The sequence below is a fragment of the Rhodospirillales bacterium genome, assembly GCA_023898785.1.
Taxonomy (GTDB): Bacteria; Pseudomonadota; Alphaproteobacteria; order Micavibrionales; family Micavibrionaceae; genus TMED27.
Genome location: CP060239.1, coordinates 1035291 through 1150633, shown reverse-complemented (window position 1 = coordinate 1150633; position 115343 = coordinate 1035291). Strand labels below are relative to the sequence as shown.

The window sequence follows — 115343 nt, the reverse complement described above, 5'->3', positions numbered from 1 at the left end:
GACATGGCTGAGCTGATCCGCCTCGGCGCATACCGGCGTGGCTCGGATTCTACGGTGGACGAGGCGCTGGTGCTCTATCCTCAGATCGAAGAATTCCTCACCCAGCATAAAGACGAGCGTACCACCATTGACGAAAGCTTCGCCCGCCTCGCCCGCATCTTAGGGGTAGGATATGGCTAAGAAGAGCAAACGTAAGGTTAAACTATGGCGGCTGATGGCGCTGATCGTGCTGGTCAATCTCGCTTTTTTTGTGTTTTATGATGTGCAAACCAATACCGTATGGGGGCTAGATAAAATATTACAGGCGATGGGGTATAATCACCATGGCTAAACTCAACGGATTAATCCGCGTTCATAAACACGCTCTTGATCAAAAGCAAAAATTCGTGGCCGAGCTGTACCGGCAGGCCGAAGAGCTGGAGAATCAGAAAACCACGCTGCTCAATCAACTCGATGAAGAGCGAGAAAAAATCCAGGAATTCGGTGTCGAAATGTTGTCTTATTTTGGTCCCTATTCTGAAGCGGTCAAGGAGCGCGTCATCGAGATAAACGAGGCCGCTACGGTCCTGGAATCGCGCATCGAAATCGCCCGCGAAGATATGCGCGCGGCCTTTGCCGAACTCAAGAAAATCCAACTTACGCAGCAAGCCCGTGAAAACGAGGAAGAAAAAGAACGCAACAAAAAAGAGTCCGGCGAACTCGATGAAATCGCCATTGAAGGGTATCGGCGGCAGCAAAGGGATGAATAGCGTCATTGCGAGGAGGCCGATAGGCCGACGCGGCAATCCAGAACTGGATTGCTTCGCTCTCGTTGGTCGCGCACAATGACACGGTACAAATTAGGCGCTCACGCCCAACACATTGTCCTGATTTGTCGAAACCGTAACCCAGCTTTCCGGTTGTGTCTGGAACAACAATTCACCTGTAACCCCGCTATCGCGCAAAGCGCGTGCATACACCCGCCGCATCTCGGCGCGTGTCGCTTCGCTAAAATTGTCTTCCGTGCGCACCACCAGATCCAAACGCTTACCCATATCCGACACTGGACGAAACAACCCGTCGAGCTGAACTTTGCCCATGGCATCCAAAGACAGGTCAAAAACAAACCGTGTGCCTTTCAGAGGCGAGAGCCCATCCTCTTGTTCGTCATGCTCATGCTTATAATAAAGCCCGATTTTATGCATATCGCCCTCGTAATACAAAGGGATATTCAGCGCCCGCCAATCTTGCCCCATCGGCTCACGCGCCACGCGGGCCATTACCGCACCATCGCTGAGCAGGCGGCTTAAACTGTGCCCGCCTTTCTCGCTTTTAAGAATGCTGGTCGCTTTCTCGCCAAGCCACGATCCCAAATCACCGCCGCGTAAGGCTGCCACAAAAAACATAATCGCCGGGCCAAGCTGTGCCGGAGCGCCGGGTGAAGGGGTCACATTCACCATTGCCTGAGCAGTTTGTGGCACCGCGCGGGCCAAAAGCTGCAAGGCCTCATCCAGCGCTGGCCAGGGCTGCGGCGTAAGAAAAGCAGACAACGGAATTTCTTGGGGCAGGGCTGGCGGCGTGACAAGCATTTGCGCACTTGATGGTGAAACATGCGGTGTGACCTGAATCTGCGTACCGATCGTGACGCTCTCGGACGGGAATTGCAGCGTGAAAAGCTGTTCATTTCCCAATTGCTGAAAAAACACACTGATCACCGGCAATGTATCAGGCGTCACCGCTGTCACAACGCCCACAAGATTTCCGGCATTTTGATTGTGCATGATCAGCATCTCAGGCTTTGTTACTTGCAATGTGCCCGGCGCAGGCGTTTCAACTCCAAGGCTACCTGAAAGGATCTGCACATCCGGCGGTAAGATTTTCGCAATCACGACATCCAAAGCCTGGGGCTTCACGAGCACTGGCGCAAGCGGCTGTAGTGGCTGCACACGTGTTGGCGCAGTGATAGTCGAAACGGGAAGAGGCGAAGATACAAAATCCGCTATTGGCAGAGGCAAAGCAATCCTAGGCGCCGGGGAAAAGGGAATGCTCAAAACACGCGTCTGTACAGGAGCGGGAGTCAGGGCAGGGGCGCTATCTGTCTCGGGAACAACAAGCGCGATATTTTGAGAAAACACTTGCGCTTGCGGTATAGGAAAACTTTGTGGCGCTGTTATGGCAGCAGGTAAAGGCGTGTTTTGTGTTGGCTGCGTTAATGGTAATGGCCTCGCTGATACTTCTGGTACTGGCTGCGTAAGTGGTGCAAGCGTTTCAAAAACCTCTGGCGCAGGTAGGGTTGCTGGACGCTGAATATTCAGGACCGCCTGCGAGATCTCTGTTTCTGCCTGACGGGCAAGTATATGCGTTTGAAAAACGGCTGGCTGAATTACTACTTGTACTGCCTGCTGAATCAGATCGGGCAAAGCCGGAAGGCTTTGCAATGCCCGCGCAGGAAGCGGTTGTAAGCGCACGACCGATCCTTCCGGTGGTAGGCTTTGCACCACCTTTTCACCCGCATTTTGCCCGTGACGGACATCGGCGGGTAAAGGCGGGCGGGGCGGCGCAGGCGCTTGGCTTTCTCCGCGCACATGTACAGCCACCGGCGTGGCGCTGGCACGCGCCGGTGGAGGGGAGGCGGCAGGCGGCGCAGGCGCTTCGCTTTCCCCGCGCACTGGTGCGTGCGGTAATGTTCTCACAGTTACATTTTCAGGCGGACGATCGGGAGTCTTGGGCGGCTGAATTTCAAGCTCAACGCGGGCTCCGCGTTCCGGCCTTGGTTGTCCTTCGCGAAGCTGTACATCCACATCTCCGCGCGGTGTGCGCACGCGCACCGAGCCGTCATCATTATGCCGCACCACTTCACCACGCAGGCGCAAAGCCGCCTTGCGCGTCTGCAATTCGGCGCGCACCTCGTTCGGCACGCCAATCAGCCGGGCATTTGGCTCGGACGCCGAAGCCGCCCGCGAAGATTGCCCCGGTGGCACTACGCCAACTGGAAATCGCGTTTCGTTCATAATGGAAAACAGAATACTGAAATGCTGAAATATTGGAAGCTGAATGATTGGAGTACAAACTTTTCCAACATTCCAACCTTCAATCACCCATCTGCCGCCGCCTTGCGGGCCTCGCTCATCGATTTCCACACATGCCGCGCAATGGCTTCAACATCTCCAGCAGCCTGCGCATTGGGTGAGCGGATCAGGATCGGCGTCTGGTGACGGATGGTTTCCTTGACTTTCGGGTCATGGCGTACCAGTCCGGCCAAGGGCGGCTGCAGGCGCAGGAAGTTCGAACAGGCCTTGAGCAGAGTCTTATAAGTCTTCTCGCCTTCCATCTCGCTGGGAGCCTGGTTGACCACGATGGAAATATTCTTCGACATCCCCGCCGCATTGCCCAGCTTGATAAACGCATAAGCATCGGTTAGCGAGGTCGGCTCATCCGTCGTAATCAAAATCGTGCGCATCGCCGTGGCCGAAAGCATCCGCACGGTGCGATCGACGCCCGCGCCAAGGTCCGCAATCACAATGTCGTAATTATCGGCCACTTCCAGCAACTGATCGCGCAAATGGGCCAGCCGTTGCGAGGGCAGGGAAGACAGCGAGGCCTGCCCCGACCGTCCGGCGATAATATCAAACCCGCCTTCATCATAATGCTGAATGACTTTATCAAGGCTGAGACGTCCGCGAATCACATCATTCAGATCGCGTTTGGGCATCAACCCCAATTGCACGTCCACATTCGCCAGACCCAAATCGCCGTCAAACAGCAAAACCTTTTTGCCCATCTGTGTAAGCGCCTGTGCCAGCGTCACGGAAAACCATGTTTTTCCAACGCCGCCCTTACCGCTGGCTACAGCCAGCAGATTCTTCCCGCGGCGAAAGCTCGGGGCCTTGGTTCTGGCTTCGACGTGTGTTTGCGTATCACTCATTGATGTGTTCCTGCTTTGCGGGGCGTGGGGCTGTGTCGTGACCGGTTCGCACTTTCATTTCGATACGCGCCGGGCATGAACAGTCTAGACAAATTTTTCGGATTAAGCGAGACGAAACCATCGGCAACTTTCGGAGTATTCGAGGCATCGGCAAAGCTAAGTCCGCCATGATGCGCTGCAGACAGCAAGCCGCCGAGCCTGCGCGCCATATCCACGCGGGAAGGCACCAGCGTATGCGCACCGATCGTGGAAAATACGCGGCCAATCTCGCCGCACTCTTCCGCATCCATCCCGCCGGGCAAAACGAGATAAGGCTCAATCGGAGCCGCGCCGATCAACCGCGCCAGCTTCCGAATATCATCGGTGTTGAACGGATTCATTCCGGCGGTATCGATAATGATTTGGTCATACCCTTTAAACCCTGCCACTGCTTTGGCTAAAGCCTCAGGGCTTTCCGCTGCCTTCAAATCCGTGCGCAGCAGCTTTGTGAAAGCGGCCAACTGTTCAAGCCCGCCAGCCCGCACCGTATCGGTTGAAATCACGCCGACCTTCAGCCCGTTCATCACGCCGCGCGCCGCAGCCTTTGCCGCAGCCAAAGTCTTCCCCGAACCCGGCGGACCGACAAACATCAACGCTTTGCTGGTTACACCTTGAGGCAGGGGAGTAAACTGAAACAAATGCTCCATCGCCGCGACCAGCGCCACACCGGGTTGTTCAAACCCGACCACGGTGGCGCAGGAGAGAATCTGGTCCATTACATCTTCGGGCACCGCATGGCGGAGCATCGCATCGGTAATTTCTTCGGCCACCGCCGATTCTTCATCCTCCTCATCATATTGCAACCACGTATCGGCGGAAGGAGGAGCGCTCCGCCCATGTGTTTCAAAATTCGGCCCGCCAAGATCGCCAGTGCCAAAGCCTGTATCATCAAACGCCCGTTCGTCATAATCGCCGGGGTCAATCGCCGCGGTCACGCGCACCGCGCCCCCGCGTGAAGGCCCGCCGCGCTCCTCGCGCGTCGCCAAAATGATTGCATCTTCGCCCAAAGCCTCACGGACCATATGCATCGCCTCTGTCATGGTTTTGGCATAAAAGGATTTCAGCCGCATGTGTGTATATCTTACTCAAGCAAATTATAAACGCAACTTAGTGTAGCACACCACCATCTTCCATAAAAAGCGGGATATGCCTGTGGATGAGTAGGGGATAAATAAAGGCTTTTTGAGAACATTGTTGACATAATAACAAAATTTAACTATATTCTTACTATATTCAAAATATGCGTTTAAAAGGATAAAGGGCTCCGTGCTAGATACGCCAACAAAATTCACAGTTGATGCGAGCGATATAATTGAACAACTCCCGCATTTACGTCCGCGTTTGCTTGACTTGTTCGGCAAAGTTTCGCGTGTCTACAGCAGATCAGATGTAAGAAGTCATTTAGCTGTAATGCCTAATATGTATTACATACTTTCAAGTGGTCATTTTGCCGGAGATGGAAAAAAATACACTGAAGTTGGAAAGCTTAACCGAAAATTTGATTTTTCATCCTCTAGCTCTGCCCTGAGAGCGAGAACAAAACAAGATATTGGCGAGCGTTATACTGAATTGGAATTGGGTAGTGCGTTATACTACGAGAGATTAGTCAGTATATCAGCGAACTTAAAAGTTGTTAAAGGCAAGGGTGGCCTTGAAACCACTTTGGAAGGATTTAATCTGTCCGAAATCGGTTTGCGGGAGCCGCAAACAGCGCAACAAGCGCAGGCAGTTCTGGATGCGATGAGTTCAGCTCTAGAAAGCCTGAAAAGTGGAAAGCATGTTGAAGACAGAATTTTTAGTTTAGCTAGGTTAAGAAAGTTTCTAATCTCAGAAGGTATTGAGCCGGTTGAAGGTTTCCCGGTAAAACGTTTAGAGGATTTCGACGCAGAGCTTCTAGAAAAGGTCAGCCAGGGCGTTGCCCGAAGAGTGGCGCCCTCCCAAACTCCTCCGCCTTCTTCGCTTGAAGTCATTTAATTAAAAAACATCCCCATACATTTGTTCGCCTTAAACCTGCCCCAGCGTCTTAATTCGCGTTTCCTATCGTCATTGCGAGGAGGCCGCTAGGCCAACGCGGCAATCCATCTTATGCGGATAGTTTCAGAGATGGATTGCTTCGTCGCTTACGCTCCTCGCAATGACGACTTTCTAAAAAAACTCTGCGCCCTCTGCGTCTCTGCGGTTAAAAAATTAAACCTGCCCCAGCGTCTTAATTCGCGCTTTCGGGTGAATTTCGTTCTGGCTCATCACCACCGTCTGCGGGCGGAAACGCTCAATCACGGACCGCACATAAGGGCGGATCGCGGGCGAGGTCAACAGCACCGGCGTTTCGCCCTGCATGGCCAACTCGTCATAACGCTCGCGGATCACGGTGATAAAATCCTGCAACTTCGACGGCGGCATGGCAAGTTGCTTTTCTTCGCCATCGCCCATCAGCGCATCGCCGAACGCATGCTCCCATTCCGGTGTCAGGGTGACCAGCGCCACCACGCCCGAAGCATTCGTGTTGGAATCACACAGCTGGCGAGCCAGGCGGGAGCGCACATGCTCGGTGATATGCGCGATATTTTTGGTAAAGGCGCTGGCCTCTGCGATTCCCTCCAAAATCGCCGGCAAATCGCGCACCGAAACCCGCTCGCCCAGCAAATTCTGTAACACGCGCTGCAGTCCGCCGACATTAATTTGCGAGGGAATAACATCCGCTACCAGCTTCTGATACTCTTTGGGCAATTCATCGAGCAATTTCTGCGTCTCGGCGTAATTCAGCAGATCCGGCATATTGTCTTTAATAATCTCGGTAATATGCGTGGTGATCACCGTCGGCGCATCGACTACCGTATAGCCTTTAAAATGCGCCTCTTCTTTATATTGCTCATCAATCCACATCGCGGGCAAACCAAAGGTTGGCTCCACAGTCGCCTCACCGGGCAGGGTAATTTTCGCCCCCGTCGGGTCCATGCACATATTCATATTGGGCCGCACCTCGCCGCGCCCGGCTTCGATCTCTTTGACCCGCACAACATACGTATTGGCCGGAAGCTGCAAGTTATCCTGAATGCGAACCGCCGGAAGCACATAACCCATATCCTCGGCAAGCTGTCGGCGTAGCCCTTTGATCTGATCGGTCAGCTTGTTGCCCCCATCCCCTTGCACCAGCGGCAAGAGGCCATAGCCCATTTCCAGGCGGATCGTATCCATCGCCAGCGCTTTGGAAATCGGCTCTTCCGCCGGAACGGGGGAACCGGGCGCGCCGGGACGCATCGCAGCAGCAGTGGCGGCTTTTTCTGCTTCCTCTGCTACTGCCAGCCGTTGAAAGGAGAAATACGACATCACGCCAGTGACAGCGGCCAAAGTCACAAACGGCGCCGCCGGAATTGCCGGAACCAGCCCCAAAATCAACATCAGCACCGCACTCATCGCCAAAGCCCGCGGATATGCGCCAAATTGCTCGAATAAAACCTTTTCTGCGGACCCCGCAACCCCGGCCTTGGAAACCAGCAGACCAGCGCCGACAGACACAACCAGCGCCGGAATCTGGCTGACCAGCCCGTCACCAATGGTCAATATTGTATAGGTCGAAGCGGCTTCACCCAGCGACAGCCCTTCTGAAACAGTGCCGATGACAATCCCGCCGACAATGTTGATAAAGGTAATCAGCAAACCCGCAATCGCGTCTCCGCGCACGAACTTGGCCGCACCGTCCATCGCCCCGAAAAAGGTGCTTTCCTGCTCCAGCTTTGATCGCCGCTCCTTGGCTTCGTCTTCGGTAATAAGCCCGGCGGATAAATCCGCATCAATCGCCATCTGCTTGCCCGGCATAGCATCCAGGGTAAAGCGTGCCGCGACTTCGGCGATTCGCCCCGAACCCTTGGTAATCACGACAAAGTTCACAATCACCAGAATGGCAAACACAATCGCGCCCACCACATAGCTGTCCTGAATAATAAACGTCCCGAATGCGCCAATCACTTGCCCTGCCGCATCCGATCCCGTATGTCCTTCCGATAAGATCAGCCGCGTCGAGGCCACGTTCAGCCCAAGTCTGAGCGAAGTTGCCACCAGCAAGACGGTGGGAAATGTCGAAAATTCCAGCGGCGCGCGGATAAACAGCACCGTCATCAAAATCATCACCGAAAACATGATCGAAATCGACAGGCCAACATCGAGCATAAAAGTCGGCATCGGCACCAGCATGAACATGATGATTCCGATAATCCCGAAGGCGAACAGAACGTCGCTGCGGAAATACGGTGCCAAAGCGCCCGCCGCGCTATTCATATTCATACCGCCACCCATGCGCACCGGCGCAGCCGGAGAAGCGGCTTTCTGAGCGGGAATATTGGAACCGGATGAATCAGCCATGACTTACGTTCTGCAAATAACCTTGTGATGTCATTCCTGCGAAAGCAGGAATCTATGAAACGCAACAACACACCCCGATTATTATCAGGGCACATATCGCCATTCTATCTGCGTGATGAAATTAAGGCAAATGAAAGGAGTTAAAGAGGTTGGTTATCCATTTGTAGGCCCGCTTGGGCCTTCTAGTGCTGGAGTTGCTGGTTTGGCTGCAGGCGTATTGGAGACAACTTTATGTTCATCTGTTAGACTCGGCACGCCATCAAGCCCCGCGCCGGAAGTTTTTTCAACTTGCGGCGTTGTATATACTGAAGTATCTGCAACCATGGTTTCTTCCGGCGCATCCTCCCCGCCGCCCATACTGCCAAAGAATCCCATGACCGTATTTTTAAGACCCGCAAGCATGCCCGTGATGCCGGAAAGATCAAAGCCGGTGAATTTTGAAATCATCTGGCCAAAGCCACCACTTAGTTTTTCAGTAATGTCATCAAACCAGCTTTCAGCATGACTTTTAAGGCCGCTGAAATCGCCGCTCATAATCATCGCCATAAGATCAAGACTTTCCGTAGGCCTATCAGCAGGTTTTCCATCGGGCTTAACCTTGCCATTGATAACATCGGCCAGTTTGCTCGCCCCGTTATCGCCAGCGAGCATGGCGGCAATCTGTGTTGGACCTTTAAAGAGAGAAAAATATCCAGCAGCTTTGATCGCTTCAACGACCGCATCCGGACCTTTCTCTTGCGCGATTTTTGCGATGTTCTCGGCTGTTAGATCATCTTTTGTCAGAGATTTGATGCCTAGGGCCGCATTATTCAATGTGTCGGTTAATTTATCGACGGTCGACTCTGCGCCGTCAACAACGGTTTGAACGATCGCCCCTCGCTTTTCATCATCTTTGAGTGTCTCAACAACGGCCTGACCGGCATTTTTCGCCGCCGCACCGAGCTGTTCAAGCTTGCTGTCTTCTTCAGACATCATTCACACCTTTATTATTCTCTATTATATGGCCGTTTTTTTGGACCTTTTTTCGTGTTCCCATTATGAAGTCCAAACCTTAATAAAACCTTAATACTAGCCCAAAAGCCTGCTTAACCCTTGCGTGCCGTTGCCAAATGCGCCATGCTTCTTGTAAAATTTGAAATCAAAACAAGGAATCACATCCATGGAAATTTTTGTCATTGTCTTTGTCGGCCTGTGTATCTTGCTGGTATTCAAGGGGATCAAATCCGTCCCTCAAGGCTATGAATTTACCATCGAACGCTTCGGCAAATACATCCACACCATGGAGCCCGGCCTGCATTTCATCGTGCCCTTCGTCGATGCCATCGGCGCAAAAATGAACATGATGGAAACCGTTCTTGATGTCCCCTCGCAGGAAGTCATCACCAAAGACAATGCGCTGGTTCAGGTTGACGGGGTTGTATTCTATCAAGTTTTGAACGCCGCGCGCGCCGCTTACGAAGTGCTCGATATGGAGCGCGCAACGCTCAACCTGACCATGACCAATATCCGCACGGTGATGGGCTCTATGGATCTCGACGAACTCCTCTCCGAGCGTGATGCGATCAACGCCCGCCTGCTGTCCATCGTTGATGAAGCGACCGAGCCGTGGGGGATCAAAGTGACCCGGATTGAAATCAAAGATATTACCCCGCCGCGCGATCTGGTTGATTCCATGGCCCGCCAGATGAAGGCCGAACGCGACAAACGCGCCACCATTCTGGAAGCCCAGGGCTTCCGTCAGGCCGAAATCGAGCGGGCCGAAGGGGAAAAGCAAGCCGCAATTTTGGAAGCCGAAGGCCGCCGTGAAGCCGCCTTCCGAGACGCCGAAGCCCGCGAACGTGAAGCCGAGGCCGAAGCCAACGCCACGCGCGTGGTCTCTGAAGCCATCGCCAAAGGCGATCCGCGCGCCATCAACTACTTCGTCGCGCAGGACTATGTCGGCGCGCTCGGTAAATTCGCCAATTCGCCGAACCAGAAAATTCTGATGATGCCGCTCGAAGCCTCCGCCGTCATCGGTGCTCTGGGTGGCGTCGCCGAAATCTCCAAAGAACTCTTCAGTAAAGATGATAAAAAGGTAGCGTAACCCATGGAATTATTTGTCTATAACCTCGAAGAAATCGTTTATTGGCACTGGCTCGTGCTGGCCGGGGTGTTCTTTATCCTCGAAATTCTGTCGATGAGCTTCTTCTTTCTGTGGATCGGCGTCTCCGCCGTTATCATGGGCGTTTTGGTACTCATCGCCCCGGAGGTATCCTGGCAATTACAGTTCTCAATCTGGGCTGCGCTCTCTGTGATCGGCGCGGTCGGCTGGCGTGTTTACAAGAAAAACAACCCCAACGCCATCAAATCCGACCAACCGAACCTGAACAAGCGCGGCGATCAATATGTCGGGCGCACCTTCACTTTGGCAGAACCAATCACCAACGGTTTCGGCAAGGTCAAAGTCGATGATTCCATCTGGAAAGTGGAATGCAAAACCGACCTTGAAGCAGGCGCAAAAGTCAAAGTCGCCGCCGTCGACGGCACAGTGCTACAGGTCGAGGCGGTAGAATAGGAATATCGGCAAGATTATCTCTTGATAGCAAGACATCAATCCGGCTCGTTCAACGGCTGAATTGGAGCGTCCGTCCGCACCGTTTCAAGAAAATTCCGGCAACTCCTTTGAAATTGCTCAAAAGGTGTCGGGCGTACATTCGGCATATCGGGGCAGCGCGTATCGCAAAAATGGTCCCGGGCAGGAGGAGCGCTGCTCAAAGGTTGTTCATGACCACGTATCGAAATCACCTCCTCTTTATGACCATGCTATGATCAGCGCCGCGCACAGTCAAGGTTATGGCAATTTTTATCCAGAGCTTTGTCAGAACATACCAGGATCAAAGGGGGAGAATGTTTTTTAAAAAAGCTGTAAGCGAATAAGTAGAAAAAGCCGAGTCAAAACTCAATAGAACTCCGAGTGGAACGAATTACCCCCCGCTCGCGCTGGTCGGCACAGCCACACCTTCGTCTTTATAGGCGTTAAGCTTATTGCGCAGCGTTCTGATCGAAATGCCCAGAATATTCGCCGCATGGGTACGGTTGCCCAGACAATGCTCCAGCGTGTTGATAATCATATCACGCTCAACATCGGCGATCGTCCGGCCAACCAGAGTGTCCACGCCGCCAGGATTTTCCACCGGCCCAGCCCCTTGAGCCGCCGCCACCGGCTTCGCTCCGGCGCCCCCAACGCCCGCCGGATCTAGCGCGGAAGCCGCCGTCTGCGCCGGAGTGCCAGTCTGAAATGCACCATCGGCCAGATGAATAGCATCGGCTTCCAGCTCATCCTCCACCGCCATCAAAATCGCGCGGTGCATGGTGTTTTCCAGCTCGCGAATATTCCCGCGCCAGCCATAGGTCTGCAACTTCGCTTTAGCTTCCGCCGACAAAACTTTTTTCTCAACGCCATTGGCCTGCGCATATTTATCGGCAAAAAACTGCGCCAGCGTTACGATATCTTTAGGCCGTTCCCGCAAAGCGGGCAGGGCGATATTCACCACATTCAACCGGAAATAGAGATCCTCACGGAACTCGCCTTTCTCAACCGACTTTTCCAGGTCGCGGTTCGATGTCGCCAGAATGCGCACATCTACCTTCACCGCATCGTTCGATCCGACGCGGGTAATCTCGCGTTCCTGAATAGCGCGCAGGAGCTTGGCCTGCAATGAAGGATGCATCTCGGAAACCTCATCCAGCAAAAGAGTTCCTGCATGAGCCTCTTCAAACTTACCGATCCTGCGCCCCGTTGCGCCGGTAAAGGCGCCTTTTTCATGGCCGAACAGCTCGCTTTCCAGCAAATTTTCCGGGATCGCCGCGCAGTTCACCGCAATGAACGGTCCCGAAGCGCGCTTGGACTTGCCGTGAATATACTGGCTCATCACCTCCTTACCCGTTCCGGACTCACCGGTGATCAACACCGTCGCCTCACTCGGCGCAATTTTGTCGGCCAGCGTCATAACACCTCGCATCGATGGATCATCGGCAATCATAGATCTTTGCTCTTCGCTCACCGCTGCCAGCACCGCCGCGATCAAATCCGCATCCGGGGGCAGGGGCACATATTCCTTCGCACCCTGCTCAATTGCCTTCACCGCCGCGCGCGCATCCGTGCCAATCCCGCAGGCAATCACAGGCATATGAATGCGCTCGGCCTCCAGCCGGTCAATAAAACTACGGATTTTTTGCTTTACATCGACCATCGCCAGATCAGCACCTTTACCATTCAAAAGAGCACCAATAGCTTGCTCCGTATCCTCACAATGAATAACCTTCGCGCCTTTTTGCAGAGCGATTTTTCCAGCCTGAGAAATATAACCTTCCAGTTGTCCGATGATCATTAAACGCATTTAAAGTAAACTCCCGTAAAACTCGTAAGCTATAACAATACCATGCGCCACAGTGTGGACAAGTAAAAGAAGGCGAAGACGCTATCTATTATAAAGTCGAAAGAAAAAGCAAAACCAGAGAACCGGCGCCATATTGATACGCACCATTGTGAGAAGCATTTTCAAAAATTTTAAGAGTTTTAGGCTCGTGCGCTGCTTCATATAATTCCATCCCGGTTTGCGCTCCTAAAACCTCATCTTTACCAGCAAGTAAAAACAGCTTGGGTGCGTTCACCGCATGTATTTTTTCAATCGATAAAAATTTGTCATGCATCAGATGCTCAATAAACGGAATGAAAAAGTAAGTCTTTCTTGCCGGGTCCGATAGCCGCGCATAAGGCGCTTCCAAAATCAAAGCTTTTACTTTTCGCCGCGCGGCCATTTCGATAGCAACCCCGCTGCCAAGGGACTCTCCGTATAGAATAAGGTCTTCATCCTTATATCCATGCGCATTGAGCCATGAAAAATAAGCCCGCGCATCGGCGTATAAACCTTCTTCGCTCGGCGTTGATGGATTGCCGCCATAACCGCGATATTCCGCCATCAAAACCCCATACCCGGCCTCTATATAATCCGAAACCTTAAACAGGCGATGGCTGATGTTTCCAGCATTGCCATGAAAAAACAAAATCACCGGCATGCCTCTTTGTACCGAGGGAATGAACCACGCCTTTAAGAACAAACCATCTTCAGTATGAACTTCAATATCTTGTGCCATGCCATCCGCACTCACAAGAGACTTGCTCGGTACTGTTTTATCCGGGATATAAATAAAATCGCGTTGTTTCACAAACAAAACTGCGATCAGTGCAAAATAAAGAACACCAAGAGTAAAAAGAACTTTACGCAGACCTGCAATGCGTTCAGTTTTCAATTCTTTCCTATAAAGGCGGAGCATTAGGGCCCTAATCAAAATAGCGAATGCGCTTGGCTGGCGGAAGTTCAGAGTTCAGCAGCATTTCAAGCTTGCGGGGGTTTTCCTGACGCGCTACAGACACGGCTGCAATTTTAATGAGTCTTTTAATTAACGATTCATCTGATGAACGCTTTTCTAATTTCACGGCTAGCGGTGCCATGACAATCGTCCCCAAAATCGCGCCATAAAAAGTGGTAAGGAGCGCCACCGCCATCGCCGGCCCAATCGTTTCCGGGTTTTCTAAATCGGCGAGCATCATCACCAAGCCAATCAACGTTCCAATTAACCCCATCGCCGGTGCAATCTCGGAAGCCCGGCGCGTTATGCTGGCCGAGCGCTTATGCCGCTCAATCCCGGCCTCCAGCTCCTGCGTAAGCAAAAACTCAATATCATCAGCAGGAAAACCATCAACAACCATTTGAAAAGAACGATAAAGAAACGCATCCTTCCGAAGCTCGGATTCATAACTTGTCAAAGCCAAAACGCCTTTTTTCTTGGCAATAACGGCCAAGGACACAAGATTGGCAGCCATTGCCGTGGGGTTCCACTTATGGATAAAAACAGAGCGCGAAAAAATTGCCCCAGAACGCGAAAGCTCTTCCGGAGTATAAGAAATTGCAGTAGCCGTCAAAGTTCCAAGTAAAACAATCATCAAAGAGCGCACTTCGATGAAATTGGCGTTACTGTCACCAATTGCAATAGCTGCGATAATAAGACCAAACGTAAAAAACAGTCCTAAAATTGTCGCAAAGTCTACGCTGGAAGTATGGCGTGGAACACTCACGACCGGCATTGGGCCGGAATCTGAAAATTTTCCATCTTGGGAGGCTGCGTCACTCATTCAATTATCCCATTAATTATGCACGATCTGATTTGACGATCTCAGTCATGGTTACGCCCAACTTATCTTCAACAACAACGACCTCACCGCGCGCAACGAGACGATTATTTACATAAATATCAATTGCTTCGCCGACTTTACGATCCAGTTCAACAACCGCGCCACGTCCAAGCTTAAGAAGCTGACTGACTTGCATGGTTGAACGGCCCAAAACAGCTGAAATTTGCACTGGAATTTCGTAGATCGCCGTGACGTCGTCTGCCATCGGTTCGCCAATGGCATATTCATTACCGGTAGAAGGCGTTGCGCCCTCAGAAGCGGAAATTTCATTGAGATTCATCCCTTCTGCCGCCGGTGCCGCATCAAAGATATCGTCAATTGCGGACTGTTCAACGCTGCCGCCATCCGTGTCTTGATCGTCTTCATCATTCATCGGGTCTCTCCTTTAAATCAGGATGCTCCTGATTTTCATTCCGTTCTTCCGTCTCTGAAAGAGCGGCCTGTGGCGCAGTCTCATCACCGCCACCCTTTCTACCATCATGACGCTTTGCAGCCCCACCTGCAAGTCCGTCTTTCGATCCATCTTTAAGAATGCCCAGAATTTCCTCGGCCAAAGCTTCATTGTTATGCAGCGCACCACCATCTTCCCATGACAGGCTGCACGAATAAGCGCTTAAGGTTTCATCGCCCTGCACCGTATAGCGTAATTCAGGATTTTGCGACTGTAGTTTTTGCAAAAACTTTTCAACACCATCGCTAACATCAGGATGAATGCGCACCAACACCAGACTTTGGCGCGAATGGTTGCCCAACACATTCCCAAGAGCAGCCGTTAACTCGCCAAAACCGGCTTTTTCCGCATAATGAGGAAAAAGCTTTTCATAAATTTGTGAAACAAGCGCCACAACTTCACGCTCATAAAGCCTTTCGCGCGCATCTTCTTGCGCAAACAGTGAAGTCATATCTTTGGCCAGCGCCCCCAAAACGCCTGCCAAATGCTGTGCACGACTGGCTTTGGCTTCCTGCATGGCCTGCTCATGCCCGTTTTGAAACGCTGCCTTTTTGGCAGCCTCAAGTTCAGCCTCACTAAAGACCGGAATAGGAGGCTCTTCTTCTTCAAGAAGTTCGGATTCGATATTACCATTGGCATCGAATATATTGTGATCGAAAAAGAATTTTTGCTTAATGTCTTCCACCGTCTTCGTGCGCATTTCAAATCAAGATTAATAGATAAGCTCGTCTTCGGCATCACCGCTGGCAATTGTGATTTCACCGCGTGACTCGAGATCTTTCGCAACATTAACGACATATTGCTGGGATTCTTCAACATCTTTAAGTCGCACAGGCCCCATCGCAGCCATATCTTCTTTCATAATCTTTGCCGCGCGCTCTGACATATTCGAGAAGAAAAGATCCTTGATCGTCTCTGTCGCACCTTTCAAGGCCGTTGGCAATTTGTCTTTATCAACAGCGCGTATAAGTGTTTGCACAGAGGCCGGATCAAGATTGATAAGATCTTCAAATGTAAACATGAGCGAACGAATTTTCTCTGCGGAATCGGGTGCTGATTTTTCCAGTTCTTCCATAAAGCGCGTTTCGACCGCACGCTCCATATTGTTGAAAATATCGGCGATAAGCTCGTGAGAATCTTTTTTCTGTGTCCGCGCCAGGTTGGTCATGAACTCTTGACGCAAAGTGCGCTCAACCTCTTCCAAAATATCTTTTTGTACCACCTCCATACGCAACATTCGGTGAATAACCTCAAGCGCAAAATTCTCGGGCAGCATCCCCAAAACACGCGCGGCGTGATCAGTCTGGATTTTAGAAAGAACCACCGAAACCGTCTGCGGATATTCTTTTTGCAGGAATGTGGCTAGAATTTCTTCATTCACATTGCCCAGCTTTTCCCACATCGTGCGTCCGGCCGGGCCACGAATTTCCTCCATGATATTTTCAATACGGTCACCGGAAAGACCAGCCTTGGCGAGCAATCTTTCAGTACTGTCTTGTGTCCCGATCAAAGAGTTCGTTGAAGTCATCTGCTCTGCAAAATCAACAAATAACCGTTCCACCACATTCGGGCTAACTTTTCCAAGCCCGGCCATGGTCTGTGAGAGTTCCATAATTTCTTCATCATCCATCTGCTCAAAAATTTTCGCAGTCTGATCTTCTGGCAATGACAGCAACAGGATCGCAGCCTTTTCCGGGCCGCTCAACGTTCTGTAATCTTCACGCACACGCATATTAATGGTTCGTCTCCCATCTGTTCATAGGCTGTTGGGCGGTATCTCTCATGCTTTAACTTTCCTGTGTCATCCAGCTGCGGATAACGGAAACGGTTTCATTCGGATAATTCTCAACGATTTCTTCGACCTTGCGGATAGAGGAAGATTTAACCTTACCCTCAACGCCTTGAATATCAATCAGGCTCTCTTCCTCATCACCTTGACCTCCACCGAAGGCGCCAATGGCATCTGGCCCTTCCAGAGCCGGGGCAGCCGGGCGCATAGTCAGCAAATCAGCCTCAAGGTCTTCATCCAGCTCCGTATCACTGACAGCCAGCAGTCTTGAAACCATAGGTTGCAGGATCAGCAGAATTACCAAAATGATCATAATCCCGACCAGCACGACCTCTGCAGCATCAATCAAATCAGATTTCTGGAAACCAAACAGCATGCTCTCGTCAATTGCTTCTTCATTGGTATCGATTTCAGCAAACTGCAAATTTTTAACTGTAATCACATCGCCGCGATCTTCATTATAACCGGCCGCACTGCGCACCAATTCCTCGATCTCGGCAAGCTCTTCTTCAGAGCGCTCTTCGTAAACGCGTTCTCCTTCTTCGTTTGTGATATAGCGCCCGTCAACCAGAACGCCGATAGACAGGCGATTAACTTCCCCCACCTCGCGCACAGTGTTACGTACCGTGCGGCTGATTTCAAAGTTCGTAACCTCTTCAAGGCGGCTATTCTCAGCAGTTGGTGCGGTATCTGAAAGCAGATCTCCGCCCACGCCCGGCAGGTTATTTTGAACACTGATATCTTCAGGAGCCGGATCGCGCTCTGTATTATTCTCCTCGGTAACCTGAGAAGAGCGAACAACCTGACCCTCTGGGTCAAAAACTTCCTCGTTTGTGCTGATACGATCAAAATTAACTTCCGCAGTGACAATTGCGCGCACATTGCCATACCCGACAATACGGCTCACCTGATCCTCAATCTTTTCTGTCAGGCGAGATTCATAATTCCGGCGCATCTCCTCTGCTTTAACGGAAAGCATGTTTTCCCGATTATCTTCCCCACCCTTGGCCAGCAAGTTTCCGTTACTGTCAATAATAGTAACATTATCGGCCTTCAGATCCGGTACCGCCGAGGCAATCAGCGACTGAATGGACAATATCTGCTCACGCTCAACAATCGCACCGGGGCGGACGCCCAAATAAACACTGGCGCTCGATGGACGGCTTTCGCGGCTAAAAAGTTCGCGCTGGGGTAAAACCAGATGGACGCGGGCGCTTCGAACAGAACTTAAAGAGCTGATTGTGCGGGCAAGTTCTCCCTCAAGAGCACGCACCTGATTGATATTTTGGACAAAGTTCGTTGTCCCGAAGCCCGATTGTTTGTCAAAAATTTCATATCCCAATGAACCGCCATTAGGAAGTCCGGCCTCGGCCAGTAACAGCCGTGCACGTCCAACCTCATCTTCCGAAACCATGATCCGCCCGCCATCCGGGGAAACTTCATAACGAACCTGGCTCTCTTCGAGTTTGGCAGCGATAGCACCAGAGTCCGCGGATGATAAATCGCTGTAGAGCAGTTTCATTTCCGGCGTGGAAACGCGCATGGAAACAAACACGAAAAACAGCAGCAATCCGACGAGAATGCCGCCCATAATAGCCAATCTCGACGGGCCAAGCTGTTTCAATGTATCAACAAAACTACTCACGGTTTCCGACCTTTATTCTCTCATTTTGCGCATGGCTAGAACCCCACAGAGGATAGGGGTAGCCTTTTTTATTCACTATCTTCTCCGATTTAGCGAATCGGGAAAACAGGTTATCCTTACAGTATAGACGTTTTTTTAACCTTTTTCCATTGGTCTGTTGTTCCAGAAAAACCTTCCAAAAGGGGGGAGTATAGAGCTGAAAATCATCTTCTCTTGATTTTGGAGGGGGATCAAAATATTTTAATTATTTTTCAAGGGGTTGGTAAGCATGAAATGGTGTGGGAAACCCGACGGAAAACTTGACTTTTGTTTGCGGTTAAGGTACCATGATAGTAGGGTATTATGCCTGTTCCCATATATTTTTTATAAATCGGACAGGCGGTTAGGACGTTAATTATGATAGAAGCTGTAAATTCAGCCATATCGAACGCACAGCAGGCCCGTTTTACTGCGGACCAGGTGGCGACTTTGAATTCTTTCGCGGCCGATATAGAGGCTGTGGAGAGCGTTGCGCGTGGTCCTGTTGCACCCTATGTTAGCCCGTATGTTTCAGTCGATACCCGCTTCGACACAGCCGTATTGCAAATACGCGACTCCGATACGGGCGATATTTTGACACAATTCCCCTCAGAATCAACATTGGAACAGCGCCGCGTTCAGGCTGCACGTCAGGCCGCTGCGCGTGCTGAAATTGAGCGCACGACGGCCGATCCCGTTAATACTGCTCGATCTTCGACGTCTTCGTCAAATTTTGACGTTACATCTGCGGCGTTCCAGACCCAGCAGGTTGCACAATCAACGCCAACTCAATCCGTTGGTGGCCCTGCACAGGCCGCTGTCGCTGCTTTAAGCGCAGGCGCACAATCCGGCCAACAGTTTGCCTCTACGGTGAGTGTTACGGCCTAAGTTTATACATGGTAAATTATACATGGTAAATTATCGAGCAAGCGCTTCAAGGGAAGCGCTTTTTTAATGTCAGCCCCTAAGAAATTATGTTTTATCTTTGGGGTGCGTCGTCTCAGGCGGTTTAACCATTAGACCGGCGGCAATCTCACGATTGATATTAATAAGAACATCTAGCTTATGCTTCTCTGGCTTCGCCATGATCTCCAGTTCGCGCTTAAAAATAAAATTGGCGAGATTGACAATATTGCTGCGCAAATCGTTGGGGCGGTCACCTTCCGGGTTCTCGATGGCGGTATCGTAAAACACCATCCAGACCTGACGGTTATATTTCAAGGTGCTCTCGAGAATTTCGGTGTTCATATTCTCCCAGTCATCCTGAAGGTCTTTAATCATTTTGGCGGATTTCAATAAAACGCGCCCTTCAAGCTCACGCTGGTCGGGCGTGTTCTTTTGCGCGTTGTCGCCATAGGCGCCAGCAGCTTGAGCATATGGGTTATTTTGCGGCGGGTTGGGAGGCATTCTCTAAGAGTTCCTTTTCGTGAGCGATGAGTTGTCTTGCGAGTTTCAGGGCTTTGTAATAATTGCCGCTAATAATTTCCTCGTTAATCTGCATAAAGAAAAATGCCGAAGATGGAGAAGCATGCTGAACCTCTTGTACAAGCGCAAAGTATTTTTCGTAATACCGTTTGGGCGTATTGGCCAGATACATGCACTGGACAAGGAAGTAAATTTTCTTGCAAGGCGTATCAGTCTCCCTTTCTTGCATCACATCTTTTTCACGTAGAATCGGAGCATCACCGGCTATATGCAGGCGTGTGCGCTGACTGTCATTGGTAATGACAGCTTCGCCAATAAGGATTTTTTCGCCGGGTTTGAGATCGATAACGAGAGCCATGGAATTCTTCCTTTCGTTTAGATACGGCTTTCTGCCCATACTCCGCCATTATATCAGCTTTTATCTTTATAAAATATAAAAAATCTAAACGCTGCAGGAGATAAAAAAAGCCCCGGCGTTCTGCTAGGGCTTTTTCGAATTCGGGCAATGCCCTTGAATTTAAAATTAGAAGAGTCGAAGTACAGACTGCTGTGACTGAGACGCCAGAGACAGGGATGTAACACCCAAAGCCTGACGTGTCTGCAGGGCCAGCAAGTTTGCGCCCTCTTCGTTCTGGTCTGCAACAACCAGGTCATCCGCACCGGCTTGCAACGTATTGATCGTTTGCTCGGTGAAAGTCTGACGTGTCTGAATAATAGACAGGTTGTTGGCCAGAGAGGAGCCGAAGCTCCGCACAGCCTCCAGAGCGTTGCGAGCCTGCGTGGCAGACAGCTCAATCTCTGTACTGGAGCGGAAAGAGGCTTCGGTAATGCTGAGGCCGTTAGCCGTGAAAGTTACGCCGCTCGTGGTCAGTGAACTTGTATTGTTCTCGTTAAAGAATGTAACCAAGTCATCACCGTTAAGCAGATTGATTCCACGATACTGAGCATCGGCAACCAGAGAGTCGATCTGGGCGCGGAGCGTATTGTAATCCCCAGCCAAACTGTCGAGAGCTTCGGTACTGTTGTTAAATCTAATAGAAATATCCTCAGCACCTGCCCCGGCAGTAATCGGGTCCAGATTTCCGGTTGGGTCGCCAAGACCAAGGCTAATCGTATCAGCAGCAGTAGCGCCAGCAACATTAATTTCAACATTGGCAACCTGATCATCAAGCGAAGTAATGCTGAGCTGTCCCGTGGAGCTGTCGAAATTAGCGCTCACCAACTGGTTAAGGTTTGCATCTTGGTTGATACTGTCGACAAAATCCTGGAAGGAGCCAGTAACAGCAACAACAGTTGAGCTTGTTGATGTGCCGTCAGTTTCAGTAACCGTAATGCCTAAGCTACCGGTTGTCAGAGAGAACGCGGTATTACCGTCTGCATCTGTATAAGACACCCCGGCACCACCAATAAGGTCGCCGGCTTCAACCAAGTCACCGGTACCTTCGAACAGGGAGATTGAGGTCACTGTGCTTCCGGCTACGATAGTGGCCGTAAGATCAGTCGTACCTGCACCTGTGCGCGTTTCAGTCGAGAAGGCTTCGCCAATACCAAGAGCATCAAGTCCAGCCTGGGTAATCGCTGTTGTCGCTTCATCAACAAGACGGAAACTCCGGCCGTCAGCGCTTTCAATCTGAAGGAAACCTTCATCGGAAATGCTGGCAACGATTTCTCCGTTTTCATTATCGGCAAAAGCGTTCGTGATTTCTGCAGCCAAAGAATAGGCCGTATCGCCAGTGTCGATTGTCACTTGCTGTGTGATCTGTGCGCCGGAATCATCAGTTGTGATAATGTCCAGCGTAGCGCCGTTCGCGATACCGAGGTCGGCAACAAGGTCGCCAGTCCCTGTATCTCTCAGGTCAACTGTACCGACAAGGCGCGCTTCACCTTCAGACGCCGCCAACTCATCACGTGCAGACTGCACGATCGATTGGGCTTGCTCTACAAGCTTTGTCAAAGCGGTAATACCGTTATCAGCAGCTTCGATAGTCCGAATGGATTGGCCGATACCATCCAAGAGACGACCAAGGTCGCCGGCCCGGTTATTCAGGCTTTGCGCGGTAAAGAAGTTTTGAGGGTTATCCAGAGCAGAGTTAACTTTCAGACCCGTAGCCAATCTAAGCTGCGTGGAGTCAATCAAGCTTTGTGTGTTCTGGAGAGAAAGTAGGTTATTCCGCAAGGCTGCGGTCAATACAACATCAGAAGACATAGTGTTTTCCTTTCCTAGGTTTGTGCATGCTTCCTGCATCGCCCAATACTTGGGCTCACTCTTACAGAATATATCATAAAAATGAAAAGATTGTTAACGCAATTTATCCCTTTCTTTTTATGCATTCCTCTGTGGATATATTGCATCGCATGCTTCGTGCAATCCACATTTCAAAAGGATTTTTCATCCTACAAGATCCAGTATGGAGCCCTGCGACAGCCCGGCTAGGCTAAGGGCTGTAATGCCCAGATCCAGTCGGGTTTGTGCAGCCAATTGGTTGGCTCCTTCTTTGTTCATATCAGCCACGGTCAGATCATCGGCGCCGGCCAGATTTGCGTTGATCGTATCACGTGTGAAAGTATTTCGTATTTCAATTATAGATAGGTCATTTGTCAATGTAAAGGCAAACGCCCGTATAACCGCTCTTGCATCGCGCAGCGCATCAAGAATATCGCGTACATCTGTGAGGTTGTTAAATTGGGAGCGTTTAACTAGCTTCAACCCCCGTGTACTGAAGTCTTGACCTTCTGTGGTAAGGGTGCTGGTTTGCTCTGCATTAAAAATGGTTTGTAAATCTTCCCCCAGCAGCAAATTAATGCCTCTATAATGGGCGTCAACAACCAGATTATCAATCTCGTCCAACAGGTTGTTATAATTAATATTTTCATAGATAGTGGATGTCGTTCCTTCAAGTGAATCGGCATGGCGTAATAGCTCGGTAGTGCTAAGGGCGCGATTATAGATGGCGACATCAGAAATGCGTCCGTCAAAGTTAAATCCTGCGCCAGCTTCGCCGTCATGGAACTGCACACCGTCCACGGCTGCGCCAATGCCTATATTTCCGCTATGAGATGGAAAGCTTGGCGCCCCGGCGGTGCTGACGCTACCCATAAGGACGCCGTCAAGGTAGCCGCTAAAGCTGTTTGTTGCCATATCATAAACAAAGGCGGCATGGTATGTTTGTCCGGTCTGAATCTGTACGCCAATGGCGCTGCTGTTGATGTTTGCATCAGCCCAGCGTTGTGCGCCCTGATCGTCTTCCCCTGTGACATAAAGCCTGTCACCGTCAAGGTAAATCGTAAGACCGTTAATGGTAGCGCCCTCTTCATACAGTACTTGTCGCCCTGTGAGGTCATCAGCATTGAAGACAAGCTCGACTGTACGCGCTGGTGTTGCGTTCAGGTTAATATGCGGGGCATCGGCAACCAGAATGCGGTCATTGATGCCGTCAAAATTGACGCTGGGAGCTGCCCCGTTGGAATAAAGAGCGGCCGCTCCGGCGCTTGCCCCGCCTAATCGGTTGGCGGTGACTGGGCCGAGTGTTCCGTAATCTTGAATAGCGCCTGCCGTTTCATTCAGGCGAAAATATGCATCCGGCGCACCTGCGGTGATCAGGGTGCTGAGCGGAGGTGGGCTGACATTAACAATCCGTGGAACAACAGCTGGGTCAGTTTCACCAAGTAAAAGCGCTTTTTCTGATTCGATAACCAGCGCTTCGCCCTGATTGATAAGCCGTTCAACTGCCTCCAGACCGGTAATGGCCTCTTGTATGGTTCGAATGCTCTGACCTATGCCGTCCAGCAAGCGTGTCTGATCGCTGGCGGTGAATTTCAAGCTGCGCGCGGTAAAGAAATTTTGTGGCTGGTCAATAGCGGAATTAACTTTTAGGCCGGAAGCCAAACGTTGTGTAATCTCATCAATCGTACTTTGTGTACGGTTAATGCTCAGTAACGTCCCCTTAAGAGCCGATCCCAAGATGATCTCGCCAACAGTCATTTTGCATCCTGCAAATTACATACATGCGCATATACTACACGCAATTCTACACCCTACATTTAATCATAAAGATTTTAACAATGTCTTGAGGTTTTGGAAAAAAACAGGACTTAATATTAGTATTTGTGGAAAAAGAGGGCGCACCGGAGCGGTTGGGTTCTCCCAGATGGGTAAGGTTAGGGCATTACCCGGTGCGCCCGTCTGCAAGTCGCTACTCTCCATTCTGGATCATAGCAGTCAGCAGATATTCGGACCCTGAGCCTTAGGGGTTAGGACGGTTGCGGGTAGCGAACCTACAGCTCAAGATCCAAACTTTATGTATTATTACCGCAGTCTCAACAAATCTTCCGTCATCTGGTCGACCGTGTTGATTACACGCGTCCCCGCGCCAAACGCTCTTTGTGAGACAATTAGCCGCGCAAATTCATCCGCTAAATCAACGTTTGACGCTTCCAGTGTCGAGGGTTCAACAAACCCGGCACCGCCGGTTCCGGCTTCGCGCAAATTCTCTTCACCGGATTCCTGATTTTCTGAATAAGCCGTTCCAGAGACTTCTGTCAGGCCGTTAGAGTTGGCAAAAGTGATCAGTGGAATTTTATAAAGATCAGCTGATGCGCCGTTGGAGAATCGGGCAATTACAACCCCGTCGCGATCAATCTCAACCCCGGTCCGCAGACCGAGCTCGGCACCGTTCTGATCAGAGAAAATTACATCAAAGTTCCCGGCAAATTGAGAGAATCGCTCAATATCAATATCGATATTTTGTGCGTTTGATCCATTGTTCCAGTCAATTTGGGTCAGGTTAATGTCAATGTCCCCGGAATTATCGGGCAGGGAGTTGAGCGTCCCGTCGCCGTTAAAGTTCAGCAGGCCGCGTGACAGTGACGTGCCGTCCGGGTGCTTGATATTGAGCTGCCACCAGCCGCGATTATTATATTGAGCATCGCCGGGCAGGAACTGGAAGGTCGGGAAAGTGTTTGTATCTGTGCCGCCGCTGTTGGAATAGGGCGGGGAATCGGCAAATAAACCGTTGTCGTAATTGGGCGCTGCCCCAGACAAATCATCAGAGGTATACACCCCGGCAATCAGTCCAAGACCAGTAAGCGGCGTACCGACACCATTGGCAATTGTAAGGGTGTTAACAGCACCGCCTGTAAATTCATCACGCTGAATGACCAACTCACCATCGTTGCCGAGAAAGGCGCTGGCGCCAATACCGGCATTGTTAATTTCGGTGATGATGTCGTTAACGGTCTGCACATCGCCAGGCAGGGCAGGCGTTCCGGCTACAACAGTCATGGTCAACGGTCCGCCAAGTTCGGTTGAAACATCGAACGTATCGCCTGGTGTCAAACCAAGGTCTGTGATCAGGTTATCAGTCGCGAGCAAGCTGCCGATGGAGCCGCCTGCAGTAGCTTGAGGTCCGTATGTTTTGGTGTATTCCAGCGTTAGAACCTGCGCTGAACCCAGGCTGTCAAACACGGTGATTCCACGAGAAAAATCTGCTGCGCCAGTAACAGAGGCAGCTAGGGATTTATCAATCGCATTTGCATCCAGGTTAATCGCCAGTTCCGCATTTGATGTTGGGCGGGTCAATCCACCAAGGAAGGCCACATCAGCCGGCACCAAAGAAGTAAGGTCGCCCTGGTTCGCTGGAAGGTCGCCGTTGGCATCAATTGGCCACGCATAAAGTGCAAATCCGGCGGCATTCCGCAAAAGTCCTTGGGAATCTTCGGAAAATTGCCCGGCGCGCGTGTAGAGGAATTCCTGTTGGTCGGAAGGGTCGCGTTTGATTGGGAAGAAACCGTTACCGGAAATCGCCGCATCCGTCGTTGAAGCGGTCTGCTGTAGGGCGCCTTGTTGGTCGACCCGCTGGAGGCGATTGGCTGTCACTGTCCCCGGTGAATAAGTCGATAACCGGCTTTGTGATGTTACAAGGCTTTCAAATGCCGCTTCTGAACGTTTAAACCCGGTTGTGCTGATATTGGCAATATTGTTCGAAATAATTGCCGTGTTTTGGCTTTGTGCGAACAGCGCCGATACGCCGGTAAAGAGTGATCCAAAAAGTCCCATTGTTTTTCTCCTTTGTCTAAATCTTGTTTGCGTCTCTTGTGGTTTTGAGTGTTGGGGTTAAGGTTTTAAATAAAACACACAGGCCATTTGCAGGCGGTGTGTCATAGCTATTACTGCCGCCTTGCTCAGGCATAATGTTAAAACGAGCAATGAAGGTTTCTTCAACGGTGTTGTTTGGGCTAGGGTGTTCATGCTGTTTGCTCCTCTTCAGGTGTTTCTGGTTGTATCTTCACTATTCGGTTGGCTGACATTTAAAATATTGCTGACGGAAACGGCGCGCTCTCCAATCAGAAGGAAGACAAGGCCGTTTTGTGTTTCGACCCCGCGTACGCGGCCCTCAACAACGATTGTCGATCCAACCGCTTCATCATTGATGTCCAGGGCATCAACCCGCACATTGTATGTTCCGGCAGGGGCCGGGTTACCGAATTGATCCAGCCCGTCCCAGATAAATTCATGGCTGCCGGCTGAGGTTTCCGCCGGTCCCTCATAAACAAGATCACCTGTTTCGCTCTCTATACGGATTGTCGCATCGACCGATACATCATTCAGGGCGTAATTAATTGTGACCGGACTTTCTCCGTCCGCATAAAATTCAGAAGAAATATAGCTCGCATCAAGGCCGACATACCCCAGGGCCGACCCCATGACGTTGCCGAGTTGCAGAGAAACCAGTGAATCGAGTTTCTGGTTGGTGTTGATCTGTTGTTCCACCCCGGTAAAGGCGACAAGCTGATTGGTGAACTCAGTTGTGTCCATGGGCGAGAGCGGGTCCTGGTTTTGCAGCTGCACGGTCAGCAGTGTCAGGAACTGGCTGAAATCTTCGGCCAGCTTGTCTGATGCAATCTGCGTCTTGGCTTGTTGATTAAGCGCCGTATTAACTGATACATCTGAAACCATCCGGTTTTCTCCTTAAATTTTACGCCACGATGTCATAGCGCATGTGTCCCGTTTCGGGATCAACCTGCCATGTCATTGTGGTTTCAATACTCTCTTCAACGCCGTCGGCGTCTTCGCCCGCACCTGTGCCGCCTCTATCGTGCCCGCCGCCGCGCTGGTTGTTCTGATCAAAATCAAATCCATGTTCGGCCAGTTCAAATTGCAGTCCGCCATCGCTGTCCAGTTCAATCCCCTGCAATGCCCGCTCTAAAGTCTGCGCATCACGTTGCAGCATCATGTGCGTTTCGGGTTTTTCAGACAGCAAGACAGCCTTAACCGTCTTGTCCGCGCCAAATGTCATCTTGACTTGCACCCGCCCCAGTTCCGGCGGCTCAAGCTGCAGCGTCAGGGTTTTGTTCTCGCCAGCGCCAGCCGCTTTTTGCAGGGTTACGGCAACCATCTGCGTAGCCGGATGCGCGTTCGCCGCGCTTTGAGCCTGTGTAATCGCGCTGGTCAGGGTGCCGAGCGTAGAAGGCGCGCTTGAGGTTGTGTTCAACCCATATTGATCTGTAAGTTCCTGCCCGAATTCAAATGCGGAAAATAACGTGCTGCCAGCCGGAAACGGCCAGTTTTGCAAAACGCTTAAATCTGGCGATGGGGCAGGGGTCGTGTTGCCCCTTGATTCCGCATTCATCAGCGCTTCAAAGGCGGCGTTATTTCCCCCCTTACTCTGACCTTTGCCATCTTGTGAGGGTTGTAAATTGCCTTCATAATCTTCCAGAGTAAACAACGCTTCGCCTTCGGCAGGCGGCGGTGTGCTACCGCCAACACTTAAATTATTCAACCGCATCGCCAGTATTTCCATTTGGTTGTATGCTTGCGAAGAGGCTTGCGGCGGTAAGGTTGTATCGAGTGTTTGCTGCGCCTTTGGTTGTGGCTGGGCTGTTGGCGGCAATAAAATCGCAACCAGATTCTGCAGCGCCGGATCCTCGTTGATCTCCTGAATGATCTCTTGCGCGAAGGATACAGCCTCCGTTTCTGGTTGATTGACCGGCGCAATCATCTGCACCAACGTAGCAAACGGGTTGTCTTGGAGTTCAGGGGGTAATGGCGCCACTTCCGATAAACTTCGTGCAATATCAAGCTGTTCCGGTGTTAAATTCAATGCGATCAGCTCTGGTCCGCCTTCTTCTAGGATTGATTCAATTTTTTCCTTGAGCGTATTGATATCAATAATAAATTTACTATCATCTTGTGGTTGTTCAATCAGGAAAGCCTGCAAAATGCGCGGGCTACCCTCGGCGATTTCTGCTGTCGTGATAATGCCATCCGTAAGCGGTTTTAAAACATTATCAAACGCCTGTTGATTGAGACGTAAAACCTGCGTAAGGGCTGCTTCGGGATCAAGTTGCGTGCTCTCAATAAAGTCTTTCAGTTCTTCTTCAATCTCGGGGTTGGCCGCCAGAAGTTCAGCGACATTCAATTCTGGTTTTTTCTCCAGCAACTTGTTGTCCGATTGTAAGGGGCCGTCTTCAGTGTTTTGTACGGCGGTTTTCCCCGCGCTTTGTGCCTCGTCACGAACTGGGTTGATTTGAGCCAGAATGAAATCAAGAAAATTCACGCCCTGCGCCTGCCCGCCGGGCAGGACTTTGCCCTGCGCCACGCTTTGTGCCTGCGCGGGCAAAATAAAAGATCGGGTTGTAAAAAAGTTCTCGATACTCATATCACTCATAGGTCCTTCTAGGCCGTCTCGCTGACGCCGATTGAAACGCTCTTGCGTTCGTCGTTATGAATTTTTCCGCTCTCGCCATAGCTAAAAGCACGCTGTTTATTCACCGACTCTTTAGCTGCGCGCTGCACGGTTTGTCCCAATCGTTCCATCGTGCGTTGCATGCGTTTCAGAGCGTCCATATTCTTGGAAGACAACGCGGCAAAATCGGCCTGCATCCGCTCCAGATCTCTTTTCAGCGCCGGATTAACGGCCTTCATCTCACATTTGCGGCGTAAAATATCTTCGACACCTGACTTATATATATTGGTTGCCTGTATCTTCTCATCCTGCAGGGCGATAAAGCCTTTCGTATCCATATCTTCCAGCGCTTCGGTTTCGCGAACGTAGACGCCGCGCATCCGGTCGATCACATCCATCATTTCCTGCATGGCCTTATTCGGATCTGCGGAAAGGAAGTTTTTCTTCTGGGAAGATAAAAGTTGATTTTGATGCTTCATGATGTCTCTCCCGTTTTACGGTTTTTCGCATCCGCATTTTCGTTAACAGCCGGGCGTTCGCGCAGCTTGTGATTTTGTCCCAGTTCCTGCGCGGTAAGAAGGGCGCTCTGCGTACGATTTTGCGCCCGACCGTAAATTTGCCGTACGACTTCGTTATTCCCTTTGGTTTTTTCACCCAGATCGCGCTGCAGCCGCTCCAGCCGATCGAGCAGGGAGCTATCTGCCCCGCGATAAGTGTTCAGCTTGCTTCTAAATTCTTCAGAAGCCGCCACATACTGTTCAGTTACAAGTATTTTCTCGTCTTGAAGGATGGCAAAAGTAACCATGTCATTTTGTGCCAAAGCTTGCGCTTCCCGATCGGCTAAAACAGAAAGGTTATTCGTCAGCCGGATCAGCATATTCAACGCCATGGAAGGTTCCTGCGGCAGGACATTGAGAGTATTTGACGCAGGATTTTGATGTTGAGAAACGTTATTCATCGCTTGTCGCTCCTTCAGGGTTTTGTTCATTTTGCATTTGGCTTTGTACTTGGATCATGTGGTCCTTCACATGGTCGGCAATGCCGATCCCGCCGGTCTGTGCAATCATCTTGCCGTATTCTTGAATCATCATGCCGCGGAAAATCTCTTCGCCTTTGCCCCCGCCAAACGGAGCTTGTGTTTCAATGCCCGCAAACATCGGTTTCATCATTTCGGCAATAAACACCGCTTCAAAATCCTGCGCCGCCGCTTCAATTTTTTGCATTTCATGCGACTTGGCCGCATCTTTAAGCGTTTTTGCGGCCTTGCCCGGGTTGGTCTGCGAAGCCTGCAACAGCGCCATATTCGTATCGGGAGTAAGAGAGCCGGCCATCACATCACCTCAATTTCTGCCTGAAGCGCGCCGGCGGCTTTAATGGCCTGTATGATGGTAATAATGTCACGCGGTTTCATACCAAGACGGTTCAGCCCTGTAACCAGATCCTGCAAAGTGACGCCGCTTTCCATCATCGCCAGCTTCACGTCATCACCCGTATTCACCGCCAGATCCGTGCGCGGCACAACGATGGTCTCGCCACCTTCGGCAAACGGGTTGGCTTGAGAAACCTGCGGCGTTTCGGTAATTTTGACCGTCAAATTGCTCTGCGCAATCGCCACATCGCTAATCCGCACATCTGCGCCCATCACGATCACGCCGGAGCGCTCTGAAATCACTACGCGAGCAGGTTGGTCGGGCTGCACAGGCAATTGCTCAATATCGGTGATAAGATCGACAATCGTGCCGTCATAGTTAGAGGGACGACGCAAAACCACGCTGGCAGAATTTTCTGCCTTCGATAAATCAGCAGAGGTAAAGCCGTTAATAGCTTGGGCAATTCGCCGTGCCGTTGTGAAGTCGGGGTTTTTGAGAGCCAGACGTACTTGCTGTAACTGTTCCAGCTTAAAATCAATTTCGCGCTCGACAATCGCACCTTCGGCAATGCGCCCGGAGGTCGGAATATTCTGCGTCACCGTCGCTGCCTCACCGGAAACGCTAAAGCCCGCAATACTCACCTCGCCCTGGGCCACGGCATAAACTTCGCCATCCGCCGCCAGCAAAGGCGTCACCAACAAAGTTCCGCCCTGCAGGCTTGCCGCATCGCCCAGCGAAGAAATGCTTACATCAACGCGAGAGCCTTGATTGACAAACGGGGGCAGGGTGGCCGTCACCATAACGGCGGCCACATTCCCGGTATTCAAATTCTGTCCGCGGATATTGACGCCCAGACGCTCCAGCATCGCAATCAGGCTCTGCTCGGTAAATGGGGAGTTCCCTAAGGAATCGCCTGTGCCGTTGAGTCCCACGACAAGGCCATAACCAACCAGTTGGTTATCGCGCACGCCTTCAATATCGACAATATCCTTGATGCGTGAGGTCTTGGCATGCGCGCTGGTAATAAGAAAAACGCTGAGGCATGCAAAAACGAAAACGGCAAACACCGCCCGGGAGGCTGCCAATACGGGGGAGGAGGACCGTCCCGCAGGCGGTGTTATGATCTCATCATTTATAATCGCTCTGTCCAGCATATGTTTCTTACTCTTGCTTGCTTTCAGGGCAGGAAAAAATATCCTGCATATCCTTCTATGCGAAGTCCGTGCCAGTTTTGTTATTTCTCTATTTTTCCTGCCCCATAAGCTCCCTCCCCCTTGAGGGGGAGGGTTAGGGTGGGGGTGTTTATTGTTTATGGATTTAAAGCCAGGCAAAAATGATCGGGGCGGCAAATCTTTCCGCCGACTTATCCACACACCGATCTTCCGGTTCTAAACAAAACGCGCTATAGTGAAAAAAAATAACGGTGAGAAACGCGTATGAAAGTACAAGGCCCTGGCGGCGCAAAAGGCCCCTCTAAAACAGGAAAAAGCGGCAAAACCTCCAAAAGCGATGCCAGCTTCGGCGATTTTATCGCCAAAGACACGCCCGCTGCGGCCACCACGCAAAATACGCAGTCCATCGCCCAGGTCGATGCGCTGCTCGCCATTCAGGGTGCCGAAGACCCCACGCAAGGCGCTGCGCGAAAGCGCGCCCGTAAGCGCTCCGGTGTCATTCTCGATGAGCTGGAGAAAATCCGCATGGCCATGCTCGGCGGCACGCTGACCGTCGGTCATATGATCGACATCGCCGATGTCGTCGCTTCCCACCGCGAAAAAATCATGGACCCGGCCCTGACCGATATTATGGATGAAATTGACCTGCGCGCTCAGGTTGAGCTGGCTAAAATGCGCGTGGCGCTTGATGCTCGCAACTAATTGCGCCTGCAGCGATAGTTTTGCTTGTCACTGGCTCAACCCTTCAATATAGTCTTCGCCTTGATTAATGTGTTTAAGCAATAGGGATTTGAAAAACCATGAGTTCAACCAACAGTGTGATTGTCCCCCCGGACTACGACCCGGAAAATGACAAAGGCGATTTTATGAACCCGGTGATGATCGAATATTTTCGACAGGCCCTTATCAAATGGCGTGGTGAGCTTGTTCGTGAATCTGAAGAAACCATTGCCAAAACTTTGCAAGGCACCGAACTTCAAAAACCAGACATGACGGATCGTGCATCTGAAGAAACCGACCACGCGCTGGAGCTGCGCACCCGTGACCGTGAACGAAAATTGATTTCCAAAATCAACGGCACACTCGAAAGAATCGATGACGGCGAATACGGCTATTGTGAAGAAACCGGTGAGCCGATCTCAATTGCTCGCCTCAAGGCGCGCCCCATCGCCACGCTTTCTCTGGAAGCGCAGGAACGCCACGAGCGCATGGAAAAAACCCAGCGCGATGATTAAGGTATATGCGCATAACGAGGCAGCGCAGGCTGAAAGCGAACTGAATGCACTTTTTGGACAAATAGCAACAGCAGAAGATGCGAAGGCATTGTCAGCAAAACTTTCTGATCCGGTAAAGGATTTTATCTCCGTACGACTTCATAGTTATACGTTTCCATATGCAAGCAACTATTTAGATTACCTGGCTTTGGATTTTCTGAAAATCAGGCTGAATGGGGGAGATACATCATTAAAAGCGTATACACAGGAAAACAGGGTATACTATGCAGAATTACGTGGAGCTTTGTCTGAGGTGACGGGTTCGATATCCCGAAGACTTGCAGGGTATATGAGAAGGGGCGACATAAAGAACGTCCCCCGGTTTGACCAGAACCTGCATGTTGGACTGTAAACATAAAAAAACCGGCCATGACGTTTAACACGCCAAAGCCGGCCGGGAGTTGTGGGTAAGGTATTCGTCTATTCTTAGAACGGGAAAACGATGTCGTAGAGCTGCTGCCCGTAGCGCGGCTGCTGCACATCGGTAATTTGCCCTTCACCGCCATAGGCAATGCGCGCCTCGGCAATTTTCTCATAAGAAATGCTGTTCTGGACGGAAATATCTTCCGGACGGATCACGCCATCAACCTGCAAAATGCGCTTTTCAAAATTCACCAGCACTTCCTGAGAACCATGAATAACCATATTGCCGTTAGGCAGAATTTGCGTAATGAACGCAGCGAGTTGTACCTCAACTTTCTCATCGCGCTCAACACTTCCCGTGCCGCTATGGCTGGAATCAGCGCCAAAGTCGATCAGATCAGTATTATCAATCGCTTGCGGCAATATGCGATCCAAAGCTTGCTCATAGCCTAGCAAAGCAGGCAGCGCCGCATCTTCATTGCTGGCGCGTTTACGCGAGGTTGCATTTTCCAACTCGGCTTTGTCATCAATGTCAATCATAACCGTGATAATATCGCCGACATCGCTGGCCCGCTGGTCTTTAAAGAATGTCGTCCGGTCCGCCGCCCACAAAGAGTTTTTTTGCGGTGCTACATTTTTCGGGCTCGGCATCGGCAGGCTCACCGGTTGATAGCCGCGTTGCGTCGTCGGGTTAACAATTTTTGTCATCTCGGGCGCTTCGCCGATCTGTGCAATCCGGTCCGCCGCGCTGCATGCGCCCAGAGCGCTGCATGTAAGCAGGATCAGACCGATTTTTATTGTTGTATTGTTGCGCATAGAGCTCACCCTTTCTGCTGTATTCAACAGTCCTTAAAATTAAAAACTTGAAACGCTGACCTCGCGTTCACCAATAACACGCGCTTGCAACATTTTGCTGGAACTCGCATTTACCACGCGGATCACATCACCTTTGGCACCGTTTTCCAGAGCCTTGCCTTGCGCGGTGAGAGACAAAGGTCCGCTATGAAAAACCAGAGTGACATTTTCTCCGCGCTCAACGATTTGCGGCGGCTCAATATCATTTTCGGTCATCGGCTTACCTGCTGTGATCATGCGCCGCGGCGTCATGCCGACCAACTCATCGGCGCTCAAAATCATGTCATGGTTCAGTCCGTATGCCCGTAAGGCTATGAAGTCCAAATCACTTGCGCTAATCACTGAGCCGTTTTTCATTGGCGCGCGCAGGACCGGAACATCGACGAGCCGTTGCACCTGCCCACTGATATTTTTGCGAAACACAGAATCGTCCTTTGAAGGCGCAGCAATCACGGCTTCAAAGTGATCATGCTCGGAATCGAAATTCAGGCTCTCAACTTCAACAGTTTGAGCCGCGCTTTGCGGCAAGATAATTTTATCAAGCCCTGAACTTGTAACAATCAGTTCAAATTTTCCGGGCATTCCCTGCGCACGCAAGCTGTCCTCCAATACTTCTTGGATCATCGGCACCGGAATCACGGTCGCTGCGCGGCTCAAAACCACCTGATCAGCCGCCGAAGAAGGGCGCCAATTCACATCCATCGCCCGCGCAATGCGCATGAGAGTGCGCGCATTCAAAAGCATATCTTTGCCAGGTTGCGGCGCGGGACCTAAAATTCTGTCAGCGTTACGATCGACACCGGAAAATATATGCCCCAGCGTAATCATGTCGCCTTCAATTACGCTATTATGCTTCAAAGATACCGAAGCCATCGCATTGGCCAGACCAATCCCGCTAAAGCTAAGGATAATCATTGCCAAAAATCCCATCGTCCACTCACGAAGCGCTAAAGGGCGCTGTCTGCTGTGTCTGTGTTTAATCTTACGCATGATGATACTCCCTAAACTTCACTGCGCTCTACCGAAGGTTCGATACGGTTTGCAGCATTTCATCGGAGGTCGAAATCACCGTCGAGTTCATCTCATAGGCGCGCTGTGCCGTGATCAATTCGGTAATTTCTTCCACCACATTCACATTCGATTGTTCCAGCGCGCCCTGCCGCAGGCGGCCAAATTCATCCTGCCCTGGAATGCCCGTCGTCGGTGCACCCGAAGCATCGGTTTCGACATAAAGATTATCACCGATCGCTTCCAGCCCGACCGGGTTCACAAAATTCGCCAGTTGAATCTGTCCGACATTACTTGTTGCAGTCTGCCCCGGCAGGCTAACCAGCACCTCGCCGCTTTCATTAATGTCAATATCAATCGCATCGGCAGGAATTGTGATACCCGGATCAACAATAAAGCCCTGCACGGTGACAATCTCGCCATTTTCATTCATCTGGAACGTTCCGTCGCGCGTATAGCCCGTATCTCCATTTGGCAATTGAATCTGGAAAAACCCTTCGCCTGTAATCGCCACATCCAGCGCGTTTTCCGTGATGCGGATCGCGCCTTGTCCATGCTGGCGGTATACAGCTCCCGCGCGCACGCCCAGACCCAGCTGCAGACCTGAAGGCACTGTCGTCCCCGCATCCGAAGAGGTTGAGCCGGGCCGGTCGATATTCTGATAAATCAAATCCTGAAAAGCCGCACGCTGGCGTTTGTGCCCCGTAGTGGTCATGTTGGCGATGTTGTTGGAAATAACATCGACGTTAAGCTGTTGAGCCAGCATGCCCGTTGCGCCAATATCCAGTGATCTCATAGTCTTTCTCCTTTAAAATCCGTTTAATTCTGTCCTGTCAGTTTTTGTATGACTGAGCGTAAGCGCTCATTCTCTGTGCTTAAAATCCGCTGCGTCGATTGATAGTCGCGCAGCGTCTCCATCATTTCGGTAATTTCCAAAACCGGCTGTACATTTGAATTTTCAAGCTGCCCCTGTTTAACGCGGGTGTTTATAGCAGGCGTTCCGGGCTCCGGCGCGCGGTAAAGATTGCTTCCATACGGCTCCAGTTTTTGCTGGTTTTCAAATTCAACAACCATCATCTGGCCGAGTTGCCCGTCCTGGTTGGAAATCATACCTTTTTCATCAATAGCAACATCGTGTGAGCCCGGAGGAATAGTAATAGAGGCGCCGCCTTGGTCAGCTATCGGATTACCGGAAGGGTCAGTTAAAATGCCGCTGGCATCAATCTGGAACTGGCCAGCCCGCGTATACATCACTTCGCCGTTCGGGGCCTGCACCCCGAAAAAGCCCGGGCCGGCGAGCGCCACATCCAGCGGATTGCCTGTAAAGCTTTGTGTGCCCGGCGCTGTATTTGCGTATTGTCCGCGGTTGTAAACAAAGGAAAGTTCGTCGTCTGCAGCCTCATCCGTAGTCCTGCCGCGCGGATCGGAAATATATTCATCAAACATCAAATGCTGCGACCGGTATCCGGGCGTATTCATGTTGGCGATATTGTTGGCTACCATATCCATATTGGTATGCAAGGTCATCTGTCGCGAAAGCGCGAGATAAATACTATTTTCCATGGCTTACTGTCCTGTCCTTACTCAATTTTTAATCCTTACCTTCTTTTGCGGGGCCTGCTTATTTTAGGTGCGGCTCCCCTCACTGGGCATCGTTGCATGTCCCGTGCCAGAATCAATTACGTATGTTTTTCAATGTGTTAATATGATTGGATACTAAAGACAGGCGGGAGGGCGCTGCCGGGGTCACGACGAAAACTGCCGCGCGCGCCGGGCAAAACTTGCCTGTAGGTTTTCCACAGGTCCGCAGAGCCTTTTGTGTATAGTTTAGCAAGGATGTTTACGCGGGTTAGACGCTGTATGCGATTTGATTTATAATCAAAAATTAAATGCGTATCCCTTCTGTCCTGTGTGAACATAACCAACAACAAAGATGAATAGTGCTATGGCTGATGATGAAACCGATGCAAATGAAGAAGCCGAAGACGTAAATCTTCTCGGAGAGGATGGCGAAGACAGTGAGGAAGGTAACAAGCCGATTGTCCTCATCGCTCTCGCTGGTGTTGTCGTCTTGCTGCTCGGTGCTGGCGCCGGGCTGTATTTTACCGGCATGCTTGATAGTGTGCTGGGCAAGAGCGAGCCTTGCGTCGAAGAAGTTGATGATCACGGCGAAGTGATCAAGGAGTGCCCTGAAGAAGACGCGCATGGCGACGAACATGCTGCCAAAGATGATGGTCATGGCGGTGGCCATGGCGGCGCTGGCGGGAATTTTATCGAAATCCCTACTATGCTGGTCAATCTCAGTTCCAATGACGGGACGCCCCGCTATTTACGCCTGACCGTTCAGCTTGAATTGAATTCATCGGCAGATTACGCAGCTGTCGAAGCAGTCATCCCGCGCGTGGTTGATCAGTTTCAGACTTATTTACGAGAACTGCGTGTAAAAGATTTACGCGGATCAGCCGGGATCTACCGTTTGCAGATGGAGTTGCTTTGGCGGGTTAATCAGGCTGCAGCGCCGGTAAAGGTCAAAGATGTGCTGTTTCAGGAAATTCTTATACAGTAATTAATGCTATAATGATTAGCACAGGTATGATATTTGCAAGCACGAAATATAACGCGCACGATAAAGTGAAAACATGATGATAAAACAAGGCATAAGAACATAAGATCATGAGCGACACCGAGCTCGAGGAAATGAGCGAAGAAGAAAGGGCCATGATGAAGGAATGGGAAACCATGGCCAATGATGATGACGATTCCGGCGACGCAGACGAAGCGTTGGTCGAAGCCGATGCTATCCCGGCTTTCGATGGTCTTGACGACGACGATAGTGGCGGCACACGGATACTCAATCAAGATGAAATCGACTCTTTGCTTGGCTTCGATGATGATAGTGCAATTGGCGAAACCTCTGGCGTCATGGCGCTGGTCAATTCCGCAATGGTCAATTACGAGCGTCTTCCAATGCTCGACATCGTGTTCGACCGCCTGGTGCGTCTGATGTCAACGTCTTTGCGTAATCTCACGACCGATAACGTTGAGGTTAGCCTTGACCAGGTATCCACCGTGCGTTTTGGCGATTATATGAACTCCATTCCACTGCCTGCGATGCTCTCGGTGTTCAAGGCCGAAGAATGGGATAATAATGGCCTTTTGGTCACCGACTCTGCGCTTATATACTCCATCGTTGATGTGTTGCTCGGCGGACGCAAAGGTACTCCTGCTATACGCGTTGAGGGGCGTCCCTATACAACAATTGAAACCAAACTTGTCGAAAAAATGGTTCATGTGACGCTGGGCGATTTGTCTTCCGCTTTCGACCCGCTCTCGCCAGTCAGCTTCTCACTCGATCGCATGGAAACCAACCCGCGTTTTGCCACCATCACGCAAAGCAACAACGCATGTGTGCTTGCGCGCCTGCGTGTAGATATGGGCGATCGCGGTGGCCGCGTCGAAATTCTCATTCCCTATGCGACATTGGAACCGATTCGTGAACTGCTATTGCAGATGTTCATGGGCGAAAAATTCGGCCGTGACTCCATCTGGGAAAGTCACTTGACACAAGAACTCTATAAAACCGACATCCAGCTCCAGGCAATTTTGGGTGAAAAAATCATGCCGCTGGGCGAAATGCTAAAATGGAAAGTTGGGACACAGATTATCTTTAGTACCCGTACCGCAGACGATCTGGAATTGCGTTGCGGGAGTTTCCCCATGTTCCGCGGCCCGGTAGGGCAAAAACAGGAGCATATTGCTGTACGAATTGAAGACTATCTCGAACCCGAAGAGGATGAAGGTGTATGAGTTCTGCGTTACTGAGTTTGATTATGGATTTTGTTGTGTTGGCTGCGCTGGTTGGAACGATTTATTTTGCCTTTCGTCTTTCGCGTTCTCTGGATAATTTCCGTAAGCATCGCGACGAAATGAAAAATCTGATTGCAGAACTCACACGCAATATCAATGACGCCAAAGATGCGATTGACGCGCTCAAAGCCACCGGCAATATTGCCGCAAATAATATGGAGGACGTACTGTACGATTCCCGCCGCATGGCCGAAGAATTGAAAATGATTAACGAAACCAGTGATCATTTGGCCAGCCGCCTCGAAAAGCTCGCTTCCGGTGCGGGTAGTTTTTCTTCACGGGGTGCAGAGGAAGAATATTTTGACGAGCCGCAAGCAGCCAATACTGACCAGGGGCCTGCGGATACATCACCCGAACCGCCGTCTTTCTTTATTCAGGATCGCGATTTTAACGAAGAGAATGATGAAGACTTGGTAAGTGAGGCTGAACGCGAACTACTTCAAGTCTTGCAGAAAAATAAAAGAACAAGAAAAGGATAATAGCTCCATGAAAACCGCGCCCAAATTTCGGCTTTTGCCGGTATTGATCATCATCGCGATGATGGCGTTTTCTGTGCGCCTGGTCGAGTTCGCCAGCGGTATAAAATCTTTGAGCAGCCCAGCCATGGCCGAAAGCGCGCCCGCGCCTGTGCATGATACTGCAGAAAATATGCCTGATTCCGAAAAGCTTATCGCTGCAGACCATGTTGGTGACGAAGAAGAACACGCCGCCGATAAAAAGATGGCTGCAACGCATAAAGAAGGCGAAACAAATGAGGCTGAATGGCGTGATTCTAGCTATGATGAATTGGAATACTCTCCTGTAACGCGCGAAGTCTTTGACGATATGGTTAAGCGCCGTAAAAAACTCGAAGCGCACGAGCGAGAACTTCAAACACGCGAAGCCTTGCTACAAGCCGCTGAGCAGGAATTAGACCGCAAGTTCCAAGAGCTTTCAACATTGCGTCAGGAAATCGAAGGCTTGCTGCAAAAACAATCCGAACAAGAGCTTGAGCGTGTTCAAAGTCTGGTGAAAATATATGAAGGCATGAAGCCTAAAGAGGCCGCGCGCATATTTGATACCCTTGATCTTGATATTTTAGTCACGGTGATGTCAAGAATGTCTGAGCGCCGTCTCTCGCCTATATTGGCCAGCATGAACCCCGAACGCGCCCGCACAATCACCATCATGCTGGCGGAAGAAAAACAACTTCCGGCATTACCCTTGGGAGATTAACACAACTTCCCCTTCACATTCCCCCGTATTCGTATAAGCTGAACATAGATTTATCTGCGTTTTTCATTACACTTACAAACTGTTAATATTTCAAGGCATAATATCTGCTTTCCCGGTGTGCCAAATATTAAGGCCTGTAGCAATAAGGAGAGAAAAGTGACTGTTGATAAGAATATGAATGTCCTGATCGTGGATGATTACAACACAATGTTGCGGATCATAAAAAATCTTCTCAAACAACTGGGGTTTAATAATGTCGATGAGGCAACCGACGGGTCTATGGCTTTTGATATGGTGAAGCAAAAGAAATATGGGCTGATTATTTCAGACTGGAATATGGAGCCGATGACGGGACTCGATTTTCTCAAATCGGTGCGTGGATCTAATGGTGATTACAAAAACACACCTTTTATTATGGTTACAGCTGAAAGTAAGACCGAGAACGTTGTAATGGCCAAGCAGGCTGGCGTGAACAACTATATCGTGAAACCGTTTAATGCCGAGACGCTCAAAACTAAAATGCAGGCCGTTTTAGGCGAGTTTCACTAAATACACATAAATCGAGTAAGGAAGTATAGCAATGTCAAAAGCACAGCAATCATATGGCAGAGAACAGGTTGTTCAGATTATTAATTCTGTCGTATCTAAAATTGAAAATGTCGGCGGCGATGCCACGACAACAGGCATTTTTAAAGAATTAAAATCATTGCAGCGCGTAATTGAGGAGGCACGGGCGGATATTGGCTCGACGCGTCCTACGGATATTAAAGAAAAACATATCCCGATCGCAACCGATGAACTTGACGCTGTCGTTGAATCAACTGCCGAGGCGACAGGCACGATTATGGATTGTTGCGATGTTATTCAGGAAAAAGCGGCGGAGACCGGTGGTGAAGCCGCAGATACCATTAATAACGAGATTATAAAAATCTATGAGGCATGCTCGTTTCAGGACATTACCGGCCAGCGCATTACCAAAGTGGTTGCCACGCTTAAAACCATCGAAGAAAAAGTCGGCAAGCTGATAGAGATTCTTAGTCACAGACTTCCTATCGAAGAAGGTGAAGCCACCGATGGAGATGAAGGCAAAACCATTGAAGAGCGTCTGCTGAATGGCCCACAAATGCCGGACAAAGCCATCACACAAGACGACATTGATAAACTGCTTGAAGATTTTTAAGGGCACTAGGGGCCACGGGTGCATTCGGCTTTGTCATTAGCGCCCGTTTCGGCGTATAATAAATCATGGCAAACCAGTTTCTTGGCCTTTCCCTGTTCGTAATGTTGCTGTCGTTTTTTATTATATTAAACGCAGTTTCAAACTTTGAAGAAACAAAGTCGCAACCCGTTCTTAATTCACTGGCGCTGACATTTTCAAAAAAAGAAGCTCTCGATCTCACACCGCCAGGTCCAGCGTTGGTTAAAACCATGGCAACGCAAGAGGGAAGCACACTGGACAAAATTGAATCATTATTTAAATCGCAAATTACATCTGCAAAAACAAAACAAAATCGGTTAGGAACGATAATGTATGTTCGCGTTCCATTTCAGGAATTTGAAAGAGCAATTTTGAAAAGCCTTACCATTCCTGCCGCAAAGGCTGTGCCTGACTTTGAAGAAAATATAGACGTTCTGCCGATGTTGGTGTCTCTGCTCGAAACCAGTCGTGAAGTGACATATAAAATGGATATGTTGCTCAATATTTCCCAATCTCCGCCCGTACTGATAGGGCAAAATCCTGAGCGTTTCAACGCGCTCAATAAATCATTGTCAGGGGTTGCTCTGAAGCTCGAAGAAGCAGGCCTTCCAAAGTATCAGGTTACCGCAGGGTTAAAGCAGGGCGAAGAAGGAATCGTTGAATTAATCTTCCGTCGTTATCAACCTTTTAACCCGCTTGGAGGGTCTGAAAAACCGGTTGAAACAAGGCCCGCTGCGCAGGGGGAACTATGATACCTGAGCAAAAAAATGATGAAGACGATGAAATTGAGGCAGGCAGTTACCTAAGCCCGGCTCATAATAAACGCCTCGAAGGGCGAGAAGATTCCACCGCTTTGTGGCTGATCACCTTTACGGATATCATGGCTCTGATGCTCACCTTTTTCGTGCTGTTATATTCAATGAGCGTACCCGAAGAAGAAGAATGGGAAAATATCACCAGCGGCCTGCAAAGCCAGTTTACCAAAACTTTTTCCACGGCCCAGAGTAAAGGGCCGCAAGATACCATCAGTATTGACAAAATAGATTTTTCAAAGGCTCAGGATCTCAGCTATCTCAGCTCTGTTCTGGCCAACGTTATATCGAAAGATGAGCGTCTGAAAAATATCGTCCTTATTCCACAAAGTGACCATCTTATTGCCTCTGTGCCCGAAGATCTTCTTTTTGAAAGCGGACGCGCCAGCGTTTCGGCCAAAGGAAAACAGGTATTATTCTCACTTGGCAACACCATGTCACGTATCAAAAATCGCATCGAAATTATTGGACACACTGACCCGCGCCCGATTCAAAACACCAGCGGCCCGTTTGCATCAAATTGGGAGTTGTCGTTAGCGCGCGCCGGCAGCGTGGCAACGGTGCTTGAAAATGCTGGTTATCAGCGTCCTTTAACCGTGCGCGGCTTGTCCAGTGCCCGTTATGATAGCTTGCCTGAAGAAATGAGTGAGGAGCAGCGCCTGTCGCTAGCCAGGCGCGTCGATATAATCATCATGGAAGATGACGGTAATATGCGGCAATTCATGCCGCTGGATTTGCCCCCTTAAAATACCTCTTTACGCTGCGTATCCTTGTTCTTTGAACCAATATATGACACGCTCAAAACGATGAGAAAGCCGCAAAAAATTCAACGCTCTATCTTTGTTTTTGCGCTGGCGCTGCTGATGCTGGTGGCATTTGATGCCCGCGCCGAAGATGTCCGCGCGCGCACCGGAACGCATGCGCAATATTCACGCCTGGTTTTTGACTGGGATTCTCACGTTGAATACAGCATCGATCGCGCGCAAAACGATCGCCTGCTTATAAGCTTTGGCCGTGGGGCTGCGCTTGATATATCCTTTGCAAAGGCCAACCCGGTGGCCAATATAGAATCTGTTGATATTATTTCGTCTGATCCATTAAAAGTAGCGCTTTCAATTTCCGCTGATAGCCGCATTCGCGATCTGCGCGCCGGCAACAAAGTGGTGATTGATATTTACAACCCGCCCGGCGCACCGCCTGCAGAAAAACCCGCGCCCAAAATTGCCGAAAAACACCCTGCCACAGAAAAGAAAACCGAACATAAAACGGCGCATACAGAACCTGTTGAAGAAAATCATGGCAAGGAAAAGTATAAAGCGCCGGATCAGCAGCAACTTCACGCTGCCACAGATGCTCAAGACCAGGAGCGCACTCAGGAAGGAGGAGAAGAACAGAAAACAACGCGCAAGCTCAAGATGCGCGAACAGCCAACCTTAATCACCGTGTCTTCCACGCAAAATTTTGGCATGGCGGCTTTTGAACGCGAAGGAAAACTCTGGCTCATAGGGGACAAAAGCAACCTCTTGATGAAACCTCAACTCAGTGGTCCCCATGTCGACCAGTTTTCTAACATAGAAGAAATAGAAATTGAAAACGGCAAAGCTTTTGTAATGCCCGCGCCTAAAACGCACAAAATGAGCGGCGAGGGAGGCGGCATTCTCTGGCGCATCAAAATTAGCCCTGATCTCCCAACTGAAGAAATAACCAGCCCCATTCGCGTCGATGTAAAGCGCGACGAAGCGCGCAGTGGCAAATTGCTTTGGCCGCTTAAGGGTGCGCGCGCTGTTCTTGAACTCGAAGACCCTCTGACTGGCCGCGCTATTAAAGTCGTCACCGTTGATGATGCTGAACAATATACAGGCCCGGTGCGCGAGTTTGTAGATTTCGACGTGCTCCACGCCCTCTTTGGCCTGGCCATTATGCCAAAGGTCGAAGATTTGGAGTTGCAAATTGTTCGCGGCGGCGTTGAGATTTCTCGCCCCGAAGGGGTAACCATGGTCGAAGACTCGTTATTGGCATCAATGACAAGCCGCAAAATAAAACGCCCAGACGATAAAAATACGCAAACCGATATGCGCGTATTTGACTTCAAAGCCTGGCAACTTGGTGGCGTGAACTCAATGCTGGAAAACAAACGCATAATTTTAGGAGGGCTGAATGACCAGCCTGAAAACGCGCGCGGCGAAAACCTTTTAACATTGGCAAAAATGTATCTGTCTAACGCGATGAGTGCCGAAGCACTCGGCGTATTGGACTTTGCACTGCTCGAACGCCCCGGCCTGTCCGAAAGTCCGCAATATAAAGCGCTGCTAGGCGCAGCGAGTGCGCTCAGCAGCCATAATGAAGCTGCCTATGCGCATTTATCAATCGAGGCTCTCAAGCCTTTCGAAGAAATTCAATACTGGCGTGCTTATGTTTTTGCTGATGTCGGAGATTGGCAACAGGCCGCTGATATCTTTCCGCAAAATGTTGGGGCGCTTTATGATTATCCGGTTTTGTTGCAAAACAGATTGGTGCCGCAACTTGCCGAGATCGCTCTGCGTGCAGGAGATCTTCCACGCGCTCAAGAACTGTTGCACATGATCGATAACAATAAAAAATCAATGATGCCCCCGCAGGCTGCCGCCCTGGCATATCTTCAAGGCGAAGCCGCGCGTCAGCATCACGATATTGAGAAAACCAAAAAACTTTGGGAGCCCCTAGCCACCGGCGCTGATGATCTTTACCGCGCCAAAGCAGGGCTGGCATTAACCCGCCTGAAGGTCAATGAAGGAGAAATTACAACCAAGGAAGCGATCGATAATCTCGAACGACTCCGCTATGCCTGGCGCGGCGATCAGCTGGAGGTGCAGATTAATTACTGGCTTGGACGCACCTATTTCGAAGATGGCCAATATCTTAAAGGGCTAAAAATTATGCGCGATGCCGTCAGCTATGATGTTGGTACGCCGCTCGGCCAGCGCGTCGCCGCAGAAATGGCTGATATGTTTTCTGACCTGTTCATGGGCGACGATCTCGACAAGGTCTCCCCAATGGATTCAATCGCGCTCTATGATGAGTTTAAGGAATTGGTTCCTCTGGATGAACGCGGCAACCAGATTATAGAGCGTCTGGCCGAACACCTCGCTTCCGCCGATCTTCTGACCCGCGCCGGAGATCTGCTCCAATATCAACTCGATCACCGCTTGCAAGGCGCCGACATCTACCGCATTGGTGTGCGTTTGGCCGCCATTCGCCTGCTCGATAATATGCCGGATAAGGCGCTCGCGGCTTTAAATATCGCCGCCGCCAAGCTCGAAGAACTTCCCGAAGAAATGCGAACGCCCCGCCGCTACCACGATATTTCCTTACTCCGCGCCCGCGCATTGTCGCGCAAAGGCCGTCCCGATCAGGCGCTTGCTCTGCTGGGTGACCTTGAACGCACACCCGATATGAACCGCCTGCGCGCCGACATCGCCTGGACCGCTGGCTATTGGGATGATGCCGCCGAAGCGCTGGATGATGTGATAGTTGACCAGAATATTTCCCTGACCCGCCCCCTGGACGATGAAAACACCGCGCTCCTCTTGCAGCGCGCCGTCTCTCTCAATCTGGCCGGTGATCGCATAGCGCTGGCCAATATGCGCGAGAAATATTCCGACCTGATGGCACAAACGGAAAAAGCCAAGGTGTTTGAGGTCATCACCCGCCCACGTCAGTCCGGCGCTCTGGCCGACCGCGAAACCCTGCTCTCTGTGGTTTCCGAAGTGAATCTCTTCGAAGAATTCCTCAACACCTACAAAAACGCGCGCCCGCCCAGTAATTAATTGACATAATCGAAGAGCTTGTGTATTTTCGCTTTTTTATTTGAGGGTGCGAAATGCAAGAGCAATGCGCTGATATTTATGAATTTTCGGGGATCCAGATTGTTAGTTCTTTCAAAGAACTGACGGAGTATGAAGCGTGGAAAAAAACGCCTATCGCTGTTTTGCACAGAAAGTTATGTGGAGATTTTAACGGCTTGGCTCAAAAGTTTGCGGGGTGGCTGGATATTAGAGCCGAAGAACGTATCCAGCTTATGCTTTCTCATCAAGCGCTAAATAACAATGTTTGCGATGTTTTCGATCAAATCCACCCTAAACTCACAGATGACCAAATTTTGGCAATGGAACAAATATTGTGTGATATGGCCTCCACCAGACATTTCGAAACAGTTCTTAATATTGAAGGTGAACGCTACGACCCGGTAACGAAAAATTGGCATCATGATGATGGGTGGAAGCAGGGACGTATTTTGTGTGCTTATAACACAATAGCCACAGAAGGAATTCAAAACAGTGATGCAGAACATCAAAAAGATGAATTCTACAAAAGAAAAGGTGAGGCGCGAATATTTAAAATAAACACAGGCGACATGACTCGTCACGCAGTTAAAAATACGGCGGCAGATTCAAACCCGTTTATTCACCGCAGACCAAAAAGCGCTGAAGATATGGGGCCGCGATTGTTATTGCAGAGTATTGCCGGTGCGGGGTGGATTACCCTGGAATAGGCACATTCGCCGGATCAAAACTGCGGATCAGCGATCCGGCAATCAAATACCATCCATCGACCAGCACAAAGAAAATAATCTTAAACGGCAGGGAAATCGTCACGGGCGGCAACATCATCATCCCCATACTCATCAGGATCGACGCCGTCACCAGATCGATAATCAAAAACGGCAAAAACAGCATAAAGCCGATCTCAAACGCGCGGCGCAGCTCCGAAATCATGAAAGAGGGAATAAGCACCTGCAACGGCACCTCCATCGCGTCCTCCGGCATCTCACTCTTGTTCATCTCCATAAACAGCCGTAAATCCTGCTCGCGCACATGCGTGATCATAAACTTTTTAAACGGATCGACCCCGCGCTCAAAGGCTTGCACCTCATCGATTTCTTCATTGATCAACGGCACCACAGCCGTTTCATAGGCGGCCTGCAGGGTAGGAGCCATAATGAAAAATGTCAGGAACAACGCCAATGAAATCATCACCGTATTGGGCGGCGTTTGCTGAATCCCGATTGCTGTGCGCAGGAACGACAGCACCACGACAATGCGTGTAAAGCTCGTCATCATGATCAAAATTGACGGCGCCAGAGACAAAACCGTCAGCAAAACGACAAGCTGAACAACGCGACCCGTTACCGTCCCATCGCCATCCTGCCCCAGATCGATATTAATTGCCTGCGCAAACGCCTCGGTTGGCATAAAAAACACCACCGTCATTGCGAGGAGCGCCGCAAAGCAAAGCGCAGCTTTGTTTGCTTTTAAAACAAGGCCTGACGCGGCAATCCATTTTTTTGCTGGATTGCTTTGCTTCGCTCGCAATAACATTAAGAATCGGGAGAACATGTTAATCATTATCAGGCGGCGCGATCCCCGTTTCAACCACCGTTTCGCCATTCGGTCCGAATATCACCAGATGTTGCACATCATCGCGCTGGATCAGCGCCATCCGGTGGCGCGCATCGATGGGAGCGGTCTCAATCACCTTCAATCGCCGTTTTGTCCCCGGCATATTACCCTGTCCGCTTAAGCCCAGCCGCTTCATCACCAGTGCCAGCACGCCCATCAACCCCAGCACAAACACCAGCGCCAGCAGCATTTTTATCAAAGCCAGACCTTCTCCGCCCACACTATCCATAAGTTTTTCTCCTTCGAAACCCCGTGTTTAACACGGGGTCTATACAAAATTCACATGGACCCCGGATTGAATCCGGGGTTTCGTGCATTCTAATCCTCTAATTCTTCCAGCGACACATTAAACGGATTCGGCTTTCCATTCGCCTGGTAAACATAGGCCAAAATCTCCGCCACTGCCATAAACGCTTCCGACGGAATAGGGCTATCCAGCTCAATTTTCGCCAGCATTTCCGCCAGCGCGCTATCCTCGCGCACCTTAATATCATTCTCAAAGGCAAGCTGCAGAATCTTCTCGGCAAGTTTTCCCCGCCCGGCCGCGCGAATCACCGGCGCATCACCCAGCGCCTCACCTTCCTGTACCGCCACCGCCGTCTGACGTTTTGATTTTTTCTTTATATTTAAAGGGGTTAGTCTGTCTTTGTGGCTAACTTTCCGCCCATCATCATACTCATCAACCATCTTGGCACGGCTTTCGCATTGTTAAACCCATAAGAGCCGCAAACTCAAAATGCGGCCATATAAATAGAGTATAAGTAAGGTATAAGACAATGACGACGGAAAATATTGCACTTTTAAAGGCCCTGGGCGCGAAAATGGACTTTTTGAACCAGCGCCAGCGCGTAATTTCACAAAACATCGCCAATACCGATACGCCCGGTTACCGCCCCAAAGACCTTAAACCCGTAGATTTCGGCAACGTGCTGCAAAACGTGACCAAGGGCAAGTCCGGCGTTCGTCTCGAAACAACCGACAATCTTCATATGCCTCCACCAGGCGATGTGCGCATTGATGACCCGCAAAAGCAGAAAAGAACCTATGAAGTCGCTCCGGCTGGTAACGCCGTCATCATGGAAGAACAGCTCATAAATTCCGGTCAGACGGTGATGGATTACAACCTCATGACCAATCTATACCAAAAGAACACCGGCATGATTTACACCGCGCTCGGCCGCCAGCGCTAAGGCATAAGGAGGGATAGATAATGGGAACCGAACTTTTAAACGCTATGCAAATCTCCGCCAGCGGCATGCGCGCCCAAGGCACGCGCATCCGTGTCATCTCGGAAAACGTCGCCAACGCCAATACAACGGGCGAAACACCCGGCGCCGATCCTTACCGCCGCCAGACCATTTCATTCAAAAATGTACTGGATCGTGAGGCAGGTGTTAAGAAAGTCGAGGTTAACAAGATAGGCGAGGATTACGAGGATAAATTCAAACTCAAATACGAACCCGGCCACCCGGCGGCTAATGAAGAAGGCTATGTGAAATATCCAAATGTTGAGCCGTTGATCGAAACCATGGACATTCGCGAGGCTCAGCGTTCATACGAAGCCAACCTCGGAATGATTGAACAATCGCGCGGCATGATCATGCGCACAATCGATTTGCTGCGTTAATGATTGGCGCGTATAATAAAGAGCAAGGAGTAACCCCATGGTGGACAAGATCATAGACCCAAACATAGCGATGAACGCCTATTCGCGTTCGATGAATATCGCCCAAGGGGCCAAAGGCGCAGATGAAACGGACTCTTCCGGCGAAAGCGGAGGCGCTGGCGGCGTCACGTTTTCAGATTTTCTGAAACAAAAAGCCAGCGAATCTGTAGATACAATGCGCAAGAGTGAGGAAATGTCTGCCAGGGCTGTAACCGGCGAAGCCGACCTCACCGATGTTGTGCAGGCCGTCACTGCCGCCGAACTCACCCTCCAAACCGTCGTTTCCGTCCGCGATCGCATGATTTCGGCTTATCAAGAGATTATGCGCATGCCGATTTAGCAGCTTGCTTGCGCATTCTGTTCGATTCAGGCTAACCTTTTTTCATGAACGACGAACAAATTCTCGAAACAGTCCAGCAAGCGCTCTTGATCGCTATCCAGATCGGCGCGCCGGTGCTGCTCGTTGGCCTTGTGGTCGGGGTGACGATCGCATTGGTCCAGGCCCTTACGCAAATTCAGGAAATCACCCTCGTTTTCGTTCCCAAAATTCTCGCTATATTTCTGGCCATGTTCATTTTCCTCCCCTCCATGATGAAAACTCTAAGCGTGTTCATGGAAAGCCTGGCCGATAAAATGATCGGGCTGGGCTAGCACGTGCGTCATTGCGAGGGAAGCAATCCAGATATGAAACAACCGGCTGTTTATATATTGGCGAGTAAAAGAAACGGTACGCTTTATACGGGCGTGACATCTGACTTAGTTACAAGGATATATCAACATAAACAAAAAGCGATTGATGGATTTACCAAAAAACACAACTGTACATTGCTGGTATATTACGAAATATACGACGATATGGAAGAAGCTATAAAACGCGAAAAGCAAATTAGAAAAGCAAATTAAAGGTGGCTCTAGAAAGAAAAAGCTGGCGCTTGTTGAGGGCCAGAATGCTCAATGGGATGATCTCTATGAAAAAATCACGGCATAGAAATTCTGGATTGCTTCGCTCCGCTCGCAATGACGCAGAGAGGCTGTAGTGGAGTCAGCCATCGAAACATTCCTGACCACCTCCGTTCTGGCCTTCATGTTGACCTTCGTCCGTCTGGGCAGCGCAATCATGATCATGCCCGGCGTTGGCGATTCCTTCGTCTCGACCCGCATCCGCCTGCATATAGGCGTGGCGCTATCTTTTGCGCTTTTTCCGCTGGCTATGCCCTATATGCCCGATCCGCTGCCTTCGACCTTTGGATTACTCGTGCTAATCGCGATGGAATTTGTCATTGGCCTGTTTATCGGCACGATTGCGCGGGTGCTCATGTCGGCGATGGATACCGCCGGAATGGTGATCTCGATCTCCTCCGGCCTTGGCAACGCGCAAGTCTTTAACCCCTCTATGGCCACGCAAGGCTCGCTGGTTGGCGCGCTGCTCTCGGTCACAGGCGTAGTCATGTTGTTTCAGTTTAACCTGCATCACCTGCTGTTCATCGGCATCATGGAAAGCTATGAGATGTTTCCTCTGGGTGCTATCCCTGATACCGGCTCAATGGCGGAATTAATGTCCCGCACAGTTTCGGCCAGCTTTTCCATCGGCGTCAAAATTGCTGCGCCCTTCATCGTCATGACACTGCTGATCTATGTCGGTATGGGCGTTCTCTCTCGGCTGATGCCGCAAATTCAGGTCTTCATTCTCGCCCTGCCGATGCAGATATTGCTCTCCATTGCCTTGCTTGCAATGGTACTCTCAGCAGCCGTAATGTACTGGATTGCCCAGTTTGAACAAGGCATGGTCTTTTTCCTGCGCGCTTCGGGCGGTTAACGCTGTCGTTATTAAACGCCCCCTCTCCCTTGAGGGAGAGGGATGCTATCGCTTATCGAGGCAATGCCAAGATTAGCGTATAGCTGGGTGAGGGGGATAAAACAAAATTCCCCTTCGAATCTCCGCGTAAAAACTTCGCGCCCTCTGCGTCTTTGCGGTTAATATAAATTTGTGTCCATTTGCGTTCATTCGCGGTTAATATAAAAACATGAGCGACAATCAGGAACAAGACGACGCCCAGAAAACCGAAGACCCCACCCCAAAAAAACTGGAGGAGGCTCGCAAGAAAGGCCAGGTCGCGGTATCCAAAGAAATCAATAACTGGCTTATGCTCTTTGCTGGAACAATCCTTGTCGCCCTGATGGCCCCGTTCGCGTTCACGAATCTGCTTGAAATCCTCAAAGCGTTTATAGAGCGTTCCTATGCCTTCCCCTCCGCCCCCGGCGGTATGGGTGTAATACTGGGCGGCGGGCTAAAACAGGTTCTAATGGCGCTGGCTCTGCCATTGGCTTTTTTGTTTATCGTCGCTTTTCTCGCGCCATTTGTGCAGGTCGGCCCGCTCTTTGCCCCCGAAGCTATAAAACCCGAAATTAGCAAGATTTCTCCGATCAAAGGCTTTAAACGCCTCTTTTCCATGCGCTCGCTGATGGAGTTTGCCAAGGGACTGCTTAAACTCGCCATCATTGGCGTGGTCGGCGTGATTATCATTTATCCCTACTTTGACAAGTTCGAACATTTTATCGGCCTGCCCATCCCGCTGCTGATGGGAGAACTTAAAAGCCTCGTCGTGAGCCTGATGATCGGCGTTTTGATCGTGCTGGTCGTCGTAGCCGTGATCGATCTGGTCTATCAACGCCACGAACACGCCAAAAAAATGCGCATGACCAAACAGGAGGTCAAAGACGAATATAAGCAAACCGAGGGCGACCCGCATGTCAAAGCCCGACTGCGCCAGCTTCGCTCTGAAAAAGCCCGCCAGCGTATGATGCAGGCCGTGCCGTCTGCGGATGTCGTCATCACCAACCCGACGCACTATTCCATCGCCCTCAAATACGACCCCGAAACCATGGAAGCGCCGCTCTGCGTCGCCAAGGGAATTGACGAGATTGCCTTGCGCATTCGTGAAGTCGCCAAACAGCATGATATTATCTTGTATGAAAACCGGCCTCTGGCCCGCACGCTCTATGACACGGTTGAAATCGACGAAACTATTCCCGTTGAGCAATACCAGGCCGTCGCCGAAGTCATCTCCTTCGTCTTTAAACAAAAAGGAAAATTGCACTAGACAAATTAAGCAAGGCGGAGTGTCACAGTGTCGTTCTGTACAGCAGGGGCTTCTTGATCCGGCTTAAGTTCAGGTGATGATTGCGGAGGCTCTACAACCGCAGGATTTGCAACCGCAAAATTCTGGAAATTCTCGCTGGCAGGATTCCCCCCAATAAGCATATTCTGACCTTCATCTGTAAAACACATTTGCGGCGTTCCCCGCCCCAACTCCCTGATCTCACCGACCGGACTTTGCTTTAGAATTTGATCAAGAGCATACGGTGAACGGCCCCCTTCAACGGGGCAGGCCAAAGGCGCCTCAGCACCGGCAACCTGTGTTCCTTCAGACTTTGAATCTGGTACAACAACACCGTGTTTCTGTTCCATCTTCAGCTTGTAGTCCTCAAGCTTTTGCGTGAATTCCTCAATGGGCATGGTGCGCAGCTGCTCTTCGGTCAAGTTCATGGCTTCTGCCGCCTTCAACGCCGCCCCGCGGGTTTTGTCGCCTTCTTGCCCGTCGGTCAATGCCTGACCGGCTTTTGGATGCCCGTCAGGATAGGTGCCGACACTAAATCCGGCCGCGACCAGAGCGCTTTGCATCTTCCTGACTTCTTCGCTGGGGGCAGTGCGCGGTTCGACAACCTGAGTACCACGCCCGACAATCGCCATCCTGCCACTGAGCTTCATCTCCGTGCCGCCCGTGATATGGATGACGAGTGGTTCAGATGCAGGCTTTGCAGGCTCGGGCTCTGTTGGCGCGGCAGGCGCTGCTGGGGCAGCGCTAACTTCAACAGAATCCGATTTGAGCGTATCAAACGCTTTGCGGATTGCGGGTTCATCGTACTTCCCAATAAGCTCGCGCACGTTACGCACGGCGTTCATAGAAGCCTCGATCATGTACCCAGAACGGCCATAAGCACTCCCGGTTATATCCGGATGATCACCAACGTCTTTAAGATAAAGCGCGACGTCGGCAAAAGAAGAAGCATGAGGGTTATCTGCGTGTACTTGTTTTAACAGCGCTAATTCTTCATCATAATATTGCTGTGCGCGGTTAAGGAAATTCTGCTTGGCGTCTTGTGAAAAATCTCTGATTTCACCTCTAAGCGTACCATATCCTGTTTTCAAATCTTCCAAATTATTATAGGGCGGTCCGGCGGAAATTGCGTTCTCAACACCCTGTTGTAGTGTGCGGGCACGCTGAGTAAATGCATCAAAGGCATTATGATCGAAAAGCGGCTTGCTTGTATCAAAGACCTCGGGACGTTTATCAAGCAGCGCAGACGCATATCCGCCGGTGGGCAACACTATTTCGTGGCCTTCAACATCGAAAAGAGTATTTTGATAACCAAAATTCTGGGTGAGCGCACGATCCGTGTCTCCAATTTTATGAGATAAAACCTGCAATTCATCATAGCCCTGATACTTCTGCTCTATGTTTGTCCGCGCGGTGGACATATGGTCATAAGCTTCCAGAAATTTTGCCTGAGAACTGTTATCGGCGGGAAGCATATTGGTGAACAACGTGAAGGCTTTGGTGTCATTATTCAATTGCGCTCTGTCCTGCTCCGGCATGGCATCCTCATATCGTCCCAGACTGAGGAGTATCTCTCTTGCATTAACGTCTGGGTGTTGGGATTTAATAAGATCCTGCACCCCCCTTTCATGACTATGCTTGTAGCTGACTGCTTCTTGAGGGCTTAATTGAGGTCCCCCAACAGCAGAAAATCTGTCATCAACATATGCTTGAAGATCGTTTATAAGGGATTCAGGGTCTCCCTGTCCCGTATCAATGGCGTGAAGAGCCGCATTGATTTTCTGATTCAACGTGTCGTTGTTTTGCGAATCTAGAAGTCTCACGGTTGCAATTTTTACGCTTGTTTCATACGTATTGCCAAATACACTTGGATCCTGCGCGTAAAACGCCGTGAAATTATCATAGGAACTTGCCGCCATCTTTACCCTCTTCTCAAATAAAACTATGTAAATTGTAGAGGGAAGGGGTTAATTTTTTCTTAACAATTCCCTAACGCACTGTTCCTGTGGTAAAAAAGACATATGAGCCTGGATCATTCTGAATTTATCCGCCGCCACCATAAAACAGCGCAAACGCAAAGCCCGCCCGGGCCCGTTCGCCGCCGCCATGACGGGCTGTTCGCCGTGATTCTGTTCACGATTTTCGCCGTGTTTCTCGGCTATATCCTCACCCTTGCACCGCTCTCGCAAGACATGAAAATCATTACATCGATGGCTTTGGCTCTGTGCTGCCTTGTCGGCTTTATCCTTTATCGCGGCTATCACAACCACCGCCAGCTTGATGAAGAGCTTGAGCTGGTCCGCGAAGTCATGGAGGGCTCACGCGGCGCGCGCCTGATCATCGACAGCGCCGACAATACCCTCTATTACAACCAAAAATTCGAGAGGCTTTGCCGCGGCGTCGGCCCGCCAAGCTTTTCCAGTCTGCTGCGCCTGTTCGACTACAGCGACGAAGTCGCCGCCCATTTTCGCCTTCTCACCGATCAGGCCCATCGCGGCCTAACCGATTCGATCGAACTGTTCTCCCGCTACGAAGATCAGGAACGCTGGCTGCTCATCACCGCCCAGCCCATCGCCGGGCGTGCCGGCTATGTCCATTGGCGCATCGACGATGTCACCGAAAAACACACTGCCGATACGGCGATCCGCGCCGAGCGCGAAAAACTCATCGACTTCACCGACAATGCCCCGGTCGGCTTTTTCTCGGTCGATGAAAAGGGCCGCTTCGTCTTTGCCAATGCCACCTTCGCCCGCTGGCTCGGCGAGGATTTGCAAATATTGCTCGAATCCGGTCGGCTCCACACCTACATGCTCAATCCTCCGGAAGACGCAAACCCCTACGACCTGATCAAAGAAGGCACCGCCCGCCAGATCACCGAAGTGCAAATGAAGGGCACGGCCGGTAAAACATTCCTCGCCTCCATCAATCAGGTGATCGTGCGCGAAGGCGCTGGCCCCGATGGAAAGCAAAGAGTGCGTACCCGCGCCGTTGTCCACGACCTGACCACAGAAAGCGAAATGCGTCAGGCCCTGAAGGCTTCAGAGGACCGTTTCCAGCGTTTCTTCGACGAAGCTCCCGTTGGCATCATCCTCATTGATGAAGAGGGAAAAGTTGCAGATTGTAACGCCGCCTTCGCCGGCATCATCGAAACGCCGATTGATAAAATCGAAGGACAGACCTTTAACGACCTCATCGATGAAGAAGACCGCGACGAAGTCACAGGCGCGCTGGGCCGCATTGAAAAAGGCCAGCGTCTTGATGCCCCGCTCGAAATTTCCCTGAAAGGCGCCACCGGCCCTGTCGAAACGCAAATGCACGCCAAAAAATTCAAACTTGATGGCCGCACCGTTCTGCATTTTATTGACCTGACAGAAAAAAAGGCGCTCGAAGTCCAGTTCGTCCAGTCGCAAAAAATGCAGGCCATAGGCCAGCTCGCCGGCGGCGTCGCCCACGATTTTAACAACCTGCTCACGGCCATCATCGGCTTTTGCGATTTGCTGCTGCTTCGCCACAAACCGGGCGACCCGTCCTTTGGCGATATTATGCAGATCAAGCAAAACTCCAACCGCGCCGCCAATCTCGTGCGCCAGCTTCTCGCTTTCTCGCGTCAGCAAACCCTGCGCCCGCGCATCCATGATGTCAGCGATATTCTTTATGAGCTCTCACACCTCATTCGCCGCCTCATCGGCACGAATATAGAACTGGAACTCATTCACGGCGAAGCGCTTGGCCCCGTGAAAGTCGACGAAGGGCAGATGGAACAAGTGCTCATCAACCTTGCCGTCAACGCTCGCGATGCTATGGATGAACATGCGCGCGAAGGTGCAACCCTGACCATCGAAACGCAAAACTTTACCAACCGCAAAACCAAGAAGCTGATTTCCGAAGAGCTCCCGCCAGGCCACTGGGTTACGATTAAAGTCAGTGATACCGGTTGCGGCATTGAGAAAAAGAACCTCAGTCGTATTTTCGAACCCTTCTTCACTACCAAACAAGTCGGCGAGGGCACCGGCCTTGGTCTGGCCACTGTCTACGGTATTATCCGCCAGACCGGCGGCTTCCTTGATGTCGAAAGTAAAGTCGCTACTAAGGACAAAGAAGGTGGCACCAGTTTTATCATCTACCTCCCGCGTATCAGCAAGGATGAAGCTGAGGCCGAGGAAGAGCATCCTGAAACAGAGGAGGTCGAAGCCAAAGACCTCACCGGCACAGAGCGCATCTTGCTGGTCGAAGACGAAGACGCCGTGCGCACCTTCTCCGAGCGCGCATTGACCAATAAAGGCTATGAAGTCCTCACCGCAGATAGCGGCGAATCGGCGCTTAACCTGATGGAAAAACAGGAAAATCAAAAGATCGACCTGCTGGTGACCGACGTTGTTATGCCCAATATGGACGGCCCAACTCTGGCCCAGCGCATGCGCCAGACCTCACCAGGGCTCAAAATCATCTTCATGTCCGGCTATACCGAAGACAAACTCAAAGACCATATGGGCGAAAACATCTTCTTCCTGCCCAAACCTTTCACCCTCAAACAACTCGCCGCCAAGGTGAAAGACGTACTGGGGGATTAGGTGCTGTTATTGCGAGGCATAGCCGAAGCAATTCATAAATAAAAGTTCTTTTTTTGTTCTTTTTTGTTGACGAGAGAACAAAATGTGTACATTGTTGTCCTCAAGATTACTTGACGCCTTGGCGGCCCTGAATTGCAACCGCTAGGAATTTATGCAAAAAAGGAGAGAACCAATGTCCGTAACGCCCTTAAGAAAAGACGATGAAATGACACAAAATTCTGCCGAGAAACAAAAAGCGCTCGACGCCGCCTTGTCGCAAATTGAACGCGCCTTCGGTAAAGGCTCAATTATGAAGCTCAATGGCGAACAAAACACCATGAACGTGGAAGCTATATCCACCGGTTCACTCGGCCTCGATATTGGCTTAGGGATTGGCGGCCTTCCTCGAGGGCGTATTATCGAAGTCTATGGCCCGGAAAGTTCCGGTAAAACCACGCTCGCCCTGCATGTGATCGCCGAAGCGCAAAAGGCCGGTGGTACTTGTGCTATCGTCGATGCGGAACACGCGCTCGACCCCGGTTATGCCAAAAAACTCGGCGTGAAGGTGGATGAATTGCTGATCTCCCAACCCGATGCCGGGGAGCAAGCGCTCGAGATCACCGATACGCTGGTCCGTTCCGGGGCGCTGGATGTACTGGTTGTGGACTCGGTCGCCGCGCTCGTGCCGCGCGCCGAACTTGAAGGTGAAATGGGCGACGCCCACGTCGGCTTGCAGGCCCGCCTGATGAGTCAGGCTTTACGCAAACTGACCGGGACCATTGCCCGTTCGCGCACCATTGTAATTTTCATCAACCAGATTCGCATGAAAATCGGCGTGATGTTTGGCTCACCTGAAACGACGACTGGCGGGAATGCCCTGAAATTCTATTCCTCTGTGCGTCTTGACATTCGCCGTATCGGTCAGATTAAGGATAAAGACGAGGTCGTCGGCAACCAGACCCGCGTCAAAGTTGTCAAAAACAAAATGGCTCCGCCATTTCGTCAGGTCGAATTCGACATCATGTATGGCGAAGGAATATCCAAAATGGGAGAGCTTCTAGACCTTGGTGTGGCTGGTAACGCCGTGGAAAAATCCGGCGCTTGGTATTCCTATGATGGCCAGCGCATCGGGCAGGGACGGGAAAACGCCAAGACCTTCCTGCGGGAAAATCCAAAAATGGCCGAAAAGCTAGAAAAACAAATTCGTGCCAATGCGGGGCTCATTGCTGAAGATATGCTCACCGGCCCGGATAATGACGAAGGTCCGGAATTAACGGCAATCGAACCGGAAACTCATCCGGATGATAAGAAAAAAGCATAAATTAGGGTCTGGACATATGCATCCCCGCGTAAGCGGGGATCTGATCCCCCCCCCCCTAAAAAAATCAAAAACGAACTGAATAACTCAAAAAGCTTTTATAAAACAGTGGGATAACTAGCCTTTTTCGCGCATAATGCGCCCTTTTTGCTTATCCCAATCGCGCTTTTTCTCGGTTTCCCGCTTATCGTATTGCCTCTTCCCTTTAGCCAGCGCAATTTCAATCTTCGCCATGCCGCGTGCATTAAAATACAGCCGCAGCGGCACAATCGCGTATCCTTCCCGGCTCACCGCGCCCAGTAATTTATCGACTTCACGTTTATGCAACAGCAATTTACGTGGCCGCTTTGGCTCATGCTGCAACGCCTGGCTGGCTTGTTGATACTCAGGGATATTCGCATTAAACAGCCAGATTTCTCCATTCTTCGGCCCGACATAAGCCTCCTTGATATTGGCTTGCCCATGGCGCAGTGACTTCACTTCCGTTCCATGTAGCATCATCCCGGCCTCAAACTTGTCCTCCAGCGCATAATCAAACCGCGCCCGCTTGTTATCGGCCACCGTTGCATTGGTCGACAGTAATCCGGATTTCTTCTTTTTACTCATCGTCGAGTACCTTCGGCAATGCCATCGCCAACGACTTCATAATTTATAATTGTTTCCATCGATCTCGTCCCAACTAAATCTCATATCTTCGGGAATTTGAGAGCGAATACCCAGGCTGAGAACATGGTCTTCAATTTGGTGAAAGCTCATATTTTGAAGATTGTGAGGGCGGCGGTGACCGTAAAAAGGCTCCACCCCGCCTCCGTAAAGAGAGGCGCTGTGTTTTTTAAAAGTGTTCCCAAACGGGCTTTTCTTTTTGCGTTTTTTCTTTTTTGGGGGAGGGGAAAATTCAGCGAATTTTTCTGCAATGGTTTTTTCTATCCATTTCCGGTCGTCATCACTGAGACTCATATGTTTCTCCTCGCGTTATTTTTTCAGAATTCTCAAAAATACATTCTTCCGTTCTGGGTTACGTTCACGCCGCCGAAGCCTTCGACGCCACCGAAAGTCCCGCATGCGCCAGCGCCGCATCGACTTTCGCACGGGCGGCCTCGCTCGCCGGAATCAATGGCAGACGTAGTTCATCACGACAAAGCCCCAAACGCTGCGCCGCATATTTAACCGGCGCGGGACTGCTCTCGCAAAACAGATCACGTGCCAACGGCGCAAGCTTGTCGCGCAGCGCTGCAAAGGTTTTAAGATCACCAGCTTCCCACGCCTCGACCATATCCGCATGCATGCGCGGCGCAACATTGGATACAACGGAAATCACGCCATGCCCGCCTTGCGCCAAAAACCCGGCCACACAATCATCATTCCCGGAAAGCTGACAGAAATCCTTGCCGGCCATCGCCACCAGTTCAGCCACACGCGCAACATTCCCGGTGGCGTCTTTCACGCCCACAATATGCTTATGTTTAGCCAGTGTTGCGATGGTTTCATTGCCCATATCCACAACGCTGCGTCCGGGAATATTATATAGGATCATCGGCAACGCCGCAGCATCGGCAATCGCGGTAAAATGCGCAATCATTCCGGCCTGTGAGGGCTTGTTATAATAAGGCACAACGCTTAAATGCGCATCGGCACCAGCATCTTTGGCTGCAACAGACAATTCAATCGCTTCACTTGTGGAATTCGAGCCGGTTCCGGCAATAACAGGAATTCTCCCCTTGACGACATCCACACAGCGCTTAACTATGGCCATATGTTCATCATGCGACAAAGTTGGCGATTCACCCGTAGTTCCGCAAGGCACAAGCCCGTGCGATCCTTGCTCAATCTGCCATTCCACCAGATTATCAAACGCTTTCCAATCAATTTTACCGTCTTTAAACGGGGTGACCAGCGCGGTAATAGAGCCTCTAAACATTGTTCGTCTTTCGTGTTTCATCAGTCAAAATCGGTCCATAATCTATCTGCTCTGACACGCAGATGCAAGAAAATCAGCGCTCTAGCCGTCATTTTCAGCATATTTATTACCGCCAGTGCATTTCCCAAGGATAGCCCCATCAACCGGCTGCAATCAGCGCGCGCACAAAAACAGACCATTCGCGCACTCCAGCTTGTCCATCAGGGGCAATGGAACCTGGCGCATGATGCCTTCGCTGAAACCCATGATCCGCTAGCTTCAAAACTATATTATTGGCTGATTTTTTCACAAAAAGGTGATTTCGAAAATTATGTCCGCCTGACACAGTTTATTCGAAACAATCCGGAATGGCCCGGCATAGACGAACTGCGCCGCAGGGCGGAAGAAAAAATGCCGGAAAACTTACGTCCAGAGGAAATTTTAGCATGGTTTACAGATTACAAACCAAGTACTGCGCGTGGCGTTGATCGCTATATGTTTGCAATGATCACCACAGGGAAAACAATCGACGCCAAGAGCTTCCTTGCCGATTGGTGGGCCAGCACGACATTGTCACGCGATGATCAGCGGATGATTTTCAGGAAATACAACACCTATCTCGATCGCGCTGCCCATCTGCGCCGTTTTGATACCATGCTTTATCGTGGACAAAATGTGAACGCGCGCGCTTTGGCCGGCGTTTTAGGGCAGGGCTATCCGCAACTCGCCGAAGCTCGAATCGCCCTGCGCGCCGAAAAAAAATCCGTAAGCCATCTGATCAACGCCGTACCGCGCAGCTTGCAAGGCGATGCCGGATTGCTTTATGAGCGCCTGCGCTGGCGGCGCAAAAACAATCTCGATATGCGCGCCGCTGAAATCCTCCATCGCCCGCCACCAATTGAAAAAATTCAAAATCCAAAGGATTGGTGGACAGAGCGGCATATTCTCATCCGCCGCATGATAGAAAAACGCCAATACAGAAGCGCGGCCCTGCTGGCTTCCAAACATATTCAAAAACCCGGCAGTTTTGAATATGCGCAAGGAGAGTGGATGGCTGGCTGGCTGACCTTGCGTTTTCAAGATAACCCCACACAGGCCTATCAGCACTTCGAAGCGCTCTACCAAAATGTTCAAACCCCGGTCAGTAAGTCTCGCGGGGCCTATTGGGCCGGACAAGCGGCTGCAAAATTCACAGACCCGTCAATTTCTAAAGACTGGTACGAAAAAGCCGCCAGACACCAAACAACCTTTTATGGCCAGCTTGCAGGCGCAAAGCTGGGGCAGGATGGCGCTTTTCCGGGTGCTGCGCCGCCCAAACTTGATGACGCCGAGCTTGCCGATTTTCAGCGCACGGAGCTTATTCAGGCCGCGCAGCTTTTTGCCCGTGCCGGCATGCAAGAGCAAAGCAGCCGTTTCTTATGGGCATTTGTAAAGCATGAAGGGAGTGCCAAGGCCTATAAATATGCTGCCGAGCTTGCTATTAAAAACGGTCAGACGCACGAAGCTGTACGTATTTCGAAAGAGGCGACTAAAAAGGGTTTATTCCTGACGGCGCAGTCATATCCTGTTATTACACACCAATTGCGTGATATTGATTTGGAGTGGGCGCTTATCCACGCGCTTATCCGTCAGGAAAGCATGTTTGATGTGAAGGCGCAAAGTCCGGCAGGCGCTCGCGGTTTGATGCAACTCATGCCTGCGACAGCCGAGGAAACAGCACGTAAAATGGGCATTGCGCATAACACCGTATGGCTCACCAGTAATCCGCAGCATAATATTCGTCTCGGCGCACAGTATTTATTCGATATGATTCGGCGTTATGACGGTGCCTATCCTCTTGCAATTGCGGCCTATAATGCCGGCCCAGGGCGCGTTGACCAATGGCTCAAAACATTTGGCGATCCACGTACCCGAGAGGTTGATTGGATCGACTGGATAGAAATGATACCGATTTATGAAACCCGTAACTATGTGCAGCGCGTTATGGAATCAGTTTACGTCTACAGGTTGCGATTGCAGAAGGTTCAAAGACCGTCCGAAGCGCCTCTTCATATCGCCCTGACGCAGCAATAAAAGACTTGATAAAGCAAGGGCTTAAAGAATTACCTCTGCATTTTTATATGTATTTTAAATAAAGCGTATATTTTTTTTATGATTTTTTCACCAAAATAAGCTAAAGTATAGGTTGTGGGGTTCGGGCTTTATTTATTAAGCCGCATTATATTGGGGGAAGGACTATCATGAAGCTGCTGCTCGCAGATGATCATACGCTTTTTCGTGACGCGCTTGTTCAATATATTGAACGCTCTGATCCCGATGCGGAAGTATCCGTAGCAAAAGATTTCCATGGGGCCTATGAGCATATGCAAAAGGACGGAAAGCAGGATCTTATTTTGCTGGATCTTCGTATGCCGGGTATGGACGGGCTGCAAGGCTTTGAAAAAATGCGCAAGGCCTTTCCTGAAACTCCAGTAGCTTTGATGTCCGGCATTGCGGAGCCTGAAGATGTCCGCGCCGCAATGGATTTAGGCGCGGTTGGTTATTTTCCCAAGACGCTTTCTGGAAAAGCCTTGCTGCAAGCAATTGGCCGCGTTTTAGAGGGGGAAATTTTTATTCCCACAGATCATAAGACGCAACAGTTAATGCCCGCATATTACAATGATATCCCGCTGTCAGCACCTGCCTGTGAGAATAATGTACCGCCACAAGCAAAACAGCCGGAAAAGAATTTTAAACTAACACCCAGAGAGCAAGAAGTTCTTAAACACCTCACGACTGGAGCATCTAACAAGGAAATAGCCAATCATCTTGGCCTGAAAGTGGTAACGGTAAAGCTCCATGTGCGCGGTATTTGCCGTAAACTTGAGGCAAAAAATCGGACGCAGGCAGCACTCATCGCCCGAGAAAATGGTCTTGCGCTGGGCGCAGGGTAGGAGCTTAAGAAAGCGCGATGTTAAATTTTTTTCGCCGCTATTATCACCTCTTTTTATTTATTCCCGGTCTTATCATTCTAGGTGTAGGGATGCTCACCTTGCATACATCCATAAAGCTTTCATCTGAGCAAAATCTGCTTCGTCAGCACTACCAGATGATTTTAACCCAACATCCTGGATTTTCAGATTCGGCTGCCGGACGTAAAATAAAAATTCTGACTAAAGGCGTCCAGACTCAAGAAAAAAATCTTTATTGGTCTGTTATAGCGATTGCGCTCACAGGGTTTTTATTATTGATCATAAATGCCGATCATCTGAGGAAACTGGTCGAAGCCAATAAAGAACGGCAAAAATCGCTCAAACTTTTAGAACACAGGTTGGCGGCGATTGAAGCATCTTTCGAAGGAATTGCTATCGTCGACCCGCAAGGGCTCCTCACCTATATGAACAAGGCGTTAGCGGATATTTATGGCGTAGCTGAGGAGCAAAAGGAAGACTATATCGGCCATTTCTGGCTCAAATTATATAGCGATGAAAATCAGGCTTACATAAAAAATCACGTACTCCCACAGTTTGAACGCGAAGGGTTCTGGCATGATACATCAAAACTTTTGCGTCGGGATGGCAGGGCAATCACAGCAGAGTTGTCTATGACCCGTCTGTCAGATGGTGGCTTTATTGGTACGGCTCGCGATGTAACTGAAATTGAAAAAGCCAGCGCCGAAAAGAAAGAGATACAAAATCAGCTCGCACAGGCCCAAAAAATGGAAGCCATAGGGCGTCTTGCCGGGGGGATCGCACACGACTTTAATAATATTTTAGCCGCGATAAATGGCTATGCCGAATTTTTGACAGAAGATTTGGACGAAGATAGTCCGCAGAAAAAATATGCAGACAATATCTTAAAAGCAGGCTATCAGGCCCGCGCTCTCATCGACCAGATACTTGCGTTTTCCCGCCGTCAGGATGGCGATGTTGAAAATATTGATTTGTGTGGACCGTTGAATGAGAGCATCTCCATGCTGAAAGCAACGCTGCCCAAAAAAATCGCAGTACATACGGACATTCAGGTTATGCCCGCGCCAATAGAAGGCAACGCAACACAGATTGCACAAGCAATTATGAATCTGTGTGTAAATGCGCGTGACGCAATGCGCGATGATGAAGGGGTTTTAAGCATATCTCTGAAAACCGTCGATGTGATGAATGATATTCCTATGACGTCCGTGAGTGATGATCTGCCTGCCATGGAAGACACGCCGCTTATCAGCATTGAAGAAGGAGAGCAGGGCCAGACTTATCTGCATTTTGGAACGGTAAGCCGCAACCATCAATATATCAAGCTCTCAGTTTCCGATACCGGCACAGGCATGAGCCGCATGATAATGGAACATATTTTCGAGCCGTTTTTCACCACCAAAGACGTGCACAAAGGCACTGGTCTGGGGTTGGCCAGTGTACACGGGACAATGACATCCCATCGCGGCGCATTGTTTATTGAAAGCGTATTGGGCAAAGGCACCAAATTTGATCTTCTGTTTCCCTTAAGCAAAGTGGATGAACAAAGCGAAACAGATATAGACATGCATGAGCTGGAAACGCATGGAGGTCTTGTTTTATTAGTAGAGGATCAAGACGAAGTACGCGAAATGACAAGCACCATGCTCAAGCGTTTGGGCTACGACGTTGAAACGGCCAGAAATGGGCTGGAAGCTTCAGATATGCTGTGTGAAAAGCCCGGAGAATATGATCTCGTGCTAACCGACCAAAACATGCCAAAAATGACCGGAACTGAACTCATTCGTCAATCCAGTTTTGATTTTCCCGAATTGCCGTTTGTTATTTTGACAGGCTATAGCGAGGAAAAGCTTCTTGAATTTATGCAAGAACAACCGGCTCTAAAAGACGTTTTGCGCAAACCTGTAAGCCAGAAGATTTTGGCCAAAACGCTGTCTGAGGTTTTAAAAGGAACTGCGAACAGCCCAACGAAAAAAGCCGCCGCTATTTAGCGTCTGCGCCCTTCATAAAACCATGTCCCGAGCATCAGCGCGAGTATAAGCGTCAAGGAAAGCCAAAGCGTGATCGCAGGCTTCTCCTCGGCGCCAATCACATTGAAAGCCTGGGTATCTTGCAATCCAATCCAGTCTTGCCCGCCGTAAGGGCCGTGGCGCATCATCCGCAGACGTGGGCGCGGCGTATCTTTAAGCCACAAGGCTTTTCCCCGGCTATGCTCCAAAAGCGGTTGAAGCAATTCAGCGCTACTCAAAACATTGCGAAATTCCGGCGGATCAACTTCGCCAACCACCGCAAAACGTAAACCGCCATCTGCGGTCTCAAAACGATAAATGCCGTTTTGTTTGGCCCGGTGGAAATGCTCCAGCAAACCATTTTGCGTAGGGGTTAAAGCAAGTTCTTCTTCACGGCCATCGGGCGCGCGCATTTTGACAACATCTTTGCTGCGTTCAAACGCCGCCCGGCGTAAAATCAATGTATGCCCGTCTACGCGTACATCCAAAATCTGCTCATCAAGCTCCGGCTCTTTCATCAGCCAGTGCACGACGCGCCGTAACAGTTCGCCGTGTGGCCCGCCGCCTTCATATCCGCGTGACCACAGCCAGATATGATCACTGGCAATCTGCGCTGCGCGCCCCTTCCCAACATGATTTAAGATCAACAAAGGGCGCTCATCAATGCCGTGCATCAACACATGCCCTTTAACATTCTGCAAGCCAATCTGACGTAGCCATGGCCCCCAGGGCGTTTTTTTGTCTTTGCGCATGCTGCCGCCCCCCGACCAAAGTAAACTGCGAGTTACCGGGTGACCCTGGCCGAGAGTTGTGATTTTGGGAGTATAGGCCTGCTCATAAACCTGGCCATTGGGAACGCCCGGAAGAATGTCGCGCAGCGCCGTATAATAAATCGAATCTTCGCTGGCATAGGCCGGACCGCTGGCCTCCAAAAAGGCTCCGCCTTTCTCAACATAGCGCGCGATATTACGGAAATAATGATCCGGCAAAATACGGTTCAGTCGGTATCGGTCAAAAATGATCAGATCAAAGTCATAGAGTTTAAGTTCGAACAATTCACGAAATGGAAACGCGATCAGCGACATTTCATTTTGCGGCGTGGCATCGACTTTATCGGGCTCACGCAAAATCGTGAAATGCACCAGATCAACACTGGGATCTCCGGTCAGAAGATCGCGCCATGTACGCCCGCCCGCATGCGGCTTGCCCGAAACCAGCAAAACGCGCAGCCGGTCACGCACACCTTGAAAATCAATTGCCGCCCGGTTGTTGCGTTCTGTCAGCTCGCCAGGCAAAGGCTCAACAAAAAGTTCAAACACATTTTGCCCTGCATGATGCACCGGCAGGCTCATCGTGTGCTCTTCACCGACGCGGGCTACATCGCGGCGTACCGTACCGTCGCTCATTTGCAAGCTCACCTGCACATGCGTTTCGTGCAAAGCGCCGCTATCCTCTATACGGAACCGTACATCGATGTCCTGCCCGACAATGCCAAAGGCCGGGGCATTCGTGACAACAATCCGCCTGTCCGTTTCGTTCTTTTCACCGGTGAGAAGCAGATGAACCGGGCCGTAGGATTCTTGAAGCTTTTCAACATCTGGAATGTCGTGAACTTGCCCGTCGCTGATGATAATAACGCCTGCACGCCGCCCTTCCGGCACATCGGCCAGAGCGGTTTCTAAGGACTCAAACAAGTTCGTGCTGCTGGCTAGCGCGCCATCATGTGGTCCCTTCACCAAACGCATCTCTAAGGATTCATTACGCTCAATTGTATTTTGCAAATACTCCAGAGCATCAAGACTGCGCACTTTGCGTTGGCCGAAATCCTGACTGGCGCTTTCATCAAGGACAACGGCAACGACGCTGGGAACAGCCTCTCGTTTCTCGGTATGCACAGACGGCCCGGCCAAAATAAAGAGAAAGAATGCAAAACACAGCGCACGAAAAATCGGAAAGCGCCCGGCGGTAAAAATTTTGGCCAATACCAGCACCAGCGCCAACAATCCAAACGTACAAAGCATCGCCTCAGGGATAAGAGGAGTGAAATGCAGGCTAAGCGATTGAGCACTTAAATTATTCACGGGTGGCTCCTTCCGTTTCTGGCAGGGCTGCCGCGTCCCAAACGCTCCAGGATATGTGGAACATGCACTTGGTCAGCTTTATAATTACCCGTAAGCGCATACATCACAAGGTTAACCCCAAAGCGCAGCGATTGCTCATGGCGCGGAGTCATGCCGCTCAAATATTGCTGCCCCCCACGCGTAACGATATTAAGCTCTGCCCAGGCGCCAACCCAGTCATGAGAGCCGAGAATAACGGAAGACACGCCATCCCGTCCGCCTGCACTTTGTCCCTCAACCCAAAGCGGCGCGCCTTCATAGCGCCCGGGATAACTTTTCAGCAGGTAAAAAGTTTTATTCAAAACATGGTCTTCCGGTAAGGGAGAAAGCGGCGGAATATTCAAACCGCTTAAAACCTTGCGCAGGGCAGGCGATGATTTCTGCCCGTCGCGCGTATCGACTAAAATACTGCCGCCATGATCAAGATAAGCCTGCAGGTTTTGCAGTGCTTCGGCGCCGGGCGGTTCTTGCGCGGCGCTGATCGGCCAATAAAGAAGAGGATAGAATACGAGCGTATCTGTTTCCAGTGAAACCCCGCGCACATGTTTGGGTTCAGCCGAAGTGCGCATATTCAAAGCCACCGCCAGAACCTTCAGCCCCTTTTCGCTGAGCGCGTCAATACTGACATTGCCTGTGCGGACATAAGCCAGTGTTAAGTCTTGCGATTCTTGCGGAATTTGCGCACGGGCCGGAGCGGAAAAAGCCAGCAGTATCAATACCGCAACCGTTTTTCCCTTAAAAGATAAGCGCGGCCATTTTGCGCTCGAAAGAAACAGCATAATCAGCGCATCGAGCAGGAATAAAACAAAGGCTGCGCTCAGCAAAAGCGGCGCAAGATCCTTTTCAAATGCCCGGTCATAGGTTTTAAGCACCATTCCATCACCGCCAAGACTTGCACGCAGCGGTGGCAAATGATCACCGAGATTAAGCGCTTTTTGCAAACCGCCGCGCCCATAAAAACCGGGCGGATGTTGCGGCATTGGCGTTTGTTTCTCAAAGTCAGCCGCATCAATCGGCAAAACATGCGCCGCCGGGCTTTGCAAACTGCCAAATCCGTCAAGCATTTGAACCGGCTGGAGCATGCCGCTTTGATCAAGACTCAAAGCCCCGCTATGACCTGAAAATTTTAACAAATGTTTGAGAAGCTGGACATAAAATCCTGAAAGCGGCAGGTTCGACCATTCCGGCGAGGCCGTCGTATGAACCATAACGATCAGCCCGCCGCCACGCTGCGCCGCCGTGATCAGCGGCGTTCCGTCTTCAAGCTGCATCCATGTCTTGTCCTCCAGATCGGAAGAAAATTCCGGCAGGATTTGCCCCGATACCCGCAAATCTTCATCCGCATCCAAACCATAAAGCGGGCTGTCCGGAGCAATCGGCGTGGCGGCAAGAGGCTTATCCCAACTCAGAGAGCCTTTAACGTTCCGCGCTTCGCTGCGCAAAGGCGTCGGCACAAGTGTGTCTTGCCCGCGCGCCTGTGTTGTCATGGTTGGTCCGGCAAAGCGCAGCAGCAAGCCGCCAGCCTCGACCCACGCACTTAACCCGTTGAGAGTTTCCGGCGGAAGAACGCCAATATCAGGCAACACAATCATTGACGGATCTTGATCTATAATTTCACCAAGCGGCCCTTGTAAAAGCGTGGTGTAAGGCTCCAAAGCTTTAATCAGGTAAAAACTGTCTTCGGTCAGTTGCGACGCCTGCGCCGCTTCTTCCGGTGCGATGATAGCCACTGTTTTCGGTCCGCCGCTTGCGTCCATGAAATAATGCGCCGCCGCTGTATTTTGTCCGGTAATACGAAATGCGCTGGCCTGATTTCTTTGGGCCTGAGGCAAATCAAATGAAACGCTAACGGGAAAAGATTGCCCGTCTGTCTCCACGAGCTTGTCATCAAGGATTTTCCCTTGCGCGCTTAAAAGCTGCACCCGCACCGGTGCGTTCGGCTCCAGATTATGCGGCCCATCAATCATAATTGACGGCTGGCTATGGAACTTCTCCGGGCTTTTTAGACTCAAGGGCAAAGAGCCCTGCGCCGGAACGTGAAATATGACTTTTCCATTCTTGCTCTGCGCCGCCAAGGCCCTGATCAAGGCAGGTTGTCCGGGTTTTTCAAGCCCGTCACTGAGCCATAATACGTGCGCATCGGAAAGATCAGGCAAAATGCCGCGCAGCGCTCCAAGTGCTGCAGGCCAGGGGTATGGCTTAAGAGCGCGCACGAATGACAGCGCATCGCTCACCGTCACCGGCCCATAGACCTGCGGGGCTTTTGTATCGGCTTCAGGAGCGCTGGTAAGAATAGTGATATTTTGTTTTTGTCGTCCCGCCTGTTCAATTTCGCTGATGGCCGCGCTTTGAATGTCACCCCAGTTCTGCGCAGCGCCCCAGCCGTTATCAATCATTAGCAAAAGCGGCCCATTCGTGCCTGCGCTTTGCGAAGGGTTCAACACCGGCCGCGCTAACGCCAGCAGCAATAAAGCCGCCATCAACAGGCGTAGCAGCAAAATCCACCACGGCGTATGGCTCGGCGTATGTTCTTTCGGCTCTAACCCGTCCAGTAAACGTACAGCTGGAAAGGCGACCGTTTTGGGTACTGGCGGTGTAATGCGCAGCAGGATGTAAACAACAGGCAGGGCCAGCAGGGCCGTTAAAGCCCAAGGGTTGAGAAATGCCAGCGATCCGAACAGCCCGCCGATCATTGCGCATTCTCCAGCCAGATCTGCAGCACCGTTTCCTCCAGAAGCCTATCGCTGGAATGCACAATAAACTTCCAGCCCCAGCCGGCGGCCAATGCTTGTAAATCCTGAAGATGCGCTTCCATCCGCGTCTGATAAGCCTCGCGAATATCGCGCGCATTATCAATCATGACGCGCCGTTCGCCTGCCATGTCTTCAAAATGAATGCGCCCCTCATAAGGCAGGGCCAGTTCTGCTGGATCTAAAATCACAACCATCCAGCCATTGCGTGTGCATTCGGCCAGCGGTTTAAGCGCCGCCCTTATATTTGCAATAGGTTCGAGAAAGTCGCTTAAGGCATAAAAATGCGCATGGCGTGGAATAGAAATCGACCGGGGCAGGGCGCATGGATCTGTGCGCATCAAGATATGTTCAAAGCTGCTCAGCGTTTTTTCAGAATGGCCTGGTCGCTGCGTTCCGGCAAAACCGATCATCTCTCCGCCGCGGCTATGGAGTAGCGCTAGCGTCAGAGCTAGCACACCGGCAACATGTTTTTTATCAAAACGACACGTATCGGATTTAAAATTCATATCTGCGTTGCGCTTGGTCCAGAAAAGACAGCTTTGTGCGTTATGCTGCTCTTTCTGGCGAATAAAGATTCGATCCCCCTTCGCGCTTTGCCGCCAGTCAATTGCGCACGGCATATCGCCCGGCTGATATTCACGGAATTGCCAGAACGCTTCACCCGCACCGGGGCGTTTGCGCGGATTGGCCCCGTGCAAAACATGAAACGCAGTTTTAACGGCCAGCGCCCGCAAATCGGGAATCTGCGCAGCAGCGCGTTCAGCTTCAGATCTTAAGGGGAGCAAGCGCATGAGCTTATAAATTTTCGCTTAAGTTCCTGATAATATACGCTTCGTCCAAAGCTTCGCTATGAGCTTTATAATTTAGCGCCATGCGGTGTTGCAAAACCGGCACGGCAAGCGCAATCACGTCATCAATCGAAGGCGCGCTGCGCCCGTCGAGCAAAGCCCGCGCCCGTGTCGCCAGCATTAAAGCCTGCGAAGCGCGCGGCCCCGGCGCCCAGCTCACATACTCATTAACCAATTCAGGAGAGCTCTCACCGGGCCGGGCAGAGCGCACCAGCTTCAAAATCGCTTCAACCACTTGTTCGCCAATCGGTATCGCCCGTACGAGAGTCTGTATATTCAGCAAATCCTGAGCGCTCATCGCTTGCGCGGCGCTGGCTTGATCTGTGCCTGTTGTGGCCAAAATAATATCGCGCTCTGCTTGTTCGTCGGGATATTCAACATCAACTTGCATCAGGAATCGGTCAAGCTGCGCCTCGGGCAAGGGGTATGTCCCTTCCTGCTCAATCGGATTTTGCGTCGCCAAAACATGGAATGGTTCGGGCAGCATGTGAGTTTCTCCCCCCGCACTGACGCTGCGCTCTTGCATGGCTTGCAGCAGAGCGCTTTGTGTACGGGGTGAGGCGCGGTTGATCTCATCGGCCATCAGTAATTGTGTAAAAACCGGCCCCTTGATAAAGCGAAAGGCGCGGCTGCCCCCACCTTCTTTTGAGTTGTCATCTTCCAAAACTTCCGAGCCTACAATATCGGCGGGCATCAAATCCGGCGTACATTGTACCCGGTTGCTGTCCAGCCCCAGCGCTGTCGCTGCCGTATCAACCAGCAGGGTTTTTGCCAGTCCCGGCACACCGATGAGCAGCACATGCCCGCCAGAAGCCAGCGTAATGAGTGTGTTGGCCACGACATCGCTCTGTCCGATTACAATCTTCTCGATCTCGGTTTTGGCAGCCTGCAGTTTGGCAGCGGCTTCGTCGAAATACTCTTCAGGTTTAGGGGCGGCTTTGGTCACGGAAAAACTCCTGCTTTGAATGCGAACAAAAAGTATATTAAGGGTATTAAGAGATTTGAAAAGGGTGAACGCACATTTATGGACCAAAAACCTGTATCGATGTTAGAGCCGCAAGACTGGATGAAGGCAGACGAAACGCAGAGCGTCATGAAGGCGCTGGGGCAGGGGTATGCCTTGTTCGTTGGCGGATGCGTGAGGAATGCGCTGCTCGGACAGTCTGTCGATGATATCGATATCGCCAGCGCCTTAACGCCAGACGAAGTTACAAAAAAACTGGAAGCCGCTGGCATCAAAGTGATTCCCACAGGAATCGATCACGGCACCGTAACCGCTGTCACGGGCGGCAAACCGTTTGAAATTACCACCTTGCGCAAAGATGTTGAAACAGATGGTCGCCGTGCGGTGGTGGAGTTTTCAACCGACTGGGCAGAAGACGCCCGCCGCCGTGATTTCACCATGAACACGCTGCTGATGGATCTGGAAGGAAATATTTACGATCCTTTGGGCTGCGGGCTCAAAGATCTGCACGCCCGGCGCGTCGTGTTTGTCGGCGACCCGCGCAAGCGCATTGCCGAGGATTATTTGCGCATCCTGCGCTATTTCCGCTTTCACGCGCTTTATGCTGATGGCGCGCCTGACGCGCAAGCTCTTGCCGCTTGCCGCACCGCCGCCGATAAAATCGCCGCCCTGTCCAAAGAGCGTATTACGCAGGAATTTTTCAAAATCCTTTCTGTTGATGATCCGCTCACGGTTTTAATATTGATGTTTGAAAATGATATTTTGAAAGAATTTAAAACGCCTGAATATGATGAGAGGCTGCTCAAATCCCTTTGTTATTTCCAAAAGAATTACGGGCTTGTCTCCATCGCCGCGCGCCTGTTGATTCTCGCCGGATTCGCAGAAAAAAACCTCAAAGCCTTCGATGATTTTCTTTTGATTCCCAAAGTCTTCAAAAAAGATATTGAGAATTTGAATCAAGTTTTGGCCCTGCCGGATCTTAAAGACGATCACGCCGTTAAAGTCGCCATATATAAACATGGCCGCACCGCCACCGCGCAAGGATTGATGATCGAACTGGCTCTCGACCGCGTCATGAACGGCTATGCCCCTCAGGCCGTCAAAATTATTCAGAATTGGGATATTCCCGATTTCCTGCTCACCGGCGAAGACCTCATCAAAGAAGGTTTCAAACCCGGCCCACAGCTCGGCGAAGAACTCCAGCGCCGCGAAGACGCGTGGATTAAAGGTGGGTTTAAAAATTAAAGCCCCATGAACCTTACTTGTTCCAAACCCCTGGCGCCTCTTCGAGAGCAACGCCGTTATGGCTTGCTTCGACAACCCGATAATATGTGCCATCTTGATCTGCAAGGTGTGTGCCGTCTACGGGCTTTAAAACAAGAGGTTCTGTGGCTGTTTTTCGATCTTCATTTAATTTTTTTGATGCTGCCTCAAATTTTGAACTCATTTTAATTAATGCCTCCGCCGCTTATTATTTTCAATAATAGTATAAAACAGGGGTGTGAAATAGCATGCCTCGCTCAAGAAATGCAACAAAAAAGTATAAAGTGGTATTATTTATTAACTTTGATGCCTACGGCCACTTCACTTCCGGGGGCATCGACATCAGGATCGCCTCAGTGTTTCCGCCGGTTTTCAGGCCGAATTGCGTCCCGCGATCATACAGCAGGTTGTATTCGACGTAGCGTCCGCGCTTGATCAGTTGAAATTGCCGCTCTTCTGCGCTCCAGCCTTCATTCATGTGCGTACGCACGATTTGCGGGTAAATCGCCAGAAAGGTCCGCCCAACATCCTGTGTATAGGCGAAATCCGCCGTCCAATCCCCGCCAGTGTCCGAAGAATCGAGATAATCATAGAAAATCCCGCCAACCCCGCGCGGCTCGCCGCGATGCGGCAGGAAGAAATACCGGTCGCACCATTCCTTATGCGCCTTGTAATAATTCGGATCATGCCTATCACAGCATTCTTGCAAAGCGCCGTGAAACGCGCGCGTATCATCTTCATTCGGAAACATCGGGGTTAAATCCGCCCCGCCGCCAAACCATCCCTTGGAGGTCACAATCATCCGCGTATTCATATGCACCGCCGGCACAAGAGGGCTTTGCATATGCGCCACCAGAGAAATCCCGGACGCCCAGAACTGCCCGCCTGATTTGTTGGCCCCCGGCACCCGCGCCGCAAACTCTTCGGAAAAAACACCGTAAACCTCTGAAATATTCACCCCGACCTTTTCAAACACGCGCCCCCGCATGATAGACATTTCACCGCCGCCCTTCAGGATAGAACCCGATTCATTCGGCTCGTCGTTGTTTTCCCGGGCCCACGGGCTGCGCTCAAACGCGCCGGGCGCTAGATCGGCTTTATTGCTACCGGAAAGCTCGCCTTCAATCGTCTCAAACTCTGCGCAAATATTATCGCGCAACCGCCTGAACCAGACGCTGGCCTGCGCCTTTCGTTCATCCCAATCGTTCATACGGCGCTCCATCGCGTTTGCCTTAAAGATTCACCCAAAATCATAGAACTCGCATTGACAATATTCAACGAACGCATCACCCCATGCATCGGAATGAGCACTCGCGCATCGACCGACTCATGCACCTCTTGCGGCACGCCTGCGCTCTCGCTGCCGGCCAGTAAAATATCATCATCACGAAATTCAAAATCCACATAGGGCACAGCCGCTTTCGTGCTCATAAGCACAACCCGTCGCCCCTCATGCGCACCGGTAAAGGCATCCCATGATGTGTGGCGCACAATATTGACATGGTCAATATAATCCATAGCCGATTGGCGTATTTTACGCACGTCCCACGGAAAACTACACGGTTCAATAACTTCCAGTCCCACATTCATACAGGCGCAAAGCCGGATCATGGCCCCGACATTTTGCGGGATATCCGGTTGGTAAAGAGCAATTGAGAGCATAATGACCGCGGTCCTTCATTTCATTGTGTGTAATTTATAAAATATATCGATGGAATAGTGATAGAGAAGGCTTGATCATTTATAAAGAGAGAAGTAAAAACAATGCGTTCGAACATTCCTAAATAAACAAAAAACAGATAAAATTATGACAGCAGATAGCAAAGACCGGCGCGATTTCCTGCAACTTACAGGTGCTGCTTTTGGCGCCGTGGGAATAGCCTGTGCCGCCGCGCCGATGATCAATTCCCTCAACCCTGCCAAGGACACATTGGCATTGGCGACCACCGAGGTGGATATTAGCGGTATTCCGGTTGGCGGTTCCAAAACCGTGATGTGGCAGGGGAAGCCGGTCTTCATCAAACACCGTACGGCTGAGCAGATCGAAGAAGCCGGAGAGGTCGATATTTCGACACTAATTGACAAGCAAACCGACGAACAGCGTGTAAAGAAGCCTGAATGGCTGGTTGTTGTTGGTGTATGCACCCACCTTGGCTGTATCCCCGGCGGGCAAAAACCCACTGATGCGCACGGCGAATATCATGGCTGGTTCTGCCCTTGTCACGGTTCGCACTACGACACATCTGGTCGTATTCGCAAAGGCCCGGCCCCAAAGAACCTCATGGTTCCGCCATATGAGTTCATCAGCGATACTGTGATCAAAATCGGATAAAAATAAGAGGGTATAAGGAGAAAACCAATGGGCAGCACTGAACGCGCAGAATTCAAAAACCCCCTTATAGGCTGGATAGACGAACGTCTCCCGGTTTTCACGTTAATGCAAAAAGAATATGGCGTATTTCCAACGCCCAGAAACTTTAACTATTTCTGGAACTTTGGCGCCATTGCCATGTTCATGCTGATCACGATGATCGTCACCGGCATCGTACTGGCGATGCACTACACGGCCAACACTGGGCTGTCCTTTGATTCGGTCGAGCGCATCATGCGCGATGTGAACGGCGGCTGGTTGATTCGCTATATTCACATGAACGGCGCATCGTTCTTCTTTGTTGCGGTCTATATCCATATTTTCCGCGGCATGTATTACGGCTCTTACAAGCGCCCGCGGGAATTGCTATGGATTCTCGGTGTGGCGATCTTCCTGCTGATGATGGCCACCGCCTTTATCGGCTATGTGCTGCCATGGGGCCAGATGTCCCTGTGGGGCGCCACCGTGATTACCAACCTGTTCTCGGCCATTCCGCTGATTGGCGACAGCATCGTGACACTGCTCTGGGGTGGTTTCAGCGTCGATAACCCAACTCTGACGCGCTTCTTCGCGCTGCACTATCTGCTGCCATTTGTAATTTTTGCGGTCGTCTTCTTACATGTCTGGGCGCTGCATGTCACTGGCTCTAACAACCCGCTGGGCCTCGAACCGCAATCTGAAAAAGACACGCTGCCTTTCCACCCTTATTACACAATGAAAGACAGCTTCGGACTGGTTGTATTTCTGGTCATCTATTGCGTCTTTATCTTTTATATGCCCAACGCGCTGGGCCACCCTGATAACTATACGCCCGCCAACCCGCTGGTCACCCCCCCGCATATCGTGCCTGAATGGTACTTCTTGCCGTTCTATGCGATCCTGCGCGCGATTACCTTTGAGATTGGTATCCCTTTTACGGAGATCACAATCATTTCGGCCAAACTCGGCGGTGTGATTGCGATGTTTGGCTCCATCCTGCTGTGGTTTGTGATGCCGTGGCTCGACAGTCACCCGATCCGCAGCGCGCGTTTCCGCCCGCTCTATCGCTTGTTCCTGCTGCTGTTGCTGGTTGACTTTGTCTTTCTCGGCTACGTGGGTTCACAGGCCGCTGACGCAGAGATATTCCACATTCCGCTCAGCTATTTCGGCCTTGGTGCAACCGGCTATTATTTCGCCTTCTTCATCGTCATCCTGCCATGGCTCAGCAAGTTTGAAAAAGGTCGCGAATTGCCGCCGTCCATCCATGAAGCCGTTTTGGCCAAACACGCAAAATAAAAGGATATTAAGAACAATGTATAAAAAAAGTCTCCTCATCCTTTTTGTTCTGCTGGTTCTACCGGTTTCCGGCGCGTTTGCCTCTGGCGGTGAAACGGTTCACCCACCCAGCCAAAGCTGGAGCTTTGACGGTCCGTTCGGCACGTTTGACCGGGCTGCGATGCAGCGCGGCCTCAAAGTTTACCGCGAGGTTTGTTCGGCCTGTCATTCCCTCAAGCGTGTTGCTTTTCGGAATTTGACCGATCTGGGCTATAGCGAGGATCAGGTTAAGGCGATTGCTGCGGAATATAGCGTCATGGATGTGCCTGATGAAGAGGGTGAGGTTAATGAGCGTACGGCGTTGCCGTCCGATCGCTTTCCCTCACCATACCCGAATGATAACGCCGCCAAGGCTGCCAACAATGCCTTGCCGCCGGACCTGTCTTTGATTACCAAGGCTCGTCATGACGGACCGAACTATGTTTACGCAATTTTGACCGGCTATGAAGAAGCGCCGGCAGAGGTAGAACTTCTCGACGGCCAGCATTATAATGAATATATGTCCGGCCACGTTATCGCCATGGCCCCGCCTTTATCCGATGGCGCTGTCCAGTATGAAGACGGAAGCTTGCAAACAACTGGGCAATATGCTCACGATGTTGTGCAATTCCTTACCTGGGCTGCTGAGCCGTCTTTAGAAGCGCGTAAGCGCACAGGCGTGAAAGTCTTGCTGTTTCTGCTGGTTTTTGCTTCTATTTTTTATGGAATTAAAAAGAAAATCTGGGCAAGTGTACATTAGGTTGTGCCTTCACTAGGCTTTACTAATGAAAAGCTGGTAGTCTGATAAAAACGAATGTTTCCGGGGCTCATTCGTGAATATGTACTTGCATTTGTACGGGGATAGTTAAAATGTCAACCAACGCCCAAAAGACTGCTCAAATCGACAAGGAATGTGCAGATAAGACATGTGCAAAAGAAAAGCTTATTCGCGCCAAGTTTTACCGGTTTATGGCGATAGGTTGCATGTTGTCTGCATTCGTCATCTCTGGCTATATCTTTGAAATTTTAGGGCATGGAAATCCGGCCTACATTGTCCACAACCCTCTTGTTGTTCTTTTGTTGCTTTTACCCTTTTTACCAGCGGTATTTATGGCTATCCTGTCGAAGAGTAGGCGAGCGCAAGCTATCAAAATTTTACAGCCTTACTATGATAAAAAGAATGCAAGCGATGTGCGCTGTCTCAAGGAAAGCGAATAACACCTCCAACAACAAAGTATTTTCCTATGCGTGATACACAGCAAGAAATTATCCACTTCTGGTTCGAGGAGCTAGAACCCCAACAATGGTTCCAATCCAGCGCGGCTGTTGATGCGGAAATTTTAGAGCGCTTCGCCCTTACACACGAAATGGCCGATGATGGGCTCTGTAATCACTGGGCGGTGGATGCGGAAGGCTCGTTAGCGCTTGTTATTGTTCTGGATCAATTCCCCCGCCATATGTATCGCGGCCAGCCAAAATCTTTCGCCAGCGATGAGCGCGCGCTTCTGGTCGCCAAACAAGCCGTGCATAAAGGATTTGATCAGATATTAGAACCGGTAAAACGCGGTTTTCTTTATCTTCCATTTCAGCACAGCGAATCTCTTTCCGATCAAATCAAATCCGTTGAACTGTTTGGTGCCATGGCCGAAGACAACCCTGCCGGGGATATGTATGCCAGGCGTCACTACGTACCGATCGAAAAATTTGGCCGTTTTCCCCACCGGAATAAAATTTTAGGACGGGAAAGCACCGCCGAAGAAATCGAGTTTCTTAAAACGCATAAGGGGTTTTTATGAGCAAGTATGAAAACACACTAAAAGCGCTGGGTGTAAGAACAGACAAAGCAGGATCTTTAGAAGTCTTCTCCCCCATTGATGACTCGAGCCTCGGTAAGGTAAAGGAGCACAGCTCCAGCGATATTGAGGCCATTGCCAGGAATGCTCAAAGCGCATTTGAAGACTGGCGCAAAGTTCCGGCTCCTGTGCGCGGCGAATTTGTTCGCTTGCTGGGAGAAGAACTGCGCACGGCCAAAGATGATCTCGGCAAACTCACAACCATTGAATGCGGCAAGATCTTGTCCGAAGGCCTTGGCGAAGTCCAGGAAATGATTGATATTTGTGACTTTGCCGTGGGTCTGTCGCGCCAGCTCTACGGCCTGACGATCGGCTCGGAGCGCCCAGAGCACCATATGCGTGAAGTCTGGCAGCCTTTAGGCCCTGTGGGCATTATTTCCGCCTTTAACTTTCCCGTCGCGGTTTGGTGCTGGAATGCGGCTATCGCACTGGTTTGCGGCAATTCTATCGTCTGGAAACCATCGGAAAAAACCCCGCTCACCGCACTGGCCTGCCAAAAGCTGTTTGACAAAGCCGCCGCTAAATTCAAAGTATCCGGCCATGACATTCCCGATCACCTCTCACAAGTTTTGATTGGCGGAGCGCAGGTTGGCCAAGCCATGGTCGATCATCCGGCATTTTCGTTGATCAGCGCCACAGGCAGCGTCCCGATGGGCCGTGCAGTGGGGCAGGCGGTTGCCAAAAGGCTGGGCCGCAGCCTTCTGGAGCTGGGCGGTAATAACGCGCTTGTTGTTGCGCCAAGTGCCGATCTTGATATGGCTGTGCATGCCATTCTTTTTGGCGCGGTTGGCACGGCTGGTCAGCGCTGCACTACCACCCGCCGCCTCATCGTACATGAGGATATATATGGCTCGTTAATTCCGGCGCTCCAAAAAGCCTATGAACAAATCCGCGTCGGCAACCCGCTGAAAGACGGCACACTGGTCGGTCCGTTGATCGACCATGGCGCGCTTGATCAGATGATGGAAGCTCTTGAAGAGGCGATAGAGCAGGGCGGTAAGATTTTGGCAGGCGGTGAGCGCGCTCACAGCGATGAGCCGGGCACCTACGTCCATCCGGCATTGGTTGAGATGCCAAAGCAGACCAAAACTGTTTGTGAGGAAACCTTCGCGCCGATTCTCTACGTCATGAAATATAAAACGCTCGACGAAGCGATTGCTTTGCAAAACGCCGTGCCGCAGGGGCTATCCTCGGCCATCTTTACCAATGATGTCCGAGAAGCCGAGCGCTTTCTATCCGCCACAGGCAGTGATTGTGGTATCGCCAACGTCAATATTGGCACCTCCGGCGCGGAAATCGGCGGCGCTTTCGGCGGTGAAAAGGAAACAGGAGGAGGGCGTGAAAGCGGCTCTGACAGCTGGAAAACATATATGCGCCGTCAGACCCAAACCGTCAATTATTCAGATGAATTGCCGCTGGCCCAGGGCGTGCGGTTCGACCTTTAATATTCATAGTGGGAGAGCAATCATGCGTAATATCCTGATCATTATACTCCTTGTTCTGAGCGGGCCTTCGACTGCCGCCGAGATATCATGTCTTGAAAGGGTTTAAAGGCTGCATCCATAAGATTTAAAAAACCACAGATCAATGCAGATGAACACGGTTTTTTTGGGGGTGTCATTGCGAGGAAGGCCGAAGGCCTGACGCGGCAATCTATCCCTGAAATATGTACAAGAGATGGATTGCTTCGCGTACGCTCGCAATGACGAAAAGAGGTTAATCTTCTTCAGACGAAGAAGAAAACTTCTGTGCATCGCCAAGAAAGTTTGAAAAATCAAACCCGCCGGAGCTGGAAGAATCATCGCTTTCCTCAGGTTGAGACAATGACGCCTGCTGCTCGGCGAGGCGCTGGGCTTTTACTTCTTCAGGGTCTTTTCCTTGCGCCTTCAGGCCTTTATCCGAAGCCTTCTCATATTCCTGCCACGTGCACAGCCCCAGCTCTGCCGGGTGGCGTGGCCGTAAATTCGGCGTATTTGGATGAGTACGCTCACGCACTGCCGTGATGGTTGGCTTGGTTGTGCCGACAAGCTTGCAAATCTGTGCATCGGAAATTTCGGAGTTGTGCTTGAGAATATAAGCAATCGCATCCGGCTTGTCCCCACGCTTGGAAACAGGTGTATAACGCGGTCCCTTGGCACGGGTCTTCACGGGAGGCAAGCTGCTTTTCGCAATTTTTAAATTCGCTGATGGATCTGCCTGACAGCGCTCCAGCTCTTCCTGCGTGAGTTCATGGCTTTCCATCGGGTTGCGTCCCACAAGCCCGCGGCCAATCTCGCCATCAGCCAGCGCCTCAATTTCAATTTCGGTCAGCGCCGTAAATTCCGCAATTTGCCTAAATGTCAAAGCCGTATTTTCAATCAGCCAGACAGCTGTTGCTTTTGGCATCAATAATTGTCCGCTCATATTCACTGCAGTTGCCATGGTAAAAACTCCACAAAAATTTGTTCTCGCCCTCGTTCCAAAAGGCCAGTTTATAAACATAGTATTTAAGGGAACGCCCCATATATAAGCGCGCTTTCATAAAATTACCAGAAAAATTTTAAATTGATTTCGCTTGCTGCCATGCGTATCGTTTTCTAAGTAATGTTTGATGATGACCTGCCAAAGCCCAAAGTGGCTGAATTTCCCCGCAATTTGGAAAACATGTCGGTTTCCGAACGGGAAGAATATATTGAGGAATTAGAGGCCGAAATCACCAAGGTCGAAACAGACATTTCCAAAAAGAAAGCCTCTCACGAAGCCGCCGCTTCCATATTTAAATCCTAATATTAAAGGTTTGCCATGCGCATTGAAGAAAGCACGAAACTCGATTTTAAAGATGTCCTCATCCGGCCTAAACGTTCAACGCTCTCCAGCCGCAAGAATGTCGATATTGCTCGTGAATTTACGTTTAAATGGAGCGGTAAGAAGTTCAATGGCGTACCCATCATTGCCGCCAACATGGACGGCGTCGGCACATTTGCCATGGCCAAGGCCTTCGCCGAGGACGGAAATGGCTTGAGCGTAGCGCTGCACAAGCATTACCCCCTCAAAGAACTGCAAAAATTCTACGGTGATGCCGGTCATGGCTCGGTCTGGTATTCCATCGGCATGGTCAAGGAAGATGAAGAAAAACTCGATGAGTTTATGAAGGCTGGCCACCATCCGGATAAAATCTGCGTTGATGTTGCCAATGGTTATTCCGAACATTTTGTCGATTTTGTCAAAAGCATCCGCAATAAATACCCGGATCTGACCATTATGGCTGGCAATGTTGTAACCGGTGAAATGGTTGAAGAACTCATCCTCGCAGGCGTTGATGTTGTAAAAGTCGGTATCGGACCGGGCAGCGTCTGTACAACACGTAAAATGACTGGAGTAGGCTATCCACAGCTCTCCGCGATCATCGAATGCGCTGATGCCGCCCATGGCCTTGGCGGTTTGATCTGCGGCGACGGTGGGTGCACCGTGCCGGGCGACATCGCCAAAGCCCTTGCCGCTGGCGCGGACTTCGTTATGCTGGGCGGCATGCTCGCCGGGCATGATGAGAGCGAACAGAAAATTGTCAAAGAGGGCGGTGAAAAATTCTTGCAATTCTATGGAATGAGCAGTTCGACCGCGATGAAAAAACATAAAGGCGGCGTTGCGGAATACCGTGCCAGCGAAGGCAAAACGGTTAAGGTTCCATACCGCGGTCCCGTTGAAGCCAGTCTGCAAGACATTCTTGGTGGTCTGAGATCAACCTGCACCTATGTTGGTGCACGCCAGTTGAAAGAGCTTTCAAAGCGCACAACATTCATTCGTGTATCCCAACAGCTCAACACCATTTTTGGAAATGAATAAATTACCTCTTTAGGAAGGTTGCGTATCGACGAAGCGCTCGTTAATCTGGTATCTCATTGAGTGAAACAGGGAGACACGCCATGTCAGATGAAGTAAAACAGCGCTTACAAGACAGCACTGCCAATTGTTTGAAAGCCTATGATGCCTGGGACGGAGACAAGAAAAATGCCACCGCGCGCGAAACTCTGCAAGACGCCGTCCATGAGCTGCGCAAAGTCGCCTCGCGTCTGGAAATTGAAATTGCTGTAAGTGATCGCAAGCAGATGACACAAAAACCTATGCCGATTCCCGCCCACCGCGATGCCAGAGGCGCGCAAAAGAAAGATGATGCCGACCTGAGCAAAGGCAACGAAAAAAAGTCTGATAACCCTAAGCCAAAGCTCAAACCTAAAAAAGATGAGAAAAAACTCGAAGGCGATGAAGAATAGGGTTTACGCCTGATCTTTCAATGCGCGCAGTTTGGCAAAATCTTTTGCCGATCCGGCGCGTAAAAACACATTGGTCTCTTTTTCAGTTTTTAATAAAACCGGCAGCGTTGATTTTCCTTGTTTACGCAAGGCACGGACCTGTTTGACGCGCTCTTGCAGTTTTGCATTATCTGGCGCAATCCTTAAACAAAATTCCGCATTGGCCAGCGTATATTCATGACCGCAGTAAACTTGCGTATCATCGGGAAGTGCAGCAATCTTTTGTAACGAATGCCACATTTGTTCGGGCGTGCCCTCAAACAGCCGCCCACACCCCATGGAAAATAGCGTATCACCTGTAAACACCAGCTTGTTCTCAGGAAAATACAGGCAAATAGCGCCGCGTGTATGTCCCGGTGTTTCGAGCACATGCAATGCTTCACCGCCAAATTTAAAATTGCTATCCTCATCCAGAAAAATATCCATCTGGGGAATGCGGGCGGTTTCACTGGCCGGTCCGGCAACCGGGCAGGGATGCCATTTGAGCAGGCCGGAGGTCCCGTCAATATGATCCCAATGATGATGCGTGATCAAAATCACATCTGGTTTGAGACCCTTCGCCTCAAGTGCTGCAATCACTGGCCCAGCCTCGCCGGGATCGACAATCGCAACGCTGCCGTCATCGCCTTCTAGCAAATAGCAGTAATTATCCTTATGAACCGGAATGAGTGTGACGTTGATCATAGGGGCTCTCCCGCTTTTTCTTCTCTGGTCATGAGCGCATCAGCCAGCCGTCTTTCCGCACTCCCCGGTTTGAGAGGCTGTTGCTGGCTTTCATGCGGTGCCCAGCCGATCAGATATATAATCTCAAAGCTCGCCGTGATCCGTCCGTCTTTTTCCGTAAAATGTTCCTGATAATACTGTCCCGCGCGCGTGAAAAACGCTTTGCCTGGATTAATGCGGCTGCGCGCCGCAATCACATTGCTCTCCCCCATGCCGCGCAGATCATGCATGAGCTTAAATATGTCCTCATAACTCACTCGCACAATATCCGAATCCACCACCGGCAGGGCAAACCCCGCGCGCTGAAGCAGCCCGCCCATCTGCTGCTTATCCGCAAATGGAAAAACCCGTGGGCTTGCGCCGCCCTTTAAGGTCAATTCTGTTTCCATCAGGCTTTCGCGCAACTCATAAAGCGTTTCACCACCGAACATCGCCGCCATAAACAACCCGTCGGGCTTGAGGCTCTTGCGAATCTGCACTAGCAGGCCCGGCAAATCATTGACCGCATGCAGGTTCAAACAACTGGTGATCAACGCAAGGCTTTCAGGTTCAAAGGCCAGCGCTTCAGTCTCATTGTCAAAGTCGTGCGCAGACAAATTATGGCGCGCACCAAAGTCGCGCCGAACATCGCCCAGCCGATCGAGAATTTGCCCCCAGGCCATATCATGTAAAAACCGATATTGATCAAAGCTCGAAGCAGCGCGCCGGCGCGCTACGCGTCGCGCATCAGGGTCAAACAGAGTGGTATTGTCATTCGGCTTCACCATTTTTCTGGGCGCGGCGTGAGGTCAGGTTCGTTTTCTACCACATCCATAAACGCCTCTAACTCCGCCTCAAATTCTTTTTCCTGCGCTGGAGAAATCTCCTCTGCAGCGTAATTAGGCTCATCAGCTTGAGGTTTGGGGTCTTGGGGTTTTTCTTCAATGGGCATCGGCGTGTTTTGCTGATGGAAGGCCTTGTGCTGTGCTTTCTTTACATCCTCTTTTTTCTCTTCCAGCCGTTCTTTGAGCTGCACTTCGGCCTGATATTTCAGCTTTTCCTGCGTTTGCGCTTTCAGCACTTCCAAAGAATTATAATTCAGCGGAATCGACCAGTCCGGCTCTTGCCCGGCAAAACGCTGCTGTAAAATCGCTTTGACCTGCCGCTTGGCATCCAGACGCATTTCCTCATGAAAATACCGGTAGGCCCGTGCCACAGCCAGCATGAAATGCGGTTCTTTCGAGAGTAGACGCTGGAGCAGCATCAATTGATAAAACGGCAAAAACTTGGTGTTCGGCCCCTTCATCGCTTCGGCAGGGGCGGCCACAACAAACGGATGAATGCGGTGTGGTGTCATGCCGACATGGGTAAAATAACTCTCCCCCAGCTTAATAATCTTGTTCGGCGTTACGCCAAACTCATCAGCCAGAAACTTCTTCATCATTTTGAGGTTGGTCACTTCGGCCGGCACGTTAAAACTCGGCACCGAAATTGTTAGCCCGTTGCCCTCATGCCGCTGGGGTACGGGTAAATGATGGGTAACCACGCCTGCATGCACGGTGTTTTTTTCATCTTTCGTGAGCGGCAGCACAACAGCCGTATTGATTGTCTTACCGTCATGAACGATGAAATCAACGCTTTCAGCCGATAGCCCCGATATGCTCCCGCGGCTTTGCCCCTCTTCAACAAAGGTGGAATGCACGGAACGCAATTGTCCGGTGGTGCCTTTAACCTTTTTAAAGCGAAAATCTTCTTCGCCCATTTTTGTCAGAAGATTTTTTACATCAGCTTTTTTATTGATTTTCGAAACCTGTAAATTGAGTTGCCTTGATGTCCACGTTTCTGCGCGCAGTCTCAGATGATGAAACAAAGACAGAATTTGCATCTCCAGCCGCGCATTCGGAATCATTCCCACCGTAATAGCGTTCAGAACCTGCTGCGCATCCATTTCGCGCACCACGCCTTTGGCCTGAAATTTTTCTACGCCGATGACCTTTTTCGGCGTCACCGCATTTTTGCTAGGGCATACCCGCAGGTAAAAAGTGTGAATGCGTTCATCAATATAATCGGGCGCAGGGTAATAATCAGGCCCATGTTCGATAATCGCATTAGCCTCAGGTTTTAAGCCCAGATAATCACGCGCGAAAAGAACGCTATGCTTAACATCAAACGTTTCGATTGATGAAATCGCTTCTCCATCGACAGTAATGGCTTCCGCCATATGCCCGGACCAGCGCCGCTCATCAATATTCACTCCGCCGCGCGGCACGGCGTTGGTGATAGAGCGCGCCACCCCGTCGTGCAGGTAAATTTTCAGCCGCCCTTCTTCATCAACGCGGTAAGGAATGACCTCGCTCACATCAATATCCCGGCTCACGACATCCATGATTTCACCGGTTTTCTCGTTGCGCATGGCGGTGATTTTGAGCTTTCCAGAATCCGTTGAAGACGGACGGCGCTCCTCAATATGCAGGCTCTTACGTTCTGCCATCTTATAAGCCACAGCAACATAACAAGTTGGCGGATCACCCAAAGGCGTACCATCATCCGCATATAGGCGAAAACGCCCTTCAAACTTTTCCTTAATCAGATCATCATCCCAATGTGGGCCGGAATATTGCACCCGCGCGCCGAGTGCACTGAGTTCTTTACGAAATTCCATTGGCGTAAAGAACGTGTATTCTTTTGGCAGCTCACTTTCCCAGTGAGAGCGATCATCCTTGCGCATAATAAATTCATAGGCCCATTTATACGGCAGGCGAAATAGCCGCGTACGTGGAAACCGCTCAGGCAGTTCTTCAAGAAAAAACCCGCCGCAGCCCGCATCTTGACGGGGACGGGCATGTTCTGCATACCATACCAGAATATCGGGGGGAGAAAGACGCGCAAGGGTCTTGCCCGTGCTTGGCTCATCAGGCATTTCAAGCAGAACAAATTCTTCCGGCGGTGGTTTCGCAAAATCGCGAATAAACATCACGCCGCCTTTTTTCAGCATCTTGAATTGCTTACGCAGCGTATCGCTAACAGTTTGTTCGCTATAACGCGAATTCGAAAAAATCTCGTGAAGGATATAAGAATTGATAACCGCATCAACGGATTCAGGCTCAAAAATCTCCGAAGAGGCATCCCCAACTTTAAAATCGAGATTAAACAGTTTATAGATCTCTTTGGCTTTGTTCACCTGACGTTTGGCCTTGTCCAGTCCTGTGAAGTGCACCTTCGGATTCATTGCCGCCATAGCATAGGTCATTGCCCCATCATCGCAGCCCATATCCACCACATGTGCCCCTTCATCCAGTAACAAGTGCGACAGTGTAAACCATGCTTTACTGATGACGGCAGGCTCAATATCTTTCAGCAGCAAGTTGCGCTTCTCGATATAACTTTCCGCTTCTGTTTCCAGTTTTTCTGCCATAGCGACGCACCATAGCGATTTTACGCAAAATATTCAAATATATAAGCGTTAAACAGCGCTTTTTTCGTCATTGCGAGCCGAAGGCGAAGCTATCTATCTATCTGCCATTGGATTGCCGCGTCAGATCTGACGGCCTTCCTCGCAATGATGCCCCCAAAAAAACCGTGTTCATCTGCATTGATCTGTGGTTTTTTAAATCTTATGGATGCAGCCTTTAAACCCTTTCAAGACATGCTCATGCAAGCGGTAGACACCGTTTTGCCGCCGCGTTGCGTGGTCACGGGCGAAACGGTCGATCAGCAAGGTATGCTCAGCCCTCAGGCCTGGAATACGCTTGAATTTATCACCGATCCCGTATGCGCTCAGTGCGGCTTTCCTTTTGATTTTGAAGTCGAGGAAGGCTCGCTGTGCGCCTCATGCCTTGATCGCCCGCCACCTTTTGATCTTGCCCGTTCGGCTTTGAAATACAACGATACTTCACGTGATCTGGTTTTGGGCTTTAAACATGGCGATCAAACCCATATTGCGCGGGCTTTTGTGCTATGGCTGGAAAAGGCCGGGGCGCGAATACTGGAAGAAGCCGATATACTAATTCCCGTGCCGTTACACCGCTGGCGGCTTTTATCCCGGCGTTATAATCAGTCCGCAATTATGGCCTGTGCGCTGTCAAAGGCGGTCAATATTCCTGTGGAATATCATGCTCTGCGCCGCACCCGCGCTACGCCCGTGCAGGGGCATCTGAAGGCCGCTGAACGTCACAAAAACGTCAAGCGCGCCTTTGCGCTCTGCCCGGATCGTGAAAAAATCATCCACGGAAAAACGGTTGTACTGATAGACGACGTATTCACCACGGGCGCGACCGTGAAGGAATGCACGAAAACCCTGCTCAAATCCGGCGCAGCCAAGGTGCATGTGCTGACATTGACCCGCGTTGTACGTGAAGGTTTTGGATAGGCCATAATTATCCATTTGCCTTGGCATGGGCGCTGAACTACTTTTTAATTCGTCATCCCGAGGAGTTTACGACGAGGGATCTCATACAACATGTTCTCGACCTTGCGGCGCTGTTTGTAGAGCGCTTCGTCATATGCGCTTTTGATTTTATGGTTCTTCTTCGGCGGGATGCGCGGCTCAATGCTTTTCTCACACAATTCTGTTATGGATCCCAAGCTTAGAAGACATCAAGCGCTGTACGTAAAACAACGAAATTGCCGCTTGTATAAAAGAGATGATTCGTTAAATTGATCCACGGTAAGTGGGCTCCAAGCCCTTCACCAGGTATATTATATAGGTTCTTTGTGAACGTAACGCACATTGATGTTGATGCTGGCCAGATGGAAGACAACTATAATTTAAAATTAGTTTCATTTGTCCTAGTCATAATTATAGGCTTGATGATGTGCCTTTATTCCCTTGTTGCCGGTTATTGCAGAAGGAAAAGGGGGGACGAATATACTTTGTTACACCAACATTACTTAGAGGTGGTCTCGGTTCTTCGGCCAGCTTTGCGGCGAAGTTAAGCTACGATCGGTTGGTTATTGTCATGCCGCCTGCCTGTGGTTTTGTTTCTCCGGGTGAAGGGCGCGGCCGCCGGAGCCGTTAGGCGGAGGCGGCAAGCCCGAGGCCGGAGAAACAAAATTTCGTTCATCATAAACGTCGTCCGGGGGTTGTCCATCAAATACCGAATGCGGCCTCTGCGCGTTGTAAAACGCCAGCCAGCGCCCGATATCCCGCCTGGCTTGCAGGCCGCTCTCGAACGCGTTCAGATACACGCATTCATATTTCAGACTCCGCCACAGCCGCTCGATGAACACATTGTCCATCCAGCGGCCCTTGCCGTCCATCGAGATCGCGATCCCGTTTTCTTTCAGGACGCCCGTCCACGCGTCCGCCGTGAACTGGCTGCCCTGATCGGTATTGAAGATCTCCGGCGGCCCGTAGCGGGCGATGGCTTCCTCCAGCGCCTCCACGCAAAAGCGCGTTTCCATCGTGTTCGACAGCCGCCAGGCCAGCACCTTCCGGCTGGCCCAGTCCATGATCGCTACCAGATACAAAAACCCGCGTTTGACAGGGATGTACGTGATATCCGCGCACCATACATGGTTCGGGCGGGTGATCGTGAGCCCCTTGAGCCGGTAGGGATAAATCCGGTGGCCGGGATGCGGCATCGAAGTGCGCGGCCTTTGATAGACCGCCTCGATTCCCATCAGGCGCATCAGACGCCGCACGCGGGTGCGGCCTACCTCGTACCCCTGACGGCGCAGATGCCGGGCCATCTGACGGGATCCGTAAAACGGGGTTTGCAGGAATTGCGCGTCAATCAGCCGCATCAGCGCCAAATTGTCCGCGCTCTCCCCGCGCCGCTCGTAATACCAGCCAGAGCGGCTGATCCCCAGCAACCGGCACTGCGCCGCGATGCCGATATTGTCATTGGACGGGTCTACCATTTCCTGCCGCCCCCGGACCGCAACCGGGCGGAGGCATCGGCTAAAAAATCACGTTCCACTGTCAGCTGTCCGATCTTGGCGTGCAAGTCCCTGACCTCGGCGTTATGCGCGTCCGCTCGCGATTCCAGCTTGCCCGCAAAACCCGCCTCCAGCGCAGCCAGAGCCTCCTTCTTCCAACGGTGAATGACCGTCGCATGCACCCCGTAACGGGATGACAGCTCCGTGATCGGCGCGTCCTCCCGCAACGCCGCCAGCGCAACCTGCGCTTTAAACTTCGCCGGGTAGTTCTTCCTTGTCTTGCTCATAATCCATGACCCTCCTTCGGTCATAGATCGTAGCTTAACTCACTGTCCGAATTCTTGGGACCACCTCTCTTTTGTGCGTGGCTTTTTTTAAATTTTTTTATTGCAGGTGCTTTGGATACCTTAATTTTTCAAAAAGAAGGGGAGGATTTAGGAAGTGATTATGTAACGTTCCATTTTTATTTGCTGTATCCTGCCTTGCTTTTTATTCAGTATTCTTTCGTGCGGATTGTTGGGGAATATTATTGGCAGAAAGAGCAAAGAACAGGAGTGCTTAAATATGGTTGGAAGCAATATATCAAGGAATTTCTAGTGTTATTATTTTTGTATGGGCCAATACTTATCTTGAGTTGGTTTATAGTAAAATAAGTGAATAAAAAAAGGAAAAAAACAATATGAGTAACGTAGCGGTGATCGGGTCTCAGTGGGGCGATGAAGGAAAAGGGAAAAGGGAAAATTGTGGACTGGCTGTCTTCGCCCTGCGCATCACGCCACTACAAGCCACACTTGGGAGCAAAGATGCTGCTGCTGATAACCCGCATATCATTCACGCGCGGTACCCCGCGTGACAGCAGAAAATAGGGCTCTATCTTCTTTAACCGCTCCTCTGGTAACCAATACAAAGCCCTCATGATGAAATTCTCTTTCATTATCAATGAACCACAAATTAACCGGTGAATCCTGTTTATTAGGTCCTGAGCCTAGTATTTACCCGAAGATTTATTTGCCTTACCGCTATGATCGCACTACTTTTTTCGTGAGATTCAGTCATAAGAAGGAGATTCATGAATGGCAAACGTTGAAATTTATTATTGGACCACATGCCCTTATTGCAAAAAAGCCCGCGCATTGCTGGATAAAAAGGGCGTGGAATATACGGGGTATGACATAACCGGGGATGAAGCAGCGCGCGCGAAAATGGTCGAACGCACCGGCGGGCCGAAAACCGTCCCGCAGATTTTCATTGATGATAAGCTGATCGGCGGCTGCGATGATCTGCACATGCTCGATACGAATAACGAGTTGGATGGACTTTTGGAGTAGCTTTTGACGTCATCCCGACCGAAGGGCGTTAGCCCGGAGTGGAGGGATCTTTGTAAACAGTTAAAAGAAAAGATCCCTCGACTGCGCTCGGGATGACATAGAAAGAAAAGAATGAACAATAAAATCAAAACCGCCTGTATTCAATTGACCAGCAGCCCGGATATGGATGAAAACATGAAGGCTGCCGCTGCCCTCATCCGCAAGGCGGCAGAGCAGGGTGCGCAGTTCATACTGACGCCCGAAAACACTGATCAGATGCGCCGCTACGTCAAAGACCGCGTCGCCACCTCCGGCGATATGAGCGCGCACAAGCCTATTGCCTTTTTCGCCGCATTGGCCAAAGAGTTGGGCATCTGGCTGCTGATAGGCTCGCTGGGTGTGCGTGTTAGCGGCGAAAAACTCGCAAACCGCTCTTTTTTATTTCCCCCTGATGGCAAAATCGTTCAAACCTACGACAAAATCCACATGTTCGATGTCACTCTCTCGCGCACTGAATTTTATCGTGAAAGCGCTGAATTCGAACCGGGCACGAAAGCCGCGATCGCCGATATGGAGGGCGTAAAGCTCGGCATGGGCATTTGCTATGATCTGCGCTTTCCCCATCTCTGGCGCGATATGGCCAAAGCAGGCGCGCAAATCCTCACTGCGCCGAGCGCCTTCACCATGCCGACCGGTCAGGCGCATTGGGAAGTCCTGCTGCGCGCCCGCGCCATCGAAACCGGCAGCTTCGTTTTGGCCGCTGCCCAGACCGGCGAGCATGAAGGAGGACGCCAGACATGGGGGCATTCGATGATTATCAGCCCCTGGGGCGAGATTTTGTCTGCAATGGAGCGGGAAATCGGTATCATAACGGCTGAAATCGATTTAAATGAAGTTGAAAAAGCGCGCGCCAGTATCCCCGCGCTTCAGCATGACCGGGACTATGAGATAAAAATATGAGCGACAAGAAATTCAAAGAAGACACGCTTCTAACCAAACTGGGCCGCGACCCGGATGATTATCACGGCATAATGAACCCGCCGATCGTGCAGGCCTCCACGATTAAATATAAGGACCTGGAAGGCTACGAAACCAAAAAAGGCCAGAAATTTACCTACGCCAATATCAGCCATCCCTTAAGCAATCATTTCGAAACGGCAATGGCGGAGTTGGAAGGGGGGTATAAGGCGGTAAGCTCTTCGACCGGTCTCGCCCCGATTACCGCCGCGCTTCTGGCTTTTTTAAAAGCAGGCGATCATCTGCTGACGTGCGACAGCATCTATCCGCCCACCCGCATCGCCTGCGATAAACTTCTGGGACGTTTCGGCGTCGAAGTCGAATATTATGATCCATGCGTAGGGGCAGGGATCAAAGACCTGATCAAGGATAACACCGCCGTAATTTATCTGGAATCACCCGGCTCGGCGACATTCGAGGTGCAGGATGTCCCCGCCATTGTCAAAGAAGCCAAAGCACGCGGCGTTACGACGATCATGGATAACACTTGGGCCAGCGGTCTGCTGTTCAAGCCTTTGGCGCATGGAGTCAATATCTCGGTCTGCGCCGCGACCAAATATATTAGCGGCCATGCCGATGTGAATTTGGGCTACGCCGTCGCCGATACCGAAGAGCATTATAAGCGCCTCAAATCCGCGCATGTTGATCTCGGCCATTGCCCCGGCTCGTTGGATTTATCGCTGGCTCTGCGCGGGTTGCGCACCATGAAAATGCGTATGAAGCGCCAGGCCGCCAGCGCCCTGCAAATCGCGCAGTGGCTACAGGGCAGGGATGAGGTGCGCCGCGTTTATCACGTCGCGTTGCCCGATCACCCAACCCACGCTCTGTGGAAACGTGATTTTTCCGGTTCTAACGGATTGCTCAGCATCTTGCTCAAAGATTATTCCAAAGAGCAGGTCAGTAATTTCATCAACGTGCTGGAACTCTTTCCCATCGGCAGTTCATGGGGCGGCTATATGAGCCTGCTCCAGCCGCAAATCGAAATCGGCTGGCGCAAAGCCAAAAAATGGAACGAAACCGGACAACTCTTGCGTCTGCAAATCGGCCTTGAAGATCCAGACGATCTCATCGCTGACCTGGAACAGGCATTTAAGAAACTAAAGTAACCGTCATTGCGAGGAGGCAAAGACGACGCGGCAATCCATTTTTGTTTTGCTGTTTCTGGATTGCTTCGCGCAAAGCAACTCACAGATTTGTTTGCTTTATAAAAATGCGAACAAATGCTATGCATTTGCTTCGCGCTCGCAATGACAAAGAGGAATGAAGCATGAAAAAGCTTAGAGACGATGCCGTTTATGTCGGCCAAAGCGTTGGCAAAGAAAAACTCGCCCAGTACCTCCCGCTGAAATGGGGGAACCGTCATGGTCTGATCGCCGGGGCGACTGGAACGGGAAAAACTGTCACGCTGCAAAATTTGGCCGAAGGCTTTTCTGATGTGGGTGTGCCGGTCTTTATGGCCGATGTGAAGGGCGACCTGTCCGGTATTTGCCAGCCCTCAGAAATGCAGGATTTCCTGACCAAACGCGCTGACATCATCGGTTTTGGCGATGAATATAAAGCGCGGGCCTACCCAGCCGTATTCTGGGATTTGTTTGGGGATCAGGGCCATCCGATCCGCACGACTGTTTCCGAAATGGGCCCGCTTTTGCTGGCGCGCATTCTCGAACTTAACGACACACAGGAAGGCGTCCTCAATATCGCCTTCCGCGTGGCCGACGAACAAGGCCTGCTGCTGCTCGACCTTAAAGATCTGCGTGCACTCCTGAATACCGTGCATGAACAACGCGCCGAAATTTCCAAAACCTACGGCAATGTCAGCCCGCAAAGCGTCGGCGCAATTCAGCGTTCACTTCTGCGCCTCGAAGATCAAGGCGCGGCTGATTTCTTCGGCGAACCCGCGCTGGACTTACGCGATTTTATGCGCACCGATCTCGACGGGCGTGGCCATGTCAACATCCTCGCCGCCGATAAATTGATGCAATCCCCCCGGCTCTACGCCACCTTCCTGCTCTGGCTGCTGGCTGAATTATTCGAGGAACTGCCAGAGGCTGGTGACGCCGACCGCCCGAAACTGGTCTTCTTTTTCGATGAAGCGCATTTGCTTTTTGATGACGCGCCCAAGGCGCTGCTCGATAAGGTGGAGCAAGTCGTGCGTCTGATTCGTTCCAAAGGCGTTGGCGTGTTCTTTATCACTCAAAACCCCGCAGACGTTCCTGACAGTATCTTGGGTCAGCTCGGAAACCGCATCCAGCACGCCTTGCGCGCCTTCACCCCCAAACAGCAAAAGGCCATCAAGCTGGCAGCCCAGACTTACCGCGAAAATGACAAATTCGACGTGGCTGAAGTCATCACCGAACTGGGTGTCGGCGAGGCGCTGGTCTCGACTCTGGAAGGTAATGGCCAGCCCTCAATTGTCCAGCGCACACTAATCCGCCCACCATCCTCACGCCTCGGCCCGGCTAGTCCTGACGCCAAAACCATGCAGATGAAAGCCAGCGGTCTGGGCACAAAATATAACCAGACACAGGACCGCGAAAGCGCCTATGAAGTATTGCAGCTGCGCGCCAAAAAAGCCGCCGAGCAGGCTGAAAAAGCGCAAGAGGCGGCTGAGAATGCTCAACCCAAACACCGCTCCAGCCGTCAAAGCGTCGGCGAAGCGGCTGTAAAATCTATGGTGCGTTCAATCAGCTCTTCAATAGGCCGCACTATCGCCCGCGAAGTCATGCGCGGCATTATGGGCGGGTTGAAACGATAACGGATATCTGGCCATCCAAAGTGTTCCAGGGTCCTGTTCATCGGGAGCCACAGAAAAATCAAACCGCCCATATAGCCGTTTGGCCCCGCGATTAAAGGGAGCGACTTGCAGTCGGCAAGGAACATGATTTTGAACAGAAATCTCTAAAAAATGATTGAGCAGAGCGCTGCCGATGCCTTGGCCTCGACAGCCATCCTTGACATTCAGGTGGCCAATGACGATATGCGTTCCCAGACGATTATGTTTAAATTTCGCAATGCCAACACCTTCAATGATTCCATTATTGATGTATTTAAAGGCGATGATATCTTTCGTCCGGTCGCTGAAACGGGAAAACGCATCACGAACGCTCTGCGGCAGCCAGTTTAAGGCCGCAATCTCATCATATTCCCAGGGTTGTGTAAGTCGGTATGTAAACATAATGATTATGTATAATATATTGAGTATAAACTTGTCAAACTAAGCCAGCGCCCCGACGCTCACGCCCAGCACATCGGCCAGCGCTTTCATCGCGCGAATCGAGCCGTCTTTTTTTCCGGTTTCAATTTCGGTGAGATAGGGCCGTGAAATTCCGGCCAGCGCCGCCAGTTCCTTTTGCGTCATGCCGCGATGTTTACGCATAATTTTCACCGGGCTTTCTTCGCGGGCTGTGAGCGCATCGAGAATCTCATCCGGCAGTCCCTTATTTTTCCCGCCGCTGACCATGCTGCGGTAATCATGCAGCGGCACCAGTACATAGGGTTGTCCCTGAATATGAAGAAGATCGTATTTCATAAATTAGAATATACGGGCTGAAAGCGACATTGTCACTGCATTTCGTCATTGCGAGGAGGGCAGAAGGTCTGACGCGGAAATCCATCTCTGAGTTCTGCCCAATAGATGGATTGCTTCACGTGCGCTCGCAATGACGCCGGAGCTAGAATCGTGTCGACAGCGTTAAAGATCCAAAAACGCTTGTTCCCTTTTGCCCGTCAAATTCTTTCGAGCGTCCATTAATCGCATAGGAGAGCCGATAATTGCCAAGCGTAAAGGCGACCCCTGCGGAGACATCGCCGACAAAAGGCTTTTTATCGACGCTGTGGCTGCTTTTGAATGTATTGCCATCCAGAAAAATATTGTGCCCCATAAGCCGCCCGTCGAGCCCGGCAAACAGATACCAGCTCCAGTTCTGATCCGGCGTTTCGAAATAACCTGATCCGGGCATGGCAGGACGCACCCGCGGCGGCGTATCTTGCAAGTATCCCTGATACGGGCCGAAAGAGAGGCTGACACCGCTCCCGATATAGGTATAAATATTTCCTAAAGAGGCGTTTACATTCGGCTCAGCGCGCAAACGGTAATCGCCGATGGTCTTGTGATAAGCTCCCGGCCAGCGCCGCTGCGCGGAGATGATAAGTCCAGGCTCAAAATCAAGCTGGTGCCGCCAGCCTTTAGGAGTTGGAGAACTTGTCACATGGCTATGAATAAATTTCTGCGCCTGTTCACCCAAAGCTTCCGGGCCAACAATGCCGAGCGTTACTTCCAGTTCATCAATATGGTTATTTTCCAGTGTCGCCAGCCCCACAGAACCGTAAAGAAACGCCGCCCATGGCCGGTCATTATCCTGATTGGCGGCAATACGAATATCTTCCGGTGTATAGATGTTCTGCCCCAATGTAAAAAGGGTGCTGGTGGTTTCGTTGAGATCAAAAGTCGGCACCATATCCGCCATTTCATCAATCATAGGCGGCACAGGTGTATTCACATTGAACCAGCTCAGGCGCACGCCGCTGGTGTAAAACTGATCCGTCCCCCCGCCAATAGAGTCATTTTCTACCGACAGGCTGACAAAATTTTTATTTTCAGAGTTTTTAACGCGCTCGACGATCTGCTGCTCAACCGAAGGCTCTTGCGCACAGGCAACATTGCCCGCAAGAAAAAACAGGCCGAATAGGAATAGGCTTTGGGTCGTGCGCATGATCATGCTAGCCATATAGCATGAGTGAAGGTGAAATAAACAATATTTATGAAGCATTGCCGCAAGGGCAGGTCGAAAGTCTGGTGATTTTGCTGCACGGGCTGGGCTCGAACGGGCAGGATCTTATCTCATTGGCGCCGTATTTTGCGGCGAAAGTGCCTGACGCCGCGTTCGTTTCACCCGATGCGCCGTTTGTGTGCGATATGGTCCCCCCAGGCTATCCAAACAGCTATCAATGGTTTTCCTTTCAAGATCGTGATCCCGATAAAATGCTCACAGAAATCGAAACCGCCGCCCCCATATTGCAGAAATTTATCGCTGATCAAATTGAAAAATATCAGATCCCCGCAAATAAGACCGCGCTGGTTGGCTTTTCTCAGGGCACGATGATGAGTCTGTATGCCGCACCCAGATACCCAAAAACGCTGGCCGGTGTACTGGGCTATTCCGGTTCTATGATCGGGGAAGCGGGACCAAATAAAATCCCGGTGCGCCTTATTCATGGGCAGGCTGACGATGTTGTTCCTGTCGAGGCATACGCTCATGCACGCAGCATGTTAGAACGCAGCGGCTTTGAAGTGAGTGGTTACACCACGCCGGGCCTATCGCATTCTATCGATGAAACAGGGATAAAATCAGGCACAGAATTTTTGAAATCTGTATTATTGTAAGAAATGTTTTTTCAAAGCGTTGCGGCGTATTTTTTTATAAATTAATTCAACTTGAATATCGCACTGCACAGTTCCTCTTTTTTGCTTTCGCAAGGAGGTATAACCCACTGAATAATCATAAAATTATTATGGTATATGAAAAATATTGCAATACGGAAATTGGTGTTGTGCAGCATAGAAACCACCGAAAAACTTAGGAAAGGCGCGGGTTTATGGTATAATGAAAGTGTTAGATGCGCGAGGTCTGATCAGCACTATGAACCGCACTATGTTATCGGACCTCCGACCGAAGCCAACGGAAAAACGTTAGGAGTGTGGGCACATGAATGCAGCAACCTCTCTTGAACAATGTCCAGCCCTTGTGCTGAATGCTGACTATAGGCCGCTGAGTTATTTTCCGCTTTCAATATGGCCTTGGCAGGAAGCTGTGAAGGCCATTTTTCGAGATACGGTCACGGTGATATCGGAATATGATCGTGTTGTCCACTCACCGAGTTTTGATATGAAGCTGCCCAGTGTGCTGGCTCTGAAAGAATATGTGCCGAGGGCGCGAAGCCCGGCCTTTACAAGATTTAATGTGTTCCTGCGTGATCGCTGGCAATGCCAATATTGTGCAAACACATTTAAAACGCATGAACTAACTTTTGATCATGTAATTCCGCGCTCCAGAGGAGGGCGTACGAACTGGGAGAATATCGTTGCGGCATGTCAGAAATGCAACACGCAAAAAGGCAACCGCATGCCGCACGAAGTAAATATGTATCCGATCCATGAGCCAAGGCAGCCTATGCTGCATGAGCTTCAGGGGCACGGGCGAAAGTTCCCCCCGAACTTTCTACACAAAAGCTGGGGAGACTTTCTGTACTGGGATACGGAATTAGACGAACTCTAATAGGGTTCAAAATAAAGTTTCGGCTTTGTCACGGAGAACGGTTTAGAAAATAAAGCTCCTTTGACACTGCTGGAAAAGACGCGGACAAGGCCACGGTTGGACTTATGTTTCCGCTTAACCACGTGCAACGAAAGGAGTGTATTATGTTTAATCATCTTACAAATCTTGCACATACTCGTTCGATCACAGGTGCAGTAGGGTTTTTCCTATTCCACGTTATGCTGCTGGTCGGATTATCAACTTTCCTGGGTCACTATCTGGTGACACTGGGTGTGATTGAAGGTTCTGTCGGGAGTTTCTTCGACGGAGGCTCGATCCATACCATGATCGGTGCGATCTGGACTTTGGTCCTGGGCAGCACAATCCTGACAGGAAAGAAACTGACAGGCGACATCATGTCTGTAGTGATCATGTTCCTCGGCGTGTATCTAGCATACACCGTGAACGTGATGCTCGGTATGGTCGTTGTGTCTTACCTGACCACATTGGGTAAGTAACAGAACTAAAATATTGAAAGAGCCGGGGTGGCGTAAAGCGCCCCGGCTTTTTTGTTCCTCTTAAAAACCTTGACTTTCCGCGGTCTTTCGCGCTATGAACCTTTGTTTGCAGCATTCTGAGTAAAAGGTTCTAAGGTCATGTTTGACGATTTATTTGATTTTTCCAAGAAACGCACACTGAAGCAATCAGTCGGTTTCTTTATTTTCCATTCCACATTGGTGCTGGGCGTGATGGCAGCCTTCAGTCTTCTGGGTGTTTCTTAAAAGCATAAAGCTCAAAATGCATACCACAAACAGCCCGAAGCACATCAGCGCATTGTAATTCGCCATGGATAGGCCGATGATCGGATCTTGCCACGGAATTTCTGCGCAGTTCGCCGTTGGTGCGCTCAGGATGTTCTCTAAAATAGTCTGCGGTTCATCCCCCAGAGGCGGGACAGCGCAGCCCTCAAAGGCCGAAGCCCACCATTTCTGCTCCACGCCTGTATGGTAAGAGGCGATAATGCTGTTGACCAGAAAGGTCAGGCCGCTAAGGGCGATGATGACCCGCTGCACCGCAGGCTTCGATTTCATCGCCAGTCCAATAAGACCTAAAATGGCTACAGCCAGAAATGGAAAACGCTGGTAAACACAAAGAATGCAAGGCTCCAGCCCGAAATACACTTCTGCCGTCAGCGCCATCAACAAGGAAAATACCGAAACCCCGGTAATGCCAAGCAGGACAAGCACGCGGCAGGACAGCAATTTGCGAATAAACGAAACCATCATATTAATGATCTAATCGTTTCTTTGATTAAATCCAACCCTTCCGTACCTAAAAATATAAGAACATAAGCCAGCATAGCAACCCATATCAGGCCCAGAATCGCTCCGGTTAGCACCGCCAGCCCGTCGCGCATAATCACACCCAGCGCCATCAGGGCAATTCCCATCGCGGGCACCGTATTGGTCAGAGGCAACGGCACACAGATTGACAGCGCCATGACAAGCCCGGCCACCCCGATGAGGTTGCCAAACAAACCGTGCGTGATAAAGCCCAGCCGCGGGCGAACCAAAAGCTCGACTTTGGTGATGAAGGGCAGGCCAGCCGTAAGCATAGCCTCAAACCGTGCCCGGCTGATGGACTTATATTTCATCTTCTCCGGGATCCAGATCGAATGCCGTCCCAGCGCCTGCTGCGCTGTCAGGAACAACAGCGGCAGCGCGATAATCACATTCACGCCCAGCCCCGGCAACGGCAGCGCCGCGGGCAGTGCAAAGATAAACAGCAAAAATCCAAAACCGCGCTCGTGCAGGGCTTCGAGCAAGTCAAATGTACAAATTTTTTCTTCTGGTAAAGTTTTTTGAAGATCAATTAAAACTTTGGAGATTTTGCGCGGCTGTTCATTCATCCGAACAAAATAACGAAATTGGTATTGAAATAAAACCAATAAACGCTTATTGATAACCGCTATTCGATGTGGTGCGCCTCTGTGGCGGAACTGGTAGACGCGCGGGATTCAAAATCCCGTTTCCTTACGGAAGTGAGAGTTCGATTCTCTCCGGAGGCACCATTTTTATGAAAATTTATCCGAATGCGGCCTCTGCGGTTGCTAACCCAATTTCGCCAGCTCTAACGACACCATTTCCTAATAAGCTGGCGCTCGCGTGGGCACCTGCGGCCCACGTGCCTCCCTGCGCAACTACTAAAAAAGCCGGGCCAAGCACGGCCCCTGCGCCTATAGCGAGAGTCGTACCTTTTACTACACCAACAACTGAAGCCATATCAATTCTCCATACCTTGCCGTTTCTCGATTATGCATAACACTAACAAAAAATTAATAAAAACTCAATTATTAAAATTAAAGTATTGATATTAAAAAGTTATTCTGCTGCAATCTTGATATTTTTCTTCTCCAGAATCGGCTTGAGATACTGCCCTGTATAGCTTGCCTTCACATTGCAAATCTCCTCCGGCGTCCCTTCGGCCAAGATCCTGCCGCCCTTATGCCCGCCTTCCGGGCCGATATCGATAATATGATCGGCCGTTTTGATAACATCCAGATTATGCTCAATCACCACCACCGTATTACCCTTATCAACCAAGGAATGCAGCACTTCGAGTAATTTTCGTACATCCTCGAAATGCAAGCCCGTTGTCGGTTCATCGAGGATATACAGCGTCTTGCCTGTTGAGCGTTTCGACAGCTCTTTCGACAGTTTTACCCGCTGTGCCTCCCCGCCCGATAAAGTCGTGGCTTGTTGTCCCACCTTAATATAGGTGAGGCCAACATCTTTGAGTGTTTCCATCTTGTCGCGGATCGACGGAACCGCCTTAAAGAAATCGGCGGCTTCTTCGACTGTCATATCCAGTACATCGGCAATCGATTTATCTTTGTACTTAATCTCCAGCGTCTCGCGATTATAACGCCGACCGTGGCAAGTTTCGCATTCCACATACACATCGGGCAGGAAATGCATCTCAATCTTGATTACCCCGTCGCCTTTACATGCTTCGCATCGCCCGCCTTTGACGTTAAAGCTAAAGCGCCCCGGCCCGTACCCCCGCGCCTTGGCCTCGGGCAGGCCTGCATACCATTCGCGGATCGGCGTAAACGCGCCGGTATAGGTCGCAGGGTTAGAGCGTGGCGTGCGCCCAATTGGTGATTGGTCGATATCAATAACCTTGTCAACAAACGCCAGCCCCTTGATATCCTTACAGGGCAGGGGTTGTTCTTTGCTTTTCATCAATGTCCGGCTGGCCGCCCGGTAGAGCGTATCAATCGTAAAGGTCGATTTGCCTGAGCCCGATACGCCCGTTACGCAGGTAAAGGTGCCCAAAGGAATTTTTGCCGACACATTTTGCAGATTATTGCCGCTGGCCTCAATCACTTCAATGAATTGCCTGGCTTTGCCTTTGCGCCTTTGCGTCGGAACCACAATCTCTTTCGTCCCGTTCATGTATGCTGCCGTCATTGAGCGTCCGGATTTAAACACCTCTTCCGGCGGCCCTTCCGCCACCACACGGCCTCCATGCACACCCGCGCCGGGCCCCATGTCAATCAGGTGATCTGCGGCGCGGATCGCATCTTCATCATGCTCAACCACGATCACCGTATTGCCCATATCGCGCAGGCGCGTCAGCGTTTCCAGCAAACGGTTATTATCGCGCTGGTGCAGGCCGATGGACGGCTCGTCCAGGACATATAAAACACCCGTTAGCCCCGAACCAATCTGCGAGGCGAGGCGGATGCGCTGGCTTTCTCCACCCGAAAGCGTTCCGGAATTGCGCGACAGGTTGAGATAATCCAGTCCCACATTGCGCAGAAAATTCAGACGTTCATTAATTTCTTTCAGGATCTTTTCAGCAATTTGGTATTGTTGGGGGGTGAGGATTTCTTCATTCGTCATTGCGAGGTCTGCGTCAGCAGGCCGCGGCAATCCATTCTTTTGCTTTCTAGATTTCTTCGCTTCGCTCGCAATGACGGGATGAGAAAGACGTTCAAACCACTCGCCAGCCTCTTCAATGCTATAGGTTCCGACCTCGGAGATATTCTTCCCGTCAATCTTCACCGCCAGCGCTTCGGGCTTCAACCGGTGTCCCTCGCACGCCTCACACGGCGCGCTTGCCTGATACTTCGCCAGTTCTTCCCGTGCTGAATTCGAATCTGTTTCAATCATCCGCCGTTCTAAAGAGGGGATCACCCCCTCAAAGGGCTTGTTTGATTTCCACGTGCTCTCGGTCTTGGTGTTGTAAGTAATCGCAATCGGTTCATCACCGGACCCATACAGGATAATCTCCTGATATTTGCGAGGCAGTTTGTCCCACTTCTCCGCCGCGCTAAACCCGTAATGCGCAGCCACGCCTTCGAGCGCCTGCATATAAAACGGCGCAAAGCTCTTCGACCATGGCTCAATCGCGCCTTTCAACAAAGACTTCGAGCCATCCGGCACCACCAGAGCCTCATCCATATACATCCGCTTGCCCAGCCCGTCACAGGTTGGACAAGCTCCGTGCGGCGAGTTAAACGAAAACAGCCGCGGCTCAATTTCGGGGATCGTAAAACCCGAAACAGGGCAGGCATATTTCTCGGAAAACAGCTCTTGAGTTCCGTCTTCCGCATTCTCGACCAGAACCAGCCCGTCGGCCAGTCGCAGAGCCGTCTCCACAGAATCCGCCAGTCGGTTGCCCATATCTTCGCGCACGACCAATCGGTCCACCACCACCTCAATATCATGCTTGAGCTTTTTATCTAGCGTCGGCACATCGCCGATTTCATACAGCGTGCCGTCAACCTTCACGCGCTGAAAGCCCTTCGCCTGTAGCTCTTTAAATTCCTTGCGGTATTCGCCCTTGCGCCCACGCACGATGGGGGCTAGCAGATAGAGCTTTGTCCCATCGCCCATCGCCATGATGCGATCGACAATCTCGCTGACTGTTTGACTGGTGATTGGTTTGCCCGTTGCCGGAGAGTAGGGTACGCCCACGCGCGCCCACAGCAGGCGCATGTAATCGTAAATCTCCGTCACGGTTCCCACGGTTGAGCGCGGGTTGCGGCTCGTGGTTTTCTGCTCAATCGAAATCGCCGGAGACAGCCCTTCAATGCTATCGACATCCGGCTTTTGCATCAGTTCCAGAAATTGCCGCGCATAGGCGCTCAAAGACTCAACGTAACGCCGCTGGCCTTCCGCATAAATCGTGTCAAAGGCGAGAGAGGACTTCCCCGACCCCGACAACCCCGTAATGACAATCAACTTGTCACGCGGCATATCGACATTGATATCCTTTAAGTTATGTTCCCGCGCACCGCGGATAGAAATAGTTTTCAAGCTCATAATGCCTTATATGGGATAAGGCCGCGCAGAAGTCCAATACTTATTTGCAAAGTCACGCCCGGACGCTATAGTGGGCGCTTAAGATTTAATTGTTAGGAGTAAAAACGTGTCTGGTTCATTAAACAAAGTAACATTAATCGGTAATCTCGGCGCAGACCCCGAAGTGCGATCCATGCAAAGTGGTGACGAAGTTTGTAACCTCTCTATTGCTACATCCGAAACTTGGAAAGATAAAGCCTCTGGCGAGCGTAAAGAAAAAACCGAATGGCACCGCGTTGTGATCTTCTCTCCCGGTCTGGTCAATGTTTGTAAGAACTACCTAAAAAAAGGTTCTAAAATTTATCTGGAAGGCCAGCTTCAAACGCGCAGTTGGGAACAGGACGGCCAGAAAAAATACACCACCGAAGTGGTGTTGCGCGGCTATGATGCCAAGCTCGTGATGCTTGATGGACGCAGCGGTAACGATAATGCCGGATATAGCCAGGGCGGCGGGTTCTCCCAAGGCGCACCGACACAGGCTCAAGCCGCCGCTCCGGTCGATGAACTCGAAGACGAAATTCCGTTTTAGGGTATGCTTCGTTTAACGCTTTTCGTTAGTATTTTGATGTTCTGTGCGCCAGCTTTCGCACAGGGCGATGATTTTCCCCAGCGCCTGAAATTGGCAGAAAAAATGCTCGAAATTCGTCCGGCCAAACAGCAACTCGAAACCGCCATCAATGCATATCTTGAACGGGCCATGGCTGGCGCATCGGAAAATGACAAAGAAGTCGTGCGCTCTGCTCTGCTAAAAATCATGAACCCCAAGGCGCTGGAAAAAATCACCGTCGATTCCTACGCTGAAATTTTTACCCTGAAAGAACTTGAGGCCATGGTGGCCTATTATAACCAGCCTGAAGCGCGATCGGCCAGTGATAAACAAGAACAGCTCAATGCACGAATCGCGCCGGAAATCGTGCGTATGCTCGATCAGGCGCTTGTGAGATTTCGTACGGAAACCCAAAGCCCGTAGGGTTGCCCGTAAACCAAAGGATACTCGATCATGGATGCCATGCTGATTAGCTTTCTGGTGTTTTTTATCTTTTTCACAGGCGTCGGTCTGGCCTCATCCTTTTTTCGAAAAAATAATATCGAAGATTATTTCCTGGCTTCGCGCTCCATTCCTGCATGGCTGGTGGCTTTGTCCTACGGTGCAACGATCTCCAGCGGCGCAACCTTCATCGGCTTTGCCGGGCTGGCTTACAATTCCGGTCTCACAGCCGTATATGCGGTTGTCGGGCTAACGATCGGCGATCATTTGGGCTGGATTATCGCCGGCAACAAAATACGCCGCAAAGCAATTGAAACCAAAGCCCATACTTATCCGTCACTGGTTGGTAAATTGGCAGGGCGCGACTTCCAAATCGTCACTGTTATTACCGCTATGCTCACCGTGGTTTTTCTGGGGACCTATTGTAGCGCCCAACTTGTGGCCGGTGCCAAGATCGGCGAAGCACTTTTTGACTGGGACTACAACATCTTTGTTTTTGTCGGCGCGTTCGTGCTTCTGGCCTATTGCTGGGCAGGAGGCATTCGCGCCTCGATCTGGACCGATGCGGTGCAGGCGATCATCATCATACTTTCTCTCATGGTGCTGGTCTGGGTCGCAATGGAGCAGATCGGAGGTTTTGGAGAGCTTTACAGACAACTCAAAGCCATCGACCCGGCGCTGGTCAATCCGGCGCAAACCAAATTTATTTCCGTTTTTATAGGCTGGCTGGCCTTTGGTGTAGGGGTGCTGGGCCAACCCCAGTTGATGGTGCGCCATATGGTTGCGCGCTCCGATGAAGATTTGCTTACCGCCCGGCGCATCTATCTGAGCTGGCGCTGGAGCGTTTTAGCCCTGGCTACGCTGGTCGGCTTTATTGCTCGCGTTATGATTCCTGAAATCGAAGGCGGTTTTGACCCTGAATTATCGATTCCTGCTCTTTGGGAAGACCTTCTGCCGCCCGTTTTCGTCGGCTTCATGGTTGCGGGGCTGTTTTCTGCAACGATGTCTACAGCCGACTCGCTCTTGCTTTCCGCATCCTCGGCATTGACCCAGCATGTCTTTCCACAGCTCCGTAACTCCTACGCGCTGGCGCGTCTTGGCACAGTTGCGGTGATCTGCATGATCGTAGCGATCGCCCTGCTGGCCAGCCAAAATGTGCTCTCACTGGTGGTTTTGGCCTGGGGTGGAATGGCTTCAGCTGTAGCGCCTTTGGTCGTTTTGATACTGTTCGGAGAAAAACCGACCCAGCGTCTCGCCGTCACCATGATGGTCGCCGGATTTGGCGTGGCCGTGTACTGGCGTCACGGTCTTGGATTGCAGGCACAATTGATGGATTTAGTTCCTGGAATGATGACAGGTTTTGCTATCTTTGCGCTGTCATATTTGCTAGAAAAATATGTACGATCAGAACCACCTAAAAATAAGAGTTTATAAGGTTTATCCATGAGCGATTCCTCCGTTATTGAAGACGATCAAATTCCCACCATCTCCCTTGAAGAGGAAATGAAGCAATCTTACCTCGATTATGCCATGAGTGTGATCGTATCCCGCGCTTTGCCCGATGTGCGTGATGGATTGAAGCCCGTCCACCGGCGTATCCTCTACGCCATGCGCGAAGGAGGTTATACCTCCGATAAACCCTACAAAAAATCCGCCCGCGTCGTCGGGGATGTTATGGGTAAATATCACCCGCACGGCGATGCGGCTATTTATGATTCTATGGTCCGGATGGCCCAGCCTTGGTCCCTGCGTTTGCCGCTGATCGACGGGCAAGGGAATTTTGGCTCTATGGACGGCGATAGCCCTGCGGCGATGCGCTACACCGAAGCACGGATGGACAAAGCTGCCGAAGTCCTGCTGCAGGACATAGAAAAAGAAACCGTCGATTTTCGTCCCAACTACGATGAATCTCTTACCGAACCTAGCGTTTTACCTTCGCGCGTGCCAAACCTGCTCGTCAACGGGGCAGGAGGAATTGCCGTGGGGATGGCCACCAACATCCCGCCGCACAATCTTGGCGAGGTTATAGATGCTTGCGTAGCCATGGTTGATAACCCGAACATCACTACCGAAGAAATCAACGAAATCATCCCCGGCCCGGATTTTCCGACTGGCGCTAAAATTATGGGCAAAAACGGTATTTATAAAGCCTATCACACCGGCAACGGCTCGGTCGTCATGCGCTCAAAAACCTCGATTGAAGAAATTGGGAAGCGCGAAGCGATCATCGTTCATGAAATTCCGTATCAGGTCAACAAAGGCAAGCTGCTTGAGCGCCTCGGCGAAGTCGGTCGCGAAAAAATCGTCGAAGACATCGCTGAAATTCGCGATGAATCAGACCGCGAGGGCGTGCGCATTGTAATTGAGTTGAAAGTCGGCGTGATTGCCGATGTCGTGCTCAATCAGCTCTTTAAGCACACCGCCTTGCAAAGCAATTTCGCCTGCAACATGGTCGCGCTGCATAACGGCAAGCCGCAGATGATGTTAATCCGTGACATGATCAAGGCCTTCGTAAAGTTCCGCGAGGAAGTCATCACGCGCCGCACGATATACGAACTCGGTAAAGCCCGTGACCGCGCCCATATTTTGGCTGGGTTGGCCGTGGCTGTCGCCAATATCGATGAGGTCATCGCTCTGATCCGCGGCGCGCCGGACCCGACTACCGCCCGCGAAGGGCTGATGGCGAAAAGTTGGCCCGCCAAAGACGTTGCCCCGCTTATTGAGTTGATCGACGATCCTGAACACCCACTGAATGATGACGGCACTTATCAGATGTCCGAGGCGCAAGCCAAGGCTATTCTCGAGCTACGCCTGCACCGGTTAACAGGCCTCGAGCGTGATAAAATCGCTGCCGAGCTTAAGGAAATCACCGATAAAATCGCCGAATATCTCGAAATTCTCGCAGACCGCGAGCGTCTGCTCGAAGTGCTGGTCGAAGAGCTTAAAGAGATCAAGGATCGTTTCGATACCCCCCGCCGCACAGAGCTTTGCGAAGCCGAGTTCGAAATGGATATGGAAGATCTTATCCAGCGCGAAGATATGGTTGTCACCATTACGCATGAGGGCTATGTGAAGCGTGTACCGCTCGACACCTATCGCGCCCAGCGCCGCGGCGGCAAGGGCCGCGCCGGGATGAGTACGAAAGACGAGGACTTTGTCTCCGACCTGTTTGTCGCAAGCACCCACACGCCGATTCTGTTTTTCACTTCGCGCGGTATCGTGCACAAAATGAAGGTTTACCAATTACCGCTGGGCTCTCCGACATCCAAAGGCAAAGCGATCATCAACCTTCTGCCGCTTGAAAAAGATGAAAAGGTGAATGTTTATATGCGCATGCCAGAAGATGTTGATGTTATTGATGATCTCGACATCATGTTTGCCACCTCGCACGGATCGGTCCGACGCAACAAACTTACAGACTTCGCCAACATCCGCTCCAATGGCCTGATCGCCATGAAACTGGGCGAGGAGGAAAGCCTTGTTTCGGTCAAAATATGTACCGAGGATGAAGACGTGATGCTGGCCACCAAAATGGGCAAAGCCATCCGTTTCCCCGTCACCGATATTCGCGTCTTTGCCGGGCGCAATTCCACCGGCGTACGCGGGGTTAAGCTCGCCCAAAAAGGCGATGAGGTTATCTCCATGTCGATTCTCAAACACGTTGACATTACACCCGATGAGCGTAACGCCTACCTAAAAGCCGCCAGCCAGATCGTCGGCAGCGATGATGAAGACTTCGAATATGAGGAAACCACGCTGGAACTTTCCGAAGAGCGCTTCCGCGAGCTTCTGAAGAAAGAGCAAATCGTCCTCACCGTCTCCAATAAAGGTTTCGGCAAACGCACCTCTGCCTACGAATACCGCACCTCCGGGCGCGGCGGCCAAGGCGTGGCCAACATGTCTCTAACCAAGAAAAACGGTGGCGAAGTCGTCGCCACTTTCCCGGTAACCGATAGCCACCAGATCATGCTGGTCACCGATAAAGGCAAGCTGATCCGCACGCCGGTTGAAAATATCCGTGTGACGGGGCGCAGCGCCCAGGGTGTCACCATCTTCAAGGTCGGAGACGATGAAAACGTCGTCTCCGTCGCCTGGCTGGTCCAGGAAGATGATGATGAAGATGAGGATGAGCTTGAGGGCGAAGTTTTGCCGGAAGAGGGTGATGAAAAAACCGAAAGCGCCCAAACTCAGCCCCCTGCGGACGAAGCTGCCGAGAGCGATGACGCAGAATAACGGCAAATACCTCATCGGCGTATATCCCGGCACGTTTGACCCCGTGACCAAGGGGCATCTGCACCTGATCCGCCGCGCCTCGCGCATGGTGGACAAGCTCATCATCGGCGTTGCCGATAACGCCCGCAAAGGCCCGCTTTTCACCTATGAGGAGCGCGTTGAGATGGTTCGCACCGACATTGAGAACATGCAGGAAAAAGGCTGTGAGATTGAGGTCCGCTCCTTCAACAACCTGCTGGTCCATTTTGCCAGCGAAATGCAAGCAAACTGTATTTTCCGCGGCCTGCGCGCCGTATCAGACTTCGAATATGAATTCCAGCTCACCGGCATGAACGCCAAGCTCGACCCCGATATTGAAACCGTGTTCTTGATGGCCGCTGATAAATGGCAGTTCATTTCCGCCAGTTTTGTCAAGGAAATAGCCTCTTTGGGTGGCGACATCAACGAATTCGTCACACCTCAGGTTGCAAAGGCCATCTCCCGGAAATTTTCGAAACCCTCCCCAAAGAAAGCTTGACGTACGCCTTCTAAATCCATATGTTTCCACAATCTTTTGTAGCCCTAAGGGGTTAATTCGTGAGATCGCGTAGCTCAGCTGGTAGAGCAACTGACTTTTAATCAGTAGGTCCAGGGTTCGAATCCCTGCGCGATCACCACTCACAGCCACTTTACAGAAATTTGATTTTTGCCCCGGTACTATAAGCCTAAAAGGTACTATAGAATCTACCTTAGACGATCAGATCACCGTTGTTGAACATGGTTAGAGCGTCGTCGACCCCAACAGCACTACTGAATGATGCTATTTGTGTCCCCGCACCGAATGTACCGGTGCCGTTCACGTCAACGCGAACACCGGTTAATTCATCAACTGAGACATAATCTGCAACATTGCTTGCATCAACATTTATTCCACTTAAAATATCCGAAATGTCGAGAATATCTGCAGTGTTATCAAAATCGTGAATGGTATCAATATCTGAAAAAGCGCTGGCAGCTTCAAAGATAAACGTGTCAATCCCGCCAGACGCATAAAGGTCATCCGCACCGTAACCGCCATTGAGAGAATTAGCCGATGTATCTGTTCCAAAACTTGATGTTTCCCATTCAATCACGTAACCATTTAGGTTGGTGTTGTCGCCGAATATGTACCACTGGCCGTTATAATTTTGTCCCAAAAATACAACGTGGTCGTTGGCATTTGTATTGCTTGTCGGTGAGTTCTGATACCAGTTCTCGTAGTTGCCGATATCATTCCAGAACTGCGTTCCCGCATCTGGGCCAGTTGTCCAGACAAAGGTACCTTCTGTCGCCGCATCCGAGCCATCGATCCAGACAAAATTTGCGCCAACAATACCGTTTATAAAGCTATTTTCTTCTGCTGATGTAATCGTTGCTAGATGGCCGGCTATGCCGTTAATTGTGGTTGAAGATGCACCTGCGAGCGCATTCGCGTAATTAAATGAACCAGAGACAAACTGATAAAAGTTTCCGGTTTCTTCTGAATATGTCACGCCAGGATTTGCCGTTAAAATGGCTTGAATTTCCGCGTCGGACAGGCCATCTGCGTAGAGTTTGTCATTACCAGCGCCGCCTTCGAGAATATCTGCACCTGTCCCACCGACGAGAATATCACGGCCCATCGACCCATAAAGTTGATCGTCACCGGCGCCGCCATTGAGATAGTTTGTTTCATTACGGCTGTCAAATCCGACAATTATTTCCTGAATAACATCGCTGCCTTCCCACTCAATAAGGTAGTTTGTGGCATAGGTGCCTGTGTAAGCATACCACGTACCGCTATATGTTGTTCCAAGGAAAATCACGTTATCATTGGCATTTGAGTTAGTTGTTGGCGATCCTTGATAAAAGTTGGTGTAGTTGCCGATATCATTCCAGAACTGCGTTCCCGCATCTGGGCCAGCTGTCCAGACAAAGGTGCCTTCGGTTACAGAATCCGTTCCGTCCATCCAGGCAAAATTTGTTCCCGTCAGGTTTTCTATGAAAGTGTTTTCGGCAACAGTTGTAATGGTTACTAAATGACCGGAAATGCCCTCAAGCGTTGCGGCAGCGGCAGTGGCAGCGGCAGTTGTATAGTTCGCGCTTGCCGTCACAAACTGATAGAAGTTTCCGGTTTCAGAGCTGTAAACGACGCCGGGATTATTAGCGACGACCGTGGCCGGATCTGTACTTGGCGTGATGGAGCCGGAAAGTGATGCATGCAATATATCGTTACCGTCACCACCATTTAGCGTGTCGTTTCCTTCACCGCCGTAGATGTTATCATTTCCCTCATCTCCGCTGAGTGTATCATTGCCAGCTTCGCCAATAATGATATCGTTACCAGCAAGCGCGCTGATTGTATCTTCCCCAGATGTTCCCGTGAGTACATCATCTCCTGGGGTCGGTGTATTGCTGCTACCGCCGCCTGAAGCTGTTAGAACTGATCCGTTATAAATCAATCCAAGTTGTATATAAGCTGTCGTTCCGCCATCATTGAACTGAGCATAATCGATGCCATCAATGTTAACGTCTGCACCGCGGGTTTCAGAGCCAGTCAGGGTAAAATTGACTTGGTCCAGACCAACGTCCCCGGTGATTGTCATGTTTCCTGTATCTGAACTGGCCGCAATCTGCGCCATGCTGATCTGAAGGTTATTTGCTGCAGCAATGCCGTTCGTGTTGGCCATATTGACGGCTTCCATATTGGAAATCAGGCCGCTGGCGAAATCTATGGTTACTGTGTCATAACCTGCAACTAAAATAGTGTCTATATCTGCGCCGCCATCCAGCGTGTCCACTCCGTCATAGACCAAGGTGTCGTTTCCATTATTCCCTTGAAGAATGTCGATGCCTTCGCGTCCAAAGAGGTGATCATCGCCATCGCCGCCACGTAAATCATCATTACCCGCCTGACCGTAGAGCTTGTCATTTCCACCCTGGCCATAGAGAATATCGTCTCCATCTTCACCAGCGAGTACATCATCGCCATCGCCGCCACGCAATTGATCGTTGCCGGCGCCGCCTTTCAAACGATCATTTCCGTCATCCCCGCGCAGATCGTCATTTCCATCGCCGCCGTAAAGGTTATCGTCTCCGGTTCCGCCCTTTAGATAGTCATCACCGGCGTCCCCGCGAAGAATATCGTTCTGACCATTGCCGTAAATTGTATCGTTACCGTCACCGCCTTCGATAATGTCGTCGCCGCCACGCCCATAAATAGTATCGTCATCCGCTTCACCGTATATACGATCCGAACCAGCCCCTCCATCAATATTATCGTTCCCATCCCCGCCAAAGATCGTGTCTGATCCACCATTGCCCAAAATAATGTCATTACCGGCATCTCCGTATATACGATCCGAACCAGCCCCTCCGTCCATCGTGTCTATGCCGTCCCCTCCATAGAGCGTATCGTTCTGATCTCCGCCATTAATAATGTCATCACCCTCTTCACCATACAGAATATCGGCTTCGGTGCCGCCATCTATAATATCATTGCCCAAGCCGCCATATATGTAGTCCTGGCCGGCATCGCCATTGAGGATATCGTCTCCATCATTGCCTTCAATGCGGTCATTATCATCACCGCCACTGATTGTATCGATACCAAGACCACCATAGATGGTATCCAGTCCAGCGCCGCCATTTATATTGTCATCACCAGCATCACCCCAGATCCTGTCATTTCCGCCATCGCCGGCAATAATGTCATTATCATCGCCACCTTCGATAATGTCGTCCCCTTCACCCCCGGAAAGGTTATCCATACCGGCTTCGCCATAAATGAAGTCTTTGTCATCGCCACCAAAGATAGTGTCATTGCCATCCCCTCCATAAAGCTTATCCATACCGGCTTCGCCATAAATTACATCATCGTCGTGGAAGCCATTGATGAGGTCATTACCTGCACCACCATTCAGCGTGTCGTTTCCTTCATTGCCGTAGAGAACGTCATCGCCAAGCCCTCCATACAAGATGTCATTACCAAGCTGGCCACGCAGTTCGTCATTTCCATCGCCGCCGACTAAAACGTCATGGCCATCCGCACCAACCAAAAGATCGTTGCCGGCGCCACCAAACATGAAATCATTACCATTCCTGCCGTTCGCGATATCATTACCACCCCCCATATTCATGACATCATTTACAGTATGGCTGCCGTTTTGCGTATCATCCGCCCCTGTTCCGGTGTAAGTCGAAGTTCCAAAATAAGATAAAAGCGGTTCGGTTTGCCCAAATAACCAATCCGTATTGGTTGTATCAAAATCCATGCTTTCCAGCGTTGTTAGAAGGTCAACCGGTGTGCCATCATTTACATTCAGCGTATTATTACGAATATTCTGACCGTTGACCGCAACGGCTTCCAAAACGAGGTATCTCCCGGTTTCACCAGAGGCATCATTAATTTGTACAGTGATATCTGAAGGAGATAGTCCGACATAATCGATATATAGCGTTCGGGTGGTGCTACCGCTGCCCTCAAGTTCGGTTTCAATAAAGGACGCAGAAACAACACCGTTCACCAAAACTTCTATGTTTGGCGCATCGGCACTAAAAAACACACTTGTTGTTAATGTTAAAAAAAAGCCTGCCACAACCCAGCCTCAATTATTAGTTCAGTTTTCAGGATAACAAATTTCAATTAAAAACATCTTAGATTTAGATAAAATTTTATCCATTTAACGCACTGAAAATAAATAGAAAATTTAAAACATTGCAGAACATTAGAAAATGTTAACTTTAAAAGCACAAATAAAGCCCAATCGGGCTAATAAATGCCATATGCAACGCTCTAATTTTTAGCGACATGCTCCCTGAAAATTGCAAAAGACATCCCTAGAAACAGTGAAATGAAAGCGCTTAACAGTAAAAATAGGGGGCTGTTGGGAAAAGATGGGTGCGTTGGAACGCTCGCATCTGAAATCACCTGTACGCCGGATCCCGGAAGCATATCTTGCCAGGCAATATTCTTGTATGTCTCTAAAAATGTTCTAAGGGCAAGTTCCGCTGAATCCGCTTCTCGTTCCAACTCACGCAGAATCATCAATGTATCAGCATTATTTGAAATATTTTTTATATTACTACGAATTTGTCGTTCTAGATCTTTCGCTTTAGCATCGGCAATTTTTATTTCTGTATTCAGGGCGTTTTTTATCTCCTGAACTTCGCTCCTCAAAGACTTCTGTATAGTATCAATCTCTGATTTCTTCTTTTTGATAACCGGATGTTTAGGGCCATATCGGTTAGAAAGATCAGAAATCTCGGTTTTTAGGCGCAGTTCTTCAAGGCGCAAATTTTTAAGAATTCCAAAATTCACATCATTTGACGTTAATGCTTCTATATTTTCAAAGTCATCTGGTTTATTCAGTTGTTGTAAGGTCACTGCAACTTCAGATTTTTTGAGTTGGGCCGCCGTCAGCTGTTCATTTAATTTATTCAAATGGTTGGTTGAAATAATATCCGTTTGGTCTTCGGTCAGTTCATGTTCAATTTTGTATTTCTGCATCTTTCTATCGGTCTCAAGTGCCTGTTCACGCAAATTGTGTAGACGTTCATCAAACCACTCCGACAACCTTTGTTGTAGCCGGGTCTGCTCACTGATTTTTTGATTAGTGTAAATATCAACGATTGCGTTAGTAATGATTGCTGATTTATAAGGGTTTTCGGAAGTAAAGTTGATTTGTACGGCTGTCGACCCCGGGATCGAAACGACACGCAGGCGCTCAAGAAATTTATTGATAGTCATAGAAACCTTGGCATCAAGAGTTTCCGGTGGAAGAGATTCAAAAGTTGTACCGTCTACTAACAACGCCTTGAAATTCTGATCATTCTGTGGCACATGCGTATGATTAGAAAGTTCAGGGTCATCAATTAACCCTAAACGCTTAACGACTTGGGAAACCATGTTCCGGGATTTTATGATCTCAATTTCGGTTAAAACAAAATCAGTATTCAAAGATTTGGACTTAATTAACTGAGAGAGATCTTTTATAGCCAGTTTTCCAGCATTATTCTGGATCAAAATCACTGCCTGTGATGTATATAAAGGCTTCATATAAGATAATGATACAAAAGTAACCGTCACCCCAAGGATCAAAAAAAATAAAATTGAGATTTTTCGTCGCCACATAACACGAAACAACGTCGACAAATCGAGATCAGAACCGGCATAATTGCCCGGTTCTTTTGATCGATAGTAATTTTGCGTTGTCTCTGCCATTTGATTGCTAAAATAATTTCTCGGGGATCGTGATAACGTCTCCCGGTTGCACCTCATCTTCTAAGATTTGTTGGTGGTAAACCGGTTCTCCGTATGAGTCATAACGTAAAACTTTTGCGACTTTACGGTTTGCCCTATACGTAAAGCCCCCCGCAATTGCCGCAGCTTTCAGAACATTCATTCCTGCGACATAATCGTATTTGCCTGGGCTTTTAACTTCGCCCAAAATGTAAAATGGTCGAAAATTAGAAACTTCAACCGAAATGCTGGGATCAACGAGATATCCGTCAGCATAAAGGTTTTTAATAATTTCCTGAGCCTGACGGATATTACATCCGCCCAAAAGAACGTCACCGATAAGAGGCATAGATATATGCCCTGTCGTATCAAGAGTATAATTGCCAGATAGCTCCGTTTCTCCGTAAACTAGGATATCCAGACGATCTTCAGCTCCTAAGCGATACGCATCATTTTTTTCCTTTTCGTGGCAGCTATCGTTAAAGGTTTTTTTGGGTTCAATCGCGATGGGATTTGCGATCGCATCAACTTTTTCTGTTGCCATCGGTTGGTTTTGCTCATGGCGTTCATTGCTCAGGGAACTATTTTGAGTTTGTATATCAGCTAATGTCCCACGGGCACACCCCGCCAAGATTGCAAGGCACAGCACAGCGGACACTACTATAAGCTTCGTGTTGTACATAAACCACCTGATATTTAGTTAAAAAACTCGGACCCATGGAAGAAATTCAACCTTTCTAACAATACAATAAATCACCATGTGTTCACAAGGAAAGGATTGCATTGATTTATCTGGGTTTTTTCTTTCTACATTATTGCGCTTTTTCTCTGGCAAATTTTGCAAAAGCACCCCAGAACCCTTGCCGTCTGGGTACAAGAATATCGTTCGTATAGTCAAGGCTGGCAATATAGTTATTCAGTCCTGCTTCGTACTGAAATTTAGGATTGTCAAGCATCTTGAGGATTA

General features: G+C 50.5%; 112 protein-coding genes, 2 tRNA genes and 7 pseudogenes (2 of these 121 cut by a window edge). 59 read left to right on the top strand and 62 right to left on the bottom strand.

What is annotated here, in order from left to right; genetic code table 11:
* The 3 genes in view from fliI to H6859_05825 are tightly spaced (each overlapping or abutting the next) and all read left to right on the top strand, a layout consistent with a single transcriptional unit that may run on beyond the window.
* Positions 1 to 180, top strand: the end of a protein-coding gene (gene fliI, locus H6859_05835) for a flagellar protein export ATPase FliI (GenBank protein USO04689.1). It extends 1155 nt beyond the left edge of the window; 180 of the gene's 1335 nt are visible here — the last part of the coding sequence; its start codon lies off the left edge, out of view; the stop codon is at positions 178 to 180.
* Positions 173 to 331: a hypothetical protein gene (locus H6859_05830; GenBank protein ID USO04688.1), complete on the top strand. Its 159-nt coding sequence runs from the start codon at positions 173 to 175 to the stop codon at positions 329 to 331. Before fliI ends, H6859_05830 begins: the two co-directional genes overlap by 8 nt.
* Positions 324 to 749 (top strand): flagellar FliJ family protein, encoded by a 426-nt coding sequence (locus tag H6859_05825; GenBank protein ID USO04687.1) that lies wholly within the window; start codon positions 324 to 326, stop codon positions 747 to 749. The genes H6859_05830 and H6859_05825 overlap by 8 nt, the downstream gene beginning before the upstream one ends.
* 90 nt (positions 750 to 839) lie before the next feature.
* Here H6859_05825 and H6859_05820 read toward each other — a convergent pair whose 3' ends face one another.
* The 3 genes from H6859_05820 to H6859_05810 are packed head-to-tail and all read right to left on the bottom strand — an operon-like array spanning position 840 to position 5013.
* Positions 840 to 3119 (bottom strand): hypothetical protein, encoded by a 2280-nt coding sequence (locus H6859_05820; GenBank protein ID USO04686.1) that lies wholly within the window; start codon positions 3117 to 3119, stop codon positions 840 to 842.
* A complete protein-coding gene (locus H6859_05815) occupies positions 3074 to 3904 on the bottom strand; it encodes a MinD/ParA family protein (GenBank protein ID USO04685.1) in 831 nt (276 codons plus the stop codon). Before H6859_05815 ends, H6859_05820 begins: the two co-directional genes overlap by 46 nt.
* Entirely contained in the window at positions 3901 to 5013 is a 1113-nt protein-coding gene (locus tag H6859_05810; protein USO04684.1) for a GTPase, read from the bottom strand. Before H6859_05810 ends, H6859_05815 begins: the two co-directional genes overlap by 4 nt.
* A 196-nt stretch (positions 5014 to 5209) precedes the next feature.
* Here H6859_05810 and H6859_05805 point away from each other — a divergent pair, with 196 nt between their 5' ends.
* Positions 5210 to 5917: a hypothetical protein gene (locus H6859_05805; GenBank protein ID USO04683.1), complete on the top strand. Its 708-nt coding sequence runs from the start codon at positions 5210 to 5212 to the stop codon at positions 5915 to 5917.
* Positions 5918 to 6130: 213 nt separating this feature from the next.
* Here H6859_05805 and flhA read toward each other — a convergent pair whose 3' ends face one another.
* A complete protein-coding gene (gene flhA, locus H6859_05800; protein ID USO04682.1) occupies positions 6131 to 8302 on the bottom strand; it encodes a flagellar biosynthesis protein FlhA in 2172 nt (723 codons plus the stop codon).
* A gap of 153 nt (positions 8303 to 8455) precedes the next feature.
* Positions 8456 to 9277 carry a hypothetical protein gene (locus tag H6859_05795; protein ID USO04681.1) on the bottom strand — a complete coding sequence of 274 codons (822 nt, stop codon included), beginning with the start codon at positions 9275 to 9277 and terminating at the stop codon, positions 8456 to 8458.
* Positions 9278 to 9461: 184 nt separating this feature from the next.
* On the opposite strand from H6859_05795, the gene H6859_05790 reads away from it, so the two are divergent.
* Both H6859_05790 and H6859_05785 read left to right on the top strand, forming a co-directional pair.
* Complete coding sequence (locus tag H6859_05790) at positions 9462 to 10385, top strand: SPFH/Band 7/PHB domain protein (GenBank protein ID USO06711.1); 924 nt, start codon at positions 9462 to 9464, stop codon at positions 10383 to 10385.
* Between the two features lie 3 nt (positions 10386 to 10388).
* Complete coding sequence (locus H6859_05785; protein ID USO04680.1) at positions 10389 to 10856, top strand: NfeD family protein; 468 nt, start codon at positions 10389 to 10391, stop codon at positions 10854 to 10856.
* A 409-nt stretch (positions 10857 to 11265) separates the two neighbouring features.
* Here the strand turns inward: H6859_05785 and H6859_05780 are convergent, their stop codons facing one another.
* The 7 genes from H6859_05780 to fliF form a co-directional block, all read right to left on the bottom strand.
* Entirely contained in the window at positions 11266 to 12681 is a 1416-nt protein-coding gene (locus H6859_05780) for a sigma-54-dependent Fis family transcriptional regulator (protein USO04679.1), read from the bottom strand.
* An 88-nt stretch (positions 12682 to 12769) separates the two neighbouring features.
* Entirely contained in the window at positions 12770 to 13594 is an 825-nt protein-coding gene (locus H6859_05775; GenBank protein USO04678.1) for an alpha/beta hydrolase, read from the bottom strand.
* 31 nt (positions 13595 to 13625) lie between these two features.
* The gene (locus H6859_05770) at positions 13626 to 14477 is read right to left on the bottom strand and encodes a MotA/TolQ/ExbB proton channel family protein (GenBank protein ID USO04677.1); all 852 of its coding nucleotides are present in this window, start codon (positions 14475 to 14477) and stop codon (positions 13626 to 13628) included.
* A 16-nt stretch (positions 14478 to 14493) separates the two neighbouring features.
* A complete protein-coding gene (gene fliN, locus H6859_05765; protein ID USO06710.1) occupies positions 14494 to 14817 on the bottom strand; it encodes a flagellar motor switch protein FliN in 324 nt (107 codons plus the stop codon).
* A gap of 85 nt (positions 14818 to 14902) precedes the next feature.
* The gene (locus H6859_05760) at positions 14903 to 15688 is read right to left on the bottom strand and encodes a hypothetical protein (protein USO04676.1); all 786 of its coding nucleotides are present in this window, start codon (positions 15686 to 15688) and stop codon (positions 14903 to 14905) included.
* 12 nt (positions 15689 to 15700) lie between these two features.
* Positions 15701 to 16720: a flagellar motor switch protein FliG gene (fliG, locus tag H6859_05755; protein ID USO04675.1), complete on the bottom strand. Its 1020-nt coding sequence runs from the start codon at positions 16718 to 16720 to the stop codon at positions 15701 to 15703.
* Positions 16721 to 16775: 55 nt separating this feature from the next.
* The gene (gene fliF, locus H6859_05750; protein ID USO04674.1) at positions 16776 to 18422 is read right to left on the bottom strand and encodes a flagellar M-ring protein FliF; all 1647 of its coding nucleotides are present in this window, start codon (positions 18420 to 18422) and stop codon (positions 16776 to 16778) included.
* Positions 18423 to 18818: 396 nt separating this feature from the next.
* Here fliF and H6859_05745 point away from each other — a divergent pair, with 396 nt between their 5' ends.
* Positions 18819 to 19328 (top strand): hypothetical protein, encoded by a 510-nt coding sequence (locus H6859_05745; protein ID USO04673.1) that lies wholly within the window; start codon positions 18819 to 18821, stop codon positions 19326 to 19328.
* A gap of 84 nt (positions 19329 to 19412) precedes the next feature.
* Here H6859_05745 and flaF read toward each other — a convergent pair whose 3' ends face one another.
* The 11 genes from flaF to H6859_05690 all read right to left on the bottom strand — a co-directional run bounded on the left by flaF (position 19413) and on the right by H6859_05690 (position 31073).
* Positions 19413 to 19847, bottom strand: coding sequence for a flagellar biosynthesis regulator FlaF (gene flaF, locus H6859_05740; protein USO04672.1), 435 nt, complete (start codon positions 19845 to 19847; stop codon positions 19413 to 19415).
* Positions 19822 to 20223 carry a flagellar biosynthesis repressor FlbT gene (locus H6859_05735; protein ID USO04671.1) on the bottom strand — a complete coding sequence of 134 codons (402 nt, stop codon included), beginning with the start codon at positions 20221 to 20223 and terminating at the stop codon, positions 19822 to 19824. The genes flaF and H6859_05735 overlap by 26 nt, the downstream gene beginning before the upstream one ends.
* 165 nt (positions 20224 to 20388) lie before the next feature.
* Positions 20389 to 22071, bottom strand: coding sequence for a flagellin (locus H6859_05730; protein ID USO04670.1), 1683 nt, complete (start codon positions 22069 to 22071; stop codon positions 20389 to 20391).
* Positions 22072 to 22254: 183 nt separating this feature from the next.
* Positions 22255 to 23847, bottom strand: coding sequence for a hypothetical protein (locus tag H6859_05725; protein ID USO04669.1), 1593 nt, complete (start codon positions 23845 to 23847; stop codon positions 22255 to 22257).
* Between the two features lie 324 nt (positions 23848 to 24171).
* Positions 24172 to 25920 (bottom strand): flagellar hook-basal body complex protein, encoded by a 1749-nt coding sequence (locus H6859_05720; protein USO04668.1) that lies wholly within the window; start codon positions 25918 to 25920, stop codon positions 24172 to 24174.
* A 207-nt stretch (positions 25921 to 26127) separates the two neighbouring features.
* Complete coding sequence (locus tag H6859_05715) at positions 26128 to 26820, bottom strand: flagellar hook capping family protein (protein USO04667.1); 693 nt, start codon at positions 26818 to 26820, stop codon at positions 26128 to 26130.
* Positions 26821 to 26839: 19 nt separating this feature from the next.
* On the bottom strand, positions 26840 to 28522 hold the full coding sequence (locus H6859_05710) for a flagellar hook-length control protein FliK (GenBank protein USO04666.1): 1683 nt from the start codon (positions 28520 to 28522) through the stop codon (positions 26840 to 26842).
* Positions 28523 to 28539: 17 nt separating this feature from the next.
* Positions 28540 to 29028, bottom strand: coding sequence for a flagellar protein FlgN (locus H6859_05705; GenBank protein ID USO04665.1), 489 nt, complete (start codon positions 29026 to 29028; stop codon positions 28540 to 28542).
* Positions 29025 to 29507, bottom strand: a complete 483-nt coding sequence (locus tag H6859_05700) for a hypothetical protein (protein ID USO04664.1) — start codon at positions 29505 to 29507, stop codon at positions 29025 to 29027. Before H6859_05700 ends, H6859_05705 begins: the two co-directional genes overlap by 4 nt.
* Positions 29500 to 29880 (bottom strand): rod-binding protein, encoded by a 381-nt coding sequence (locus tag H6859_05695; GenBank protein ID USO04663.1) that lies wholly within the window; start codon positions 29878 to 29880, stop codon positions 29500 to 29502. Before H6859_05695 ends, H6859_05700 begins: the two co-directional genes overlap by 8 nt.
* The gene (locus tag H6859_05690) at positions 29880 to 31073 is read right to left on the bottom strand and encodes a flagellar basal body P-ring protein FlgI (GenBank protein USO04662.1); all 1194 of its coding nucleotides are present in this window, start codon (positions 31071 to 31073) and stop codon (positions 29880 to 29882) included. The genes H6859_05695 and H6859_05690 overlap by 1 nt, the downstream gene beginning before the upstream one ends.
* A gap of 282 nt (positions 31074 to 31355) precedes the next feature.
* On the opposite strand from H6859_05690, the gene H6859_05685 reads away from it, so the two are divergent.
* The 3 genes from H6859_05685 to H6859_05675 all read left to right on the top strand — a co-directional run bounded on the left by H6859_05685 (position 31356) and on the right by H6859_05675 (position 32717).
* On the top strand, positions 31356 to 31793 hold the full coding sequence (locus H6859_05685; protein USO04661.1) for a flagellar assembly protein FliX: 438 nt from the start codon (positions 31356 to 31358) through the stop codon (positions 31791 to 31793).
* 98 nt (positions 31794 to 31891) lie between these two features.
* Entirely contained in the window at positions 31892 to 32326 is a 435-nt protein-coding gene (gene dksA / locus H6859_05680; protein USO04660.1) for an RNA polymerase-binding protein DksA, read from the top strand.
* A complete protein-coding gene (locus H6859_05675) occupies positions 32319 to 32717 on the top strand; it encodes a hypothetical protein (protein ID USO04659.1) in 399 nt (132 codons plus the stop codon). The genes dksA and H6859_05675 overlap by 8 nt, the downstream gene beginning before the upstream one ends.
* Positions 32718 to 32791: 74 nt before the next feature.
* Here H6859_05675 and H6859_05670 read toward each other — a convergent pair whose 3' ends face one another.
* From H6859_05670 to flgF, 4 genes are read right to left on the bottom strand one after another with little or no spacing between them, the layout of a single operon-like run.
* Positions 32792 to 33544: a flagellar basal body L-ring protein FlgH gene (locus H6859_05670; GenBank protein ID USO06641.1), complete on the bottom strand. Its 753-nt coding sequence runs from the start codon at positions 33542 to 33544 to the stop codon at positions 32792 to 32794.
* 39 nt (positions 33545 to 33583) lie between these two features.
* Positions 33584 to 34573, bottom strand: coding sequence for a flagellar basal body P-ring formation protein FlgA (flgA, locus tag H6859_05665; protein USO06640.1), 990 nt, complete (start codon positions 34571 to 34573; stop codon positions 33584 to 33586).
* 28 nt (positions 34574 to 34601) lie between these two features.
* On the bottom strand, positions 34602 to 35387 hold the full coding sequence (gene flgG, locus H6859_05660) for a flagellar basal-body rod protein FlgG (protein USO06639.1): 786 nt from the start codon (positions 35385 to 35387) through the stop codon (positions 34602 to 34604).
* 23 nt (positions 35388 to 35410) lie between these two features.
* Positions 35411 to 36154: a flagellar basal-body rod protein FlgF gene (gene flgF, locus H6859_05655; protein USO06638.1), complete on the bottom strand. Its 744-nt coding sequence runs from the start codon at positions 36152 to 36154 to the stop codon at positions 35411 to 35413.
* Positions 36155 to 36536: 382 nt separating this feature from the next.
* Between flgF and H6859_05650 the strand changes: the two genes are divergently transcribed.
* From H6859_05650 to H6859_05605, 10 genes are all read left to right on the top strand, one after another.
* Positions 36537 to 37157 (top strand): flagellar basal body-associated FliL family protein, encoded by a 621-nt coding sequence (locus H6859_05650; GenBank protein ID USO06637.1) that lies wholly within the window; start codon positions 36537 to 36539, stop codon positions 37155 to 37157.
* A gap of 107 nt (positions 37158 to 37264) precedes the next feature.
* The gene (gene fliM / locus H6859_05645) at positions 37265 to 38398 is read left to right on the top strand and encodes a flagellar motor switch protein FliM (protein USO06636.1); all 1134 of its coding nucleotides are present in this window, start codon (positions 37265 to 37267) and stop codon (positions 38396 to 38398) included.
* Complete coding sequence (locus H6859_05640) at positions 38395 to 38937, top strand: hypothetical protein (protein ID USO06635.1); 543 nt, start codon at positions 38395 to 38397, stop codon at positions 38935 to 38937. Before fliM ends, H6859_05640 begins: the two co-directional genes overlap by 4 nt.
* 7 nt (positions 38938 to 38944) lie before the next feature.
* Positions 38945 to 39673 carry a flagellar protein FlbB gene (locus H6859_05635; GenBank protein USO06634.1) on the top strand — a complete coding sequence of 243 codons (729 nt, stop codon included), beginning with the start codon at positions 38945 to 38947 and terminating at the stop codon, positions 39671 to 39673.
* Positions 39674 to 39829: 156 nt separating this feature from the next.
* Complete coding sequence (locus tag H6859_05630; protein ID USO06633.1) at positions 39830 to 40222, top strand: response regulator; 393 nt, start codon at positions 39830 to 39832, stop codon at positions 40220 to 40222.
* A 31-nt stretch (positions 40223 to 40253) separates the two neighbouring features.
* Positions 40254 to 40853 carry a protein phosphatase CheZ gene (locus H6859_05625; protein ID USO06632.1) on the top strand — a complete coding sequence of 200 codons (600 nt, stop codon included), beginning with the start codon at positions 40254 to 40256 and terminating at the stop codon, positions 40851 to 40853.
* 65 nt (positions 40854 to 40918) lie between these two features.
* Positions 40919 to 41623 carry a hypothetical protein gene (locus tag H6859_05620; protein USO06631.1) on the top strand — a complete coding sequence of 235 codons (705 nt, stop codon included), beginning with the start codon at positions 40919 to 40921 and terminating at the stop codon, positions 41621 to 41623.
* Entirely contained in the window at positions 41620 to 42429 is an 810-nt protein-coding gene (locus H6859_05615; protein ID USO06630.1) for an OmpA family protein, read from the top strand. Before H6859_05620 ends, H6859_05615 begins: the two co-directional genes overlap by 4 nt.
* 60 nt (positions 42430 to 42489) lie before the next feature.
* Positions 42490 to 45489, top strand: coding sequence for a hypothetical protein (locus H6859_05610; protein ID USO06629.1), 3000 nt, complete (start codon positions 42490 to 42492; stop codon positions 45487 to 45489).
* 53 nt (positions 45490 to 45542) lie between these two features.
* Positions 45543 to 46214, top strand: a complete 672-nt coding sequence (locus H6859_05605) for a hypothetical protein (GenBank protein USO06628.1) — start codon at positions 45543 to 45545, stop codon at positions 46212 to 46214.
* Here H6859_05605 and fliP read toward each other — a convergent pair.
* The 3 genes from fliP to H6859_05590 all read right to left on the bottom strand — a co-directional run bounded on the left by fliP (position 46201) and on the right by H6859_05590 (position 47808).
* Positions 46201 to 47040: a flagellar type III secretion system pore protein FliP gene (gene fliP, locus H6859_05600; GenBank protein USO06709.1), complete on the bottom strand. Its 840-nt coding sequence runs from the start codon at positions 47038 to 47040 to the stop codon at positions 46201 to 46203. The genes H6859_05605 and fliP overlap by 14 nt on opposite strands.
* Before the next feature lie 19 nt (positions 47041 to 47059).
* Complete coding sequence (locus H6859_05595) at positions 47060 to 47311, bottom strand: FliO/MopB family protein (protein USO06708.1); 252 nt, start codon at positions 47309 to 47311, stop codon at positions 47060 to 47062.
* 128 nt (positions 47312 to 47439) lie between these two features.
* Positions 47440 to 47808 (bottom strand): EscU/YscU/HrcU family type III secretion system export apparatus switch protein, encoded by a 369-nt coding sequence (locus H6859_05590; GenBank protein ID USO06627.1) that lies wholly within the window; start codon positions 47806 to 47808, stop codon positions 47440 to 47442.
* 89 nt (positions 47809 to 47897) lie between these two features.
* Here H6859_05590 and flgB point away from each other — a divergent pair, with 89 nt between their 5' ends.
* From flgB to flhB, 7 genes and pseudogenes are all read left to right on the top strand, one after another.
* Entirely contained in the window at positions 47898 to 48311 is a 414-nt protein-coding gene (gene flgB, locus H6859_05585) for a flagellar basal body rod protein FlgB (GenBank protein USO06626.1), read from the top strand.
* A gap of 20 nt (positions 48312 to 48331) precedes the next feature.
* Positions 48332 to 48748, top strand: a complete 417-nt coding sequence (gene flgC / locus H6859_05580; GenBank protein USO06625.1) for a flagellar basal body rod protein FlgC — start codon at positions 48332 to 48334, stop codon at positions 48746 to 48748.
* 91 nt (positions 48749 to 48839) lie between these two features.
* Positions 48840 to 49127 carry a flagellar hook-basal body complex protein FliE gene (gene fliE, locus H6859_05575; protein ID USO06707.1) on the top strand — a complete coding sequence of 96 codons (288 nt, stop codon included), beginning with the start codon at positions 48840 to 48842 and terminating at the stop codon, positions 49125 to 49127.
* A gap of 44 nt (positions 49128 to 49171) precedes the next feature.
* Positions 49172 to 49438 (top strand): flagellar biosynthesis protein FliQ, encoded by a 267-nt coding sequence (gene fliQ / locus H6859_05570; GenBank protein USO06624.1) that lies wholly within the window; start codon positions 49172 to 49174, stop codon positions 49436 to 49438.
* Between the two features lie 33 nt (positions 49439 to 49471).
* Positions 49472 to 49702: pseudogene (locus H6859_05565) on the top strand (GIY-YIG nuclease family protein).
* A 169-nt stretch (positions 49703 to 49871) separates the two neighbouring features.
* Entirely contained in the window at positions 49872 to 50603 is a 732-nt protein-coding gene (gene fliR / locus H6859_05560) for a flagellar biosynthetic protein FliR (GenBank protein ID USO06706.1), read from the top strand.
* Positions 50604 to 50811: 208 nt separating this feature from the next.
* Positions 50812 to 51888, top strand: a complete 1077-nt coding sequence (gene flhB / locus H6859_05555) for a flagellar biosynthesis protein FlhB (GenBank protein ID USO06623.1) — start codon at positions 50812 to 50814, stop codon at positions 51886 to 51888.
* A gap of 5 nt (positions 51889 to 51893) precedes the next feature.
* On the opposite strand, the gene H6859_05550 is transcribed toward flhB, so the two are convergent.
* Positions 51894 to 53825 (bottom strand): hypothetical protein, encoded by a 1932-nt coding sequence (locus H6859_05550; protein ID USO06622.1) that lies wholly within the window; start codon positions 53823 to 53825, stop codon positions 51894 to 51896.
* A 102-nt stretch (positions 53826 to 53927) separates the two neighbouring features.
* Here H6859_05550 and H6859_05545 point away from each other — a divergent pair, with 102 nt between their 5' ends.
* The gene (locus H6859_05545) at positions 53928 to 56477 is read left to right on the top strand and encodes a response regulator (protein ID USO06621.1); all 2550 of its coding nucleotides are present in this window, start codon (positions 53928 to 53930) and stop codon (positions 56475 to 56477) included.
* Positions 56478 to 56649: 172 nt separating this feature from the next.
* A complete protein-coding gene (gene recA / locus H6859_05540) occupies positions 56650 to 57777 on the top strand; it encodes a recombinase RecA (protein ID USO06620.1) in 1128 nt (375 codons plus the stop codon).
* A 114-nt stretch (positions 57778 to 57891) separates the two neighbouring features.
* On the opposite strand, the gene smpB is transcribed toward recA, so the two are convergent.
* The 3 genes from smpB to H6859_05525 all read right to left on the bottom strand — a co-directional run bounded on the left by smpB (position 57892) and on the right by H6859_05525 (position 59692).
* A complete protein-coding gene (gene smpB, locus H6859_05535) occupies positions 57892 to 58380 on the bottom strand; it encodes an SsrA-binding protein SmpB (GenBank protein USO06619.1) in 489 nt (162 codons plus the stop codon).
* Positions 58381 to 58416: 36 nt separating this feature from the next.
* On the bottom strand, positions 58417 to 58731 hold the full coding sequence (locus H6859_05530) for a hypothetical protein (GenBank protein ID USO06618.1): 315 nt from the start codon (positions 58729 to 58731) through the stop codon (positions 58417 to 58419).
* A 64-nt stretch (positions 58732 to 58795) separates the two neighbouring features.
* Positions 58796 to 59692, bottom strand: a complete 897-nt coding sequence (locus H6859_05525; GenBank protein ID USO06617.1) for a 4-hydroxy-tetrahydrodipicolinate synthase — start codon at positions 59690 to 59692, stop codon at positions 58796 to 58798.
* Positions 59693 to 59704: 12 nt separating this feature from the next.
* On the opposite strand from H6859_05525, the gene H6859_05520 reads away from it, so the two are divergent.
* From H6859_05520 to H6859_05510, 3 genes are all read left to right on the top strand, one after another.
* On the top strand, positions 59705 to 61744 hold the full coding sequence (locus H6859_05520; GenBank protein USO06616.1) for a lytic transglycosylase domain-containing protein: 2040 nt from the start codon (positions 59705 to 59707) through the stop codon (positions 61742 to 61744).
* Positions 61745 to 61911: 167 nt separating this feature from the next.
* On the top strand, positions 61912 to 62604 hold the full coding sequence (locus H6859_05515) for a response regulator transcription factor (protein USO06615.1): 693 nt from the start codon (positions 61912 to 61914) through the stop codon (positions 62602 to 62604).
* Between the two features lie 17 nt (positions 62605 to 62621).
* Complete coding sequence (locus H6859_05510) at positions 62622 to 64613, top strand: response regulator (GenBank protein USO06614.1); 1992 nt, start codon at positions 62622 to 62624, stop codon at positions 64611 to 64613.
* Here H6859_05510 and H6859_05505 read toward each other — a convergent pair.
* Genes H6859_05505 through H6859_05490 form a run of 4 tightly spaced genes read right to left on the bottom strand, consistent with a single transcriptional unit; the run spans position 64610 to position 71298 of the window.
* Complete coding sequence (locus H6859_05505; GenBank protein USO06613.1) at positions 64610 to 66712, bottom strand: hypothetical protein; 2103 nt, start codon at positions 66710 to 66712, stop codon at positions 64610 to 64612. The two genes, H6859_05510 and H6859_05505, sit on opposite strands and share 4 nt — an antisense overlap.
* Complete coding sequence (locus tag H6859_05500; GenBank protein USO06612.1) at positions 66709 to 69444, bottom strand: DUF4159 domain-containing protein; 2736 nt, start codon at positions 69442 to 69444, stop codon at positions 66709 to 66711. The genes H6859_05505 and H6859_05500 overlap by 4 nt, the downstream gene beginning before the upstream one ends.
* A complete protein-coding gene (locus H6859_05495; protein ID USO06611.1) occupies positions 69441 to 70295 on the bottom strand; it encodes a DUF58 domain-containing protein in 855 nt (284 codons plus the stop codon). Before H6859_05495 ends, H6859_05500 begins: the two co-directional genes overlap by 4 nt.
* Positions 70296 to 70299: 4 nt before the next feature.
* Positions 70300 to 71298, bottom strand: coding sequence for an AAA family ATPase (locus H6859_05490; GenBank protein USO06610.1), 999 nt, complete (start codon positions 71296 to 71298; stop codon positions 70300 to 70302).
* Between the two features lie 78 nt (positions 71299 to 71376).
* Here H6859_05490 and H6859_05485 point away from each other — a divergent pair, with 78 nt between their 5' ends.
* Positions 71377 to 72561 (top strand): CCA tRNA nucleotidyltransferase, encoded by a 1185-nt coding sequence (locus H6859_05485; GenBank protein USO06609.1) that lies wholly within the window; start codon positions 71377 to 71379, stop codon positions 72559 to 72561.
* Between the two features lie 13 nt (positions 72562 to 72574).
* Here H6859_05485 and H6859_05480 read toward each other — a convergent pair whose 3' ends face one another.
* The 3 genes from H6859_05480 to H6859_05470 form a co-directional block, all read right to left on the bottom strand.
* Positions 72575 to 72763 carry a hypothetical protein gene (locus H6859_05480; GenBank protein USO06608.1) on the bottom strand — a complete coding sequence of 63 codons (189 nt, stop codon included), beginning with the start codon at positions 72761 to 72763 and terminating at the stop codon, positions 72575 to 72577.
* A gap of 126 nt (positions 72764 to 72889) precedes the next feature.
* Positions 72890 to 73789 (bottom strand): oxygen-dependent coproporphyrinogen oxidase, encoded by a 900-nt coding sequence (hemF, locus tag H6859_05475; GenBank protein USO06607.1) that lies wholly within the window; start codon positions 73787 to 73789, stop codon positions 72890 to 72892.
* Positions 73786 to 74241, bottom strand: a complete 456-nt coding sequence (locus H6859_05470; protein ID USO06606.1) for a tRNA (cytidine(34)-2'-O)-methyltransferase — start codon at positions 74239 to 74241, stop codon at positions 73786 to 73788. The genes hemF and H6859_05470 overlap by 4 nt, the downstream gene beginning before the upstream one ends.
* Positions 74242 to 74386: 145 nt before the next feature.
* On the opposite strand from H6859_05470, the gene petA reads away from it, so the two are divergent.
* From petA to H6859_05440, 6 genes are all read left to right on the top strand, one after another.
* Positions 74387 to 74911: a ubiquinol-cytochrome c reductase iron-sulfur subunit gene (gene petA, locus H6859_05465; protein ID USO06605.1), complete on the top strand. Its 525-nt coding sequence runs from the start codon at positions 74387 to 74389 to the stop codon at positions 74909 to 74911.
* A 27-nt stretch (positions 74912 to 74938) separates the two neighbouring features.
* The gene (locus H6859_05460; GenBank protein ID USO06604.1) at positions 74939 to 76225 is read left to right on the top strand and encodes a cytochrome b/b6; all 1287 of its coding nucleotides are present in this window, start codon (positions 74939 to 74941) and stop codon (positions 76223 to 76225) included.
* Positions 76226 to 76241: 16 nt separating this feature from the next.
* Entirely contained in the window at positions 76242 to 77003 is a 762-nt protein-coding gene (locus H6859_05455) for a cytochrome c1 (GenBank protein ID USO06603.1), read from the top strand.
* A gap of 110 nt (positions 77004 to 77113) precedes the next feature.
* Positions 77114 to 77461: a hypothetical protein gene (locus H6859_05450; GenBank protein USO06602.1), complete on the top strand. Its 348-nt coding sequence runs from the start codon at positions 77114 to 77116 to the stop codon at positions 77459 to 77461.
* A 26-nt stretch (positions 77462 to 77487) separates the two neighbouring features.
* Complete coding sequence (locus H6859_05445; GenBank protein ID USO06601.1) at positions 77488 to 78039, top strand: DUF924 domain-containing protein; 552 nt, start codon at positions 77488 to 77490, stop codon at positions 78037 to 78039.
* Entirely contained in the window at positions 78036 to 79541 is a 1506-nt protein-coding gene (locus H6859_05440) for an aldehyde dehydrogenase family protein (protein ID USO06600.1), read from the top strand. Before H6859_05445 ends, H6859_05440 begins: the two co-directional genes overlap by 4 nt.
* 271 nt (positions 79542 to 79812) lie before the next feature.
* Here the strand turns inward: H6859_05440 and H6859_05435 are convergent, their stop codons facing one another.
* The gene (locus H6859_05435) at positions 79813 to 80499 is read right to left on the bottom strand and encodes a DUF1013 domain-containing protein (GenBank protein USO06705.1); all 687 of its coding nucleotides are present in this window, start codon (positions 80497 to 80499) and stop codon (positions 79813 to 79815) included.
* Positions 80500 to 80679: 180 nt separating this feature from the next.
* Between H6859_05435 and H6859_05430 the strand changes: the two genes are divergently transcribed.
* From H6859_05430 to H6859_05420, 3 genes are all read left to right on the top strand, one after another.
* Complete coding sequence (locus tag H6859_05430) at positions 80680 to 80862, top strand: DUF1192 family protein (protein USO06599.1); 183 nt, start codon at positions 80680 to 80682, stop codon at positions 80860 to 80862.
* Between the two features lie 15 nt (positions 80863 to 80877).
* Complete coding sequence (locus H6859_05425) at positions 80878 to 81918, top strand: GMP reductase (protein USO06598.1); 1041 nt, start codon at positions 80878 to 80880, stop codon at positions 81916 to 81918.
* Positions 81919 to 81998: 80 nt separating this feature from the next.
* The gene (locus H6859_05420; GenBank protein USO06597.1) at positions 81999 to 82346 is read left to right on the top strand and encodes a hypothetical protein; all 348 of its coding nucleotides are present in this window, start codon (positions 81999 to 82001) and stop codon (positions 82344 to 82346) included.
* Positions 82347 to 82349: 3 nt separating this feature from the next.
* Here the strand turns inward: H6859_05420 and gloB are convergent, their stop codons facing one another.
* From gloB to H6859_05405, 3 genes are read right to left on the bottom strand one after another with little or no spacing between them, the layout of a single operon-like run.
* On the bottom strand, positions 82350 to 83069 hold the full coding sequence (gene gloB / locus H6859_05415) for a hydroxyacylglutathione hydrolase (GenBank protein ID USO06596.1): 720 nt from the start codon (positions 83067 to 83069) through the stop codon (positions 82350 to 82352).
* Positions 83066 to 83875 (bottom strand): SAM-dependent methyltransferase, encoded by an 810-nt coding sequence (locus H6859_05410; protein USO06595.1) that lies wholly within the window; start codon positions 83873 to 83875, stop codon positions 83066 to 83068. Before H6859_05410 ends, gloB begins: the two co-directional genes overlap by 4 nt.
* Positions 83869 to 86502: a methyltransferase domain-containing protein gene (locus H6859_05405; GenBank protein USO06594.1), complete on the bottom strand. Its 2634-nt coding sequence runs from the start codon at positions 86500 to 86502 to the stop codon at positions 83869 to 83871. The genes H6859_05410 and H6859_05405 overlap by 7 nt, the downstream gene beginning before the upstream one ends.
* A 231-nt stretch (positions 86503 to 86733) precedes the next feature.
* Here H6859_05405 and H6859_05400 point away from each other — a divergent pair, with 231 nt between their 5' ends.
* Positions 86734 to 87456, top strand: coding sequence for a ComF family protein (locus H6859_05400; protein USO06704.1), 723 nt, complete (start codon positions 86734 to 86736; stop codon positions 87454 to 87456).
* 44 nt (positions 87457 to 87500) lie between these two features.
* Here H6859_05400 and H6859_05395 read toward each other — a convergent pair whose 3' ends face one another.
* Positions 87501 to 87671 carry a hypothetical protein gene (locus tag H6859_05395; GenBank protein USO06593.1) on the bottom strand — a complete coding sequence of 57 codons (171 nt, stop codon included), beginning with the start codon at positions 87669 to 87671 and terminating at the stop codon, positions 87501 to 87503.
* A gap of 477 nt (positions 87672 to 88148) precedes the next feature.
* Positions 88149 to 89254: pseudogene (locus H6859_05390) on the bottom strand (IS3 family transposase).
* Positions 89255 to 89308: 54 nt separating this feature from the next.
* Here H6859_05390 and H6859_05385 point away from each other — a divergent pair.
* From H6859_05385 to H6859_05360, 6 genes and pseudogenes are all read left to right on the top strand, one after another.
* Positions 89309 to 89620 carry a hypothetical protein gene (locus tag H6859_05385; protein USO06592.1) on the top strand — a complete coding sequence of 104 codons (312 nt, stop codon included), beginning with the start codon at positions 89309 to 89311 and terminating at the stop codon, positions 89618 to 89620.
* A gap of 26 nt (positions 89621 to 89646) precedes the next feature.
* Positions 89647 to 89725 (top strand): annotated as a pseudogene (locus H6859_05380) (adenylosuccinate synthetase).
* A gap of 315 nt (positions 89726 to 90040) precedes the next feature.
* Positions 90041 to 90295, top strand: coding sequence for a glutaredoxin 3 (gene grxC, locus H6859_05375; GenBank protein USO06591.1), 255 nt, complete (start codon positions 90041 to 90043; stop codon positions 90293 to 90295).
* 111 nt (positions 90296 to 90406) lie between these two features.
* The gene (locus tag H6859_05370) at positions 90407 to 91234 is read left to right on the top strand and encodes a carbon-nitrogen hydrolase family protein (protein USO06590.1); all 828 of its coding nucleotides are present in this window, start codon (positions 90407 to 90409) and stop codon (positions 91232 to 91234) included.
* Positions 91231 to 92397 carry a cystathionine beta-lyase gene (gene metC / locus H6859_05365; GenBank protein ID USO06589.1) on the top strand — a complete coding sequence of 389 codons (1167 nt, stop codon included), beginning with the start codon at positions 91231 to 91233 and terminating at the stop codon, positions 92395 to 92397. The genes H6859_05370 and metC overlap by 4 nt, the downstream gene beginning before the upstream one ends.
* 161 nt (positions 92398 to 92558) lie before the next feature.
* Complete coding sequence (locus H6859_05360; GenBank protein ID USO06588.1) at positions 92559 to 94046, top strand: DUF853 family protein; 1488 nt, start codon at positions 92559 to 92561, stop codon at positions 94044 to 94046.
* Here the strand turns inward: H6859_05360 and H6859_05355 are convergent.
* From H6859_05355 to H6859_05345, 3 genes are all read right to left on the bottom strand, one after another.
* Positions 93984 to 94466, bottom strand: coding sequence for a GNAT family N-acetyltransferase (locus tag H6859_05355; GenBank protein USO06587.1), 483 nt, complete (start codon positions 94464 to 94466; stop codon positions 93984 to 93986). The genes H6859_05360 and H6859_05355 overlap by 63 nt on opposite strands.
* A 39-nt stretch (positions 94467 to 94505) precedes the next feature.
* Positions 94506 to 94820 carry a helix-turn-helix transcriptional regulator gene (locus H6859_05350; protein USO06586.1) on the bottom strand — a complete coding sequence of 105 codons (315 nt, stop codon included), beginning with the start codon at positions 94818 to 94820 and terminating at the stop codon, positions 94506 to 94508.
* A 142-nt stretch (positions 94821 to 94962) separates the two neighbouring features.
* On the bottom strand, positions 94963 to 96003 hold the full coding sequence (locus H6859_05345; protein USO06585.1) for a lipid A deacylase LpxR family protein: 1041 nt from the start codon (positions 96001 to 96003) through the stop codon (positions 94963 to 94965).
* A 20-nt stretch (positions 96004 to 96023) separates the two neighbouring features.
* On the opposite strand from H6859_05345, the gene H6859_05340 reads away from it, so the two are divergent.
* From H6859_05340 to H6859_05330, 3 genes are all read left to right on the top strand, one after another.
* Positions 96024 to 96674, top strand: a complete 651-nt coding sequence (locus tag H6859_05340) for an alpha/beta fold hydrolase (protein USO06584.1) — start codon at positions 96024 to 96026, stop codon at positions 96672 to 96674.
* 322 nt (positions 96675 to 96996) lie between these two features.
* Positions 96997 to 97566 carry an HNH endonuclease gene (locus H6859_05335; protein ID USO06583.1) on the top strand — a complete coding sequence of 190 codons (570 nt, stop codon included), beginning with the start codon at positions 96997 to 96999 and terminating at the stop codon, positions 97564 to 97566.
* 143 nt (positions 97567 to 97709) lie between these two features.
* Positions 97710 to 98063, top strand: coding sequence for a hypothetical protein (locus tag H6859_05330; protein USO06582.1), 354 nt, complete (start codon positions 97710 to 97712; stop codon positions 98061 to 98063).
* A 186-nt stretch (positions 98064 to 98249) separates the two neighbouring features.
* Here the strand turns inward: H6859_05330 and H6859_05325 are convergent, their stop codons facing one another.
* Both H6859_05325 and H6859_05320 read right to left on the bottom strand, forming a co-directional pair.
* Positions 98250 to 98831: a disulfide bond formation protein B gene (locus tag H6859_05325; GenBank protein USO06581.1), complete on the bottom strand. Its 582-nt coding sequence runs from the start codon at positions 98829 to 98831 to the stop codon at positions 98250 to 98252.
* Positions 98828 to 99454 carry an exopolysaccharide biosynthesis protein gene (locus H6859_05320; GenBank protein ID USO06580.1) on the bottom strand — a complete coding sequence of 209 codons (627 nt, stop codon included), beginning with the start codon at positions 99452 to 99454 and terminating at the stop codon, positions 98828 to 98830. Before H6859_05320 ends, H6859_05325 begins: the two co-directional genes overlap by 4 nt.
* A 75-nt stretch (positions 99455 to 99529) precedes the next feature.
* On the opposite strand from H6859_05320, the gene H6859_05315 reads away from it, so the two are divergent.
* A tRNA-Leu gene (locus tag H6859_05315) sits at positions 99530 to 99616 on the top strand.
* Between the two features lie 13 nt (positions 99617 to 99629).
* Here the strand turns inward: H6859_05315 and H6859_05310 are convergent.
* Together H6859_05310 and uvrA are read right to left on the bottom strand one after the other, a co-directional pair.
* Positions 99630 to 99827: a hypothetical protein gene (locus H6859_05310; GenBank protein USO06579.1), complete on the bottom strand. Its 198-nt coding sequence runs from the start codon at positions 99825 to 99827 to the stop codon at positions 99630 to 99632.
* Positions 99828 to 99926: 99 nt separating this feature from the next.
* Positions 99927 to 102878: an excinuclease ABC subunit UvrA gene (uvrA, locus tag H6859_05305; GenBank protein ID USO06578.1), complete on the bottom strand. Its 2952-nt coding sequence runs from the start codon at positions 102876 to 102878 to the stop codon at positions 99927 to 99929.
* Positions 102879 to 102984: 106 nt separating this feature from the next.
* Here uvrA and ssb point away from each other — a divergent pair, with 106 nt between their 5' ends.
* The 6 genes from ssb (at position 102985) to H6859_05275 (ending at position 108794) form a co-directional block, all read left to right on the top strand.
* Positions 102985 to 103446: a single-stranded DNA-binding protein gene (gene ssb, locus H6859_05300; GenBank protein ID USO06577.1), complete on the top strand. Its 462-nt coding sequence runs from the start codon at positions 102985 to 102987 to the stop codon at positions 103444 to 103446.
* Positions 103447 to 103449: 3 nt separating this feature from the next.
* Positions 103450 to 103887, top strand: a complete 438-nt coding sequence (locus tag H6859_05295) for a hypothetical protein (protein USO06576.1) — start codon at positions 103450 to 103452, stop codon at positions 103885 to 103887.
* Between the two features lie 30 nt (positions 103888 to 103917).
* Entirely contained in the window at positions 103918 to 105339 is a 1422-nt protein-coding gene (locus tag H6859_05290; GenBank protein USO06575.1) for a sodium/proline symporter, read from the top strand.
* Positions 105340 to 105348: 9 nt separating this feature from the next.
* Positions 105349 to 108138 carry a DNA gyrase subunit A gene (gene gyrA, locus H6859_05285; GenBank protein ID USO06574.1) on the top strand — a complete coding sequence of 930 codons (2790 nt, stop codon included), beginning with the start codon at positions 105349 to 105351 and terminating at the stop codon, positions 108136 to 108138.
* Positions 108125 to 108655, top strand: a complete 531-nt coding sequence (gene coaD, locus H6859_05280) for a pantetheine-phosphate adenylyltransferase (GenBank protein ID USO06703.1) — start codon at positions 108125 to 108127, stop codon at positions 108653 to 108655. The genes gyrA and coaD overlap by 14 nt, the downstream gene beginning before the upstream one ends.
* Positions 108656 to 108718: 63 nt before the next feature.
* Positions 108719 to 108794, top strand: a tRNA-Lys gene (locus H6859_05275).
* Positions 108795 to 108866: 72 nt separating this feature from the next.
* Here the strand turns inward: H6859_05275 and H6859_05270 are convergent.
* The 8 genes and pseudogenes from H6859_05270 to H6859_05235 all read right to left on the bottom strand — a co-directional run.
* The gene (locus H6859_05270; GenBank protein ID USO06702.1) at positions 108867 to 109385 is read right to left on the bottom strand and encodes a type I secretion C-terminal target domain-containing protein; all 519 of its coding nucleotides are present in this window, start codon (positions 109383 to 109385) and stop codon (positions 108867 to 108869) included.
* A 327-nt stretch (positions 109386 to 109712) separates the two neighbouring features.
* Positions 109713 to 110105 (bottom strand): annotated as a pseudogene (locus tag H6859_05265) (hypothetical protein).
* A 252-nt stretch (positions 110106 to 110357) separates the two neighbouring features.
* Positions 110358 to 110840, bottom strand: a pseudogene (locus tag H6859_05260) (hypothetical protein).
* Positions 110841 to 110942: 102 nt separating this feature from the next.
* Positions 110943 to 111089: pseudogene (locus H6859_05255) on the bottom strand (hypothetical protein).
* Positions 111090 to 111137: 48 nt separating this feature from the next.
* Positions 111138 to 112409 (bottom strand): annotated as a pseudogene (locus H6859_05250) (calcium-binding protein).
* Positions 112410 to 112930: 521 nt separating this feature from the next.
* Positions 112931 to 114358: a GumC family protein gene (locus tag H6859_05245; GenBank protein USO06573.1), complete on the bottom strand. Its 1428-nt coding sequence runs from the start codon at positions 114356 to 114358 to the stop codon at positions 112931 to 112933.
* Between the two features lie 7 nt (positions 114359 to 114365).
* Positions 114366 to 115034 (bottom strand): polysaccharide export protein, encoded by a 669-nt coding sequence (locus tag H6859_05240; GenBank protein USO06572.1) that lies wholly within the window; start codon positions 115032 to 115034, stop codon positions 114366 to 114368.
* Positions 115035 to 115188: 154 nt separating this feature from the next.
* On the bottom strand, positions 115189 to 115343 hold the 3' end of the coding sequence (locus H6859_05235; protein USO06571.1) for a glycosyltransferase family 4 protein. The gene runs 1042 nt beyond the window's last position; 155 of the gene's 1197 nt are visible here — the last part of the coding sequence; its start codon lies off the right edge, out of view — the gene reads right to left on this strand; the stop codon is at positions 115189 to 115191.

Coding starts and splice junctions, on each gene's coding strand:
- H6859_05810 (USO04684.1), bottom strand. CDS start 5,013: ATGCGGCTGAAATCCTTTTATGCCAAAACCATGACAGAGGCGATGCAT.
- H6859_05785 (USO04680.1), top strand. CDS start 10,389: ATGGAATTATTTGTCTATAACCTCGAAGAAATCGTTTATTGGCACTGG.
- H6859_05500 (USO06612.1), bottom strand. CDS start 69,444: ATGATCGGCGGGCTGTTCGGATCGCTGGCATTTCTCAACCCTTGGGCT.
- H6859_05425 (USO06598.1), top strand. CDS start 80,878: ATGCGCATTGAAGAAAGCACGAAACTCGATTTTAAAGATGTCCTCATC.
- H6859_05525 (USO06617.1), bottom strand. CDS start 59,692: ATGTTTAGAGGCTCTATTACCGCGCTGGTCACCCCGTTTAAAGACGGT.
- H6859_05735 (USO04671.1), bottom strand. CDS start 20,223: ATGGCTCTCGTTATCGATCTCAAACCCGGCGAAAAAATCCTTATTGGC.
- H6859_05410 (USO06595.1), bottom strand. CDS start 83,875: ATGGTGAAGCCGAATGACAATACCACTCTGTTTGACCCTGATGCGCGA.
- smpB (USO06619.1), bottom strand. CDS start 58,380: ATGAGTAAAAAGAAGAAATCCGGATTACTGTCGACCAATGCAACGGTG.
- flhB (USO06623.1), top strand. CDS start 50,812: ATGAGCGACAATCAGGAACAAGACGACGCCCAGAAAACCGAAGACCCC.
- H6859_05620 (USO06631.1), top strand. CDS start 40,919: ATGGCAAACCAGTTTCTTGGCCTTTCCCTGTTCGTAATGTTGCTGTCG.
- H6859_05360 (USO06588.1), top strand. CDS start 92,559: ATGAAAAAGCTTAGAGACGATGCCGTTTATGTCGGCCAAAGCGTTGGC.
- H6859_05685 (USO04661.1), top strand. CDS start 31,356: ATGAAAGTACAAGGCCCTGGCGGCGCAAAAGGCCCCTCTAAAACAGGA.
- H6859_05625 (USO06632.1), top strand. CDS start 40,254: ATGTCAAAAGCACAGCAATCATATGGCAGAGAACAGGTTGTTCAGATT.
- H6859_05350 (USO06586.1), bottom strand. CDS start 94,820: ATGAAATACGATCTTCTTCATATTCAGGGACAACCCTATGTACTGGTG.
- H6859_05290 (USO06575.1), top strand. CDS start 103,918: ATGGATGCCATGCTGATTAGCTTTCTGGTGTTTTTTATCTTTTTCACA.
- H6859_05705 (USO04665.1), bottom strand. CDS start 29,028: ATGAAGCATCAAAATCAACTTTTATCTTCCCAGAAGAAAAACTTCCTT.
- H6859_05245 (USO06573.1), bottom strand. CDS start 114,358: ATGGCAGAGACAACGCAAAATTACTATCGATCAAAAGAACCGGGCAAT.
- H6859_05730 (USO04670.1), bottom strand. CDS start 22,071: ATGTCTTCTGATGTTGTATTGACCGCAGCCTTGCGGAATAACCTACTT.
- gloB (USO06596.1), bottom strand. CDS start 83,069: ATGATCAACGTCACACTCATTCCGGTTCATAAGGATAATTACTGCTAT.
- H6859_05355 (USO06587.1), bottom strand. CDS start 94,466: ATGTTTACATACCGACTTACACAACCCTGGGAATATGATGAGATTGCG.
- H6859_05595 (USO06708.1), bottom strand. CDS start 47,311: ATGCTGCTGGCGCTGGTGTTTGTGCTGGGGTTGATGGGCGTGCTGGCA.
- H6859_05510 (USO06614.1), top strand. CDS start 62,622: ATGTTAAATTTTTTTCGCCGCTATTATCACCTCTTTTTATTTATTCCC.
- flgB (USO06626.1), top strand. CDS start 47,898: ATGACGACGGAAAATATTGCACTTTTAAAGGCCCTGGGCGCGAAAATG.
- H6859_05700 (USO04664.1), bottom strand. CDS start 29,507: ATGAATAACGTTTCTCAACATCAAAATCCTGCGTCAAATACTCTCAAT.
- fliP (USO06709.1), bottom strand. CDS start 47,040: ATGTTATTGCGAGCGAAGCAAAGCAATCCAGCAAAAAAATGGATTGCC.
- grxC (USO06591.1), top strand. CDS start 90,041: ATGGCAAACGTTGAAATTTATTATTGGACCACATGCCCTTATTGCAAA.
- H6859_05400 (USO06704.1), top strand. CDS start 86,734: ATGCTCATGCAAGCGGTAGACACCGTTTTGCCGCCGCGTTGCGTGGTC.
- H6859_05430 (USO06599.1), top strand. CDS start 80,680: ATGTTTGATGATGACCTGCCAAAGCCCAAAGTGGCTGAATTTCCCCGC.
- H6859_05515 (USO06615.1), top strand. CDS start 61,912: ATGAAGCTGCTGCTCGCAGATGATCATACGCTTTTTCGTGACGCGCTT.
- H6859_05550 (USO06622.1), bottom strand. CDS start 53,825: ATGGCGGCAAGTTCCTATGATAATTTCACGGCGTTTTACGCGCAGGAT.
- H6859_05695 (USO04663.1), bottom strand. CDS start 29,880: ATGGCCGGCTCTCTTACTCCCGATACGAATATGGCGCTGTTGCAGGCT.
- H6859_05325 (USO06581.1), bottom strand. CDS start 98,831: ATGATGGTTTCGTTTATTCGCAAATTGCTGTCCTGCCGCGTGCTTGTC.
- H6859_05610 (USO06629.1), top strand. CDS start 42,490: ATGAGAAAGCCGCAAAAAATTCAACGCTCTATCTTTGTTTTTGCGCTG.
- H6859_05670 (USO06641.1), bottom strand. CDS start 33,544: ATGCGCAACAATACAACAATAAAAATCGGTCTGATCCTGCTTACATGC.
- gyrA (USO06574.1), top strand. CDS start 105,349: ATGAGCGATTCCTCCGTTATTGAAGACGATCAAATTCCCACCATCTCC.
- fliE (USO06707.1), top strand. CDS start 48,840: ATGAATATCGCCCAAGGGGCCAAAGGCGCAGATGAAACGGACTCTTCC.
- fliQ (USO06624.1), top strand. CDS start 49,172: ATGAACGACGAACAAATTCTCGAAACAGTCCAGCAAGCGCTCTTGATC.
- H6859_05715 (USO04667.1), bottom strand. CDS start 26,820: ATGGTTTCAGATGTATCAGTTAATACGGCGCTTAATCAACAAGCCAAG.
- fliR (USO06706.1), top strand. CDS start 49,872: ATGTTGACCTTCGTCCGTCTGGGCAGCGCAATCATGATCATGCCCGGC.
- H6859_05725 (USO04669.1), bottom strand. CDS start 23,847: ATGACTGTTGGCGAGATCATCTTGGGATCGGCTCTTAAGGGGACGTTA.
- flgA (USO06640.1), bottom strand. CDS start 34,573: ATGCGTAAGATTAAACACAGACACAGCAGACAGCGCCCTTTAGCGCTT.
- H6859_05675 (USO04659.1), top strand. CDS start 32,319: ATGATTAAGGTATATGCGCATAACGAGGCAGCGCAGGCTGAAAGCGAA.
- H6859_05330 (USO06582.1), top strand. CDS start 97,710: ATGTTTAATCATCTTACAAATCTTGCACATACTCGTTCGATCACAGGT.
- H6859_05340 (USO06584.1), top strand. CDS start 96,024: ATGAGTGAAGGTGAAATAAACAATATTTATGAAGCATTGCCGCAAGGG.
- H6859_05635 (USO06634.1), top strand. CDS start 38,945: ATGAAAACCGCGCCCAAATTTCGGCTTTTGCCGGTATTGATCATCATC.
- H6859_05605 (USO06628.1), top strand. CDS start 45,543: ATGCAAGAGCAATGCGCTGATATTTATGAATTTTCGGGGATCCAGATT.
- H6859_05790 (USO06711.1), top strand. CDS start 9,462: ATGGAAATTTTTGTCATTGTCTTTGTCGGCCTGTGTATCTTGCTGGTA.
- metC (USO06589.1), top strand. CDS start 91,231: ATGAGCGACAAGAAATTCAAAGAAGACACGCTTCTAACCAAACTGGGC.
- H6859_05495 (USO06611.1), bottom strand. CDS start 70,295: ATGCGCTTGCTCCCCTTAAGATCTGAAGCTGAACGCGCTGCTGCGCAG.
- H6859_05530 (USO06618.1), bottom strand. CDS start 58,731: ATGAGTCTCAGTGATGACGACCGGAAATGGATAGAAAAAACCATTGCA.
- H6859_05455 (USO06603.1), top strand. CDS start 76,242: ATGTATAAAAAAAGTCTCCTCATCCTTTTTGTTCTGCTGGTTCTACCG.
- H6859_05485 (USO06609.1), top strand. CDS start 71,377: ATGGACCAAAAACCTGTATCGATGTTAGAGCCGCAAGACTGGATGAAG.
- H6859_05795 (USO04681.1), bottom strand. CDS start 9,277: ATGATGTCTGAAGAAGACAGCAAGCTTGAACAGCTCGGTGCGGCGGCG.
- H6859_05295 (USO06576.1), top strand. CDS start 103,450: ATGCTTCGTTTAACGCTTTTCGTTAGTATTTTGATGTTCTGTGCGCCA.
- coaD (USO06703.1), top strand. CDS start 108,125: ATGACGCAGAATAACGGCAAATACCTCATCGGCGTATATCCCGGCACG.
- H6859_05370 (USO06590.1), top strand. CDS start 90,407: ATGAACAATAAAATCAAAACCGCCTGTATTCAATTGACCAGCAGCCCG.
- fliG (USO04675.1), bottom strand. CDS start 16,720: ATGCGTGTGCGTGAAGATTACAGAACGTTGAGCGGCCCGGAAAAGGCT.
- petA (USO06605.1), top strand. CDS start 74,387: ATGACAGCAGATAGCAAAGACCGGCGCGATTTCCTGCAACTTACAGGT.
- H6859_05450 (USO06602.1), top strand. CDS start 77,114: ATGTCAACCAACGCCCAAAAGACTGCTCAAATCGACAAGGAATGTGCA.
- H6859_05590 (USO06627.1), bottom strand. CDS start 47,808: ATGGTTGATGAGTATGATGATGGGCGGAAAGTTAGCCACAAAGACAGA.
- H6859_05815 (USO04685.1), bottom strand. CDS start 3,904: ATGAGTGATACGCAAACACACGTCGAAGCCAGAACCAAGGCCCCGAGC.
- recA (USO06620.1), top strand. CDS start 56,650: ATGTCCGTAACGCCCTTAAGAAAAGACGATGAAATGACACAAAATTCT.
- H6859_05640 (USO06635.1), top strand. CDS start 38,395: ATGAGTTCTGCGTTACTGAGTTTGATTATGGATTTTGTTGTGTTGGCT.
- H6859_05720 (USO04668.1), bottom strand. CDS start 25,920: ATGGGACTTTTTGGATCACTCTTTACCGGCGTATCGGCGCTGTTCGCA.
- flaF (USO04672.1), bottom strand. CDS start 19,847: ATGCCTCCCAACCCGCCGCAAAATAACCCATATGCTCAAGCTGCTGGC.
- H6859_05760 (USO04676.1), bottom strand. CDS start 15,688: ATGCGCACGAAGACGGTGGAAGACATTAAGCAAAAATTCTTTTTCGAT.
- hemF (USO06607.1), bottom strand. CDS start 73,789: ATGAACGATTGGGATGAACGAAAGGCGCAGGCCAGCGTCTGGTTCAGG.
- H6859_05335 (USO06583.1), top strand. CDS start 96,997: ATGAATGCAGCAACCTCTCTTGAACAATGTCCAGCCCTTGTGCTGAAT.
- H6859_05440 (USO06600.1), top strand. CDS start 78,036: ATGAGCAAGTATGAAAACACACTAAAAGCGCTGGGTGTAAGAACAGAC.
- H6859_05435 (USO06705.1), bottom strand. CDS start 80,499: ATGAGCGGACAATTATTGATGCCAAAAGCAACAGCTGTCTGGCTGATT.
- flhA (USO04682.1), bottom strand. CDS start 8,302: ATGGCTGATTCATCCGGTTCCAATATTCCCGCTCAGAAAGCCGCTTCT.
- H6859_05780 (USO04679.1), bottom strand. CDS start 12,681: ATGCGTTTAATGATCATCGGACAACTGGAAGGTTATATTTCTCAGGCT.
- H6859_05470 (USO06606.1), bottom strand. CDS start 74,241: ATGCTCTCAATTGCTCTTTACCAACCGGATATCCCGCAAAATGTCGGG.
- H6859_05480 (USO06608.1), bottom strand. CDS start 72,763: ATGAGTTCAAAATTTGAGGCAGCATCAAAAAAATTAAATGAAGATCGA.
- H6859_05830 (USO04688.1), top strand. CDS start 173: ATGGCTAAGAAGAGCAAACGTAAGGTTAAACTATGGCGGCTGATGGCG.
- H6859_05460 (USO06604.1), top strand. CDS start 74,939: ATGGGCAGCACTGAACGCGCAGAATTCAAAAACCCCCTTATAGGCTGG.
- H6859_05615 (USO06630.1), top strand. CDS start 41,620: ATGATACCTGAGCAAAAAAATGATGAAGACGATGAAATTGAGGCAGGC.
- H6859_05445 (USO06601.1), top strand. CDS start 77,488: ATGCGTGATACACAGCAAGAAATTATCCACTTCTGGTTCGAGGAGCTA.
- flgG (USO06639.1), bottom strand. CDS start 35,387: ATGAGATCACTGGATATTGGCGCAACGGGCATGCTGGCTCAACAGCTT.
- H6859_05690 (USO04662.1), bottom strand. CDS start 31,073: ATGCTGGACAGAGCGATTATAAATGATGAGATCATAACACCGCCTGCG.
- H6859_05405 (USO06594.1), bottom strand. CDS start 86,502: ATGGCAGAAAAACTGGAAACAGAAGCGGAAAGTTATATCGAGAAGCGC.
- H6859_05710 (USO04666.1), bottom strand. CDS start 28,522: ATGAGTATCGAGAACTTTTTTACAACCCGATCTTTTATTTTGCCCGCG.
- H6859_05310 (USO06579.1), bottom strand. CDS start 99,827: ATGGCTTCAGTTGTTGGTGTAGTAAAAGGTACGACTCTCGCTATAGGC.
- H6859_05745 (USO04673.1), top strand. CDS start 18,819: ATGATAGAAGCTGTAAATTCAGCCATATCGAACGCACAGCAGGCCCGT.
- H6859_05320 (USO06580.1), bottom strand. CDS start 99,454: ATGAATGAACAGCCGCGCAAAATCTCCAAAGTTTTAATTGATCTTCAA.
- flgC (USO06625.1), top strand. CDS start 48,332: ATGGGAACCGAACTTTTAAACGCTATGCAAATCTCCGCCAGCGGCATG.
- flgF (USO06638.1), bottom strand. CDS start 36,154: ATGGAAAATAGTATTTATCTCGCGCTTTCGCGACAGATGACCTTGCAT.
- H6859_05825 (USO04687.1), top strand. CDS start 324: ATGGCTAAACTCAACGGATTAATCCGCGTTCATAAACACGCTCTTGAT.
- dksA (USO04660.1), top strand. CDS start 31,892: ATGAGTTCAACCAACAGTGTGATTGTCCCCCCGGACTACGACCCGGAA.
- H6859_05545 (USO06621.1), top strand. CDS start 53,928: ATGAGCCTGGATCATTCTGAATTTATCCGCCGCCACCATAAAACAGCG.
- uvrA (USO06578.1), bottom strand. CDS start 102,878: ATGAGCTTGAAAACTATTTCTATCCGCGGTGCGCGGGAACATAACTTA.
- H6859_05345 (USO06585.1), bottom strand. CDS start 96,003: ATGCGCACGACCCAAAGCCTATTCCTATTCGGCCTGTTTTTTCTTGCG.
- H6859_05650 (USO06637.1), top strand. CDS start 36,537: ATGGCTGATGATGAAACCGATGCAAATGAAGAAGCCGAAGACGTAAAT.
- H6859_05770 (USO04677.1), bottom strand. CDS start 14,477: ATGAGTGACGCAGCCTCCCAAGATGGAAAATTTTCAGATTCCGGCCCA.
- H6859_05420 (USO06597.1), top strand. CDS start 81,999: ATGTCAGATGAAGTAAAACAGCGCTTACAAGACAGCACTGCCAATTGT.
- fliM (USO06636.1), top strand. CDS start 37,265: ATGAGCGACACCGAGCTCGAGGAAATGAGCGAAGAAGAAAGGGCCATG.
- fliN (USO06710.1), bottom strand. CDS start 14,817: ATGAATCTCAATGAAATTTCCGCTTCTGAGGGCGCAACGCCTTCTACC.